This window comes from Listeria booriae (genome assembly GCF_000766865.1).
Taxonomy (GTDB): Bacteria; Bacillota; Bacilli; order Lactobacillales; family Listeriaceae; genus Listeria_A; species Listeria_A booriae.
Window position 1 is genome coordinate 1 of the sequence record NZ_JNFA01000030.1, and the last position, 115,343, is coordinate 115,343.

Sequence of the window (115,343 nt, forward strand, 5' to 3'; positions counted from 1 at the left end):
CGAGGCACATACCATAACTTGCTTTTTGGATCCATGTTCTTTTCTTTGACATACATTTAGCTCCTTTTACGCTTGCTCGAAGGATAACGTGGACGAAGGAGTAGCCAAGTGCCTACTAGCAACAAAGTCAGTCCCCATCCAATAGGATGCGTGGTGCGCTCTCCTAACAAGGGCAGGGTCGGTCCTGGCACAACTGGCACCACCGATGGACTTGTTTCGGAGGATACTTGCGTCGGTAAAGGGAACGTTGGTGTTCTTGTATCCTCTGTCACAGGAGATGGTAGGGAAGGCTTCGGTGGTGTGGTAGGCCCCTCCTCTACTGGATCCATCGCTTCGATGGGCTCGTCTGGGGCATAGACAAAACGCACCGTTTGCGCGGATGGACCGAAGATTCCCGTCGCGTTCGTTGGGAGTTTGGAGACATGGTACCCTGGAATCACTTTGGCTTTCGCGTGATATGCCTCCCCTGCGTGCCCATACAGGATGTCTTCTTCCGCTACGGCTTTCCCTTGGGCATCCACATGTTGTACTGTGACGGGTTGGGCTACCGGCAACGCTTGTTTGGTATAGACAAAGCGTACCGTTTGCGCTACGGCTTGGAAAGTCCCTGTATGATTACTTGGCAGGTTCGTCGGTTGATAGCCTGGAATTATTTTAGCTTCGGCTTGGTAAGGAGTACCAAATGCCCCTGCCAATGTTTCCTCTTGTGTCAGGGCTTGCCCTTGGTCATCGACATACTGCACCGTGACGGGTTGCGCCGTAGGTGGGGCTATCTCTTGTGCATAGATGAAGGTTACCGCTTGCGCTTCTGTACCAAAAGTGCCCGTTTGGTTGGTGGGAATCGTGACAAGACGGTACCCTGAAACAATCTTGGCCTGGGCTTCATACGTATCCCCTAAAGCTCCTGTTAATACTTCTTCCGGTGCTACGACCTTCCCTTCGGTATCTAGATGACGCACTGTGACCGCTTGACTGACAGGGATGGCTTCCTTGGTATAGACAAAGGTCACCGTTTGCGCCTCGGTGCTGAAAGTCCCCACCCGATTTGCTGGTTCTTTGGTAAGTTGATAGCCGTTAATCGTTTTGGATTGGGCTTCGTACGCTTCACCCAGCACTCCCGTTAGACGTTCCTCTGGCGCTAAAACCTCGCCTTTTTCATCCACATAACGGACGGTGACGGGTTGGACGGTTGCTTTCGCAGGTAGTACTCGTTGTTTGAAGACAACGCTCATAAAATTGCCTGATGATGCCCCGTCCTTTGGTCCCTGAAAAGTAACTTGTCCCTTTTCTCCACTTTCTTCCCACCGCATGTATGGCGTCGTATATTTCCCCCCACGTAACTTGCCATCTAGCTTTACCGAGCCATACGTAGAAGCTTCCCCAAAGGGGTCAAACGCCTGCATAAAGACCGGTTCCCCAACATAGGCATCCGGGAGTTGCACTTCACTTCGTAATTCCCATGTATTACTGGAATCTTGGATTAGCGGTAAGTGTTGTAACGGTCGAAAATCACTGACACTCGTAGTCAAATACAACTTCTTTAGGTTCGTCAGCTGCCAAAAAGGAGCCAAGCTTTGAATGTTATTTCGCATATCCAAATTGATGTACTCCAGTTTGGTTAATCCCGCAATCGGACCAGCATCTGTGATTTTATTATCGGTTAAATTCAGATACGTCAGGTTAGTTAAGTTTTTTATCCCCGAAATATCTTGCACCTTATTATTTACGATGGAGAGCCGTTCTAGTTTATCTAAACCGGCTAATCGATCTAGATTTTCTACAACACCGCTCCATCCACCACTATCTCCAATGTAGAGCCGCTTTAAATTATGCAGATATTGGACACCTTCGATATTTCTCATTGGATTCTCGGTAATATCCCAGTCTTCGATGATTTCTGTCACTCGGTTGAGTTCTTCTTGTGTGACCTCCTGATCCAAATCCAAGTCTTCAAAATAGACAAAGGGATAAATTTGTTTCGCCACTGTTACCGCTAATTTTTTATCTGGAAAAAGTGAACGATAGGTACTTCCTGCAGGTATGGTTGTCACTTTCGTTTCCTTGGTATAGACAAAGGTCACTGTTTGCGCTTCGGTACTGAAAGTCCCCACTCGATTCGCTGGTTCTTCTGTGAGCTGATATCCGTCAATCGGTTTAGCTTGAGCTTCATACGCCTCGCCCAGTACTCCCGTTAAACGTTTCTCTGGCGCTAAAACTTCGCCTTGATCATCCACATAACGGACGGTGACGGGTTGGACGGTTGCTTTGGCGGGCAACACTCGTTGCTTAAAGTCCACCCTTATATAACGACTATAATCAGTGGCTCCTACTGGCCGCTGTGTAAAGGTCACACTTCCAACCGTACCCTGTTTTGTCCAAATAACATGATTATTTTGGTATGCGTCCAATCCCTGCCATTTATCATCCAAGTAAACAGAACCATATGCCACTTGTTGCCCAGTAGGATCAAATGCCTGCATAAAGACCGGTTCCCCGACATAGGCATCCGGGAGTTGCACTTCTCCTCGTAATTCCCATGTATTACTTGCATCCTGGATTAACGGTAAGTGTTGTAACGGTCGGAAATCACTAACACTTGCATCCAAATACAACTTCTTAAGATTCGTCAGCTGACGAAAAGGAGCCAAACTCTGAATGTTACTTCCCATATCCAAACTGATAAATTCCAGTTTGGTTAACCCAGCAAGCGGATCAGCATCTGTGATTTTATTATCGGTTAAATTCAGATACGTCAGGTTAGTTAAGTTTTTTAGCCCCGAAATATCTGAAAGTGCTTGGTTTTTTACCGCTAATACTTTCAATTTCGTTAGATTGGAAAGTACATCTAAATTCTCTACTTTCCCTCTAAAATCACCTGCTATACCAACCCATAAGTCCTCTAAATTCCGAAGGTACTGGACCCCTTCGATATTACCGATAGGATCGCCCAGAGCAGGATCGTCTTCGATGGTTGTCACTCGATCTAATTCTGCTTGTGTGACCTCTTTTTTTACATCTATCTTGTCTGGGCGCGTTTGTGGATAGATTTCCATCGCCACTTGCAATGCTAATTTGTAACTTGGAAAAATACTCGCAAAAGTACTTCCTGCTGGTATGGTGGTTACTTTCGTTTCCCTTTCTGATTGCGTTGTTTCTACTGCCTGAACCTCATTTGCAGGCACAGCATAAGGTAAACTGCCATTCATTACTAGCACTCCTGCAAGCCCTAAGCTCATCCACACTTGGCGCTTCTTTCCTTTTTGATTAATTGACATTCGACTTCATTCCCCCTCTATTACGTTTCTTGTTCCTCATAAGTTTATTGAAAAAACTTTTTGACAGCCTCATCGCCGCTCCATTTTTTAATTGTAGCTGTTTTCACATGTAATTGCTGTATACAAAATAAGACATTCCTTCTCGAACCCTGACAAAGAGAACGCTTTCATATATCCCGATGGACACCATCTTAATATTAGCTTTCGATGACGCCAACCATAAGAAAAAAAGCTATCGCCCTACAACTTATTCTCTATCTGTTACGATAGAAAAACAATTGTAGGGTGATAGCTTTTATATAGGCTCAAAACCCAAAGGTTAGCCTATCTATACTTCACAATTACTAAGTTCTAGACTAGATAACTAATGTAATAACGCGGTCGCCTGGTTTTACTTCTGTTTCATCGACAACCATTACGTCTAGATATTGATTGGTATTTGTTACGATAATTGGTGTTGTAATGTCGTAGCCTTCGCTCTTGATTCCTTCAACGTCGAATTCTGTGAGCAGTTGGCCTTGTGTGATTTTATCGCCTTGTTTTACGTGTACTTTGAAGTATTTCCCTTCAAGTTGTACTGTGTCCATGCCGACATGCATTAGGATTTCTGCGCCGGAATCTGTTGTAATGCCTAGTGCGTGGCCTGTTGGGAATACCATTGTGACTGTTCCGCTTGCTGGAGCGAATAGTTTACCTTCTGTTGGTATAATTCCTAAGCCTTTGCCTAGTGCGCCTGATGAGAATGCTTCGTCTTTAACGTTTACAAGTGGGATAAGTTCGCCTTGTAATGGAGATACTAGTACTTCATGTTCGATCAATGTTTCGCCTTCTGTAACGACTGGAGCTGCTGCTGCGCTTGCTTCTACTGGATCTTTAAAGCCAAATACGTATGTCAAAACTAGTCCTAGAATAAAGCTGACTACGATTGCGATGATAATCCACCAGAATGCGCCATCAATTGGGCTACCTGGTTTGATAAAGTTTGGAAGACCGAAGATTCCTAGTCCACCCATAATATAAGCTTGTGCGCCTGCATAACCGATGATACCGCCACCGACTGCACCACCGATACAGCTCATGATAAATGGTTTTTTAAGTGGTAATGTGATCCCGTAAATCGCGGGCTCTGTTACACCGAAGATTCCAGAAATGAATGCTGGGTAACCCAATGTTTTGATTTTTTGATTTTTTGTTTTTAGCATAACTGCTAGAACGGCACCGATTTGAGCAAATGATGCTCCGAATGTCATCGCTAAAATTGGATCTGCGTGAAGTGTTGTCAAGTTGTTGATAGCGACCGGGATAAGGCCCCAGTGAAGTCCGAAGATAACGAATACTTGCCAGAAACCACCAAGTAATAGGCCTGCAATGACTGGGCTAAGATTGTAAACCCATAGTGTTGCGTGTCCGAGTAAGTCACCAGCCCATACTGCGATTGGTCCGATAACGATGAATGTCAATGGAACAACAATTAGTAATGTAAAGAATGGCACTAAGAATGTTTTTACTACGTCTGGAATGATTTTTTTAAGTCCTTTTTCTACTTTTGCGGCAAAGAATGTTGCCAGGATAATTGGAATAACGGATGATGCGTAACTCATTAGAATTACTGGAATGCCTAGGAATGTAATGTGAATTGGTGATTCAAACATTGTTCCTGCAAATAGTGTGTACATCGGTTTGCCTGCTGTTAAACCTGCTAATGCTGGATAAACGAGCGCTCCCCCGATGGCCATCCCGACGAAGATGTTACCGCCGAATTTCTTGATAGCTGTGTAACCTAGGAATATTGGGAAGAAGTAGAATAATGCGTCCCCAATAGCATATAAAATTTGGTATGTTCCAGATGTTTGTGTGACCCATCCGAACGCTAAGAACATCGATGCAAAACCTTTAATCATACCTGTTGCGGCTAATACGCCTAGTACTGGTGTAAATACGCCGGAAATCATGTCAATGAATCGGTTGAAAAGGTTGCCTCCGCTGTCATTTCCTGAATTTTCTGCACCTTCAGCCGAAATACCACCGACTTCTAACACTGCTTTATATACGTCTGGTACGTGGTTACCGATAACTACTTGGTATTGTCCGCCGCTTCGAAGCACGGAGATAACGCCGTCCATTTTTTCAAGTTCTGCTGTTTTTGCAATACTCTCATCTTTCAGTTTAAAACGCAATCTTGTAATACAATGAAATACACTGTTGATATTTTCGGTTCCACCAACTTTGTCCAGAATATCTTTCGCTAGTTGTTCATATTTCATTTGATAAACCTTCCTTCTTACCTTATTTTTGCACAAAGAAAAACCCAAACCGTTTCATGGAAGAATACATGTGTATCCCACGAATCAGCTTAGGTAATGCCCGAAGATTGGTAACAATCCTTTGCGATGTGTTTACTATATCATATCCTGAAAACGATTACAAGAGGTTTTTAAAAATTTTTTTATGGGACTTTGAAAAACACGGTGCTAGCGTTGGTGTAGTTGCCTTTTACTTCGGATATTTGGATTTTGATAAGGCTTCCACGTGTGAGTTTTGTCTTGAAAGTGATGGTTGGGCTTTTGGTTTTGGTGAGTGCTATTTCGGATGTGATTGCTTTTCCGGATAGGTTCGTGACGCGGATGTATTTGGTTTTGGTTTCGTCGGCGTTCCAGATGATAGTGCTTTGTAAGGCGTTGTTTTTGTAGGATGGGGCTTTTAATGTTGTGCCAATGTAATTTCGGGATATTTGATAGGTTTTGCCGTTTAGTGTGTTGTTGTTTAGGAATAGGAGTTTTAGTGTGTCTTTTTTACTGGTGGAGGCTCCTGTGACGAGGGTGCTTATGTTTTTGGTTTGGATTTTGTTGTTTGTTACGGAAAGTAGGTCGGTGGTGTAGTAGCTTGGTTTGCCGTTGACTGTTATTGGGACTTCGTGGACTTCTATGAGGGTGCGGTAGTAATTGTTGATGGTGCCTAGGATTTGAATGGTGTTGCCGGATATTGTAATGCCGTTTGTTGTATATGGATTGCTAATTCCTGCAAAAATGCGGAATGGATAGTCGATATTTCGTGACGTGAAGCGGTTGCCGATGACTGTGATGCCTTTTGGTCGTGTTAAGGTGTTGCTTTTGCGCATATTGGTGCTAAAAAAGGTGAATGTGCTGGGGCTGTCGATATTCACGGTGTTTCCTTGGTAGAGCATGTACTGGGCGCCGCTTGCTCGGAAGGCTGCGTAGCGTGTGTAGTTGGGTACTGTTTTTAGATGCCACTTCTTTGCGATTAGTGGGTTATTGGGGTTGACTTTGCCGGATGCTGCGGATAGGTTGATTTGGTTGTTTGTGATTGTGGTGGTTTGGTTAGCTGGGCCGTAGCTATCGATTGCTGCGTCTTGCATGCTGTCTAGTGTTTGGCCGCTTTTTTTGACGGCATCGTAATGGTAGCTGCCGTAGCGTTGCATCCAGTCTATGACCTTATTGCCGCTGATTAGGGATTTGGTGTTGCCGTAATATTGAACGATGCCAGCTCTGCCGATGTTTTTAACGGTATTGTTGGTGATTTTGATGTTGGATGTGTAGGTCATGCTGATGCCGTTTTGCAAGCCGGAATTGAGGATTTGGGTTTGGTTGATTGTGACGTTGTCGGCTTTTGCTATGTTTACAACGGCTAGACCTACTTGATTGGCGTTTAGAATCATATTAGTGATTTTGATATTTGTTTTTAAGGCTTTTTTGTGGGTTGGGTTGTAGCCTGTGTTGCTTTCGGAAGGCGTGATTTGCCCTATGTTGAGCAGGTTGTCTTTGTAAAAGTTGGTCGGATTGGTTAGGTAGTTGTATTTTGACATGTTGGGGTTGTATTGCAAGGTGAAGTTTTGGAGGGTTATATCTGTTGTGGATTCTTGACTTGTTGCGGTGGTGTCAGTGGTCATCGGGGCATTGTTCATCGTGAGCTTTGTCGCTGCTGGGGACGATGATGCGCCTTGTAAAACAATATGTGATTTTAAAATGATTTTGCCGCTGATGTAAAATGTTCCTGCTGGGAGAGTCACTTGCTTTTTGCCGGATGTGGAGGCTTGATTGATGGCGTTTTGGAGGGCTACGGCGTTTTTTGTGGCGATTTCTGGTGCTGTTCCTTGGCTTAGTGACACGGTTCTCGCTTGTGTATTATTTGGTAATGAAAAAAGAATTAAAAAACTGAGAAAAAATCCTGCAATATACATGATGGTTTTTGACATGGAAACCACCCCTTACTAAATTCCTATTTGATTCACGCGTACAGATTCTATACCGCAAAAAAATACATTCCAAACTAGTTTCCTAGGTTTGAAATGTATTCTTTATCTTACTTACTTTTTGACATCCATTTGTAATTTTCGGAGCCAATTGGGTACATTGTGTAATCTTTTAATGCATCTCGTTGCATGTAAGCGCGACCACCTTGGTAAAGTGGAACAAGTGCGGCGTTATCTTTTAGCAAGATCTGTTCAGCCTTTAGTAATGCTTGCCAGCGTTTTTCTGGGTCATTGGATAGACTTCCTTTGGCACCTAAAACGAGTTTATCGTATTCGGGATTGGAGAAGCCTGTGTGGTTTCCCGGGCTGTCTGTTAGGAATAGATTCAGATAGGTTAGTGGATCGGAATAATCGCCGCTCCAGCCGCCTAGAAGCATTTCGTAGTCTTGAGTTACGTCTGCTGTGAAACTTGCTTTTTGTGTGACTGTTTTAATGTTGATTTGTAAGCCTGGGAGGTTCTTTTGTAGCTGGTCTTGCATGAATTCGGTTTGTTGTTTTTGTAGAGAGGAATCGCCTGCTGTTAGTGCGATCGTTAGGTCTTTTTTGCCGATTTCTTTGAGACCTGCTTCCCAGTATTTCTTCGCTTCGGTTGGGTTGTAGCTTAGTAAGTCGCCGTTTTGTGTGCGGAAGTCTTCGTTGGTTTCTGGGTCGAACATGATTTTAGCTGGGACATTGCCGTTTAGAGCGGATGAGCCATTGGCTAGAAGTTGGTCGACCATTGTTTGTTTGTCAATGGACATTGCTAGGGCGCGTCTGATGTTGAGGTTTGCTAAGTCTGTTTTTTGGCCATCTTTGCCTTGGTTCATTTTCAGGTAGACAGAGCGGCCGGTGAATGTTTTGTGGAATTCTGGTTCGTCTTTGTATTTGTTGACGAATTCGCCGTCTAGTTCGATGTGATCGAGTTTATCGGTTGTATAAAGATTGATTGCTTGGTTGGTGTCTTTTACTACTTGGACGTTGATTTTGTCGGCTTTGACGTTCTTTTTTTCCCAGTATTTGTTGTTTTTGACGTAGTCCCATGTTTTTTTCGTGGCATCCCAGTTTTCTAGTTTGAATGGGCCGTTGGAAATGAGGTTGTCGCTGGATAGTGCGTAGCGATCGCCTTGTTTCTCGATGAATGCTTGGTTTTGCGGGAAGAATGTGCCGGTTGTTAGCAAGTCTTTGAAAATTGGAACTGGGTTTTCTAGGTCGACTTGTAGTGTTTTGTCGTCTAGGGCTTTGACGCCTAGTTGATCTGGGTCCATTTTGCCGTTTAGGATTGGTGTTGCGTTTTTGACGATTTCCTCCATTTGCGGACCGTATGCTGCGGCGGATTTTGGATCAACGACTTTTTTCCACGCGTATTCGAAATCGGCGGCGGTTACTGGTGTGCCGTTCGACCAGTTGGCGTCATCACGAATTTTGAAAATGAGTGTTTTGCCGCCGTTCTTTTCTTCTGGTTCTGCGGCTGCCATCGCGAGTTCTGGCTTGCCGTCTTTATCTAAACGATATAATCCTTCGTAAATTTGATTAATTGCTCGAAAACTTACGCTATTGTCTGCGGTTGTTGGGTTAACTCCTGGTATTTCTCCTGTTTCCATCAAGTGAATCGTGCTGGTTTCTGCTTTCTTTGTTTCGTTGACTGCGTCTTTTGACTGACAAGCGGCAAGTAATAATAGTCCTAAAAGCATTAGAACTGCTAGCATTTTTTTGCGCAAAATCATGTCCCCCTTTAGTTTTGGCCTTGAAAAAAAGCCGAAGATCCGTCTGTTTTTCAAGACTTCTCTTTGGCTTTATTAAACCATAAACTGTATCTATTGTAAATATGAACTGTACTATTTTTTGTTTAAGTAGACGCCTGATCCGATGATTACGATCGTCATCGATAATAGCGCTGCAAGCATGAAAATAGATGGGTCGTTGAACATGAAGATGCCTAGTAATAGGAATGTGAAACCTACGACTGACAAGGTTATAACAGTTATCTTTTTCAAAATATTACGTGATCTCGCGTCTATTTTTTTGAAGCCGATGATGGTGAGCCAAAGGAAGACTTTTTTTGAGTTTGAGAGGTATAGTGCTGTTAGAACTAGGAGTGCGCCGACAAGTAACAGGCTGTAGCGGCCGGTCGGGATTTCGTAGCCTAGACTAAAGGCAATAATGGTTACTTGAATAATGGCTAACAGGATTAGTAATGCATAGAACATGTACTCAAACTCCAAGCGATTATCGGGTTTTACCTTCTCTTTCCCATAATATTCTGTGCCGGTAAACATGACCATCAGGAAAGGAATTAAAATCAAGCCAAGCCACTTTTGGACGAACATATCTGGTGAAAAATCCGTTCCAAAATGTACCGCTACTTCGCTTGGTAAGAGCGGGTACGTTGCTAAGGTTAAAACAACTGTCGAAAAAATAACCATGCTTGGAAACATTCCAATTCTTTTCATTCGTCTCGCCTCTTTCCTAAATTAAATTTGGCGATACGTAGCTAAGTCAGCTCGGTCCTTGGCTATCCTGACATTTTTTAAAGTTCCAAGATGCGCTGCTGTGTCGTGATAACCGCGCTCTGTCAAAGCACGCGTCGCAGGCAAATAGACAACAACCGCGAAACCGGCTCGTGAAAGCTGCTCCACCGTTGTCTTTACACAAAAATCAAATGCTAAACCACCAACAATAACAAGGTCCACATCTTTTTCTCGCAAAAATTCAATGACTCCCGTCGATAAATTCTCGCGAATATCGTGATAACATGCGCCATATGGGTGTAGGTCGGGTTCCATGCCTTTCCAAATGAACAAATCGTATTCGGAAGGGTGCGGCATGCCGTCTAGTAATTCAAATCCGGTCGTGCCTGGGACGCAATGTTTTACCCAAGTGAGGTCTGCGTCGGGAAATGTGAGTGGTGCCAACATCTCGTCAGGGCTTGCAACCGTCCAGACGGCTTGTTCGGGATGGGCATCTTTACTACCGATGCGAATCGTTCCGAAACTCGCCATATACTGCAGTTCAGGGACGATGAGATGTCCTTCTGGTACTGGTAATTCGTCTGGGCAAAGTGGTGTGAAACCTTTTTGTACGTCGACATCAAAAGTTGCGATTTTCATGATTCATTACTCCTTTTTGCGGTATGTCATTTGTGTGAATTGGCCGTATTGGGTAACTTCTTCGAGGTATAATTGTTCGCGTGTACCTTTTTCGAAAAGTGGGATACCGTCACCGAGAATGATTGGGGCTACAGTGATAATGAAGCGGTCAATGAAGCTTTCTTCTAGGAACTTCTTGACTAACTGCGCGCCACCGACAAGCCAGATGCTTTTGCCTTCTGTTGTTTCTAGCCAGTTTTCAACAGAACCATTAACGAACGCGGCGTATTCGTCTTTTGTACCCGCTTTTTCGTTGGAAAAAACATAGACGTGCTTCTTACTATATGGGAAAGTGTCGGTGAGTGTGAACAGTTGCTTATAAGTTGTGTGGCCCATCACGACCGTATCAATTTCGTCTAAAAAGGTCGTGTAGCCGTTGTCGCCTTCTCCTTCTATTTCTTCCAGCCATCCGACGCTACCTATTTGGTCAGCGATATATCCGTCTAAACTCATTGCGATAAATAAATCGATTCGTTTTTCTGTCATGTCATTCAAATCCCTTCACTACTAGTTTTCCGATGGATTTGCCGGATTCGATGATGCGGTGTGCTTCTTTGATTGTCGCGGCGTTCATCGGCTGGAGCGTTTGGTTCCATGTCGATTTTAAAAAACCATTTTCGAAAAGATGGGCGGCTTTTGTTAGGATGTCGTGTTGTCTTACTTTGTCCGGTGTATCGTATTTGGAGCGGGTAAACATGAATTCGTAGCTTACCGTCACGCTTTTGTCTTTGATAAGGCTCATTGTTACTGGTTTTTCAAGTTCTACGATAGAGCAAATATGACCTTCTGGCGCGATAATTTCCTGCATCGTGTCCCAATAGGCGTCTGTGTTATGTAGGCATAAAATATAGTCCACATTCGCAAAACCTAATGCTTTTAGTTGGGGCAAAAGGGCTTCGCGGTGGTTGATAATATGCGTCGCGCCTTGCTCTTTGCACCAGTTCACCGTCTCGTCTCGCGATGCCGTCGTGATGACTTCGAGTCCCGCCCAAACAGCGATTTGCGTCGCGATTGATCCGACCCCACCAGCACCGTTGATAATCAAAATGGACTTGCCTGCGTCCGCATCAGGAATTAGTCGGATTCGGTCAAACAAGGCTTCCCATGCAGTAATAAGCGTGAGTGGCATGGCGGCGGCTTCTTCGATAGATAAGTTCTTCGGTTTTGGACCAGCTAAGCGTTCATCGACTAATTGGAATTCGGTGTAACTGCCTTGGCGCGTCACATCTCCTGCGTAATAAACTGCATCGCCGACTTGGAATAGTTCGACCTCTTCTCCGATTTCCGTAATAATTCCGACTGCGTCCCAACCTAATATTCTTGGCGTTGTTTCGACTTTGTCTTTTGGCGCGCGTTGTTTTGTATCGACTGGGTTGACAGAAATGGCTTGTACTTGAACAAGAATGTCGTGACCGCTTGGTTTTGGCGTTTCGAGCGTGACATCAAGGAAACTTTCTTCTGCTTCGATTGGCAAATATTTGTATAATCCTACTGCTTTCATTTTGCAACACCTCGTTGTTTATTATTCCCCGTCTTTTGAGAAATAATGCGTAAAATGCATATTTTTTTACATAACAAAAAAAGAACATGAGGGATTATCAAAACTTTCATGTTCTTTTTAAGTTTTATTTTTTCATGTTCGCAATGGCTTTGAGTGGGTTGGCGTGTTTGAAAAGGTATGAGCCTGCGACTAGGATGTCTACGCCTGCTTGTTTGGCGATTTCGGCGGTTTGTTCGTTGATTCCGCCGTCGACTTCGAGGAGGTAGTTATAGCTGTGTTGGTCGCGCCATTTTGCTAGTTTTTTAATGTTTTCGAGTGTTTCTGGGATGAATGATTGGCCTCCGAAACCTGGATTGACGGTCATTTGTAGGATGAGGTCGGCTTCTTGGAGCACCGCGGTCAGGCTTTCTGCTGGGGTGCCTGGATTTAGGACGACGCCTGCTTTGGCGCCTGTTTTCTTGATGGCTTGAAGTGTGGCATGGATGTGTGGGCAAGCCTCGATGTGGACGGAAATGATGGCGGCTCCAGCTTTTGCGAAGGCTTCGATGTATTTCTCTGGGTTGGCGAGCATGAGGTGGACATCGAGCGGGATTGGGCTTTTGGCGGCGATTTGGGCGACCATGTCGATTCCGAATGTGAGATTGGGGACGAAATGCCCGTCCATGACGTCAAAATGTAGATAGTCAGCGCCTGCTGCTGCCATTTTTTCGACTTCTGCGCCTAGGTTTAAGTAATCTGCGGCTAGTAGTGATGGTGCGACGGCGGTCATGATTGGACTCCTTCTTTGGCAAGTAATGTGGCGACTTTTGCGGCGATGGTTGTTGCTGTGAGCCCATATGCTTTGAAAAGTTCTGCTGCTGGAGCGGAGTCGCCGAAGTGGTCGATGCCGATGTTTAAACCTGCTGGTCCAGTGATTTCTTGCCAGCCAAATGTGGCGCCTGCTTCGATGGAAATGCGGGCTTTGGTATGGCTTGGCAGGACGCTTTCTTGGTATTCTGGTCGGCTTTTCGTGAAGCGATCCCAACTTGGAAGGCTGACAACGGATGTGTCGATGTTATACTCGGCGCGCAATTGTTGCTGGGTTTCAAGGGCTAGGGAAACTTCGGAACCTGTGGCGATTAGGACGGCTTCTGGTGTTGGTTGCTCGGCTGGTGAGACGGTGTATCCGCCTTGTTTGATGCCTTCGTCGATGCTGGATTGCTCATTCGCAAGGACTGGGAGGTCTTGGCGAGATAGAACTAGCGCGATGGGACCGTTTTGGTTTTCTGCTGCGAGCCTCCATGCTGCGCGGGTTTCTTTGGCATCGGCTGGACGGATGACGGAAAGTCCTGGCATTGCGCGCAATGATGCTAAGTGCTCGATTGGTTCGTGTGTGGGACCGTCTTCGCCAACTGCGATGCTGTCGTGTGTGAATACGTACGTGACGGGGAGCTTCATGAGCGCCGCCATGCGGATTGCTGGTCTTACGTAGTCGGAAAATACGAAAAAGGTTGCGCCGAATGGGTTTAGTCCGCCGTGCAAAGCCATGCCGTTCATCATGGCACCCATCGCGAATTCGCGGACGCCAAACCAGATGTTGCGCCCTGCTGGATTTTTAGCTGTGTAAGCGGGACTGCTAGTGATGAATGTTTTGTTGGAACCGCCAAGATCCGCGGAGCCGCCGAATAGTTCGGGAAGTGTTGTTGCTAAGGCGTTTATCATGTCGCCAGATGCGGTACGGGTAGCAATTTTTGCGGTTTCTTTGTTTTCGTATGTTGGAAATTCGGACTGCCAGTTGGCTGGAAGTTGTCCTGCGACGACGCGCTTGAATTCAGCGGCTAGGTCAGGATGAGCTTTCGTGTAGTTGGCGAGTAGGTTTTCCCATTGGGATTCTTTTTGCGCGCCTGTTTCTGGATAGTTTTTCAAGTACGTTTTGACTTCTTCTGGGACTGTGAATGGTTCGTGATTCCAGTCGTAAGCTTGTTTTGCAGCGGTAGCTTCGGTTGTTCCTAGTGGTGCTCCGTGACTTGCGGAACTGCCGGCTTTCGTGGGGGCGCCGTAACCGATGATTGTTTTGACTTCGATGAGCGTTGGTTTCGGACTGGATTTTGCTTCGGTCATTGCGGCTTGGATGGCCGTTAAATCGTTGCCGTCTTCTACGCGCAAAACTTGCCAGTTGTAGGCTTCAAAGCGTTTCTGGACATTTTCGCTGAAAGAAGCGCTGAGTTCGCCATCAAGTGAGATGTCGTTGGAATCATATAGCACGATTAGTTTGTTTAATTGAAGATGACCGGCTAGTGATGCGGCTTCTGAAGCCACACCTTCCATTAAGTCGCCATCGCCACAAATCGCATAGGTGAAATGGTCAACGATGCCGTAATCGGGTTGGTTATATTTCGCCGCCAGATGAGATTCGGCAAGTGCCATCCCTGCTGCCATCGCAATTCCTTGACCAAGCGGGCCACTTGTTGCGTCAACGCCTGCCGTGAAGCCATGTTCGGGGTGTCCCGGTGTGCGGCTTTCATATTGACGGAATTGTTTTAAATCGTTTATCCCTAGGTCGTAGCCAAATAAATGTGTCAGGCTATATAATAATGCCGATCCGTGTCCTGCCGCTAAAACAAAACGATCGCGGTTAAACCAGTTCGGATTATTCGGGTTAAAATTCAGATGTTTCGCCCAAAGCATGTAAGCCATTGGTGCAGCTCCCATTGGCATTCCAGGGTGTCCTGAGTTGGCCTTTTCTATCATATCGATGGATAATGTTCGGATTGTGTCTATGGTTTGTTGATCTAGTGTTTTTTTCAATGGTTTCACTCCTAATTGTGATTTTTCGCACATGTTTATTTAGCGTTTTACTTGAGACCAGATTTGAACAATGCGCTCGGAATAGGTTTTATTGTCATTGCGGTGGAATAACGCGGATGTTCCTAGTACAAATACGTCTGGTAAGCAATCGCTCATTTTGCCAATTGTTGTCGCATTTATATTGCCATCGACCTCGATAAGTGGCGCGTGGGCGGTGTTTTTCAGTAGCGTTTTTAGTTCATGTAATTTCTCCAAAACGGCTTCTTGAAAATTCTGACCTGCAAAACCGGGATTTACTGTCATCATCAACACCATTTCCACATCATTTAAGTACGGTAAAATGGCTTTTAGCGGCGTTTCTGGATTTAAAGCAATGGCTGGTTTGATGTGATAGCTACGGATTTTTTGAATCACTGCGGGGACATCTTCGCAAACTTCAACGTGAAAGGAGATATATTCTGGCTTTATTGGCGCAAAAAGGTCAATGTACTTGATAGGATTTATGGCTGCCAAGTGGATGTCTAATGGGATGTTTGTCGCGTTTTTTACTGTAGTTAGCCATTCCGGTCCGATTGCAAGGTTGTTCACATAAACACCGTCCATCACGTCGCAATGCAACATGTCCACGCCTGCTGCTTCTAGTTTCGCTAATTCATCGGCTACGTTTAATTGGTCTGCGCACATAATCGATGCTGCAATAAGTGTTGCCATATCAGCTTTTTCCCCCTTTCGCATCTTGATTGAATACACGAATGCTGTCGGCGGCTAATTTGTTTTGCATAATCGCTTGCACGAGATCACTTGGAATCGTGACATCCGTTGCCCCAGCTAAAAGTGTGTCTGTTACTTGCGCTGTGTTTTTGAAACTCGCTCCGAGGATTTTAGTTGGTGCTTCAAGCTGTTTGAAAAGTTTCGCCGTGCTTGCTACAACTTGTTTGGCATCCAATCCTTGATTCGCCATTCGGTTCACATAAGGCGCCACCCATTCGCAACCCGCCAAAGCCGCTAAGTAACTCTGTTCCACAGAAAAAATAGCTGTCGCTAAAATTTCAATGTCCGGCCGTTCTTGTTTCAGCTGTGTTATGACGCGGAATCCAATTTCATCGGCTGGGATTTTCAAAGCAATGCGCGTGTCTAACGAGAGAATCGTTTGCGCATCATCATATAGCACATCTTGCGTCTCGCCTGTCGCCTGAACAAAAAGACGTTGCTCATCGTGAAGGATCGATAATATTTCCCGGGAAATATCGGCGCGTGACTTCCCTTTTTCTTTTGCTAAAAGCGTCGGATTAGTTGTGACACCTGTTAACCAGTGAAAAGCTTGCATGGCTTCTATTTCTTTGACATTTGCTGTGTCTAAAAACATTGTCTCCACCTCACATTTCGTTTTTTTGTTCGAGTTCTGTAATCATTTGCAATCTGCGTTCGTGTCGTTCCCCGCCAAAAGTTGCGCCTAGCCATGTGTCGACAATTCGTAAAGCTAAGCCTTCGCCAACTACACGTTCCCCAAGGCATAAAATATTGCTGTTGTTATGTTCGCGTGTCGCTTGGGCGCTGAAACAATCAGAGACGACTGCCGCGCGGATTCCTGCTACTTTGTTGGCTGCAATAGACATGCCGATTCCAGTTCCACAGCATAAAATGCCTAAGTCTGCTTCGCCGCTAATTACTTGATGCGCCACTTCTTCTGCGTAGGATGGAAAATCAACACTATCATCACTATATGTGCCAATATCCGCTACTTGTATATGTTGTTTCGTTAAATGTGCCACGATAGCGTCTTTTAACCTGCGGCCGCCATGGTCACATCCAATCGTTAATTTCATGTTTTTCACCCTCATTCTAGATTTTTAACCCCTTTATCGCGTATAATGAGTAGCAACGAATCGAAAATGATACGCCAATATCACTTTTGATTCGCTGATTAGAGAGGATAGCGATACGCTTGAACAGGCCTGCCAGCTTTGTTTTGTGTATTTGTTGTCCTTTTTTGTTGTTTTTAACATGTCGCCATCCTCCTTGTTTTATGATTTTACTAATACTTTAATTTCGTTTCCTGCCATGACAGCTTCAAAACCTTCGCGCCACGCGTCTAACTCGTAGACTTTGGTAATCATTCGGTCGGTATCGATTTTGCCATTGGCTAGCAAATCTAGCGCGATGTGCCACGAACTTGGTTTTTGCGAACGGCTACCGATATATGTGATTTCCCGCTGAATAATCGATTCTTCGTCAATTGGATTACATTTCTCAGCGAAAAGCCCGACTTGGCCGAATGTTCCTTTTTTGGCGGTGAGTGGTAGGCCTTGATTTACTGCGGGCACAGCGCCTGAGCAGTCAAACACTTTATCTGCGCCATATCCGTCCGTCATTGAAAACACGACTTCTTCTAGATTTTCTTGCATCGTATCCACTGTTCGGTCCATTCCGAGTTCAGCAGCAAGTTCCAAACGGTCGCTATCCTTCGTAATCCCCGCCATAATCACCTTCGCGCCTTGCGCCTTCACGACTTGCGCTAACAATAATCCAATCGGTCCTGGTCCGAAAATCAGCACCACATCCGTCGGCTCAATCGTCGTTTTCTCAAGCGCCGCATGCACACAACAGGCCAGTGGCTCCGTAAGCGCCGCAGCTTGATAAGAAATCGAATCCGCCAACTTATGACAGCTCTCTTCCCGCGACAACACATACTCCGCAAAACTACCATCCGCCTGCGTCCCAATTCCGCGCCGATGCGAACATAAATTATATTCCTTATCTAAGCAAAACTTGCATTTCCCGCATGTTTCGAATGTCGTTTCACTCGTCACACGATCACCAATTTTCAAGTCCTTCACGTCTGGTCCAACTGCTACCACCTCACCTGAAAACTCATGCCCCAGCGTCACTGGTGTTGTAGGATTGCCATATTCACCTTTAAACGTATGAATATCCGATCCGCAAATTCCTGTATAGGCCACCTTGATTTTGACACGATCACCATAAACCGCTGGCTCGACAACGTTTTCCAATGCCATTTTGTCAAATCCAGGTTCTTTTTTTACTACTGCTTTCACGCTTTTCTCACTCCTCTTGTGGTAAAATCATTACTTTGTTATAGTCTTCCTCGCGCCCTAGAATCATCGCGAACGCATCGCCAACTTCCTCGACTTTATAGCGATGGGAAATCAATGGCTTCAGCTGAATTCGACCTTGATTCACAAAAGCAATTGAAGTCGTCCACTCTTCACCTGGAAACGGCGCTGAATAAGAATTCCAAAAGCCCTTCAACGTCAACTCACGTCGGAAAATGTTCTCGAAAGCCTCTTCTGGAAGCAGTACATCCGCGTAAGCTATACCTAAATAACCGATTTTGCCTTTCTTCTTCGTCACGCGCAAACATTGCTCTTGCGTCACTTTAGAACCTGCACATTCTAGCGCAATATCAGCACCACGCCCGCCAGTGTATTCCTGTACTTTTTCCGCAAGATTGTCTTCGCGGGGATTAATCGTGTAACGGCAACCAAATTTGCGCGCCTCGGCTAACTTCCCGTCACTAATATCGACTGCGATAATGTCCTTCACACCTGCCAGTTGCAAGCATTGCACCACAAGAATCCCAATCGTTCCTATTCCAAAAACAACGACCGTATCGCCAAGTTCAGGCTTAATTCCAAGGACACCATGCATCGCCACAGCAAGCGGTTCCAACATCGCGCCTTCCTCAAAATCCATGTCGCCAATATCGATCACATTCGTCGCCTTCATCACAACATTCTCCGCAAAAGCCCCATGAAAATGCGAACCAACCATCCGATAATCCTCACATAAAGAAAACTCGCCAACCTTACAATACTCACACTTCCCACAAGGTACGAGCGGAATCCCAGCGACGCGACTTCCGACTTCGACATGCGCCACATCCGCGCCTTTTTCCACAATCACACCTGAAAATTCATGCCCCATCACGGCTGGCAATGGGTATTTCCACCGCGTCTGCATTTTGTGAATGTCCGAACCGCAAATCCCGGCCGCCATTACCTTAATCCGTACTTCATCCGCGCCACACACCGCTTGTTCCACCTGTTCCGCACGAATTTCATTATTTTCATATAAAACTGCTGCTCGCATCACGTTAACTTCCTTTCAAAAAACTTAATTTCCAAAAAGTGCTTGATAAGCTTCAGAGAATTTCAAAATCGCCCAGTTCAAGAAGTTCCCGCCTAAATCAAGACTCGATACTTGTGTCGCACCATCTGGCATCTTAAAGTCTGCCCCGTTCATCATCGCCGTATGCACATCCGCGAAATTCGTCGCCATCAGAAGCGAGAACGCGATAACAATCGTACCGGTAATCAAAGATTGAATAATATTCCCTTTCCGCGAAGCAACAATAAACGCAATGTAAAACGGAATCGTCGCCAAATCACCAAACGGCAAAACACGATTTCCTGGCAAAATGACAGCTAAAAACAACGTAATCGGTACAAGCAAAAGCGCCGTAGACATAACCGCTGGATGCCCAACAGAAAGTGCAGCATCAAGCCCAATATACAACTCACGACCTTTGAAACGAGATTTCATAAACTCGCGCGCAGCTTCCGAAACTGGAATCAAGCCTTCCATCAAGATTTTTACCATCCGTGGCATCAAGAGCATAACGGCCGCCATCGACATACCAATTTTCAAAATTTCGCCGACATCATAACCAGCAAGCAAACCAATCGCAACCCCTAGAATCAAGCCCATCATCATTGGTTCCCCGAAAATACCGAACCGTTTTTGAATCGACTCAGGGTCCGCATGTAATTTTCGTAGTCCTGGAATTTTTCCAACGACCCAACCGATCGGAATCCCTATCGCCCCGAATGCCGCCGTAGAACCAGTTGGCATCGAAATACCTTTTAGACCGTAAAAACGTTCCACCATCGGAGCCGTTTTATCCGCAATAATAAGTACCGCAACTTCATACAAAATCGCACAAAGAATCGCGAACCACCAGTTACCGCCAGTGACAACATAGCCTGTCGCCCCAGCTGCAATAAAGTGCCAATAGTTCCAAATATCAATATCCAACGTTTTTGTGATTTTAAAGAAAATTAATATTAAATTGACTATCAAACAAACCGGAATTAAAATCGCAGCGACCGGAGAAGCCCACGAAGCCGCAGCCGCAGAAGGCCACCCCGTATCAATAATCGTCAAGTTCAGCCCAAACCGTTCCACCATCTGTTGCGCGGCCGGACCAAGATTCGTTACTAATAAATTAATGACCAAATTAATACCTACAAATCCAATACCAATCGTAATCCCCGAGCGAAATGCCTTTTTAAAACCTGTTCCGAAAATCATCCCGATAATAATAATCGCAATCGGCAAAATAACCGTCGGCCCCAGATTCAACACATACTGTACACCATCTAACAGCTTATCCATACCCTTTTCTCCTCCTTAAAATGGCAGAACATCCGCTCTAGCACACGAAATTCCGTCCAGCGCTAGAGCCCTCGTTCCTCTCTCTTTACTTCAAATGCTTCAAAATTTCCTCATCCAATTCTTCCATACCAATCCCCGAAATATACGCTGTTGCAATCAATGTCGGCACACTATACGTCGTTGGCAAAATCGTTGTAGACACGATTAAGTCCGCTCCTTCTTGCAATGACGCTGCCTCGGCAATCTTAATTTGGCGAACATCTGCATCGATGCCATTGTCCTTCAACAAGTTCTCCACACGATTCATAACTACCGTCGACGTTGCAATTCCTGCTCCACATGCTACCAATACTTTTTTACTCATAATTTTTCCTCACCCTTCAAATGTAATACGACTTGCGATAACGTTTCGATGACTTCATCCTCGTTTTTCGCCGCAAGAAGTGCCTTGACGTGTTCCTCATTTTGAATTGCACCCATTAATTGTTGCAAAACTGCCAGCTGACTGTGCGGTTCATTTAGCCCCAGCACAAAAATTAAATTCGCCGCTGTTTCTTGGCTTGCGTCCGCCATTTGCTTGAAGCGAATCCCCGCCTCACTTGTCAAAACCGCAATAAATTGTTCCGTGACACATTCCGGGTCCGTATGCGGCAACGCCACGCCGTAATGCTCCAGCTGTAGCCCCGTCGGAAACACCGCTTCCCGCTCCGTCAACTTCTCTAAAAATTGATTACTTATCCTATTTTGCGATGCCGCACGTTCCGACACCATTTCAAAAAGCGCATCCTGATCTTGGCAAGGCGTCTGCACCCAGATCATGTCTTTTGTAATGAATTGTGTTAAATCCATTCCCCATTCCTCCCGTTTCGTTATTTCATTTCTTCCGCGTCTTTTTTCGCTAGTTCTACGATGAATTGTTGAATCGTTTGATGGATGTTTTGCGGTTCTTGTTGCTCCGCGATTTTCTTCAATGTTTTTTTATGTCCAGCAAGTTCCATCAATTGCAGTAAAGCCTGGAAGTGAGCATTTTTATCAACGGCTGCAATGACGACGACAAAGTGTAACCGTCCGCCTGACGAAAGTGCCAGCCCATCATCGATATAAAGCAAGCTCATTCCGAGTTCGTTCACGCCTTTTTCGGTTTCCGCATGAGGAATAGCAATGGTTTGTCGCAAAATAATATGGGCAGAAGGTGTCGCGTGTTGCCTTATCATTTCACTAACATACATGTCTGAAATCGCGCCTTTTTGAAGTAACGGCTCTGCAGCCACCCTAATTGCAGCTTGCCAATCCGTCACTGACTGGACGCGTTGAATCATTTCCGCTGGTAATAAATCCGCCAACTGTTTCTTCTCATCTACAAAACGCTCCGTGGCTTGCATTGGCTGCGTCAAACAATCCGCTAACGCCTTGGCGAGCCTTGTTTTATCTGAAATCGTGGCATGTTTTTCAATCGTGCGTATTAATTGTTCAACGCTCACACCATTTTCACCAATCATGTAAACCGAACGCATCACACGCCGCCGCAACTCCAACCGTTCCTGCTCCCCCATCAACTGGTTAATCAAGAACAACTTCTTCTCCGTCTGCAAAGGCACCGCTGAAAAAATTAAATCATACCGCACATTCGTCCGCTCAAATTCCCGAATCGACATCGCCTGGTAAAAAAAGATTTCCGGGAACAAACTCCGCAACGTCTTCTCCATCAAACGCGAAATCGATAACCCGTTCGGACAAACAACTACTGCCTTCAGTCGCGTCTGCAGCCGTTCCGTCGTATCAATCAAATGCCCACCAATAAACAGTGTAATGAAAATACTCTCGTTTTCTGGAATCTTAGCCCCGATAAAATTTTCTAACGGCTTGAGGGATTGCTTCACAATATAGTGCACCGCTTGAAATTCCTGATCGATCTTATCCAAAAGACTGTAATCCGTCGTCAAATGGTATTTAATTCGATAATACGCCGGCTTAATATGCGCAAATAATTTTTCCAAAAGCTGTTCCTTGTCTACAAATTGAATACATGCTTTCTTTTCAAACTCGCCTAACACTTGATTTACCGCCATTTTCAAACGCGGCGACGCCTCATTCGTCAAATCACTATTTGGCAACACATTCGACGTCAGTAGTTGCAGCGAAATATACAATCGCTCCGTCTCCGAAATATACGGCTCATCCTCAATCAACAACTGCACCGCGCCATATTCCTGCGTATCCGACAGCTCATTAAAATCAATAAAAAATTCCGTCGTAATCCGCTGACCTGCCCGAATCCGCCTGAAAATACTCTCCAGAATATACGGCAAAATCTGCATTTTGTTATCAATAAACGTCAAGTTCAGCCGTACCTCCACAGCAACCAACTGATCTCTAATCTTGTCCACTTGACCCACTTCAATTTGCATAAAATGCCGTAACAATTGCTCCCCGTGATAGCTCGCAATAATATGTTGCGCCGCATAAATCAAAGCCGACCGCTGGTTCCACTCATCACCTCGAATTTGGTAACCCTTCATCCGCGAATAATGAACCTCCAAACGAAACGTATCGAATACCGCCTGCACACCTTTCAAATCCCGCAAAACCGTGTTTTTACTAACTTCAAGTTCACTAATAAAGTGATTTAACGACAATTCCTCTTGATTCGTAGCTAGCATTAAAATAATTAAGCTTATCCGCTCTTTCTCGGATAAAATATACGCGTCATCCTCCTTTTCATTCGCATTTATTTCGACTAACTGAAACAGATCGGGTTCCACAACGAAACGTCCATTTGCCGACCGATGAATTTTTGGATAGGCTTGCTCATCCAGCCAATGATTTACTTTCTGAAAGCTGTAATCCACCTGCCTACGCGTCAATCCGAACTTTTCTTGCAGCTTGGCATTTGATATATTAGGATGCCGCAAAATCTCTTTTAACAACAAATTGCTCCTTTCATCCAAATACATGTTATCCCCCCTGTTCTCTTTTATTATAAATTGCTTTTCGTAAAAATTGTACACGCTTTCATCCCAAAATCTTGTTACCCGATTGTACAACGTGGGGCTTTACTTGTGATTTAATTAACACGCACACCGCTCAAAAAACACAAAAAAACCCGTCTGGCGCCCAACTTGCGTGCCACTACGAGCAAATTAAAAAACCACGTCTGCCTCAACTATACGGGGCTAACGTGGATATTTCAATAAGAATTATTTAACATGAAAAGCAATTCAAACAACTATGTAAACAGGCTTACTATTCCAATCATTAGAAAGCATGTATAAGCCAGAGAATAAAGAACACAATCGAAAGCGAAGCCGTTCCCCAGATTAGCTTAGACTCTTTCCAAATCGCTTTGTTCTGCTGTTCCCTATATGTTTCAACATCCAAGCTAGCCGTCCCGTCCGTCACAATATTAACCACGATTGGCGCCTGATTATGCGTATCCATCTTCTCCCGTAACGGAAAGCGATACTCCTCACCACAAATCGTAAATTTCAGTTCACAAGCCTTGGAGTTAGACGCCGGAAGGTATAAACTTCTCTTCTCTCCAATTTGAAAATCGTGCCCCTGCTCACTTTGGTTGCCGCTCACTAAGTATGTATTCATGATTGTATGCCGCGTCTTATTTTCTATTTTTATTTCGTGAGCAGCAACTGGCCCCACAAATAAATGCATCAAATTAGACATCGCACTCCATCCTTTCGATATTTATCCTTTTTTATTTCCAAGAGATTTGCCACCATGATGCGGGCATCTCATCTGGTATCGAATGAATAGTACCAACCAACGCAGAAACTGACCAGATAGAACAACAGCCGTTACGATTAAATCCCCTAGCGCTCCCATTAAGCTTCTCTTCATATGTATCCGTTCTCCTTTATTTTGAATCAGGTATAACAAAAGAACTCGAACTAAGTTCACTATGGTGCATAGGAAACTTGTTGAGCTCTCTTTTTTCACGTAACCCTATTTCATTCATCTCAGTAATTAGTGATCTATCTTTATTTAATAAATAAGACTTAAATGTATCATTTTCTTTACTTTAGTGCTAGCCGAAGTAAGCATGTTTGTTATATAATGGATTCAAGTCTTATTTCGTCACTCAAGTTTTCAATTAACTAATTTTAAAAATTTCACATTAAGCGTACATCGTTTTCTAGAGATACTTATTAATTCTCCAGAAGTAGTACTATGCATCGATTACCCAAATTAATGGACCCATCATATGTTATTTCACCCCTCTGCTGTTCAACCATTACATGTTCATATTATAGCTATTCTATGTAATATTGTTGTTTTTGTTCCTTATTTCCATCAATGCATAATTAAAAATTGGAGGCGTTATCATGAATTTTGGAGCGACCATTAAGAAAATTAGAAAAGATAAAAACCTCACACAAAAAGAACTATCCGATGGTATACTGACGCGCTCGCATCTTTCTCAAATTGAAACTAACAATTATTTTCCATCCTATGATAAATTCTTTTTACTTCTTGACCGATTAAATGTTGTGTTCGAGGAATTCCTTTTTATTCAAAATGATCAAAAGATGCAATTCAAACAGCAGATACGCTCAAAAATAAGTGAGGCGGCGAACCTGAATGATACAGAGAAACTCAAGAATTTAGCTATTACCGCAAAAGATTTGCATGAAAAAACCGAGGATATTACTTATTATCACTACATGTTAATCTGCAAAGCTTTGATTTCTTATAACATGACTCATACAGTTAATGATGAGATGATTAAATTTGTGAATCCTATCAAAGAATATTTATTTAAAATGGATAATTGGTATTTGTATGAACTGAAATTATTTAATAATATTATCTATTCTTTAACAGTGGAGGAGGCTTTATTATTTTCACGTACTTCCTTGAAACGATTGGATAACTTTCAATATTTTATGGAATTTCAACATACGGAACAACACATTTATTTAAATCTATCCACACTTTGTATGGAGTATGAAGATTTTGAAGCCGCTAAGTATTTTGCTGAGATAGCCATTGAGAAGGCAAAGAAATACACTCTAGTTTATGAAAAAATTTGTTCGGAGATGAATAATGCTATTGCTCGCATCAAACTGGGTGAAGGAGATACGGCCTATGAAGTGATAAAGAAGAATATGCTTATTATAAATTACTTAGAGTTTGAAAATTTACATAAGCATTTTTCTAAATTTTTGAAGAAATTCAAGATTGAAGTGGATGTTTAAGCGCTATTACTTGCTTATATGTAATTTCATAAGTACTTTATAAAAATACGAAAGAAGCCGACACTGTATATGAATATGTCGTTGGCTTCTTTTTGTATCCCTTTTACTATCGTGTTTTTTCAAATCATCTATATTCCAATAATTATTCTACCATCCCGATATCCAAAACATGAAAAACATTCGTTACGTCTTTGTTTTGATTCATAAAGACTAAAGCAAAATTTGAGCCGTCTAACAATTCTTTTTTCTCGGATGCTGTAGGTTTAGCTTGTAACGCAAGCACAGCTTTATACTTGTATCCAAAACTTCCTGATTCCATAGCTGCTACGTTGTTAGAATAGATTGGTGGATTGTTCTTATCTAGTAGGTTGTCAAACTTGTCGTGTCCTTCCGCCTCAATAACGCTATAATACGATGGTTGTTTTGTATTACGTAACTTAGTATCCATTGCTTCTGTAAACCGTACTTCAAAACTAATTTCAAGTGTGTCTCCAACAAGCTGGAAGACAGGTTTATTCATTTGCATATCTGATGGTATCTCTTTTTGGTAGTCTTCAATGGATGTATATTGTTTTTCTTTTATCTCAGCTACATTATTTGGTTTTGTTTTCTTATCTGATTTCGTTTCACTAGGCGACGCGCATCCCGAAATTGCACCCGCAAGGACCAACGAGATCATACCAGCTACTAAATACTTCATAACTTATAGTTACTTGGAAGTTTTATTTGAATACTGCGTAGTAGAGTAATTAGGATTGACATATGTTACACTCCCTTTAAATTATGTTCATTTTGATTTGAATTTCTTTTCCCTTTATATATTTCTTGCCGATAATATTTGAGCATATAAATTCTTGAATAAAATAAAGCACGTTAGCCATGCTTGATTCAATTTCACAAAGTTCACCTCACATTCTGTTAGATTTCCCTATTATATGGTTAATATATAAATTTGATATCATTCTTAATATTTCGTATACTTAATTAGTAATCATCAAAACACCAGATATTAGATTGATATCTAATCTATACTTTTATACTAATGGTTTTATTTACAAAATAGTCATTGTGTTATCTATATCTATCAAAGATTTATCACGGGGGTTAAAAAATGAATTTTGGAGAAACTATAAAACAAATACGTACAGATAAAAACTTGACGCAGACACAGCTATCTGAAGGTATACTAGCTAGAAATCATTTGTCTCAAGTTGAAAATAATAACTACTTTCCATCCTATGATCGCGTTTTTATGCTTTTAGATAGACTAAATGTAACTTTTGAGGAATTTTTATTTGTTCAAAATGATTTGCAACCTCACGATAAGCAACAGTTTCGTGTTGAAATTAGTGATTCAATAAATCTTCATGATTATGAACAGTTAAAACATTTATCGAAAGAAGCATACAGCCATTACGAAGAGACTACCAATATCATTTATTATCACTATATGTTAATTTGTAAAGCTATGATTGAATACGGTCCTGATAATACTATAAATGAGGCGATGGTTCAGTATGTCGCGCCAATCAAAAAATATTTGCTAGATATGGATAACTGGTATCTTTATGAATTAAAATTATTCTCAAGTATTCTTTTTGCCTTGGAAGTCGAAGAAGCTGTTTTTTTCTCGCGAAAGGCATTCAAACGGTTGCATGCTTTTCGGTGTTTCATGGAATACCAGCACACGGAACAACACCTCTATTTAAATTTGTCGACGCTTTGTTTGGAGCACGGGGATTTCAAGGCGGCCAAAGATTTTGCTAAAACTGCTGCCGACACCGCAACAACTTACAGGCTTATTCACGAGAAAGTCTGCTCTGAATTAAATCATGCCATCGCCTGCATTAGACTCGGTGAGGGTTCAGAACACTATGAAACAATCAGAAAAAACATGGTTGTTCTGGATTACTTAGGTTTCGATACGTTGCACAGGCATTTTATGTTGTTTTTAAAGAAATATGAGATTGAGGTTAAGTAGCCCATTCATAAAACTCCAACACGCCTCTAACGAAAAAAGCCAGATTCGCAAATTATCGCGTCTCTGGCTTTTCTATGCTTTTAGCTAATCACGCAACAATACGAACTCATCGGTAATAGGTCATCTAGTTGTATTAACTTGGTTTGTGTGAGAAGCAACTCTTTAAACTTAGCGGGCAATGCTTCTTGTTTCGCGATTTCTTCTGCGATATTCTGTGTCACGAACGAAGCTTCCCAGCGCGCGTCTTGCATTTCTTTGATCCAAATATCGCCTTCGCTCGTTACTCTCCAACCTTGTTTTTGCGCCATTTCTTGGATGTCTGCTGGTGTGATGAATGTTCGGACGTTGGACTGGGTTTCGGATTTGAACGCTTCGTATTGGGCTTGTACAAGGACTGCGAGTAGGTGGGATTGTTGGCGGGAGTCGCTGATTTGTGGATTCCATTCCGAGAAGCAAATCCGTTTTGCCCATTTTTTCAAGGTTGTGAGCATTTCTAAAAACTCGGATTTGGTGCTGAAATACCAGGATGCGTGCGAGATGACTGCGACGTCGAATGTGTTTGCTTCAAAAGTTATGTCGCCGCGTAAAATGTCGGTTTCTAGTTGAAATTCGATGCGGCTTCCTAGTTCGGACTGTTTCAAATGTGTCGTGGATTGGGCTAGTGTGAACGGGGCGCCGTAGTCTGGGGATGCGATGTCAATGGCGTGAACGGAGCCTGATGCGCCGACGTAATGTGCTAAAACTGCGGTGGTGTCGCCTTGTCCGCAGCCGACTTCAAGGACGCGCTCGCCTTCTTTTATCTGCCAAAAATCGGCCAATTTCATACGGTGTTCGGTTTGTACTAACTGAATGTCATCTGATGCTGCGTCGCGCAACATGCAGGATACGATTTTTTCAAGGGGTTTCATTTTTTCACTCCTGTTTTTGTGTTTTTAACGCCTTACTTTACAATTTTAAGCAGTTTCTTAACGTTCTCTTTACTAAAACTCCAAACAAATCGGCTTTTTGATGGCTATAATAAAGCTCATGAGGAGGGGAAAAGATGAATAAATTTGTAACTGTTACTGGTGTTATTGTTGTTAGTAGTTCGTTGTTGCTTGCGGGGTGCACTCCTGGGGATATCGATTCGTTCGCGGCGAAACAAACGCAAAATCAAGTGAAGCCTGGTGCTCAGATTAAGCTGGATGGCGCGGTGAATATTCGTGATTTAGGTGGTTATAAGGCGGCAAACGGGAAAACGATTAAGCCTCATAAGCTGATTCGTGCGGCCGAACTTACCAATCTTTCGAAGGATGATATTAAAAAGCTGACCGCTACATACAAGTTGGCGACGATTGTGGATTTCCGGACGGATTCGGAAGTAAAAGCAAAGCCTGACCCAACGATTAAGCATGTAGACTATATTCACGATTCGATTATGAAAGACAATGGCGCGTCCACTAGCATGGCTGACTTAATGAAGAGCTTGGCGACAATGGATAATCCGGAAGATTTCTTGATTGCTGCGAATAAAAGTTTCGTGACGGATCCGCAATCTATCGCTGGTTACAAATTATTTTTCCAAGAGCTGTTGGATAACAAAAATGGTGCGGTTCTCTGGCACTGCACGGCTGGTAAAGATCGGACTGGTTTTGGTACAGCGCTCGTTCTGTCTGCACTTGGCGTAAAACAGGACACGATTATGAAGGATTTCTTGCTTTCCAACAAATATCGCGCGGCTGAGAACAAACAGACGCTGGATGCCCTTGCCAAACAAACCGATAATAAAAAGGTGCTGGACGGCATGAAAGCGATTCTTGAAGTTCGCCCAGCTTATCTGAACGCAGCGTTCGACGAAATCAAAGCCAAATACGGTAGCACAGACGCATTCCTCAAAAAAGGACTCGGACTTTCCGCAAAAGATATTCAAAAACTACAAAAAATGTATTTACAATAAAGGAAAAAATGTGATTGGCAAACCCGCGCAGAACAAAGCGCAAATTGCCAGTCACATTTTTGTTTATTATTCGATTTCTTCTCCGTAAAACTTAGTTTTGGCACGGCAAATTGGGCATTTTACTTTGTGTTTCTCGCTTTTGCAATGGCCTTCGTTGTCTGGTGATACTAAACGATATGCTTTTTTAAGTAGCGGGATGGCGATGACTACGCCGATTAGTGTCATTAATGCGATGAAACCTAAGAAAATAAGGCTCGCCGCTACACCAATCACAAAGATTTTCTTTATTGTATGTCCTAGATCAAAGCGTTCTTCCTCTTCCATTTCGAATCAGCTCCCTAGATATTTTTTCTTCCAATTTCAGCATAACACGTTACTTCTCAAAATCAAGTAAAAACTGACCGAGGCCACCAGTATCGTGATGTCCTGCGACGTAATCGGCAATCGCCAATGTTTCGGGAATGCTGTTTTCCATCGCAACGCCCATTTTGGCAAGTTCAATCATGCCGATGTCGTTTTCGTTATCGCCAAATGCGATTGTTGTTTCTAAATCAAGCCAGCCTGCTTCATCTAAAAACGCTAAGCCATGCGCTTTATCAATGCCTACGTTCATGATATCTACTAAAGTTTCGCCGGAAGACATGACTGATAATGGTAGTTTTGCCAAGGCATCGCGTACTGCTTGGCGCGTTTCTGCTTCGTCTGATAGTACGAGAACTTTTAGTGGGAACTCGCCTGCTTGAACGATTTCGCCAACAACATCATCTGTAATTGTTAGTGGAACTTGTTCGTTTTCTGGGAGTGTTTTGTTCGCTTTGAGGAATCCGGCAATTTTCCCAGTTGGGGTTGGGCCTAGAATACGCTCTGTCGTGTAGACGTGATAATCGACGCCATATTCGCGAACCGTTTCGATGACTTGCGCCAATAAATCATAGGAAATATCGCTTTTCATCAAGATTTCATTATTAACAAAATCACGTACTAGCGCACCGTTACACGAAATAACCGGCATCTTGATATCTAGTTCATGCACGAACGGCATGATCGCTAAATCAAGCCTTCCCGTCGCTAACACTAGTTTCTTGCCTGCCTTCTGCCAATCCAATAATACTTCTTTATTTAGCGGCTGAATCTCTGCTCCACCTTTTGCAAGCAGCGTGCCGTCCATATCCGTTACAACTGTCTCCATTTTCACAAAAATCACCTTCCAACACTCATTTGAAACGCCTCAAAAAGCTTCACGCCGTTTTCCAAGTTTGCCAAAAACGAAGAATTTAGTAGCACATCGAGCTCGAATAAAAGCGGGACATGCGTCATTTTTTCCTCGGTCGCTAGCAAAATAAATAAGTTTACCGATTCACCGTGTATACAAAATGGCTCCTTCACGTGCAACATGCTAATGCCTGGCTGGAAAGAACCGTTTCGATAGTCCGTATGTAACAAAATCACGCCTTGAAACAAAATCATCAAACGTTTGTCTTCCATTACGTCATGCGCGATTTGCTCCATGTACTCCGTCCTGATCCACTTGCGATCAAGCAACGGTTTGGCAAGCAGCGACAACACATCCGTAAGCGACTCCACCTGCTCCTCTTCGAAAAACAATTCCTCTTTCCGAAAATCAGCTAGCGTCACTAAATCCGAATGCACCACTGCGCGATCCTCATCGGTATACAACAACTCCACTTGGTCAAGCAATCGCTCATCCGGGGCGCCATTACTACTCGAATTATAAAGCAGTTTGCGCAACTTGTCACGCCTTCCCATCACCTTATCCGGACTCTTCTTAATATTAAAAAGCCGCCGCTTATCCTCCTCAGACAGCACAGCCCCAACATAAATCGTCTGCCCCGTCGTATGAATATACTGCATATCCGTCGTCACACAAAAATTAATTTTCTGATTCAAAAATGGCGCCATTCCCGTTGAAAAAATGCCTTCCAATACCATCTCGGGCAACAATTGCTTAATTTGCGTCGCTAAAAGGGAATTTAGCACATCTGCATAATCCGACACAATAATCCATTTCGCCGGCGCCTTCTTGGACTGTTCTTTCACAATCGCCTCTTCGAAAAACAACGCAATGCCCGCAATTTCTTGTTTTGTTAAACCATGGGCAAAATATTTCTGGAAAAGCCAGTTCGGCGATAAAGTTTGAACCATTTTTTCAGTGAGGCGGAATACTTTTTGATACTGTTTGGAGATTTCGTGTAGAACTGGTGGATGGATTTTGATTTGGAAAACATGGCGGTAATGAATGACTTTGATGTGGGTTTGAATGTTTTCTACCAGGCGATAGCGTAATTTGAAGTAGATTCCTGAAATTTGTTCGAAGATAGTAACCATTGTTTCGGTCAACTGGACGAGTTCTTCAAACGGGGAACTTTTGAAATGGCCGTCTACGTTTTTTTCTACGCAAAGAAGAAGCATGCCGTAATAGAGTGCCTCTTCTTGGGGAACGGGTTGCTGGAACACTTGGGAGACAACGCTTAGCATCGTGTCCGCCGCCCGATATTCCAGCCGTTCCATAATTACAATTCGTTCGGAAATTTGCCATTCTGGATGTTTTCCCGCATCACTCCGCCGCGCAAAAAGCAACATTGCCTGCGCTAGCCGCTTTACATCGTTTCCCGAAATCTCCTTGTTCAAAATCTGTTCGGTCTGCCGCAAAGCCGCCTCTAAGTCCGCCAGTTGCGCACAATCTAGAGCCACAACCCGCGCTAAAAAAGTAAAAGTCTGCTCTTGGCCACCCTCACCCATTCTGTGAATCACTTGGTAAATCTGCGTCCGCCGCTCCCGCTCCGACATATCTAAAAAATAGCCACGCGCCTTGCTCGACAACACTTCTCGGCTCTCCTTCAGCGACGCAATGTCCTTTACAATCGTATTTCGCGAAACATCGAAAATCTCCATAAAGTCGCGCAAAAACCATTTTCTTAATTCCAGTAAGATTAATAATTCCAAGACTTGTCTGCGTTCGCTCGTTTTTAACGTATATTGGTGCGTTTCACTTTCTGCCAGCCAGTCTTTGATTTGGTCGGCTTGTTCTGTATTAATAACCAAACCACCACCTGTTTTGCGGTAAACAGGCGGTAATTTGACATGTCGCAACATCGTATCTAATTTTTCGGTGTAGTAATAGATCATTCGGCGGGAAAGCCCTGCTGCGTTGGCCATCGCCGTAATACTCGAAATCTCTAGGCGTTCGCTTAAAATTTTAAGGAATAAGCAGTAATTCGTATCTAAATGTAGCATTTTCTTCGCCTGCCTTTGCAAGTAAGGTTTCTAACACCATCATATCACAAACTACTTCTGGCCATAGTATGCGTCCACGCCATGTTTCCGGTAGTAATGTTTGTCTAAAAGATAACCCGGAATCGCCGTCAAATCATGCTCTAATTGCTCCGATTGGAACGCCATATCCGCTACTTCATCTAAAATCAAACTATGTTCCACCGCCTTGGCCGCCGTTTTGCCCCATGTAAAGGGACCGTGACTGCTCACAATCACACCCGGAACTGCATTTGGATCGAGTCCGCGATTTTTGAAAGTTTCTACAATCACGTTTCCCGTCTCCACTTCATAATCTTGCGCAATCTCCGTCACTGTCAACTCGCGCGTACAAGGAACTTGGCCGTAGAAAGCATCGGCATGCGTTGTCCCGTAAGCTGGAATGTCGCGTTTCGCCTGCGCCCAAGCCACCGCCCACTTCGAATGCGTATGCACAACCGCTCCGATTTCAGGAAATTCCCGATACAAAATCACATGTGTCGCCAAGTCCGACGAAGGAGCCAAAGCGTCTTCCATCAGCGTTTTGCCGTCCAAATCCGTCACGACCATGTCCTCTGCCCGCATCACGTCATACGCGACACCACTTGGTTTTATCACAATCACGCCGAGTTCCCGATCAATCACGCTCACATTTCCCCACGTTAATTTCACGAGTCCCGCTTTTGGTAACGCCAAGTTCGCCTCAAACACCTCTTGCTTCAAAACTGCCAAACGCTTGCTGTCCAATGTAATCATAGCCTGCCTCCTTCCATTTTGCCGTCAAAAAGGCTACTGCATCTTTGATTTCTTCGCGCGGATTTTCACTCGTCTCGCTCCACATTTCAATCAAGAAAGCCCCCGCGTAGTTCTGATTTTTCAGCGTTCGGAAACAGCCGACAAAATCAACACAGCCAGTGCCGAACGGGACATTTTTAAATTTTCCAGGCGAATCCGCCGTCACCGCAAGCGTATCTTTCACATGCACCGCCGCGATTTGCGTCATGCCGAGTGCTAGCTCTTGTCCCGCGTCATTTTCAGGCCAAGCCGACAAATTTCCGATGTCCGGATAGACGAGCAACCACGGCGAATCCACTTGCGTCTTGATCTCCATATATTTCGAAATCGAGCTCATAAACGGGTCATCCATAATTTCGATGGCCAGCGTCACTTGTTTTGCCGACGCCCAGTCACACGCTTTGCGCAAATTTTCGATAAAAAGGGCTCGCGTTGCCACACTTTTAGTCTCATAATACACATCATAACCCGCCAGTTGAATCACGCGAACGCCGATATCACTCGCCAAATCAATCGCTTTTTTCATCAAAACAAGCCCAGCATCGCGCACCGCCGCATCATGCGAACCTAGCGGAAAACGGCGATGACCGCTCAAACAAATCGTCGGAATCCGCACACCCGTCGCAAAAACCGCGTCCACAATCGCCAGCCGTTCCTCATGCGACCAATCAAGCCTGGCCAGCCGCGCATCCGTCTCATCAATCGACATCTCCACAAAATCAAAACCAAGCTCCCGTGCCATTTCCAATCGCGCCAGCCACGTCAAATCCGCCGGTAACGCTTTTTCATAAATCCCAAGAGGGTTCACCATTCGCGTCTCACCCCCAAATCCGCGCAATTTCCGCTTTGAACTCCCGAGCCGCCTGTCTAGGGTCAGCCGCATCACGAATCCCGCGTCCCGCAATAAACGTAAACACATCGATCCCCGCAAAAAGTGGCAATGTCTCCACCTCGAGGCCGCCCGTCACCGAAACCTTGAATCCCATCTCGACCAACCGACGAATCTTCGCCAAGTCCTTCTCGCCCCAAGTCTCACCAGCCAAAAGCGCATCACGACTTTGATGATACACCACTTGCGTCAAGCCAGCCTGCTTCCATTTCGCGGCCAGCTCAAACGTCCAATCACCATAAAGCTCCACCTGCAAGTCCTGCACTTCCTTCAAAGCCGCCTGCATCGTCGGAATCGTCGCACAGCAAATCACCGTCATCCAATCCGCACCAGCATCCGCGCAATTTTTGGCCACCGTCCCGCCTGCGTCCGCACATTTCGTATCCGCCAAAATCGTTTTTTCAGGGTACAGCGCCCGCAAACAACGCACCGCTTCCATCCCTTCCGCGAGGCAAAGAATCGTCCCTGCCTCAATCACGTCCACCTCATCACCGACCTGCGAAATCGAAGCCAGCGCCTCACTCAACACGCCATTATCCAGCGCAATTTGTAATTTTGGTAAAGCCATTCCATTCACTCATCCCTTCTCCGTCACGTACTGCGTCACATCCGCATCATCAATCATCGCCAAAACCTCCGCGACATCCCGCATCGCACCCAATCGCGCAATCACGTCCGGCATCTCAAACACCGCCACAATCTGTGGAATCGCAACCCCCGTATGAATCTCCGCCGACGTCGCCGCAAGCGTCACCAATACCGACACCGCTTTCCCGTCAGAAAAAGTCACCGGCTCCTTCAACGTTACCAAACTAAACGCATCCCGATTCACACCATCTTCCGGTCTCGCATGCGGCATCGCCATCCCTGGCATCAACACATAATACGGCCCATAATGTTCCGTCGAATCAATAATCGCCTGCGCATAGCCCGCGTCCACCGCACCACTTTTCACAAGCGGCGACACCGCCACACGTACCGCCTCCTGCCAAGAATCCGCATCCGCCTGCAACAAAATCGAGTCATTGTCCACCAAAGCCTGCTTCAAAGACAACATCGTCACACCTCCTCACTCACCAAACCGCTCAATTTCTCCTTAATTTCCGCATCATCCATCAAGTTATCCAACCCAACAAGCGAACCCTGCGTCCGCCCATCCAACTCATGAATCAAATGCTTCGAAGCCACCACAATATCATAGCCTCCCGCCTGTGATTTCGCCTCTCCAACACTACAATAATCGACCTTAAAGTCCGCCACACCAATTTCCCGCAACGCCTTTTCAATCTTCATTTTAATCACCATACTAGAACCCATTCCATTCCCACAAGCCGCTAAAACCTTCAACATGTTCATCATCCTCTTTTCATATTTTTATTCTAACCCTTGATCATACGCATTTCTGTCTTTCGCACGCAAATATTGCAACCACGGAATCGCCAGCAAGAACACCACAACAATCAAGAACCCGAAGCGACCTAAGTAATCCATCGCCACACCAGCCCACGGCCAGAACAACTCGAAATCAATGTTCCCATGCCAACCGCCGAACTTGTACAGCCCGAAAAACACAACCGCAAAAGCACTAATCGCCACCTGCAAAATTCCCGAAACAAACGAGCAAATCATCGCAGCCCGCGTTCCACCACGCTTATTCGCATAAATCGCAATTGTCGCATTATCAAAGAACACCGGCACAAATCCCGTAATAATCAGGACTGGCGAATGAAACACCATCAACCCAATAATCGTGATAAACTGCCCAACCGCTCCAAAAATAAAGCCAAACAAAATCGCGTTCGGAGGCGCAAAATTATACGTCGCCGCACAATCCACCGCAGGAAGTGACCCCGGCAAAATCCGATTCGAGATCCCTTGGAAAGAAGTCGTCAATTCCGCCACAAACATCCGCACCCCTTGCATCAAAATCGCTAAGTAAACCGCAAAATAAAGCGACTGCGACAAAATATACATTGGAAAAGAAGTCGTCGGCGTAAACAACGGATTAATCTCACGTAAATAATCCTCACCAAGCACCGACATAATAATCCCGAAGAACAGCAACATCAAAGTTCCCGTCGCCACGATATTATCATGGAAAATCGACAACCATTTTGGCAATTTTATATTTTCAAGGTTCTTCTTAGGATCACCAAGTTTTCCAGCGACCTTATCCGTAATCCAAATCGCAAACATCTGCTGATGACCTACCGCAAAACCAGCATTCCCAGTCAAACGCTGCGTCGGACCAACCGTCAAATTAGAAGCAACCGCCCAGTACAGCCCAACGAGCACACCAACCATAATTGCCCCCGTCATATTCCGATACTCAGGGAAAATAAAGAACACCATCCACGTCACCGTCGTCGCCTGCTGCACCATAATATGCCCCGTAATAAACAGCGTCCGCAACTTCGTAAACTTGCGCAACAGCACAACGACAATATTAAGTACAAACCCAATCAGCAACGAAATCATCGTCCACGAAGTCGTCAAACCAATCGATTCCAACGCCGCATTCACCGCATTAAGTCCAAAATAAGGATCAATAACCGCCGCGTCTAACCCAAACCGATCCGAAAGCCCCGCTAAGATTGGCCGAAACGTCGTAACAAGCCCAGCCGCCCCAACGTTCAAGATCATATAACCGACCGTCGCCTTCACAAATCCCGCAAAGCACTCATAAATCGGTTTTCGCAGCAACACATACCCAATAAAAACAATAATCCCCACGAAAAATTCCGGCTTCTGCAAAATATTATTCGCAAACCACTCAAACCCATTCAACAAAAAATCCAAGCTCACCCACTCCTTTTAAGTTTCATCAAGCTGAACATTTACAAGAACGAAGGGAACGGCATATCCGCATCCACCGCAAAAACATCATCAAAACCGCGCGGATAATGGTATTCCAACTTATCCTTATCCAGCGGGAACGTAAATTTCCCACCAACTTGCCAAATAAATGGCTTAAACTGATAATCTAGGCGATGTTTTTTCGCTTCCCACAGCATCGTAATTTCTTTCGGGTCCGCCTGAAAATTCGCCCAAATATCGTAATGCACCGGAATCACGACTTCCGCATTTAGCGATTCCGCCATCCGCAACATATCAACAGACGTCACCTTGTCCGTAATCCCGCGTGGATTCTCACCATATGCACCAAGCGCCACATCAATTTTGTGGTCATTTCCATGTTTCGCAAACTGATTCGAATAATGCGAATCCCCCGCATGATACAGCGAACCGCCCGACGTATTGAAAAGATAGTTCACCGCCACCTCATCCATATCCATCGGCATTTTGCCAGCAAGCGTCACATCTTCCGGAACCGTCACCAACGCCGTCCGATCAAACGCCTCCAACACAACGATTTCCACATCTTTCACCTTCACAACATCACCTGGATGCACCACAATACAACGCTCTTTCGGCACACCCCAACCAGTCCAAATGTCCACACACGCTTGCGGCCCAATAAACGGCACATCCTCCGCACAATTTTGCATCACCGCAGCCGCCGTATTAATATCAATATGATCCGAATGAAAATGCGTCACAACCAGCGCGTCCAAATCCTTAATCGCAAACGGATCAATCACAAACGGCATCGTCCGCAAATTCGGCTGCAACTTCTTACACCCGCTCATCCGCTGCATTTGGTGTCCATCCTTCATCCACTGATTCTTGCGCGTCTGTTTCCCAGTCCCACACCACAAATCCACCAACAAATTCGTGTTCTCATGCGTCTTCAACCAAATCCCCGTACACCCAAGCCACCACATCGAAAAAGTCCCCTGTTCCACAACAGTCTCCTCAATCTCCTCATTCAACCAAGTTCCCCACTCCGGAAACGTATTCAAAATCCAAGACTCTCTAGTAACCTCATTAATTTTCGCCATCTTCCCAACTCCTCATCCATTTTAGTAAGCGCTTTATTTCTTGCTATACACTTATCTTACGAGAATTAGGCACACGAAAAAAGACCAACCTATACACAGTGAGGGTGTACGTGGGTGGTCTTGTTTAGTTTGTTGGTTGATTTTTATTCTAAGCGAGTAGAATCAGTACCATTAATTTAGTGACTCCATTTTCTTCAGAGTTTTTTAGTTAGTATAGTAACGAACATTAGGCAACGGGTTATAAGTACCTGTGCTATCAGCAGTATAAACAACGACACGATACTTTTGACCAGAAGGGTATTTGTTCCAATTCGGGGTATAGCTAAATCCTGCATAACCTGTTCCAAAGCCGGCATTTTGTATATCTGCTCGGTATCGATTAGCCACTGCAGGGATTGTGTCCACTAACATATTTTGAGCATCGTAAATATTTATTTTGATAGCTGTTGATGTTGATAAAGGTTCCTCTGGATTCCAAGCCCATCCAAATATTTGATTCGCATCTACCTTATCTAAGTTACCAAGCAAATTAGGTGTTGGTCCAAGAACCTTTTCACCTGATGGCAAATCTGCGGCTAGGGCGATTGTCTGCGGAATTGGAGAGCCTACTGTATTGGCACGTTGTTGAATAGTCTGCTTAGCAAAACCAGTAGGATTGAGTGGCGTACTATTTTCGATTATTTCAATCGAACGGCTATCTTGCCCTGTCGTATTTCGGAAAGTAGCAAGGTTGCTAAAATTATTCCAATCTTTAATACCCGCTGTTTTAGTTGACCATTGAATCAAAGTTGGGCGACCTTCTAAACCTGTATGATAATAAACATTAGCATTCAATGTCACACCCATTTGATTACCTGTTCGTTGATATGTCTCGTCTCGTAGTGCGACAACACCACCCCATTGACTAGCCATCGGAGTAGGCAGACCAAGAATATTGTTACATATCTCAATATCATTCACATACCATGAAATATCTTTTGAATAGTCGTGTGGTGTCCAGTAACGATCTTTTGCTGGCTTTCTACTATCCTGCTGAATAAGAATGGACATTTGGCTATTTGTTAACGAGTTATTCCACACGTCTACTTGATCCGAATTAATGATATGCAAGCCATACCCAGCGTTATTATTGATTCGATTATTCGCTACATTTCCTTGTGAACTCAGCTCAAAAGCTAAACCAGTGCTACTATTATTAGAAATTTCGTTGTTCACGACTGTAGCGGCGTAACAATCTTCGTCAAACCATAGCCCAAGTGATTTATTATCGATGATTTTACTATTCGAAATCAAGGTATTGTAACTACGGCTTATTTTTATACCTGAAGCAATCGGACCCATATTAAAGTTTTCGATATTGCTGTTAGCGACATAAAGTTTATCAGCCTTTAAAGCATGCGCTCTGTTGCCTCCTATTCCTAACATCCCGCTGTTTGTAACGCTTACATTTTTAAGAGTAACATTTGACGTACTCACGGATAAACCAGTGGTGGCACTATCTGTGATAATAACATTCTCTAATTTTGAACCAGTAGCGGGCTCCGAAATTCGGACGGCACCTAAATCTGGCACTGATGGAGCATATCGCCGAATACCTACACCACGAACAGTGATTTTGGGAACATCCATGGATAGCGCTATTTGCAAATCACTCGCTCGAACTTCCTTATTTGTTGGGTCATTCCCAAGATAAATTTTATTCGTTGTATAGTCCATGTAAAATTTATTGGAGCCAAGTTTGCTAAGACTCTCTACTTGTTGAATCGCTATCCCATTTATCCAAACTTGATCGGGATGGGCAGACATCGGATAATCTGGATTAATATTTTTCCAATTTTCCGCAGTAAAATCTGGAGCTCCTTTTGTAAATGTTGGACTTGCATCAAATTTCGTAACCCAATTATCATGAACCCACGCACTGCCTTCTTTTTTCCAGCCTGTTACAACAGTCGAGCCGTCAAACCAGACAACTTCCCCAGGGTATGATTGAATGGTTAATCCAGTATCCCACATTGGCGCATTCTTATCTTTCGTTAATGATTCATGATATATTCCACCACGTAATACAATCGTTCGTCCTTCTGTTGTGATTATCTTTTGAGCACGGGCAACTGTATTTACAGGATCATTGATTGTTCCTGTACCTGCACTATCCCCACTTGGCGAAACAAATACTGCATCGTCTGGTATCGCATAATTGGTTGTTCCTAATGGTAATGCCCCTTTGGTTAACGCGTTTGGTATATCAGCAGCCTCTACCTTATTCTCTGTCATCAATCCTGCAAAAACTCCTATTAAGAATAAACTAAAGATGGATATAGCCTTTTGCAAATTAGTGATTTTCATGTAACTTTCCTCCCCGTTTTAATGTGTTTAATACATGCTATCTTGTGAAAATACGAGCAAAAACCGTCAAGCCGGTACTGTTACTGAAATACTTTAGTCTTTCTAGTTGCCCTACACACTACCCTTCTATTTTCCAAATCCACATCCTTCCCTTCCAATATTAGTTAAATCCTCCTCAAGCACAGTCTAGCAAACGTTTCTATTTTTGTAAATAATTTAACTATCAAGAGATATAATTCTTCCTTAAAAATCAAATTATTGTAAGCCTACCTTAAGGTTCCTCTATTCTAAGCATATTTCAATCATTAGCCAACAAAAAAACCAGTCTAGCAGGGGAACTAGACTGGAAAAAAGGAGTTGAAGGAAGTCACCTTATAAAAAAGGGGGAAAAATAAGGTGTTCCTTGTTTACAAATACTATATTACACAATATTTTTAACAAACTCCCAAGAAAAAAATGAGATTTTCCTAAGAATTAGATTTTATTTTTGCCATCTATAGATATTTTGACCCTAGTAAAAAAAAATACAACGCGGTATAATAAGAACTAAGCACATAAAAAAGGGGAGACACTCATGTACATGAAAGAAAAAACGATTAGCATCATGCTTGTATGTGGACTGACGTTCTCAACAGTGAGTCCCGTATTTGCCGAAGAAATGACATCCCAACAGGATACGCAACAACAACTTGTTTTGGGAAACCATGGTATTGAAGCCAAACAGAATGTTCAAATTACGCAAGGTCGTCACGTTACACCTACTGACTTTGTTCAAATCTACAACCAAAAATATAAACCACAACTAACTTTTAAAGACGGTGTTGTAGCCTCGACTGAGACAGTTGGAACATTCGAAACAACCATTGTAGCTGAATACAATGATGGCACTACCGAAGAATTTACGGTTAGCTATACTATTTTAGCCGACCCAAGCATCACACCAGATCCAGACCCTGTAACACCTACAGACCCTGAAGAAGGTCAGGAACCAGCAACACCAGTTGATCCAGAGCCGGAAACACCCGTAACTCCAGATCCTGAACCTACAAACCCTGAACCAGAAACGCCGGTAACACCTGAGCAACCCGTTGACCCAGATCCAGTAACACCAGTCGATCCAGTGAAACCTGTTGACCCGGTAAAACCTGATCCAAAACCAGAAGTAACCGTACTAGCTACGGCGAAAACAAATGTGACTGTAGAACTAAACGATTCTGCGCTTCTACCAAGCCAATTCGTAAGTCGCAATGCACACAATGTGAAACTGAGCTTTAACACACAACCCGTAACAAACACACTTGGTACACATTCTGTACAAATTTTAGCGTCTAAAGGTTCCGCAACACAAACAATTACAGTGAATTACACAGTTGTAGATACAACGAAGCCGTTCATTCAACCACAAGAGGACATCTTCTATGTGTGGCCAAATGACGAATGGACTGCCGAAGAACTTGTAACAGCAACAGATAATTCAGGATTCGTGAAAGTTTATTTCCAAAATGGTCAAACATTATTAGACACAACAACGCCTGGCGCTCACAGCACAGTTATTGTCGCTGAGGACGCGAACGGCAACATCTCTACAATTGATTTCCAATATCAAGTTATTTCTGTAGCGGGAATGATGCTCTACTCTTCGCCAACCGTTAACTTCGACAAGAGTACAGACACAGACATTTACGGCGGCACTGAGCCAGACACAACACTTTTCGTTATTACAGAAGACAGTGAAGAATTACTAGCTGAAACACGCGTTGATTACTCTGGCGCATACCATGCTGTCCTTTCTCGTCCATTACAACCGGGCGAAACAGCATACCTAATCGCAGTAGATGATAACGGCGGTGTCAGTGACGTAACACACTACACTTACGGTTCCAAACAAGTTCCAGAAGTAAAAGCAGAGTCCATCGTTAAGTCTGCCACAGATTCACAAACAACAGCAGCTACACCTAACAACGACCCATCAAACGAAATCATAGCTGCAAAAGTTGATAAGGATCTACCAAAGACTGGCGATTCAAGCTCGAAAGGTCTAACTGTTATCGGATTATTGCTTTCGGCGACAGCACTTCTTTACTTGAGAAAACGTTCATAAGAATTAAAACCCTAGATTCGCGAGTGAATCTAGGGTTTTTCTATGTGAAACTACTAAGTCTTCTTATCCACTGCTCTCCAAAACCAACAGCATGCGTCTTACTACCCATCTCATCGAAAAACAACAGCAATTCATCTTCCTTGATGTCAATCCACAACTGTTGCTTCGTTTTCTTCCGCATTAACAAAGTCGTCGTCACAACTTCTTCTTCCCAACGTAAGTTCAGATGATTCGTCAAGAAAATGTACATTTCCAACCCGGAATTTTTATAAATCTCCATCAAGTGTAGCATTTTAGGATATTTTGACGGCACGTTTTTAACAAGTATGTACTTCTTTTTGAGTTGGATTTCCTCGCAATCAAGTTCTGAAAATTCCATTTCAAAGTCGGCTAACTTCCAGATTTTCGTCGTGAATAAGATAGCTAAATTGCTTTCGTGAAAAGCGTGTTTTTGGAGTTTTTTCAAGATGTGAGGCTCTTTAGAAACAAGGTGGAATTGGTCTGCGGGGATTCGGAATGGGAAATATTTTTCCAATGGGTTCATTAAAAACGCCTCCTGACTTCTTTATTATAACGAAAAAACGCCAAACTCCCAAAAATGAAGTTCAGCGTTCCGGGCTAATTTTCTAGAATGCGTTCATGGCCGCTGTAAACACTGAAACCATCGCCGCGAATAAAACCAACTGCCGTAATGTTTAGTTCTCGTGCCATTTCAATCGCAAGTTCCGTTGGTGCCGAGCGTGATAAAATAATGCCACAGCCAATTTTCGCCGTCTTTACCAGAATCTCCGAAGAAATCCGACCACTAAAAATAATCGCCTTGTCGCTCATCGAAATATTGTTTTTCAAGCAATGTCCGTAAATCTTGTCCAGCGCGTTGTGCCGTCCAATGTCCATCCGCACACAGATGACCTCATCACGACTGCAAAGCGCGGCGTTATGCACCCCACCAGTTTGCCGAAAAATATCCGAATCCGCTTCAAATCGCTGCATCAAATCAAAAATCTCCGCAGGCTGCAACTGCAAATCCGTCTCATTCCGCGACTCCACCAACGACGCATCCGACTGAAAATAAAAGTTCTCCCGCGATTTCCCGCAGCAAGACGTGATATAGCGCTTCGCACGATATTTCGCATTGAATTTATTTACAAAATTCGCCGTCACCTTCACATGCCCCGTCGCCTCAATCATTTCAATCCGATCAATGTCCGCCATCCCGCGCACAATTCCCTCCGAAGTCAAGAAGCCAACGACCAAATCCTCCGTATATTCCGGCGTACAAACAATCGTCACCAGCTCATCATCATTCACATAAATCGTCATCGGGTATTCCACAGCCACCGTCGCCACATCATCAAACATATGCCCCTCTTTAAAACGCCGAATCCCAAGCCCAGCCGTCGTTTCCATTCCCATCACCGCCTATTAAAAACCCCAGATAGCGTTTGTAAGCACCATCTGGAGTCCTAATTATTTCAGTTCCTGACCGACACCTTTCAAAAATGCCAAACCATAGCGCAACGCCCGATTCACATCTGGATCTTTCATCGCCTTCGCCAAGCCAAAAAGCCCAAGTGTTGTATCATCCTTCAAGCTTTCGTTCGCTTTCGCCTGCGCATTTGCAAGACCTTCCAGCAATTTCTCCGTCTGTTCCGGTTTTGTATCCGTTAATAATTTTCCGCTGATCATCAAATTATTAATCGCATTCGTCGCAGGTTCCTTACGCGCCTCATTCAAGAAGGTCGTCGCAATGTCCTCTTTCGCTTTCAAAGCGCTGTTTATCATGTCCAGCGCACCAGAATCGTGCAGTGCCTTCACAAGCTCCAAAGCCTCTAGGAAAGCCGCGTCTTCCGTCACGATCTGATCTTTAATCGCCGCCATTTTCTCTTGTTTCACTTCATCTTCCGTCTTTTCCACTCGGCGGATTTTAGAAATCGGTTCTGCCATCACGCTTCACTCCCTTTCTTACAGCCGCAGCTACCGCCACATGCACAATTATGTTTTGAAATCGGTTTATAATCCGCACGCGCCCATTTGCGCTCAATTTCTACACCATTTTGCGGGAAACGTTTCGCATTCCGCGGATTGTGTTTTGGCAACGGATTATCGCCGCATTTTTGCAATACTTCTAGGGATACTTTCGTTTGTTTATAGGCTGGCGTCTTCGTTCTCACATCGCCCGCACTGGACGTCAACAAGTTCACCGCTGTTTCATGGCTGACCGAGTGCATCGGCAAGTAAACCTCGTTTTCGCGAACCCGATCCGTCACCACCGCATGAACCTTGATGTGCCCATAAGGCGAGCTCAAGCGTACGAGTGACCCATCTTCCACGCCACGTTTTTGCGCAAGTTCCGTCGATACTTCTACAAAAACTTCCGGTAATTTATAATCCAAGCCCTTCGTTTTATGCGTCAAATTCCCTTCATGGAACTGCTCCAACAAACGACCATTATTCAACGTCAAATCAAATTCTTTCGGGAACTCAATCGGCGCAATGTACGGCAATACCGAGAATTTCGCCTTACCATCAGGGAAATTAAAGCGCTCCTCATAAAGTAGCGGCATATCTACACCATCCGCCGAAACTGGCCAAACTAAGCTATCAAAACCTTGCATCCGGTCATAGCTCACACCAGCGAAGAACGGCGCCAAACTTGCAACTTCATCCATGATTTCACTTGGATGACTAAAGTTCCAATTACCACCACACGCATTAGCGACTTCTTGAATAATCCACCAGTCTGGTTTCGAATCGCCAAGCGGCTCCAACACTTCGTATAAACGTTGCACACGACGTTCCGTATTCGTAAATGTTCCTTCTTTCTCAAGCGAAGGCGATGCCGGTAAAACAACATCAGCAAACTGCGCCGTCTTCGATAAAAAGACATCCTGAACAACGAAGAAATCAAGTTTTGCAAGCGTATCTTGGACATGGTTCGTATTCGAATCCACCCAAGCCATCTCTTCCCCAATTAAATACATTGCTTTAAGCGTACCCGCCTCAATCGCGTCCAACATTTCATTATTTTTGAGACCAGGCACTTCCGAGATTTCCACGCCATAAGCTTCTGAAAAACGAGCGCGAACTTCCGGATTTAGAATCGACTGCACACCCGGTAAAACATTCGGCAATGAGCCCATATCACAAGCCCCTTGCACGTTATTGTGACCACGAAGCGGATACGCACCCGCACCATGACGGCCAAAATTCCCAGTCACAAGCAGCAAATTCGAAATAGCCGCCGACGTATGCGATCCCGCAATATTTTGCGTCACACCCATACCCCAACAAACCGCTGTGCCGTCTGCTTCATGAACCATTTGCGCCACATTTTTCAGCGTTTCAATCGATAATCCCGTTTCTTTTTCCGCGAATTCTAACGTGAATGGCTCCAAGAACGCCATGTATTCCTCCACATTCGAAATCCGTGCCTCCATGAACGGCGCATCATGCCATCCTTGGTCGATAATATATTTCGCAACCGCCGTCAACCATACAAAATCCGTGCCTTGTTTTGGTCGAATAAACAAATCGGCGCGTTCTGCCATCTCATGTTTCCGCAAATCAGAAACCATTAATTTCTGTCCGTTCAATTTCTGCGCACGTTTCATCCGGCTCGCTAAAACAGGATGCCCATCCGCAGGCGAACAACCGACTAAAATAACAAGACCAGCCGTCTCAATATCTTCCGCCGTTCCAGAATCCGCCCCAATACCAACCGTATTCGTCAAGCCATCCGAAGCTGGCGCCTGACAATAACGCGAACAATTATCCACATTATTCGTTTCAAAAACTTGGCGCGATAATTTTTGCATCAAATAATTCTCTTCATTCGTTGTTTTCGAAGAAGAAATAAAGCCGAGCGAATCACTACCGAACTCGTCACGCAAACTACCAAGACGTTCCGCAATCAAAGCAATCGCTTCCTGCCATGACGCTTCAACAAACTCATCACCTTGGCGAATCAGCGGCGTTGTCAAACGTTGACTACTATTCACAAAGTCCCAACCAAATTTACCTTTCACACACGTCGCAAACTTGTTCACAGGACCTTCACCAGTCGGTTCCACCTTCAAAATTTGACGACCCTTCGTCCAAACTTCAAACGAGCAACCGACGCCGCAGAACGTACAAACCGTCTTCGTTTTCTTCATCCGCGTATCCCGCATCGATTTCTCCATCTCAGACAATGCAAAAACCGTTTGATACGGCGGTTCCACTTTTTTAACCATATCGATCATTGGCTCTAGAACTTCCTCACCAATTCCCGTCATAAACCCAGCTTGACCAAGCATCGATTTCTCCATCATCGCGTTACAAGGACAAACCGTCGAACACAGCCCGCATGACACGCACGACGAAAGGTTCGCCGGACGATCATCATCCCAAATAACACGAGGCTGCGGCCGATCCCAATCAATCGACAACGTCTCGTTCACCTGCACACTTTGGCAAGCCTCCACACAGCGCCCACAAAGAATACACTGATCCGGATCATACCGATAAAACGGATGCGAGAAGTCATTCAAATATCCCTTCTCACGGAAAGGCCGTTCCTGCGTCTGCACACCGAGCATTTCCGTCGTATTATGTACCCGGCAATTCCCATTATTATTATCACAAACCGTACAATACAGCATATGATTTTCCAAAATCCGATCCATCGCCTCTAATTGCGCCTCTTTAGCCTTAGGTGAGTCTAATTTAATATCCATACTATCTTTAAATTCCGTACTACAAGCCCGCATCAATTCCCCGTCGACCTCGCACATACACGTATCACAAGACTGAATCGCGCCCATCTGCTTGCTATAACAAATATGCGGATGCGCCACGCCCTCATCATTCAAAAAATCTAAAATCCGAGTCCCTTCGTCGACCTCATGCGCCTTATCGTTAATCTTCACCGTCACTTTCACCTTTGAACTCATCCAAAAATCCCTCCTCGAAAACTAAAAACTAGTACCTTCTAGGAAAACCATTAGGAAGCGTTTCCACTCGCATACTATTATACCAGTTATTGTGAAAAAGAGATAGTAAAACGTTAATTGATAATCGTTCTCAACCGCACAGCTATGCGTCTTTAGCCCCCATTAACAACTTTGTGAAAAAATCTCAAAAAACCTTTGTTTTAGCCATTACAAAATCGCATCACATTCCGCCTAATTACCGTTCAAACGCACAGATTTAGCTTTATTATCTTGCTCAATGTCCCCTCTTATTTCCTCACCCGAATCCCCCAAACATACAACCCAACAAACGCAAGAACCAGCGGCCCAAAAAACATACCCACCATCCAAACCACATCAAAAATGAAAACAGGCGTCGTACATCCATCAGTCCCACAAGCCGTCTGCACCCATCCGACACGATGCACCGAATCAAAATAACCAATTAACGGAACACCAAAAAACAAGCCCCAAACGAGTAAAATCCCAATCGCAAAACCTATCACCGTCACATATTTTTTCATAATCAATTCCCCTTTTATCTTATCCCCCTAAAAGTACCACATGCGCCGTAATGAGACAACGCTATCCCCACAATATTTAGCAAACATTTAAACCTAACGTTAATTCTTTAACATTTATTAAACAACAAGCCCATACACGAAGCAATAATACAATGCAGGAGCCAAATAAACCAAGCCTTCGACGTTTGACAAACCCACCCATTTACGGTATTTTTAAAATAATAAAACATTTTAACTACCATGACGAAGGACTAGTAAGATGCACCCGTTTCTTCAAAAGAGAGCTTCGACCAGCTGAAAACGAAGCAGAAACCCCATCTGAAATGACCATTTCCGAGTAGTGTACCGAATCCTTATAGACTGTAAAACTATATTTCCCACAAAACCTGTTCGTGCCTCCCAACCCCAGCGTGTCGACAAATGCCTAGTTTCTAGGCAAAAGCGAGTACCGAAGCGGAGCGTACTAGAGTACGTTGACTGAAAACAGGGAGAGAGTACTATCCTCGACCATGTGAGAAGTTATGCGTAGCGCAGCGTAGAAGAGCATCGGAACGGAGCTTTTAACGACGAAAATGGGCGTTTGTCGACACGCTGGTGATATTGGCAGTGAATGAAGGTGGTACCACGAGAGATTATGCTCGTCCTGATTTTTGCGTATTTAAACGCGGAATTAGGGCGAGCTTTTTAATTTGAAACGGAGGAATTACAAATGACCCAACCATTACTTGTTTTGCAATCTGATTTTGGCATTAGCGATGGAGCAGTAAGCGCTATGTACGGCGTTATCAACACTGTTAACCGTGATATTCGTATTTACGACCTGACACACCAAATCCCGCAGTTTAACATCTGGGAAGGCTCCTATCGCCTCCTGCAAACCGTCAACTACTGGCCCGCGGGCACAATCTTTGTATCCATCGTCGATCCTGGCGTTGGCTCCGCCCGTCGCAGCGTCGCCATCAAAACCGAGGCCGGCCACTACATCATCACACCCGACAACGGCACCCTAACCCATCTCAAGAACTACACAACCATCACAAACGTCCGCGTCATCGATGAACAAAAAAACCGCCTACCAAAATCCGGCGAATCTCATACTTTCCACGGCCGCGACATTTTCGCATACACAGCCGCCAGACTAGCAGCAGGCATCATCCAATACGAAGACATCGGTCCCGAAGCGAGCCCAGATTCTATCATCGAACTCCCACTCGTCCGCTCCTACGAAAAAGACGGCGTACTAACCGGAACCATCGACATCATCGACCGCCCCTTCGGCAACCTATGGACAAACATCGAGCGCACCCAATTCGCCAACATCGGCTCCAAACACGGCGACGTTTTCGAACTAACAATCGAGACCGACACCCGCCAAATCTATCAAAACTACGTCACATACGGCCGCTCTTTTGCAGACCTCCGCGTAGGCGACGCCCTCATCTACGTCAACTCCCTAGACAATCTAGGCATCGGCATCAACCAAGGCTCCTTCGTCGACGCCTACAAAATCGGCACCGGCACAAACTGGCTGGTCACCATCAAGAAAAAATAAAATGTAGCTCCTACGATATTGTTAAAAATCCCATTTTACACAAAAATAGCACGCTTCCATACTTTTTAGAAGCGTGCTGACATGTTATTATTATCCTTCATTTAACGGTATAACTACGAGCTTCTTCTTTATACACCGTACTTAGTCATCGTGCAATGACTTTATATTCTGGACTAACTAGCTGCACTCCTTCAGAAGTGGACTTGGCGCGAACTGCCTCTCCTTTTATTAGTGCTGAAACAGTGACTTCCCATTCTCCCAAATCATCTGCTTTTGTTTTTGCCGGTGTAGAATTTCCTACCAGCACTTCCATACTTGCACCTGGTGTCGCTTTACCTCGTATGGATGTATCGCCTTCTCTAACGAAAGATGTTATTTTCGGCGAACCTTGTACCAATTTCGGAACATCTGATGCTGTTACCTCTTTTAGGCCATCCTTTGCTAATTGGTATCTAACGATTTTTTGATTCGCTAATAGCTTTTGACTATCTGTATTTTGGATACGTAATCGGTGTCCTGCTCCCTCTTCGTGAACAAGCGTAAGGTAGTCTCCCAAGCTTAGATTGACGTTATCGATAGAAGCAGCGTAGTTTTTTCTGCCCCAATAATTTTTTACATATTTTTCCTTCCCGTCCGTACCTTGAACTAAGATGGTAGCATAGCGTTCTGTAAAATACCAATGTGGCATTGTTCGATTAGTATTCACGGTTAGTGATCTCTCTTTTGTAGAAAAATCCATGGTAGCAAAAGTAGCATTGCACAAACCTTGTAACGTAAATTTAAACTTATCACCATAATGAATCGGGTCAACTTGGTATACTTTACTATCCACATATCTACCTTCTATTGTTTCTCTTATTTGAACAGTTTGTCCCACTGTCAATGCTGGCACCATTGCCACCCAGCTACCCGAAGCATCAGCGGATACAGTTGCTTTTTTCACTCCGTTCACCAGTACATCTATCGTTGCTCTTGGTGATGCCTGCCCATTTATTCTAGTTTCACCAATTCCAAGCCACGATTGGATCGTTGGAAGTGCAATGACTTTATATTCTGGGCTAGTTAATTGTTCTCCCTCATATGTGGATTTAACGCGAACTTGTTCTCCTTTTAGTAAGGCTGAAACAGTGACTTCCCATTCTCCCAGATCATCTGCTTTAGTAGTTTTCGCAGGTGTAGAATTTCCTACTAGCACTTCCACACTTGCACCTGGTGTCGCTTTACCTCGTATGGATGTATCGCCTTCTTTAACGAAAGATGTTATTTTTGGTGAATCTTGCACTAGTTTTGGAACATCTGATTCTGCAACTACTTTTATGCCATCCTGTACTAACTGATATCTAACGATTTTTTGGTTTGCTAGCAGCTTTTGACTATCTTTATTTTGGATACTTAGTCGTTGCCCTGCTCCCTCTTCATGAATAACCGTGAGGTAGTCACCTAAGCTTAGATTTACTTTATCAATAGCAGCAGCATAATTTTTTCTTCCCCAATAATTTTTCACATACTTTTTCGTGCCATCGATACCTTGAACTAAGACTGTAGCATATCGTTCTGGGAAATACCAATGCGGCATTGTTCGATTAGTATTCACGGTTAGTAATCGCTCTTTTGTAGAAAAATCCATGGTAGCAAAAGTAGCATTGCCCAAACCTTTCAAAGTAAAAGTAAAATTATCGCCATAGTTTGGAGTGTGAAATAGTTCTCCGTATTTAGCTAAATATTCCTCCTTATTTTTTTCATTCAAATGATTGATGGCAAATAATAAATTTTTCTTTTCGGATAAATAAATTAACGGTATAACTTTTACATTTTCATCTTGAATCAATGTTTCTCCAGACTTATTGATTTTTTTTATAAAATCTTGTTCCGCATCGTTTTGCAATTGATGATTAGCGAGACCCCATTCAGTCATTGTCCAAGTGTTAATTCTATTTCGAACACTAATCGGTTCATCTGGAGCTAGACGTGAAGGTTCCACATGCTCTATTTGAAGCTCATATCCTTCTTTTAAAGGAAACTTAAATGTACCTATTGCGACTCCCGTTCCGGCCATTTTGTTTTGATATACCAGGTTTCCTTGTACATCTTTTACCTCTACAGAAGCGTAAAGGTTTTGACCGAAATAAACATGCGGATTTGTAGCCGAAACTGATAAAATTCCTTGTTCTTTTTGCAAATCTGTATTGAATTCTGCAAATTGATCATTACCTAACCCTAAAAATCTGATTTTTTGATTCGTTAAATCACTTTTCTTTATGTTTTCGACTGAAATATTAGCCTGATTTTGAGCTTCTTTTACGTACACATAATGTTGTTTTACCAAATAATCTTTCATAATATCACCGATAAAATTGACTGTATAGATTCCATTAGGAAGATTTTTAAATTGTACTTGTTTATCCTGAATAAATTGCTCTTGAACCACTTGTTTTCCATTTTTAATTTGAATTTTAGTTCCTTTTAAATCTTGAATGTTTTCTGTATCCAGTTCAATATTTAAGTTTCCAGTTAAATTAAGAGCCGCAATTTCTGCGTTAGTTACCATCGTGAAATTGGAGCGTATCATAACGTTAGAATCAACAAGTAAGCGGGCACTCGGTAACTTATTTTCAGGTACAATATCTGCAAGGGAAGCTACTGGTGTATATTCTCTATCACGATTAATTGCTGGCTGACTATTCGTTAGTTTGATTCCCCACCGTTCAAATATAGCTGTAAAATCAAAACCACTGTTCTCACTGTAATAATGATTTAGTAAATTTGGTAATGTATATTCGTTAATATCAAACCCAGGTTTATTAGCATCAGCACGATATCCCTGATATAACTTTGTGAATGCCTCATTTCCAGCTTTTTGTTTTAACAATGCTAGAAAAATTAATTTTTCGCGAAGATTAGCAGAGTCATATGTTCCAAAATTTTTAACCATCTTTGTGTACAGATTATTTTCCACTTGTGCTTTATATCCTATCCCAAACAACCAGCCAATACGATCCGCTTCGTCCTTACCGTAAGTGCTATACTCATACTGTACTCCAAATAAATTGTTAGATACTTCTCCTGTGTACATACCACGATTATCCAGACCCGTCTGATAGCCGTGAGCAATTTCATGTAACGTACCCCAGTGACCTTTTTCCAACCACATTTTAACTGTATCATAGCTTTGCGCTGTCCAATGTGGACCATAATATGCACCGCCAGCCCCATTTGCATCAGCTTTCAGAAAATACCGATTTTTCCCTACTTGATTAGTTGGAGAAGAGTTATCAAATCCAGCCATGTCATTATTTAATTTAAAAATGCCATTAAAATACTCAATTAAAGCATCTAAATTAGGAAAATCCCTTAGATTTCTAGCATAGTTTTTATCTTTTTTCGGAATAAGTAATTGAAAATCTTTATTTATAATCAAACCGTACTCTCCATCATTATTATCCCATGTATCAAAAAATGCAGCTTGATTGTCGCCATATTTATAAATCGGCAGCGGCTTTTGTTCAGTATCACCTTCAATTTCGTATTCTAGCGTAGCTCCTATTTCTCCATAGGGAGTATTAACAAACGGAACCAATGCTTTACCTGCCTCAATAGTAGTCCAATTTGAAGTGACTGCTACTGATTTTTCTTCCTTACTGTCATCTCCAAGCAACCGAACGGTCAGAGAACCCTTAAAATTCGTATTAACCTGTCTCATTTTTAACTTCGTATTTTCTTTTAAAATAAATCCCAAATCCTGCCGATCATGATAGCTACCTCTCCCCATTCCAGATTTGAATATCCATGTTGGCTCCTCTAGGCTAAATATCTCTTTCCTATGAATTTCACCAGCCTCGGCTTTTATATTCCCCAATATTAAAAATATACAAGAGACAAAGAATACTAACAACAATTTTCTCATTTTTCGCACTTCTCCCTTCTTAAATAAATCATATCACTATTTAAAACTATCATATATGCACCAACAATGCTGTAGCGTAATTATGTATTTTAACCACATTCATACAAAGATGATAACGCTTACTATAAAAAAATAAAATAAATTTTCACATTCCAAAAAAACCAGCCCCGCCCTACTCCTACACCCCCAAATAAGTTTCCCTCCCCCAACATCATTAGGGAAACCCCCTTGACACAAAAAAAAATCGATGCTACGCTAGAACCATCAAGAACAATAATTAAATGATTTCAGCTGCAAAACTCTCCACACTCTCACAAAAGCTTAACAAATAAGCAAAGTGAAGTTTGGCCCAACGGCTCAACCAACTCCGTGCCTCTAGCCTTCAGCATGCTCACAAATGCTTAGTTGCTAGGCAAAAACGAGTACCGAAGCGGGAACGTACGACTGTACTTGAGCATCGGAACGGAGTTCGAACCACTGCTCGAACAACTTCGTGCCTCTAGCCTTCAGCGTGCCGACAAATGCTTAGATTCTAGGCAAAGTCGAGTACCGAAGCGGAGTGTACGACTGTACTTGAGCATCGGAACGGAGACTTTAACGACGAAGATGAGTATTTGTCGGCACGCTGAAACAACCTGTACGGTGAGGCTCCTATACAAACACAGGCCACTGCCCAAAAACGTCCAAAGACGCCAATGGGTAGAACAGGGATTGTCGGATTAAGGCTTTCCATAATGTGGCTAAGAAACCAGTTTTCTTTACGTTGTATAGTGCCGAAACTTGAGCGAGGGGATACTGTGTTTTTTCCATACACTGAAATTCTGAATCTCTGCCAACCGTATAGGCAGGGATTTTTTGTGCGTTCATACGTATAAATAAAAAAGTCTGCCAACACATTTATTATTGTCAAATTATACTGGAGGTGAAGTAATATGCCAAAATTAAGCTCAGAAGACCCCGCTGAACCTGAATCATGGAATTTAATAAACAACAACTGCTACGGCTCTTACTTCACTTTTCAAAAAAAGCCGTGACAGTTACAAACTGAATCGGAGGACAAAACAATGAAAAAAACAATGACTAAGTTACGCAATGAGCAAGAAGTGAATCGCACACTGCTCCAGGACTCTACAGCAAACAAAGACGCGGTACTCGCCAAATATAAAAGCCAAATCCAAGGCTTAAGCGATCTAGAAGCACAAACACGCGAAAATAAATACGGTAAAAACATCACGGCTGAGCAAAAGCCAACCCCTTGGTACATCAATCTTGCCAAGTCCTGTAACGACCCATTTATTTATATTCTAGCAATCCTAACTATCATTTCCTACCTGACTGCTGACATCGAAGCCACAATCATTATGAGCATCATGATCCTTTTTAGCGTCTTTCTTAGTTTCACCCAATCCATGCGCGCTCAAAAAGCCAGCCTCTCGCTAAAAAACATGATTGAAAACACCACCGCCATTATCCGCGACGGTATCCAAAAAGAAATTCCCATCCACGACGTCGTTCCCGGAGATATTGTTTTTCTCTCCACAGGCGACATCATCCCCGCCGACGCTCGCATTTTAGAAGCCAAGGACCTATTTATCAACCAATCACCACTAACCGGCGAATCCATCCCCATTGAAAAATTCACAGAAGCCAGCGAAAAATCATTAAGCATCTTCGAAAGAGACAATTTAGCTTTCAGGGGTAGAGAGAGCAAAGTGCAGATTTACAACGCTAAGAAAAAAAGAAAACCTTGTTACGAGTAATGATACCAGTACCTTAGAGAGGTTTCACTAGAATAAAATCACGTATTAAAACACACGAAATACGAATTATATGATACACTTATGTTCTCCCTTCGATGAATGAGTTGTCGAGGGTAGACGACAAATAGCACATAGCAATTCTCGTCTGAGTTTTGCTATGTGCTTTTTTATTTCTCAAAAGAAGGTCACAAAGTAAAGATTAAGTGGATCGCAAAAATAGCGGACCAATACAACTTATAGGAAATAGTCCCTTATTTTTTATCAAATGATAGGAAGTAGAAATACATAAAAGAATTTCTCAACACGCAAATGAGATGTGATATAATAAATGAGCCGTCTACCTCTAGAGACGAGTACAGCATCTAGAGAAGGGAGGTCATGAGCATGATTATTTTTTCCACCATTCTTGCGCCGATTGTTGTTGGTTGCGTCCTTGCAATCTTCAATCATTGGTTAGAGCTTCGACGTAAGAAAAAGCGAAAGTAGACGGCTGTCTAACCAAAAAAGAAGCCCCAATCTCCCTGGACGGAGATTGGGGCTTCGCTTTAGTCAAAAGCATGATTATTTTTTTCCATCTCCATTGTACCACGAAACACCGTATTCGTAAACTGGAGAAGTGGGTAGAATAAGCACAATACAATTGTATAGAAGAAACTCGCTTTTTATATAGATAGAGAAGTTCCTATGTGGCTATTTTGATTCCTGTTCTACACGTTCTACTTGTTTCACAAGTTTATAGAACGTGGTTTTTTTCACACCGGCTTGTTGCATCGCTTCGGTAGCGGTAATAGCACCCGTTTTCCAAATTGCGTAGGCTTCTTTAAAAACATCTGTCACCTGAGCTTTAGGTCGACCGAATGCTATCCCATTATGGAGTGCAGCATCAATCCCTTCTCGCTGCCGCTTTCGTATCCGATCACGCTCATCCTGCGCTACCCAAGAAAGTATCTGAAGCACTAAATCTGCGATAAAGGACCCCATACTATCTTTGTACTGTGTCGTATCCAGTAACGGCATGTCTAACACGACAATATCAGCTTGTAAGTTCTTGGTGATATCGTCCCACTCCTGTAAAATTTCTTCTTTATTTCTCCCAAAACGATCCAATGAGTGTACATAAATAATATCACCTTTTCGAATCATCCTTTTGAGCAGTTGATATTGTTCTCGCTGAAAATTTTTCCCACTCACTTTATCAATAAAGATGTCCCTCGCTTGAATCTCAGCTTTCTGCATGGCAACCCACTGACGTTCTTCATTTTGATCTTTTGAACTTACCCGAATATAGCCATATTTTCGATTATCCATACTATTGAAAAACCACACTCCTTATAGTTTTAAAATACATAATTCTATTTTGGAAATGCACAAATCATCCGTAAAGGTATGTGCGTTTCAGCGAACGTTCCTAATCTATTTTACAACAAAAACGAACGTGAATCAAAAAGGAAATACAATCGAAAGACATCGTTCGCAAAAGTACACTTTTACAAACGTCATGCATGTATTAATATGGGTATCTACAATCTCTTTCCTTTCTTTTTGCGCTGCTACTTAGTTGAATCGCAGATTCCGATAAAATATTCAGTTTGTTTAATAAAAAATGAGAAAAACCTTCTGCAATGGTATTTAAATTTATATTACTCAATAAAGGGAAAGTTCACAAAATGTTCTTAAATAACGCCTCTCACCTCCAAATCCTTTCTTTTTGCTTCTAACTAGCTAAATAAACACGCCGCTACCTTAATATATCTTTATTAATATAAATAGAGTGGTACGCTCTCGAAATACAAACATAGAGAAGACGATGTATACTAGATATATTCCAACAAGGCAGACAGTTAATAAAAGCTAAGCAATATATTTAAAAGGAGTGAATAGGCTATGCGGTGCAAAAAATGGTTTACATTTGTCGTAAAGAGTATAACTGTTACCTGTATTTTAGCGAATGCAACACAAATTCTTCCTGATGTACATGCAGAAGCTGATACTATTTCTACTTTAACAAGTCACAGTCAACCAAAATCAGCATTAAAATCTAGCCCTTTAAAAGCCACACCAATTTTGAAAAATGGTAATTTTTCTTTTAATTCTTCAACGAAAAATTTTCCAGATTGGAAGTTGGCAACGGTGGTTAATTCGCAACGAATAGATAACCCACAATTAGTAGATGCTGGATCAACAAATTGGTACACTGTTGAGCCTCATAAATTTGATATTGGTACATCAGCGGATGGTGTTAGCATTTATAGTTGGGAAGGCCGCGAGAACATCATGTATCAGACAGTAGCCACTACACCAGGTGAGACCTATACGTTCACCTACAATGCTAATATTGAGTTATCACATGCCAACTATCTATATACAGGTGCACGAGTCGTGGATGAAGCTAGTAATACTATTTTAGTTAATAATCCGAAACAAGGCATAACAAAAACAGCCAAGGAATATAGTACAACTTTTACAGCAACGGGAACTTCTACTCGTTTAGAAATCACCAATTCATGTGCTGGCGGTGGTACGTATAAAGATCAACAAGTACGTTTGAAAAATGCAACTGTATCAACAACTGACTCTATCCCTCCTGAAATGCCTTCTATTCAAGCGATGAACACAGTGTCTACTACTATATCTGGACAAGCAGAACCGTACGCTTTTGTTCAAATTTTCGCGAATGATGTATTTATTGAAGAAGTTCAGGCAGACAGTCAAGGTTATTATTCTATCGATGTGAGTCCGTACGCAGAAGGAACAACAATTGCGACCACCGCAACAGATAGTTCAGGAAATAGGAGCGCGAAAAAAGAAATTACTATCACGCCTGCAATAGTGCCAACGCCAACGCTGGACATTGTAACAGACCAGTCAGAAACAGTTTCTGGTAGTAGCCTTCCCAATTTTGAGATTCAACTGCAAATAAATGGAGATACATTCACTACACAAACGGATACAACTGGTGACTGGCATATAGATATTCCAAAACAAATAGCAGGCACTAACATTGAAGCCACGGCGATTTCATATGGAGTACGTAGTGATATCGTCACAACAACGGTGCTTGATTGTACATCGCCAGACGCACCTGTAGTAAACCCAATCGAGTCTTCGGACGTTTTCATTAGCGGGCGTGGCGAACCAAATGGTACTATTCGTGTTCAACTGCCAAATGGAGATACGCTGACGGGAAATATAGATGCTGCTGGATATTTTCGTTTAGAAATGCCGTTACAGCTTGCAGGGACAGGAGTTCGTGTGCAGGTAGTTGACGCATCAGAGAACATTAGCACACCGACGAATGCTATTATACAAGACGCTTACACCTCTGTCGGCTCCAACTATGCTATTCATGCTTTGGATATTTCCTTGAATAAAAGTGAATTAGTGAACCTGACACAAGAAGAAATCAATGAGATTATACGAGATCGAGCTTCTCCGCAAGGCTGGGACATGCAGGCATTTCAAGCAATCTCTGAAAATCAGATAAACATGACGACGAATGCCACACCTTTAAGCAACGAGGGAGACTATACGGCTACTTTTACAGTCGGAGATGTTAGTCATACAATTAAAATGACACTTGTCGATGATACGGTTCTCGCTTTCGCTACAACACCTGACGATTTGAACTTCCAGACAACGACGATTGGCGCCGAACTCGTTACTATCCCACTTGAAGATCCAAATTGGAATTTACAAGTAAAGGATACGCGTTCTAATAATAGCAATTGGAATGTGACGGCAACCGTAAATGGCCCGTTTGTAGCTGAAAATGATCCACAGGCAAAAAAACTTCACGATGCTCTCCGTTATCGCTCTGGTGATACATCCACAATCATACCAGATAATGTGGCTTTCCCTATTTATCAAGGTAAATCAACAGGGCAACCAATCCAAACAATCCAATGGGAACAAAATCAAGGCATCCAAATGGAAGTGAATCCAGTGGGCATCAAAGAGGGCCAAGCTTATCAAACAAGTGTTACTTGGTCAATTAACGATACCCCTTCATAATTTGAAAACGAATGAATACCAAGTGACATCAGTAGCTTCATCAAACTGTGCACTTCAAAGGAGAAATTTATCATGAATGTAAAAAAATATCTTGTTACCAGTCTTATCGCTGTTACTGCTGTAGCTACTCTCTTTAACCCAGGTACTGCAAAGGCTGCCGAATCTGAATCTATCACAACTGACGGTAAAATTCGCTTTGTCAAACAGGACGACAGTGCCATAAGTCCACCAGTGAATCCTCTAAATCCCGATCAAACAATCGATCCAGCCGATGGTGAAACCCCTTATCCAGGAACAGGAGGCCCACTTAGTATTGATTACGCCTCTACATTCGATTTTGGAAATCAAGAAATTACAGGTGAAACGAAAGTGTATAATGCTAAATTGGATAAAATAAAAGTAGATGGTTCCGAAATAGAAGTTCCAAATAATGTCCAAATTACAGATAACCGCGGTACAAATAGTGGTTGGCAACTAAACGTATCTCAAAATGGCCAATTAAAAGATGCGGCAGATCGAGAATTAAACGGAGCGAAGATTACAATCAAAAAAGGGACCCCTACAACAAAATCAGATGCTGACATAACAGCGCCCACAGCAAATACAGAAATTAATTTAAATCCTAATGGTGATGCTTCTTCTGTTATGGTAGCTGACACGGAACAAGGGATGGGAAAATGGGTTGATAAATTTGGTGTGGACAATACAGAAGCAGCAGATGCTGTGACGCTAACAGTTCCTGGGAAAAGCGCAAAGTATGCCGACTCTGAATATGCCACAACTTTGACATGGACTTTATCAGATACACCAGAGTAATAAAACACGTTTGTAGATAAGAAAATAACTTAAAATTAGTGTTTTCCTATAAAAAATCTCCTTCACAATACTAGAACTGGATGTAAGCCAGGTTCTATGTGATAGGAGATTTTTTATTTAGACGGTTTCTTTCTTGTTAGTTAGCGGGTGGAATGACACTAATTCCAATATTTCCGCTTACATAGTAAGTTGTTGCTTGTAATTTAACATTCTTACTTAGGTCGAGTGTAGCAATTTGATTATTTTCCACACTCAGGGACTTCAAAGCGACATTTGAGCTTACATCGAGTTGTCTTAATTTGTTATCGTTTAAGGAAAGGTATACCAGTTTAACGTTATGACTCAGGTTGATGTCGGATAATCGATTGTTACCAACACTCAGATTTTCTAACGCACTATTTTTAGATACATCCAAGCTAGTGAGTTGATTTTTAGGAGCACTTAAATACTTCAAAAAAGGGTTCTTTGTAACATCAAGTTGACTTATTTGATTATACATAACGTTTAATTCGTTCAATGCTACATTTTGTGATACATCAATTTTAGTGAAATTATTGAAGCCGATATTTAAAACGATAAGCTTTGTATTTTTACTAATGTCGATGCTTGTTAGTTTATTGGTGCCAAGTTGTAACCAAGTTAATGCAGTATTTTTACTTACATCCATACTGGTTAGACTGTTTTGACCAAGGCTTAGAAAACTTAAAGATGGATTGTTACTGGTGTTTATTGTTGTTAGTTTGTTATCTGGTATTTGAAGTGTATCTAAGCGCGGACAATTTGTCACGTCAATCGATGTTAACTTATTCGCCATTGCATCCACCCAAGTTAGGGCTGGATTAGAACGAAGGTCAAGCGTTGTTAGGTTATTAGAATCTAGATAAAGATCGATCAATTTTGTGTTTTTACTAAGATCAATGGTGGTTAAATTGCCTTTTTGAAATTTTAAATAAGTGAGATTGGTTAAGTAAGTGAGTCCTGTTGCGTCACTTACGGTTTTGTTATTGTAACCACTGAGATTAATGGATTTGAATTGTTCTGCTTCGCTCTGAGTGATTGTATCGTCTACCGTTTTTTCAATTTGTCGTGCAATTTCAGCTGCAAAAACGGGATCAGGAAACAGCTCTTTAATGATACCGAGTGATGGAGGCTTGGGTTCTGGATCAGGTATGATCGTTCCAGGGTTACTCGGATCAGTACTGTTTGTATAGACATTAAATAAATAGTTTTCCGTTTGTTTTTGCCATGTATTATTGTCATTCAATGTGTAGCCGTTGTAAACGTTTTGCACACCTACAATACCGGAGTCTGTTGGGATAAGGATGCGACTGACATTGTCTGGTTTGGTATATTTGATAGCAACTGAAAATTTATCTGTCGCAGTAATTGGTATGGAATTATCAAGCTTTATTGTTTCAGCTCCTATGTCTGCTTTTGTGCCGGATTTCACTTTTGTAAAGCCGTTTAAACCTGTTGTGACACTGGTTGTTGGATTGACATAAATTTCATAGGATACATTTTTTTCTTCCGTTTGGATACTGATGGCATCGATTTTTTCGGATGCTTTTGGTGCGTCAAAAACGTGTGCGATAACTTTACTGCCTGCTGTGGATAGTTGACCACCTCCCATTGTGCGCGCTTCACCATATCGTTTTGAGTAGTTCGTAGCAGGTTCAACGGAAGTAACCGTATACAATTCTTTTGCGCGAAGATAGGCGTCTTCATAGGAAATGTAATAATAACCATTATCACCCCAATTTGCACCCCAGCTATTTTTAGCGATAAAAGCGCCGTTTCGTGCGGGTGGATAGGTGAACTTATTTTTATCAAAACTATCATCCCAACCAACAAGTGTGACCACATGATTAGATGCGCCGACACGTTCTGGTAGCAGGTTCTGCGTGTTATAATCGCCTCTGTAACTACCTAAACCGTCTCGGGCAGAAATAACATTGCCATATTTCTGTACGTTGTTTTTGATTGCGTTTACTCTGTCTGTAATTTCAGTAGCTGTATTCTCTTTATAATTCGTTAGCCCAGGCATCTTAGTGAATCCTTGAACATGAAGTGCCGCAGGACGATTGCCTAAAATAGATAACGGTTGATATCCGACGATTGAGTTTGGAAAAGTGGTTTCAAGAACAGGGCCTTTCCACGTCATCATTTTCTCAAGTACTGGAAAGCTGTCATACCCAGAGTCTAACGCACCACCAACACCAAGCGACCAGTCAAATTTCCCAGTGATGTTAGCTGCGAGTGCATAGTTGAAATAGTTTTCTGCGAGATCGATTTTTATTCCTGTGTTCTTTACATAATTTTGTTCGGTGGCTGCTATGGTTGCAAAGGACCAACAAATATTCCTTGTTTGTTGCTTCACAGGTGTTGTTGTCCCCGTGGCTCTTGGATCAAAAGACGTTGGTAGGTTTTCCGCGAGTGCGTGCGTAGGCCACAAAACCCCGATAGAAATTAGGATTGTGAGAAGCAATGTAAAACTCCCTTTTTTAAAATAATGTGTCATTTTTTAATTCCTCCCTTTGTAAATTTTACTAACGTTTAAAAGATTAACACATTAATATAGCTAAAGCTAATGATTTGGTATTTATTGTGATAGAAAAACGAAGGCTAGCATGCGCAACGGTGCATGCTAGCCTTCGTTTTTAAGTGGCAAAATTATTTTTAATGCAAGTGATAGGTCACAATTACTCGTGATTTTTTGAAATCTTGCTACATTTTTTTCAATATGTCTGGATATCCTATAAATCCCACCAGTCATCAAAACCTAGCAAATCTCGCAGTCGCTTAATATCGGTAATAATCCATGGCTTCTTAGATGACACCAAAATGCCTTCTTCTCGCAATTTCTTCAATACATCAGAAGTATACGTTTTAGATGTGTAGGAGAAATCAGCCAACAAATCGTAAGTTAAGACAGCAGGCAATTGAGCTTCGTTGGGCTTTGTCCGAATACCAGCTTTCACACAGCGAAGTAGCGAAAAATAAATACTATCTTCTGAAGAAAGGCTATATTTTTTTGTTAATACAAAGAGGTCGTAGCGGCTCTCTAAAGCGTAATTTAGCATAATATAGTTTTTTGGATCTTCGGTGATGAGTATTTTTCGCATGTAATCAAAATCGATTTGCCACCATAAAACATCGTTAAGCGCGGTGACGGTATACTGCTTCGGAACTTCTTCGATGAGGATTGGCAAATTAAAGAGTTTCCCTGGCGGAACGATATGGAAATTTTTTGTGTACTCGTCACCAGTGTAGTTATATTTCACATAGCCACTTTCGACTAGATAGCAGTACTTTAAGCTAGTCTCCGAAGTTATAACGGTTCCTTTTGGAATAATGTGTTGCGTGCAATACTGATTAAACCGGGTATCTTTCTTCAATAATTTTAAAATCTTGGAGAAAGAAGCGTAAGAGCGAATCTCATCTTTACTGTACATAGGGCATCAACCTTCCTCTAATCATACTCTATAGAAAATCCGACGTTCTATTCTCTATAGTTAAGTTATAGCACGATTCAAGTACTTTAATAAAACAAATTGTTTTATATAGCCATCTTTCTTTTTTTTTAGTATTTTAGCTTGGAAGAAATGTCATAAAAAGTTCAAGAAAAAGAGCCACAGCATTAGATAAAGTTATACTTAATATAAAAACAAGCCAGAATGTATACCACTAGCTTACTAGATGTGTATTAAAAGAACTCTAGCTGAATCTGGAGAAAAAACATGGAAATACGATACGGTATATACTGGGTTTATTCAAGAAGCGACAGAGCGTAGGTACAGTAAAAGAAGGAGTGAGCGGTCATGAGTGAGTTAGATATAAGTCAAGAACGGTTTTTAGCACAAGAAAATACACGTCGCGAATTTCAAGCCTATTTATTAGAGGATATACCTTATGAAACATGCTATGTAGAGGAAAATCAAGTACTGATCGAAAGAAATAGCTTAGAAGCGTGCGTCTATATCGTGGTATCAGGAGTAGCGTTGGCGAAAAAAGAAAATGTGCCTTTACAATTTTTTGGGCGGTACGCATGCTTAGGTATAGAAAATATCTTTTCACCAGATAAAACCGACACAACCATATTAGCACTAACCAGAATGAAAGTATATAAGTTAACAATAAAAGATGTGTTTACTAGATTACAACAACATGGTGATGGATTTCGCTTGTTGGGAATGATACAAGCGGATCATATCGATACTTTTTTACAACATCATGTAGCATCTAAACTTAGTCATGACAGGGTATGGGATGTACTACTACGATTGAGCTTTTTATACGGTAAAGAAGAAAATCAATGCATCTATACGCCAAAATATTTTTCAAAAAAAATGATTGCAGATTATTTAAATATTAGCTATGGTAGCGTGGCTGCGGCTTTTAGAGCATTAGAAGCAGAGGGGAAACTTCATGATGAGCCGCATGGTATGGTGATTTACAAAGTTTGGACACAAAAAGTTCGTAAAAATATCGCAAATACCTTAAATTCTTAAGTTAGAACCTCTTCATAATCGTGCTAGAATGAGGGTAGTTAAAAAAACGACATAATAATCTCATGTCATTGTGAGATAGCGTCAGGAGTTGATAAAAAGATGTCTTATGTAGAATTATTTGATAAAGATGTGATGCAACGCCAATTTAATAACAATCAACTACTACAGTTATTGTTTGATGATAGTGTCTTTCCGATAAAGCGAAAAAAAATTAAATATCCTAAGAAAACAGTGATTTTAATGGAAAATCAAACGCATGATGCATTGTATTTTCTAGAGTCTGGGATTTGTGCTGGATGGAGAGAGAAACATCTGACACTTTTCTTTGGAGAACATGATGTGCTTGGGATGAATAGCATTTTGCACAATGAGCCGTCGAGTTTAACCGTGACAGCATTGACGAAAGCAGTCGTGTGGGAGTTTTCCAAGCAAGAAGTGATGATGAAGCTAATGCATACACAGGAAGGCGTGTTCTTCTTATACCAGGATGTTCGCGCGGAGAACGCAGATTTATTATTAAAAAATAGTATGCAAGCAGAGGATACAGAAGTTCGGGTGATGGGGAACATCATTCGGTTAGGTCGATTATATGGAGAAGAAAAGCGAGATACGATAAAATTACCGAAAATATTTACTAGAAAGATAATTGCGAACTATTCGAATACAACGGTGACGACGGTGTATCTTTTGTGTAAACATTGGATGGAACTAGGAGTGTTGGCTCCAGATTTACAGCTTTGCGTGAATAAACCTGCGGTGAGAGAAATGATGACGATTAAGGAATTATTATAGCAACATCCACATAAGAAATGGAGGTTTTCTGCATATGCAACGAATGGCAATTATCATGGACACTAGTTAAGGATAGTGGGATGAAAGGATACGAAAGGAGTCAGGCAGCGAAACAAAGCGACTTCCAGTATCGATAACTAGAAGTATTCATGACAAAAAATTGAAACAAGAGGAGATTATAAATATTATGACGAAGCATCAAACAATGAAAAAAGTAGCAATGGCAGTTATCGCAGCGAATGTGGTAGCGAGCACGGTGATTACAGCAATGCCAGGAGTTAGTATGGCAGCGGAGAATGGTACGGAAGCTGGAAATAAGGCGGAAATGAAGTTAATGGGAGGCCTAAAGGCTAACCAAAACTTATTAGTCAACCCAGAATTTAACGGATTTACAGGGTGGAGTATAAGTAAAGAGGGATACGACCATAACTCAACTGCTATAGCGAATGGTGATGGGTCTATGGATACATCTGTGCCTTACGATACTGAGGCACTATATGCTTCTCAAATAATTCCTACTGTAGTGGGACATAAATATCGTGTTAAAGGTACAATTACTAATCTAAATGGAAATGGAAAATACCAATTTTATGCCGCAAAACCATCTAATGGTGCCGTGATAGGTGGATCTGGTGGCTGGCAAAATTGGTTTTCTGTTACCGGGACTAAGAATGGTGATTTTGAATTCACTGCTGTGGAATCAACTACCACCATACAAATGCTGGGGGGAACTTGGAATAAATCTGTTGGGAAAATACGTTTTTCTGACATAAGTGTATCTGATATTAGTACCATTGAAACTACTACATTAGAGGGTGTTAACACTTCATCAACTAATGTAAATGGAGTGGGAGAAATAGGTGGAACAGTAACTATTAAGAATACAACAACAAACACAACATTGGGGACAACAACCGTTGGCACCAATGGAGCGTACAGTTTAAATATACCAAAGCAAGCTTATGGTTCTAATATTAGTGCAACAGTTTCAGCATTAGGTTTAACTTCTACTGCAACTCAAACCGTTACGCAAGCGGCAATTGTAACCCCAACGATTAACCCGATGACAAGTAAAAGTGGTACGGCATCAGGAACAGGTGAACCGGGCGCAACACTCACATTCAAAGCAAATGGTGTGAATTATCCAACAACCGTTGGCACAAACGGTACTTGGAGCATAACTATTCCAAAACAAGCAGGGAATTCAGTAGTAGAAGCAACATCTGTATTGAACGGTGTATCAAGTGCCAAAGCAACTGCGACCGTTGCGTATGAAGGCCCAAATACACCTGTCCTAAATAACGTAACCAACACATCCACCAAAGTAACTGGAACAGGCGATCCAGGCAATACAATCACGATTAAAGTAAAAGACAATGGCAATGCAATTTCCTACACAGGAACGATTGATGATTTTGGTGAATTCTCAGTGAACATTGATACTCCAAACGCAGGCGCAACAGTGGAAGCCATCGCAAAAGATAAAGACGGCGCATTAAGCGATATCGCAAGCAAAACCGTCCTTGATGTGATTGCTCCAGATGCTCCAAGTGTTAATGCAGTCAAAGATACGGATACTACTATTTCAGGTAAAGGAGAAGCCAACTGTGACGTGACCGTGAAATTACCATCTGGCGGAACAGTAGAAGGCCACACGAATGTAGACGGAAACTTTACGGTTGCTATTCCAAAACAAGCGATCGGTGCGAATATCGAAGTATCCCTTACAGACGCTGCAGGCAATAAAGGTGCTGCAACAAAGGTAACGGTACAAGCCGATACATTAGCGAACCCAACGGTTGATCGTGTATCTAATCAAGATACAAAAGTGACAGGAACAGGTGTCGCAGGCGCAACGGTTGTCGTGAAAGCGAACGGTATTTCTTACACGGATACGGTGAAAGCAGATGGCACGTACGAAGTAGCGATCGCGAAACAGACAGCCGGTACAAGCGTATCTGTTGAACAAAACAAAGCAGGTAAAACAAGTGGCTCTGTAACAACGATCGTTCAAGACGATGCAGTACCAACAGCACCAACAGTTAACACGATTAAAGACACAGATACAGCGATCACTGGAACAGGAACAGCAGGAAATCTGATTACAGCTAAAATTGGAAGTGAGACCTATTCCGCAACAGTCGCAACAGACGGTTCTTACAGCATCACGATTCCAGCACAAACAGGCGGTACCAATGTCGATGTTTCTGCTAAAAACACAGCAAACGACAAAGTCAGTACAGCAGTTCAAGTCACAGTAATCGACACAACATTAGGTGCACCAACGATTGATGGTGTCAACACATCTTCTACAACGGTCACTGTCAATGGAGAAAAAGGCGCAACGATTTCTTTACGTCTAACAGATGGTACAATCCTAACAAAAGTAGCCGATAACACAGGTAAAGCGGTTATCAGCATTCCAAAACAAGTAGCGGGCGCTATTTTAACAGCGACACAAACTGGTGCGAACGGCAAAGCAAGTACTGCAGGATCCGTAACAGTAACAAGTAATGCATTAGCAGCACCAAGCATCCAAGATTACTACGCAGGCGCTGGTTATGTGACAGGGAAAGCTCCAGCAGGCGCAAGCAAAATCGCGCTCTATGTCAACAACCAATTAGTTCGTTATGGCGCGATTGACGGCAGTGGCAACTACCAAATCTATGCCGCAGATAACGCAAAAATGAACACAGCAGGAACAGCATTCCAAGTCGTAGCACTCGATGCAGACGGTAACATGGGTGTCAAAGCGAACGCAACAGTACTAGCAAAAACAGCCGCACCAAGCATCCAAGAGTACTATACAACAGACGTATATGCGAAAGGAACAGCGACTGGCGCATCGAAAGTAACCCTTTATGTGAACGGTAAAGCCGTTCGTACAGCAGCGGTTTCTAACGGTAGCTACTCTATCTATACAGGTGATCAAGCAAGTCTAGCCATAGCAGGCAACACATTCCAAGTTTCAGCAAGCAATGCCGCAGGTATCGAGAGTGCAAAAACAACGGCAACAGTGAAGTCTAAACTAACGGCACCAGTCATTAATAAATACGTGGCAACGGATGCCTATGCACGTGGAACAGCTTCTGCAGGATCGAAACAAGTCGTATTGTATGTGAATGGTAAAGCCGTTCGTACAGCAAATGTTAATGCCGATGGTACGTATTCGATCTACACTGGCGACCAAGCGAGCTTAACTACCGCAGGTAACACATTCCAAATCTCAAGTAAAGATGCCGCAGGAAACGAAAGTCCAAAAGCGACAGGAACTGTCGTATCCGCATTAGCAGCACCTACCATCGCAACTTACTATGCAACAAATGTCTATGCAACAGGAACAACACCAGCAGGCGCATCGAAAGTGGCTCTTTATGTAAATGGTAAATTTGTTCGTTACGCAGCAGTAACAAACAATGCATATTCCATCTATACAGGCGACCAAGCAAGCTTGGGCGTTGTAGGAAACACATTCCAAATCGCAGCAGTAGACGCAAAAGGAACGATTGGAACAATGGCAACAGGAACCGTACAAGCTGACAACCGTGCCGCATCGAAATTAACAACAAATGGTTATAACATGGCAACCGATCAAACAGCGAACGGAACAGCAGGAACAAGCATTGCGCGTGTTAAAATCTCTGTAAACGGCGAAGTAAAACGTCAAACAACTGTGTCAGGTGGCGCATACGCTATCTATGCTAAAGATATCATTACAGCAACAAGTGATGTGGTAGAAATCATCGGTTATGATGCCAATGGTTACGAAATCAATCGTGTCACAGTACCAGTAACAAACGCAGCGCCACAAACATATGCATTAACAGCAAATCCGTACAATACAACAACCAATGAAAATGTAACAGGAACAGCGGATGCAGGAATCACACGTGTACAACTTGTAGTCAATGATGTCGTTGTTCGCGCAACAGCAACAGCAAGCGGCGCGTATGCGATTTATGCAAAAGATGCAATTAAATCAGGCGATAAAGTAGAAATCGTTGGATTAGATAGTGGAAATGTAGAACGTAACCGTGTCAACGTAACCGTATCCGATGCTCTACCAGCAACGTATAACGTTACAGCAAATCAATACAACATCTTCTCTGGTGAAAACGTAACAGGAACAGCAGATGCAGCCGTAACACGCGTGAAACTAGTGGTTAATGGGACAGATGTACGCACAACAGCAACATCAGGTGGCAGCTATGCGATCTATGCCCAAGACCAAATCAAAACAACAAGCGACGTTGTTCAAATCGTTGCATTGGATAAAGACGGTGTCGCACGTAAAACAATCAATGTAGACGTAGTCAACAATAATCCAGCAGCAAAAACAATCACACCAGCAGATTACACCATTGGTACAGATAACATTACAGGCACATTTGGTTCTGATGTGAAGAAAGTGCAACTATTTGTGAACGGCGCGTTTGCTCGTCAAGCAGCCATCACAGGTAACGCCTTTACTGTCTATGCAGCAGACAAAGTAACATCCGCAACACAAACAGTAGAAATGGTAGGCTTTGATAGCTCAGGTGCAGAAATTGTACGTCAAGCCGTTACTGTGAAATAAGAATAAACGTAGCGCTTCTCTTCTTGTACACGCAAGAAGAGAAGCGTCCTTTAAAAAAATGACGAAGGTGGAGACATATGAAAAAATTATTAATCGTAGGTTTAACAATCGGAACATTACTAGGCACAGCAGCATGCACCAACAATGACGCGAGCAACGAGACCAAAACAACGCAAACAGAAACACAAAAAGAAACGAAAAAAAGCGAAGTCAACCAAGTGAAAACAATCAATGATATGGCCATGAAAATAACAAGCGATGACATTGTAAAAGACGATACGTTGAAGAAAGACCAATCGTTACTCGCTGTTCATTTTGATATTAAAAACAATGGAAAAGTAGACAACGGCGTTGGAGCTGGTGATTTTTATGTGAAAGACGCGAATGGCAAAAAATATCTGATGACAGGGCACGAAGACAACTTTGGTGATGTTATTAAACCTGGAAAAGAGCTCAAAGGTATCGGTTATTATGCGATTCCCAAAGATGCTAAAAACTTAACAATGGTTTATGACAAAGCAGTAGACACCTCTAAAAATGAGAAAACATTAGAATGGTACATCGGTACACCAAAACAAGCAAAGTAAGGTGAGAAAACGTGATGATTAACCAAAACCTACAAGCAAACAAAGTGTTTATGTTCAGTTCTGTACATGTTTGGTCCGACACCCGCATCTTTTTTAAAGAAGCCATGACACTCGTAGATAACGGATTTACAGTGGATTTTCACGCGGTGGACGGGCCTAACGCCTGTACCGTAGAACCAAATGCACAGCTGCAGATGCAACTACTTCCCCGAGGCAATAAACTAGCGCGACCAAAGCGTTGGCGAGAACTTTACCAAAAAGCCCTAGCCTCCGATGCCCTCTATTATCATTTTCACGATTTTGAACTCCTTTTTCTAGCCCCAAAGATTAAAAAACGCAAGCCAAATTGCAAAATTATTTATGATATGCATGAAAATTTCCCTGCGATGTTGCGCACGAAAGAATGGATACCCGCATTAGCGCGCAAGCCATTGTCAAAAGTATTAGCATCGAAGGAAAAGAAGTGGATGCCAGCGTGTGATGCGGTTATTTTTGCAGAAACATCGTATAAAAAACACTATGAGCAAGTAGATGTTCAGAAAGTGGACATTTTGAACCTACCGACATGGCAAGAAGAAATGCGAGCGACAAAAGAAGAGCGATTTACGTTTGTATATGTCGGTGATATTGTGCGTGATCGCGGCGTTTTCGATATGTTGGCCTTGGTGCGAACGTTGAAAGATCGCGGGCATTCCGCTGTTCAATTGAAATTAATTGGACCGATGCAACCACAGGTGGAACAAGAAGTCACGGAGTATATCCGCAAGTATGGATTGGAAGACACGGTGATCACCTATGGACGAATTCCTTACACCGAGATTTGGCAACAGTATGCTAGTGCGCACGTAGGTCTGTGTTTGTTACATCCGATTCCTAACTATATGCATTCTTTAGCGACCAAGCTATTCGAATATATGGCGGCAGGCCTACCTATTTTAGCGACAGATATTCCAGATTGGAAAGCGTTGCTGGAAACGACAGATACGGGGCTTACCGCAAATGTCTGGAACGCAGAAGAGGTGGCAGAGCAAGCAGAAAAACTGATGCGAGATCCAGCCTTGCGCCAACATTTTGCTCTTCGTGGACGGAAAGCTTTTGAAACGATGTACAACTGGCAAACAGAGGCAGATAAATTGGTGCATTTATACCGAAATCTTCATTGTTAAGGTACTTGAATAATGCCACAAAAATGTACCATTTAAGGAATGATTTTAGCCAATTCTATTTTTTTGAAACTGTCACAGAATATCTAAAAATGATGGCAAATAAGAGCTTAAAAGTTTTAATAGAGACAAAATGGCAGTCCTAAAGATACAGCTGGTTGAATATAATTTTTGATATGTAACAACGATTGAATAGGCGTAAAAAACACGACATCTAAAGCAGGTTTATACTAGTCTTATTCAAAGAACAGCAGGAGGAAAAAAATGAATAAAGAGAGGGGGTGGAAACGTAGAATAACGGATTCCAAGCAGAAACTGGAGGTGCTTTTTTGACAAAGATTTCATTTAGCGATTTGGGAAAAGTCATGAAGAAGTATTTATTTCTTCTCCTTTGTATCCCATTGCTAACGACAGGATTAGTATATACGGTGGAAAAGGTGATCGTACCACAAGAATATACAGCGACGACACAATTACTTATTACAGCGGATAACACGTCGAAGGACGGGCAGTCATTTGATGATTTACGATCGAGTATCCAGCTCATCGGTACATTTTCCACAACGATTCAAAGTGAGAAAGTAAAACAAGAAGTAGCAGAGGATTTAGGAATGGAGCAAGTGGACGAAGACATTAGCGTTATTACGGATCAAAATTCCCTCTATTTCACGGTGAATGTAACTGGAACCGATGAAAAAGAAGCGGTAGCTGTTGCGAATACGCTTGGTAAAGTCGTCACGAAAGATTTTCCAACTTTGTTTAGTGGTATGAGCGTACACGTCATGGAAAAAGCGACAACGGCTAATCCAGAACCGATAACATTCCAACTTATTCTTGGGTTTGTATCGGGTCTAATGGCAAGCATCATCCTCGCGTTTTCGATTCTACTGTTTAGCTCGATTATTACAAAAGATACACAGTTACGTGATCTAGGGTTAACAGTACTTGGCGACACACCATTTAAAAAGTTGCGGAAGGAGGATTTTAAATCATGAGACAGGATAAATCTTATTTTTTACCCATCATTACGGATCAGCAAGATGCATTTATGACGGAGCGATTTCGAGCAATCATGACCAACTTGCAATTTATGAAAACAGAAGGAAATGAAGCGCTACAAAGCATCGTGTTTACTTCCGCACATAAGAGTGAAGGAAAAAGCTTCTGTGCCTTGAATTTAGCAGTTGCTTATGCGAGACAGAATAAACGGGTGCTACTCATCGATGCGGATATGCATAAACCGAAGTTATCAGGCCAGTTTCGATTACGTTATGCAGAAGGTTTATCCACGATTTTAAGTAATCAAGAGGACCCGTTAAAGTATATCGTTGAGACGGAGGAGCCAAACCTGAGTGTGTTACCATCGGGTGCGATACCCCCGAATCCATTGGAGTTGCTAAATACCACGCGAACGCAAGAGATGATTGCGATTTTTGAAGAGGCATATGACTTGGTTATTTTTGATACACCTCCTGTACTACTTATGAATGATAGTCGAATACTCGGTCACTTTTGCGATGGTGTGGTGTTAGTTGTTCGAAATGGTGCCACGAAGCAGAAGGATGTGGAGACGTCGATTGATTTGCTGACGCGAGCGGAGGGTCGTTTGATTGGAGCCATTTTAAATGGGAAGAAATATGCAGCTAAAGAGTTGAAGACTTATTCTTACTACTAAACGTTATATTTTCATTGGAATTGGACTCGCGATTATAGCGGCGCTGACGACAGTGATTCCATACGGTTTCGTGTTACCGCTACTCGCGATTGCTGTTTTGTGTCTTTTCCTTATCCCGCTAGATAAATTACTGTTTTATATCTGGATTGGTATTTTTATCTCAGCATTTTTCGGGGCTTATCTCGGAATACCAGGAAGCGAGAATATTTTCTTATTCCGGATTTTATTATTAGTCCATTTTTGTTTGTTTCTTTTTTTACCAAATAAAAATATCAAGCAAATGAAGCCAACACGTTGGCTGTTCTTGCTACTAAGTGTTTGGTTGATTGGGTTCACCGTGACGCTTTTCTGGGCGGGTTCAGTGAGTGCGGGTTTGCGATATATTTATTATATTTTTGAACTATCGTACTTGATTTTTCTATCCGTGTATTACTTGAATACGAAGCAGAAATTCTTTACGTTTGCTCGAATTATTACAGTTATTTATGTTTTGCAATTGGTTATTGGAATGATTGAAGTTTTTGTAGGATGGCATTTGCCGCAGTCAGGCGCGTTTATATATGATACGACAACGAGTGCTTTTCAGCCAACAGGATTTTTGTTTAACACGAATGATTATGCGTTCTTTTTAACCATCTTTTTACCGATTGTCTTTTGGAGACTAACCAAATTACCGCAACCTTATCGTGTGCTTAGTTTGATAGCTATCAGCCTACTCCCGCTTTATTTGGTTATTACGACGTATTCTAGACTTGGACTTATCGCATTTGTATTTGTTCTCCTTTTATTATTCATTCCATATGCGAAAAAATTGAGTATTTTGATTGGTGCTTGGGTGACGCTACTGCTCACGAGCGTTTTATTATTTGTTCCAACGGCCTTTGCCAAAATGGGTGCGATTATTGATTCTTCTTTTACGGAGAAGGGCGCATCTACTTCGGATCGGATGGAACGATACAACATGTTATGGCAAATCGTGAAAAATTCGAAATTGAAAGGTGTGGGTGCTGGGAATGCGCCAATCACATTAGAGCAATATCGAATGGGGCATGCACAAGTGCAGGAATTAATTTTAGCACCGCATAATTTTTGGTTAGAGTTAATTGCGGATGGTGGGGTTTTCAGTATTTTTCCGATGCTGTTCTTCCTCCTTCTGTTTGGAATGAGTGTTTATTATTGGTGGGTGATGCGAAAAAGTAGCGATGCTTTGTTTATGGTATTACCAATTTTAATTGTGATTGTGTTTGTGATAGCAGCGGTGGCGTTAAGTACGGTTATCGATAAACGATATCTCTGGATTGCGATTGGGATGGCGGTAGCAGCAGTGAATATTGCGGTGAATCAATGGAAGGAGAGGATAAAAACGTGATGGTTGTCATGATAATTTTTATGGTCTTGGTTTTAATTGGATGCGGTTATTTCTTCTTCTACCGCTCCAAAGGAATTTTGCGAATAAAGCAGTTACTAGATATTAAAACGAAATATGCCCAGCAGACAACGGGGGCAAAACGCCTGATTATCGGTGGCAGTGATGTTTTATATAGTTTTGATACAGATAAAATTGAGCGCGAAACAGCAATGCCAACAGTTAATTTTGGTGTGAATGTGGGTCTCGGTATGGGCTTTCTGCTGGATGAGGCAAAACGACAGGCGAAACCAGGTGATGAAGTGGTTCTGTGTTTAGCCTACTCACTTTATTTTAAACCAGCTTACGATGTGTTTGCATATGAATATTATCGGATGTTTGAAAAACGTCAGTTAACGCGATTTACTTGGAAACAGCATGCGTATTACCTGATTGGCAATTTTAAATTGAATATGGGTTATAAGCAAAAACAATTCGATATTTCGACAAGTGGCGCGTATGTAAATGTTTCTGGGGCGCTATTACCAGATGAAAAATATAAGCCACTGCAATTTCCAGTGCATTTTAGGGAAACAGAAGCAGTTTTAAAACTAGAATCTTTTTGCGAATATTGTCGACAAGAAGGCATTCGTGTTCGGGTAACGTATCCGAGTACGTTAGGATTTGAGGCTTACGATGATAGCCTTTATTTACAGCAGTTAGTGGCGTATTTAGAGGCAAATTATCGGGTGATTGGTACGCCGTCTGATTATTTTGTACCAAGAGCATGGATTTTTAACTCGGTTTATCATGTAAATGATATTGGGCAGCAGGTGCGGACGGAGCAGTTGCTCGAGGAAATGAGAAAGGAAACAGTGTATGAGTACAAACCAACAAGTTAGTGTCATTATGCCGTGCTATAACGCGGAAAATATAATTGCAGAATCGATTGAGAGTGTATTATCACAAACGCACCAGGATTTGCAACTCATTATCATCGATGATTGTTCGACGGATAAGACGGTTGCGCGTGTGATGCCGTATTTACAAGATCAACGCATTTTACTGATTCAGCTCCCACAAAACAGTGGTGTAGCAACAGCTAGAAATATAGGCATGCAATATGGGACAGGAAGGTTTATCGCCTTTTTAGATAGTGACGATATCTGGATGACAGAAAAAATCGCGACACAAGTGGACGCAGCGGAAACGCAGGATGTCCCGCTTGTCTACAGTGCCTATCATACGTTTCAGGAGAATACAGAGAGCATTATTAAAACGGTGCATGTGCCGGATTCGATTGATTACCAAGGACTTTTACGAAATACAATTATAGGTTGCTTAACCGTTCTTGTGGATCGTGAGAAAACAGGTGATTTCGCGATGCCAAACATCCCAGGTGGGGAAGATACAGCGACATGGCTAGGTATTTTAAAAGAAAATGGTGCAGCGTATGGCATTAATCAGCCACTGGCGTATTACCGCGTGACGAGTACCTCTTTATCTGGGAACAAATGGCGCATGGCGCGTCGAACGTGGCAAATGTATCGTGAAACACAAGATTTATCTTTCTTTACAACGTGTATCTGCTTTAGTTCTTATATCAAAAATGCCATATCAAAACGAATATAGGAGGCGAAAAAATTGGAAAGAACCCTAATAAATAAATCCTATAAACAACGTGTAGCCAAACAAAGTCTTTTCAGTGCGGGTGTCAAACGAGCGATGGACATTATGATGAGTTTGCTAGGTATTATTATAGCTGCACCAATCATGCTTATCGTCGCGATTTGTATCAAGCTAGAAGACCGTGGCCCAGCACTTTTTGTACAAACTAGAACGGGAAAGGGCGATCAGCCATTTTCGATTTATAAGTTTCGTTCGATGAAAGTCACGCAAGAACAAACAACGCCACCACGGAACTATGCGTGGGAAGGCGGCGTACCAGATGAATTTGTATTTAAGCAAACGGATGAAGTCGACCCGAATGTCACGAAAGTTGGTGCTTTTATCCGGAAAACAAGTTTAGATGAGCTACCACAGCTTTTTAACGTGTTGCTTGGAAATATGAGTATGATTGGCCCGCGTCCCGAGATACCGGCGATTACAACGCATTACAACGAACAACAAAAAAGTCGTTTATTTGTGAAGCCAGGGATTACAGGCTGGGCACAGGTTAATGGGCGCAGTGATGTAACTAATGGTGAGAAAATGAGTATGGATTATTACTATATTGAAAAACAATCACTTGGTCTTGACATCAAGATTATATGGAAAACGGTCGTGGTTGTTCTTACTTCCAAAGGAGCTGTATAACAAATGAAACAAAAGCACATCGTCATGGTCAGTCATGATTTTCTGCCAAACATCGGTGGGATTGCTGTCTACGTCTACGAATTGAGCAAAGCACTCGTAGCTCGCGGGCATCGGCTGACTGTGTTATCCCAATATCGATCTTTCTCAACGAAAAAGACAGTAGAAGAAATAGATGGTATCCAAGTGATTCGTATTCCAATTGCTCCGATAAAAAAATGGGATGATGTGCAGTATCGTAAGCGAATGCGCCAGTTGATTACGGAACTTGAAGCAACAGATAGTGTAGATATCATTCATTGGCAAACGCTAAATAAAGATGCCCAGATGATGCGGGATTTAGATGTCCAAGCACTCGAAGTTTATACGAATCATCTGTCATGGTTCCGCATGCTATACAACGAAGGAAATACAGCTAAAATCTACGCATTAATGAAAGAGCCAGATGTGATTATTTGTCCGAGTCGTGAAGTCGAGACGATGACGTCAGATTTGTTTCATCAAGCAAGAACCGTCTACGTACCAAATGGTGTGGACGAACAGGAATTTTACCCGAATTCTAAAATTGGGCAGGAAGTGCGAGAACAATATAGAATTGCGGAACAAGATACAGTGATTGTTTCTACAAATCGGATGGAACCGGTAAAAGGTATGCGGTACCTCATGGATATTATCCCTAACATTTTGAAAACACGATCCAACGTGACGTTTTTGATTGCTGGAGACGGGAGTCAATACCCGATGTTCCAAGCAGAGATCACCAAGAAAACGAACAGTTCAGCGAAGGTTATTTTTACAGGACGTTTGACGAATCAAGAAGTCAAGCGTGTGATAAACGCTGCGGATATATACGTGCAACCGTCCTTGATGGAGGGATGCAGTATCGCGATTATCGAAGCTATGGCGTGTGGAAAACCTGTCATCGCTGCAAATGTAGGTGGCAATCCAGATATTATTTCTGATGAAACAGGTATTCTCGTACCACCAAAATCGGCAGAAGCTTTACAAACAGCGATTTACGAATGTCTAGATGATCCTAACAAACGACAACAGATGGGGATCGAAAGCCGGAAGCGCGTGGAACAACACTTAAACTGGCGCCAACTGGCTCAGGAAATCGATCACATATATGACTCTGTGAAACGATGAAGAAAAATTATATTTATGTGCTTCTGTACCAGTTTATCATTGTTGTCACCCCTTTATTTACAACCCCTTATGTATCCCGTGTATTAGGCGCAACCAATATTGGTATCGATGCTTATGCTAATTCGGTGGTACAAATTTTCCTCGTTTTTATTTTATTAAATGTCGGTGTCTATGGGCGAAAGCAGATAGCCGAAGCGGAAGGACAAAAGGAGCTGAAAACAACTTTTGCTGGCATTTACTTGATGCAACTGATTTGTGGCATGTTAGTGAGCAGTGTCTATGTGATTTTTACGTGGACCGTTGCGAGTTACCAGATGATCTTTCTAATTTATGGCTTGATGTTACTCGCCTATGCACTGGATATTTCGTGGTTTTTCATTGGTCGAGAACAAGTAAAGCGCATTATGATGCGAAATACGATTGTTCGGCTGCTCAGCATTGCTTGTATTTTCTTATTTGTGAATGATGTAGATGATCTATGGGTGTACGTGTTCATTAATGGAGCAGCTCTATTAGTCGGACAACTAGTGACGTGGAGCGCCTTATTAAAAGATCTTGGCTGGATTCAATTCTCCTTTCAAGCAATGAAAAAGCACGTAGCGCCGATGTTACTGTTATCTGTTATTCCATGCGTGTCTTTGTTATACACGGCGGTAAACAAAGTTATTTTAGGAAATATCGCTGGTGCAACAGAAGTGGGCTATTACAATCAAGCATTCAAGCTGTACACGATATGTATGGGATTCGTCAGTGCGCTATCCACCGTGATAGTGCCGCGGATGGCGATGCATTATAAAAAAGGAAATCAAGCGAAATTTCGCCAGTTTGTTAATTTCTCTATCCGCTATGTTAGTATTTCTACGATACCACTCACGTTTGGTTTGATTGGTATTGCAACAATTTTTGTCCCTTTATTTCTAGGCGATGCTTTTATTCCTGCGACGGCTCATGTAATGTTATTTGCGCCCTGTCTCTTTTTAGCCGGTGTCGCGGATATCCTAGGGCTACAAATTTTATTGATTACGAACCAAAGCAAAAAATACACACTGTCCATCATTATTGGCTCTGTTGTTAGTTTTGCAACGAATATTCTCGTCGTTCGAACGTGGGGCGGAGAAGGTACGGTCTTTAGTTTCCTAATTGCGAACTTTGTTATCGTGGGGCTTCAGCTCTACTTTGCCAGAAAACATTATGAATTCCGCTACTTTCTAAAGATTGTTGCGAAGTATACGCTGTTTAGCGCTATCATGTTGCTGGCGATGCTAGGCATGAAAACGCTACTTGTAGGACAAAGCGATGTCTTCATTCTAGCTTATCAACTTATAACAGGTGTCTATGTCTATCTGCTTTGTTTATTTCTTTCGAAGGACCCGATGTTATTCCAAATTCTATATAGAAAAGTAGGTAAAAAACATGCCAAAACATAAAATTTTAATTACAGGTGGTTGTGGTTTTATTGGATCTCGCGTGATTGCGGGACTTATAGATACCACACATGACCTTTATATAGTCGATAATTTAAGCACTGGAAGAAAAGAAAACGTCCCATTAGATCGTGTGACACTAAAAGTATGTGATATTCGAAGCGTCGAAGCGTACGATTACATTCAGGAAATCCAACCAGAGTATGTGATTCATTTGGCGGCACAAATTGATGTCCAAACATCGATGGAGGAGCAGCATTATGATGCCGATGTGAATATCATGGGCACGCTGAATATCGTGCAGGCATGTATGCAACTACCGGCATTACAGCAATTTGTATTCGCGTCAACTGCAGCGGTATACGGCAATAACACGGACTTACCGTTGACCGAGAAATCGAATACCATTCCAACGTCTCCCTATGGACAATCGAAGCTAGTCGGAGAGCAATATTTAGCGCTGATGCATCACTTATATCAGTTACCGTATGCAGTGTTACGTTTTGCGAATGTCTACGGTAAGAAATCCTATGCCGCGAACGATGTAATTACAAGTTTTTGGACGAAGTTATCGAGTGGTGAATCGCCAGTTATATTTGGTGATGGGAAACAAACGCGTGATTTTATTTATGTGGAAGATATCGCAAGTGCGCTCATTGAAGCGATGTATGTCACGCCAAGCGGTATTTATAATATTTCAACCAACGAACAAACAACGATTAACGATGTACTGAGAACGATGAATGTTCTTTTAGCAAATCAAGTTTTACCAACACATGTATCAGAGCGCGCAGGTGATATTCGTGATAGTCGACTTGCGAATGATAAATTTGTACATCATACCAATTGGATTCCAAAGCAAACCATTCAAACTGGGTTATACAAAACATTACAAAACCAAACTAATAAAGTGAAGGTGGAAAACAAATGAGAGCAGTAGATACGTTAATGGAGACATTTAAAAATAAAGAAGCAACAATTGCAGTGATGGGATTAGGTTATGTTGGATTACCGCTAGCTGTTTTATTCGCTGAAAAAAAGATGAATGTCATTGGTTTTGAGTTAAGTCAAACAAAAGTAAGACTTATCAATGCAGGTGTTTCCGATATTATGGACATCCCATCGGAACGCCTGAAAAAGGTAACTGCAAACAAACATCTAATTGCGACGACGGATGCGACAGAATTATATCACGCAGATGCGATTATTATCTGTGTACCAACACCGCTTACTGCATCGTACGAACCGGATATTTCCTACATTACGAACGCTGTTACTATCATTCGTGAAAATATGTCACCAGATACACTAATTGTTTTGGAAAGTACCACATACCCAGGGACTTCTCGTGAGCTTATTCTTGCACCAATGGAAGAAGCAGGCTACAAACTGAACGAAGATGTTTACATTTGCTATTCACCAGAACGTGTAGATCCAGGAAATAAGAAGTACCAAACTGAAAATACGCCTAAAGTGGTCGGCGGAATTGGCGAAGCGTCTATGCAAGCTGGTATGGCTCTGTACGAAACAGTGATTCAACAAGTGGTGCCTGTAGCATCTACAGAAGTGGCTGAAATGAGTAAACTGCTAGAAAATACGTTCCGTAGCATCAATATCGCGTTTATCAACGAAATGGCAATGTTGTGCGATAAGATGGGCATTGATATTTGGGAAACGATTGAAGCATCCAGTACAAAACCATTTGGCTTTATGCGATTTAATCCAGGTCCAGGAATTGGTGGTCATTGTATTCCACTCGACCCAATCTACCTGTCTTGGAAAGCCAAAGAAGCGAATTTTTTCAGTCGTTTTATCGAACTTGCGCAAGAAACAAATAGTCAAATGCCAGAATATATTGTTCAAAAAGCAGGGACAGCCCTAAATACGGTTAAAAAATCACTCAATGGCTCGAACATTCTACTAGTCGGTATGGCTTATAAAGAAGACATCGATGATTTGCGTGAATCGCCAAGCATTCCTATTTTTGAAAATCTGGTGGAGCAAGGGGCTAATGTCGCTTTCTGTGACCCACTAGCGACTATGTTTCGAGATAAAGAAAATCAAACCCACGCAACAATCGATGTAAACTATGAAAAATTCGGGCAGTATGATTTAGTCATTGTGTTAACATGCCATCAAAGCTTTGACAAAGAGCAAATTGCCAAGCATAGTTCGCTAATTTTAGATACCAAAAATGTGTTACCAAAAGCGTATAAAGAGAAGACCATTTGTTTCGGTGATAAGTAAATAAATAGAGAGCTATCCTCTTTCGGTTTTTCTAAAGGGGATGGCTCCATATACATTATAAAGAGATAGAGGTAGAAAGATATGTGGTCAAAAACATCTAGTATTATGGAATTTCTTCATTACTTCCAAAAACATAAGAAATTAGTGGTAGCTCAAGATAGAGACTTACCAAGCACTTTACAGAAGTATTCGAAAGAACAAATACAAGCCGTGATTTTTAAATTACAAGATAATGGGTTTCTATGGATTGTCTACCAAGAGAATGCAGAAGTAATGTTATATCTGACATCTGCGGGAAAAAGACTAGTTCATAAAATAAGCTGGGTTCACCGATCAAATGATAGGTAGGCGTCTATTCACTGGTAATGATACATATGTAATAAAGGAGGTGAGAAAGTTTATGAGCAGTAAAGCAATGCCATTAAAAAAAAGAGAGATACTGCATGAATATGGGGAGTACTCTATACTTCAAGGTTATATTTTATGCCGGACAGGAAGTCATTTGTTAAAAGTTATCGAAGCAGAGGACTTTATTATTGCAGAAGGAAACTTCTTTGGTGACTTGATACAATTTCAGGCACAGAGAACAACTTATGTAGCGAAATTACCTATTACGTCAACATCCAATTTTTTAGATAAACAGATGAAAGCGCAATATGAAATGATGCAATTACTGGCGAAACAATTGGATATTTCGGTGCTACCAGTGAAACAAAGAGTGATGTTCCTATTGTATCAAATGGCCTGTGATATAGGTGTTTTAAAAAATGGATATTGTTGTCTACCTCCGATTCTAACGCAGGTGGAGATGGCTATATTTGCTCACTGTACAAGAGAGTATTTAAATGGGGTGCGCAAAGTGCTGGTCGAAGAAGGGTGGCTAGCACCTGAGAAAAAATGGATGTTACTTAACTGGGAACGTTGGGAAAAGTACATGTTGCATATACAATCAAGTAAGCAGTTGCCCATTTCACAGGAAGAATTATAAAGGGAGGGGTAACAAAAATGTGGCGATATATTTTACTTTCACTCGATGGGTATAAGCCCTCCTATTGGCGGGATGACATTATCTCAGGCATTGGTGTTGCAGCGCTCAGTATTCCTGTTGCTATGGGGTATGCACAAGTGGCAGGGTTACCGGCTATATATGGTTTATACGCTTCGTGCTTGCCTGTGTTGGCATATATTCTTTTTGCTAGTTCACCACAACTTATTTTTGGTATTGATGCGACAACCAGTGCTGTGACGGGTTCAATTATTTTAGGGACAGCAGGACTTGCGGCGGGTTCAAAAGAAGCCATCGCCCTAGCGCCAATTCTAGCCTTTTTTTGCGCGATCTTTCTTGTTTTATTTGCCCTATTGAAATTGAATAAATTCACCCGTTATATCTCAGCCCCTGTGCTAAGTGGGTTTATATCAGGTTTAGGTGTTTCGATTATGGTAAGCCAGCTAACGAAGATCATGGGATTACCGTCTAGCGAAGGGAATGTGTTAGAGACGATCTGGTATATTGTGACACAGATATTAAAGCTAAATGTGGTGTCGTTTTGTTTAGGAGTAGTTGCTGTTGTACTAGTGCTACTTGGGAAGAAAATACTCCCGAAATGGCCGGTTGCTTTATTTGTGTTAATTCTCGGAACAGTTGGGTCCTATTATTTCCAAATAAAGCAATATGGTGTATCGATTGTTGGGAGCGTTCCATCTGGATTTCCATCCTTACACCTACCAGACTTTACAACGATTGACTGGGGATTAGGTATTCTGGGTGGCTTAATTTCCGCGATTGCTTGTTTTGCAGGGTCACTATTACCAAGTGAAAGTTTTGCGATGCGGAATAACTATGCCATTAGTGGTAGGCGTGAATTATTTGCATATGGTTTCTCCAACGTTATAGCTTCTTTGACAGGAACTGCACCGACTAGTGCAAGTGTGTCACGAACAGCAGCAAATGAGTCTTTTCACGGTAAGACCCAGGTTGTTTCAATGGTGGCAGCCACGATTATTGGGATTATTGTCGCTTTTTTTAGCGGTGTTTTGTATTACATGCCACAGCCAGTGTTAGCAGGTATTGTTTTTGCTGCATTAGTTGGTATTGTGGATGTTGCAATGGTAAAGCGATTATTTCATCAAGGAGCCAAACGCGAGGCAAATGTCTGGCTATTGGCCGCGATAGGGACGTTTCTTTTCGGCGTGATTTGGGGTGTCTTATTAGGTATCGTGCTGTCTTATCTGAATGTAGTTCTACGCACAGTTGCTTCACCCAGTGCAGAAGTAGGCATTATCGAAGGTCGTGATGGCTTTTTCGATATTAGTCAGCATAAAGAAGCGCGGCGTATACCTACTGTATTGCTATTTCGGTACAGTGGATCGCTCTTTTTCGGGAACGTAGAGTCGTTTGAAAAGGCGCTTAAACAGATGATTCAAGCGGATACAAAGGTGGTGATGATTGATGCCAGTGCGATTGTAACAGTGGACATGACGGCTTCTGCAAAATTAAAACAAATCGTGGCGTTCTTGGTTGAGCGAGATATTGACTACTATTTTGTAAATGTCATAGAAAATTTGAAGGTAAGTTTTCGTAAGCATGACCTTCAATTTTTACTGGAAGAGGAGCATGTACAAAAAACGATAGAAGATGCGCTCCAGCACTATCAAACACAGCAAAAATAAACAGAAAAGGGGCTTTGAGTATGATACAAAAACAGGTAACGAAGCTAGAAAAATTGGCTATGGATGCTTATGTTTATGGCTTTCCACTTCTTTTTAATGTAGAACAAATGAGACGGTATGTGGAGGAGGGGATAGGAGCTAATGTGGCGACTCCTTTTAACCAATTCAGTCATGCGAAGACGCTCGCTACACCAGCAGATACCTTTGTCAGTATTAATAACGATACGGTATATTCGATGGCACAGCTTGATTTGAGCGTGGGACCTATTGCTTTACATGTTCCAAATACAGAAGGGCGCTACTACGTGTTACAGTTTGTTGATGCGTGGACGAACAACTTTGCGTATGTAGGGACAAGGGCTATCGGAGCAGAGGCCGCAGACTTTTTACTGACGCCACCTAATTGGGTAGGAGAAGTACCAAAGCACATGACTCAAATTAAAGTACCGACAAGGCTTGCATCTATCGTTGGTCGCTGGGCCTGCCAGGATGAACATGATTTGAAAAATATCATGGCATTGCAAGATTTGACGACGTTACGAACGCTGCATGCAAGCGCGGAGCCACAAGGTTTCCCCATTGTTTCGGAGGATGTACCCGAAGAGATTCGATTTTTTGAGCGACTTCGTGTGACCATGTTGGATCTATTACCTGCACCACAAGACATGGCGTTGCAAGCTTCCTTTTCAGCACTAGGAATGGAGGCTAGCGTGACATCCCCTCTTTTAGGATTGGATGAAACAGTTTACAATGCATTGAAATACGCAAATGTGAGCGGGCTCGGATTGATTAAAAGGACATTGCTATCTGGTGTTTCAGAGAGCGAGAATGGTTGGCGGATTACCTTTCATGCGTTTGATTATAACACTGATTTTTTCGAAATCGGGACGAAGGAAGATGCAGAATGGATCATAACTGATCGCAAAAAAGCATTCATGGAGCGCGCGGTTGCAGCCATGGGTGGACTGTGGGGGAATCACGGATACGAAGCGGCTTATGTGATGACATGGACAGATGAAAAGGGGCAAACGCTAAATGGGGCACATAACTACACGTTAACACTTGATCCATTGCCACCGGTAGCCGCCTTCTGGTCGATCACGATGTATAATGCACCGGATTATTATTTGGTAGATAACCCATGGCATCGCTATTCGATTGGCGATAGGACATCTGGGCTTATCTATAACGAAGATGGTTCTTTAACGATTTATATGTCTGTAGATGAGCCGCAAAATGAGCGGGAAAAAGCTAATTGGTTACCACTACCAGATGGTGATTTCCGGCCGATCCTACGTATGTATGCACCAGATCAACGTATTTTATCGCGAGACTATTCTTTTGCACCAATTAAACGAGAGGGAAACATGGGGAGGAAATAAACAATGTCAAGAAAAGCAGAAATGAGTATAAGTATTATTGGTGCGAGCATAGGTCTGATTGTGGGGATATGGCTCGTTGCATCAGGGGATAACTTGAGCAATTATATCCAAACATTCACATATTTTAGCGGTATGGTAGGGGATCAATTAGCTACGCTTGGCTGGATTACGATTGTCTTTTCGGCATTAGCTTTGATTGCAGCCTGTTGCATTCCGAAGCATCCGATGGCGTGGGGAATTGTTATTTTAATCATTGGGATTTTGATGTTCTTCTTCATTGGAACCGCATGGGTTGCATCTGGTATTTTGTTGATTATTGGCGGTCTAGTATGCGTATTTAGAAGTTAAAAAGGAGGTATTTAGGAGATATGAATAATACAATTCAGTTGGATGGTGAGCTACCAGAAAAAGAATCTGTCGGCATGCTGTTTACAGAAATGGACTTTTATCAAGCGACGCAGCTTTATTTATGGAGTTTGCCCTTGGTGACTTTTGCAGAGTGGCAACGCGTTCATGAGGAAATTTTCGGGGCAAAGAGCGGTGATTTAGTAACGTATCGCGGTTATGAAGATGTCTCTGGAATCATAACGGCAAATGCAACAACACCCTATACGATTGGTTTTATAAATTTGGAAGAAACAGGTCCGATGGTAGTGGAAATTCCTAAAGGACATATCGCTGGAGGCTTCTCCGATTTTTGGCAGCGTGAATTAGCTATTGTTGGGGAAATGGGGCCAGATGGTGGGAAAGGAGGAAAATATATTGTATTCCCTCCTGGTATGGATTACGATGACACCTATGCAACGGAAGGTTATTATCCATTTTCAAGTAGCATGTTCCACCTTTTCTTTGGATTGAGAGCATTAGACCCTGATCCTTCTGTTTGCAAGACGTTGATAAAAGAAGTGAAAATATATCCATACGCTGAACGAAAAGCAAAACCGACCACGCATATTATATCACCAGCAGGTAAGAAATATTTTGCGGGCCCACCAAAAGGATTGTTGTATTGGAAAACGCTACAACGAATGATTAGGAGTGAACCCGTGGAAGAGCGAGATCGTTTTTTTGTGGCGCAGTTAGACAACCTTGGCATGCATAAAGAGTCCGATTTCCATCCAACGGCATATCAGGAAGAGCTTTTAATGATGGCGGTGGGAAAAGGCGAATTCATGGCGAAGGCCAATGCGTTTAGAAAAAGGTTTGCCGATGTACGTCATTGGCCTGAAAAACAGTGGGATTATGTGATGGTTATGCCGACTTCTTCCCAACGAGCCACTGATTTCGATTATTTCTTTGAGCGGGCATCTTATTTTTATGAAGCTGTGACTTTTTCAGAAGCGATGGTTAGCAAAACACCCAATGTTGGGCAAGCTTACCTAGGTAGCTATACAGATCAGAATGGGGAGTGGTTGAGTGGCGCGAATACGTATAAACTACACATGCCGCCAAATCCTCCAGCAGCTAATTTTTGGTCGATTACCGTGTACGATATAGCAACGCGTTGTCTCATTCAAAATGAGGAGCGAAGGGCGGATATCACATCCCGTCAGGAGCTGGCATGGAACGCCGATGGATCTATTGATATTTACTTTGGTCCAGATAAACCTGCGGAACATTCGTCTAACTGGGTTCAGACAAATAACGAGGAGCATTGGTTCGTGTACTTACGATTATATGGCCCAATGGAAGCATATTTTGATAAGTCATGGATAATGGATGACATCACACTACTTGCAAAAGAAGCGTTAGTGTTGTAATAGTAAGAATGCATCATCATTGACACTGCAGAAACCTAGGCAATAGCAGGAGATTACATGTCGCATTGTCTAGGAAAGCAGGTTCAATTTTTAATAAGAAGATGCTACATGAGCAGGAGTGGAGGAACAGATGGAACAAGTAAATCAAGTGTTAGTAAGCATGCAACCGTATGTTTTATTAGTTTTTGTGTACGCAACAATGATTGCAGTTGGCTTTACGACAACAACGAAACAATTAGGTGTGGCCTTTAGGCGACCAATTCCGATGATTCTTTGTGTTATTTTCAATATTTTAGTGGCACCTCTTATTGCAGCATTGGTTACGAATGGCTTGGCGGATTCACTAGGTGGTAAGGCGGAGGCGACCACGATTATTATTGCAGCCGTGCTTATCAATTTGTTTGCTGGGGCACCGGCTGGGATGAAAAACGTACAATTAGGTGGTGGTAATGGAGCGAATGCAGTAGCGATGCTGGTAGTATTATCGATGGCTGTTGTTATCTGTACGCCATTCACAGCTCCATTATTCCTACCAGGAGACGTAACAATTCCTGTCTCTAAAATTGTATGGACGTTGATTATTCTCGTGGTTATTCCACTAGGTATTGGTTTGGCGCTCAATTCATGGAAACCTACGTTTACAAAAAAAGCGTTGAAAAGTATCAATGAGACGTCATCTATCAGTATGATTCTCGTTTTGATTTGTTTTATGTTGCCAAACTTGCAAAGCGTTTTTGATACTGGGTTTTATGTGGTATGTATTTTTGTGTTGATTGTATTCGCTAATTTTGGGATTACATATTTCGGTACCATTGGAACCATACAGGATAAGAAAACAGTGTCACTACTTTCGATGTCTAAAAATTTTGGCGTAGCTCTTTCCGTTGCAACAGCGGCTTTTGCATCTTATGATATCATTCCCGCAATGATGACTTATGCGATTGTTATGATGCTTGCTTGCCTGCCTATATCGCTCTTTTTGAAACATATCAAATAAGGTGAAAAGGTAGATATGCTAACATTGGATAGTGAAAAGTCTATTAGTACGAGGAGAGATAAGCAAATTCCTGATGGATCTTTTCCATAGTTTCATTATTTCACTCGATTCAGAAGCGAAAGCATTGTGAGGGAGCATATAGGAGCTGGTTGGCCACCGGATACCATCGCTAGCCCCATGCCTACGGGCTAATACCAAACCCTTTCCATGTTCGATGAAAACCTTGTATCGTATGTTTTCCGAGGGCATATTTGACAAAAAACAGTTGACTATGAAAGGGAAACGTAAACCAAATGGGCATCAGGAGAAGCGGGGGAAAGAGGCCTTTAAACGTCGGTTGGAAGACAGAACCATTGCTTTTCCTGGTTTCGACGCAGAGTTTGGGCACCTTGAAGGCGATACGATTGTCGGAAAAGATCATAAAAGTGCGTTGATTACATTGGTGAAACGGACAACCAAAGCCATCATTGGGTTGAAAGTTGCTAGTCATAGGGCCGTCTCCATTGAAGAGGTCTTGCACCAATGGTTGAATAGCTTCCCTACCCATTTTTTTTAAATTCATCACTATTGATAATGGAAAGGAGTTATCTCGGTGGAAGCAGTTGGCTAATCAACATGACATGGATATCTTCTTTGCAGATGCAGGGAAACCTTGTCAACGCCCACTCAATGAGAATTCCAACGGGATTCTTCGAAGAAACGGCTTACCCAAAACAAATGGACTTTGACACGATTTCTCAACAGGAAATCAACGAGATTACTGCAGCTCGAAATAATTTACCTAGAAAATCGCTGGACTATTTGACGCCCATTGCGTGTTTTCTGCAGCATGCCGCTGTGTCTCGCTTAATTTGACAAATAAGATGATGAGAAAATGAGGAGGATGAAAAGTGAAGAAAAAATGGATACGTGTAGTACTAATTGTACTAGGTGGGTTTCTCATTTTACTGATAAGCATGACCATTATCAACAAAACATACCACACTAGCTATGATAAAATGGATGCTACCAATCAAGCTTTTTTTGCTCAGTTAAATAAGCTATATAGTGATACGAAAAAAGACGCATTATGGCAAGGCGATCAATTAGACAGAAATCCGACTATTTTTGTCGAAAAGGGAGACATTCTTAATTTTAGTCAGGATACGATAAATGGAATTCGCAAAAATGCGTATGCAGTCGGTGTGAAAGGACTAGAAGGCAAATGGTATGCACAAAAAATTAAAATGCCAGATTCGTATAATATGCCGGAGGTGTATCGCTTAGCTATAACTACGCCCGGAATTTGGGAAACGTGGAATCCGATTGGAAATTTCTCTTCATCTAGCCTAGATGAAACTGGGAAAACGATACGGAGTAACATGCAATTAGGCGATAGTTCCTACGTGTTTTTCTTTAAATACGGGACGACAAACATCGAAAATCCGATAAAAGCATCCCAATCAGCCATACCATTCTTTACACATGAAGCTTTTCACTATACGCAACAGTATAATTGGCATGCGACAGATGGAAATATTGATGTTATATCAAAAGATGAATCGTGGTATAGTCTGCTAGGCTTGCAGTATAGTGTGTTAGACTCGCTGATGGTTGCAACAGAAAAACAAGACAAATACGCCATAACCAGAGCTCTTGCCAATTATATCGTAGTGTCAGATGCTAGGAGGGAACAATATCCAACTGACTATGAAGGCGAAAAAGAACAAGAAACAATTGAAGGTACTGCCACGTATGTGGGTATCAAAGCCTCATCGATAACAGGCGGAAAGCCCGAAAAACTGAGGTTATTAGAAGGTGCTAGACGCGAATCAGATAGAAAATTTATGGTGTTATTTGAAGGAATGGCTTACGATCCAAGTTTTGTATCAGAGATTAAATGGAATCGCTATGATTCAGGCGCGCTCCTTTCTGTTGCGTTAGATCAAGTGGATGATAAGTTATGGCAAGACATTTTTAATAAGAAAGCAAGTGGGAAGCAACCATATACATTAGATGACGAGTTGCATCGGCTACCCAATTTAGGCACGCCTAATACATTAGAACAGATAAAAAAAACATACGACTTTGAGCATATTCAAGAACTTAGTAAACAAATTGTCAAAGGTTTGGATACACAAAAGTAATAGATTATCTCTTTTATCTTAAAGTCTGAAATTAGCGTTCTACCACACACGAAAAAATTCAAAATAAGAGGGGTTTTCGATGATGAAAAAAATAGCTTTATTAGTAATGACGGCCTTGTTACTGCTAGTTGTAGGAGGGTGTTCAGGAGATAACGACAATACAATCACGGTAGCAGGAAAAGACATCACGCTAGTTACTCAAGTTGTAGATAAAGGAGAAGTTGGCGTTGCAATTATCATTGCATATGATGAGGAGATTGTGTCTAACGAGCTGAATGCCTCTGATATTTCTGTTTTTGTGGGAAACAAGAGCCGCACAATTAAAACAATTTATACAAGTGAAAAAGCGGAAGTTGGCAAACCTACCGATAAAGGAAAATATGTTGTGGCAGAACTTAACGCTGCTGATGAAAATGCAAGCACGTTAACATTTGATATTGAAAAATTTGTGAATACTCGGTCTAACTTGGACTACACAGTGAAGCAAAACAATCCAATTAGTACGAGTAATGATAAAGAATACGCTCCAACTAAAGCTTTACCTATTGATACGATTTCAAGTCCAGATGTCGATGCTTTTGAAAAAGTCATTTTTAAGGATGGCAGTAAAGAAATGCCTTATCGGCTTTATACACCAGAATCAGAAGATAGCGCAGCGACGAAGAAGCCATTGGTTATTTACCTGCATGGCTCGGGGGAACGTGGAACAGATAATATGTTGCAACTGCTTGGAACAGATGGGCCTGTTACGTTTAGTAATCTTTCCGTCCAAGCAACAACGCCTAGCTATGTCCTAGCGCCACAAATTCCTTGGGATACTGAGCGTAACGGTTGGTTTGCCGATGAGCATACAAAGACAGTAAAAAAAATAGTGGATGATTTGATGAAAGAGCATACGGACATTGATGTGTCGCGTATTTATATTACAGGTGTTTCGAATGGCGGGACAGGAACGTGGAAGATGCTCGCTGAATACCCTAATCTTTTTGCAGCAGCAGTACCAATTGCGGGTTATATGTATGATAAAGATGCCTCTTTTGTAATGGATGGAACAGCGAGATATATGGAGCCAAATAAAGCAAGTGCAAGTAAAATGAGAAATATTCCTATTTGGACATTCCAAGCTGAGGATGACCCCGTGAACAGTATAAAGGGTTCTCTTGAGGCTGTTCAGGCTATTAAAGATTCTGGTGGGAAAATGGTTAAGATAACAGAATATCCAGCGGGGCTCGTTGCTCCAAATCCGCATGTTTCATGGGAGAAAGCGTATAACAGTACTCAAATGATGTCTTGGCTAATGTCACAACACAGATAAATAATCAGGATAGGCATGTCGATAAAAATGTGGATATTAAAAGTCAGGTGAACTACAGCTATCAAGAAAAGTGTGTAATTAAGAAATATAATGCAACAAACGGTTTCAAGGGAATCTGAAGACGCCTAAGAGTAGGGGGAAAAACTGAATGAAACTGGGGCTGAGTAAAAACGAGGCTTATAAACTCAGTTATACCAGCAAATCTTACACTAGAGTCGTTGACTGCATTAAATTTGGGTTAATATCAGTAACCGACTTGCGGCTATATAGCCCAACAGAGACGTATTTTGATAAGTCATGGGAAATGGACGACATCACATTACTTGCAAAAGAAGCGCTAGTTTTGTAATGGTAAGAAAGCATCGTCATTGCCACTGCTGAAACCTAGGCAATAGATGGGGATTACATACCGCATTGTCTAGGAAAGCGGGAGTGGAGGAACAGATGGAATAAGTAAATCAAGTATTAGTAAGCATGCAACCATATGTTTTATTAGTTTTTGTGTATGCAACAATGATTGCAGTTGGCTTTACGACAACAACGAAACAATCAGGTGTGGCCTTTAAGCGACCAATTCCATATGATTCTCGTTTTGATTTGTTTCATGTTGCCAAACTTGCAAAGCGTTTTGATACTGGGTTTTATGTGGTATGTATTTTTGTGTTGATTGTATTCGCTAATTTTGGGATTACATATTTCGGTACCATTGGAACCATACAGGATAAGAAAACAGTGTCACTACTTTCGATGTCTAAAAATTTTGGCGTAGCTCTTTCCGTTGCAACAGCGGCTTTTGCATCTTATGATATCATTCCCGCAATGATGACTTATGCGATTGTTATGATGCTTGCTTGCCTGCCTATATCGCTCTTTTTGAAACATATCAAATAAGGTGAAAAGGTAGATATGCTAACATTGGATAGTGAAAAGTCTATTAGTACGAGGAGAGGTAAGCAAATTTCCGATGGATCCTTTCCATAGTTTCATTATAATCTAGGAAATCACACAATATCAAAGCAAAATCTGGTTTTTAGGAGATAAATTATTCTCCATACAACGTCTGTTTATTTAGTTTTAAAAAAAACAATATATAACTATAAATATATTATATGAGGGAGAGAAAAAAATGAAAACATTCAAAATAGGAGGCGCGGCGTTCATAATTGCGAGCGCTCTATTTCTAGCTGGTGGAAATACGTATGCTGAGGAGCTTAGTCCCGTTAAAGAGAAAATTATCTCAGAATTCCAAGAAGAAACAATAGATCAAGAACAGGAAAAATTAGCAAAAGGAGAAGAAAATCTTATATACGTACAATTTAAAGCTGGCATTAGTGCCACAGAAAAATTAGCATTTGAGCGTACATTCGAATTGAAGAATAAAATTGACATAGGGAGTGCTGAAATTTACCAATATCGCCTCCCAGATCAAGTGGTTAGCGAAGAAGTATTAGTAGCATTAAATCAATCCGACATCATTAACTTTGCGGAACCAGAGTATAAAGTAACACCTAGTCAAGAAGCTATAGACTTGAGTGGTATATGGGGCTTTCAGAACATAGAATTTCCTGGGATAGATGCCAATGTTTCTCCAGCATGGAACTACACGAAGGGTAGTCCTGAGGTGGTGGTTGCTGTCATTGATTCTGGAATAGACTTAAATCACCCAGCACTGAAAGATCGGATTTGGGTAAATAAAGATGAAATTCCTGGGGATGGTATTGACAATGATAAAAATGGTTATATTGATGATGAGAATGGTTGGAACTTCAATCAGAATAACAATGATTTAATGGATACAATGGGACATGGAACGCATGTTTCAGGGATTATTGCGGCAGGCCAACAAGCTATCAATAGCTCAAAAATAAACGTATCTGGCTTAGCGCCCAATGTCAAAATTATGCCCATTCGAATATTCACCACGGGCGAAAGTGCTGGAACTACTGCCGCCATTCGGTACGCTATCAATAATGGTGCACTTGTAACTAACATGTCCTTTTCGAGCACTGGCAATAGTGCTACTCGAGAAGCTTTAATGAAAGAAGCTACTAATACTATATTCGCTTCAGCCGCAGGGAATAATGGAATGAATATCGATATTACGCCTATATATCCGGCGGCACTTCGATTATCCAATAATATTTCTGTAGCCAATATGACTAACAAGGGCACTTTATCCTCGAGATCCAATTATGGTATTAAAAATGTAGATATTGCAGCCCCTGGAAGTGGTATCTACAACACTTTTCTAAATGGAGGCTATATGACTTACAGTGGCACATCTATGGCTGCACCGTATGTAGCAGGAACAGCAGCTTTAATCCGAAGCATCAGTCCCACTCTAACACCTGCTGAAATCAAACAGATTATCGAAAGCACCGTAACCCCAAGCCTTATTTTTCCGAATATCATCAAATCTGGGGGGTTCCTGAACACAGGAAAAGCCGTCGAACTTGCCGCCTCCAATACCATTCAAGGCGTTTTCCCTGAGCCAGCTCTTGCAACTGAAATTGCACGCCAAGTAGGCAAACAAGTAACAGATGTATTTACACCAACTGATGCGGAAAAAATCACAACCATCACCTTAAAAAGAGCGACGGGCGAAGCAAGCAAACCGGCTAGTGCGGAAGGAATTCAACGGTTGAAAAACTTGAGAACACTTGACATCCGACAATTCAATTTAGGAACCATTGATGTTAGTAACAACAAATTACTTGAGACGCTGACCCTTGAATACGATGGATTAAATAACATTGATGTTTCCAATAACCCTGACTTGAAATACTTCGATGTTACTGGAAACAATATCACTGCTGTCAACTTGCGCAACCAACCAAACTTATTACATTGTGATATTCAAAATAATAAAATTTCCAGTATAGACATTCATAAAAATCTGGATTTAGTTCAATTTCATGCGACAAACAATGATTTGGCTTCTGTTGATGTAACAGCCAACACCGCTTTAGTGAACCTGGCAGTTGGCGGAAACAAGTTATCCACACTAAATCTGTCAAAATTGGTAAATCTAAAAAGGCTTACTATATCGGCAAATAAATTTTCATTCATTGATGTTAGAAACAATCCTCTGCTAGATTATTTTTCAGCAGGCGCTAATCAACTAACAGCGCTTGATATATCCCGCAATCCAAAGCTAGTTTATTTAGATGTTAATAATAATCAGATTAAAGAACTAGATATTAGTAGAAATCCAGTTCTAACACAATTGTATACTTCTTATAATCCTGGCATTGTTATTCGTTAGTTAATAAAGGAATTTTGCTTTATTAGCCGAAAAAAATTTCTGCGAAAGAAGTTTGTATGAAGCTGGATATGGGGATCCGTGCCAATATACTATATTGCTGTGGGGTATCAGAACACGAACAGTTCGGTGAAAGTGCGTTTCCAGGCCATGGGAGCGCGCTTTTTAATCCACAATATGAGATTTGAAATTTGGACACAGAAAAATATCCGCTACGAGAATTGCTAAAAAGTCTCTAGGATTATTTAAACAGAGTAAGCATGTTCTTAGGACGGTTATTTCCTACATATGCCCGTTTCCTTTCACCTTGGAGGTCTTCCTTGGTAGCGACGGTTTCCTTGGGTAGAAAGTCTGAAGTGATTAGGTCTTTTTTGGTCAAGGTGGCGAGGTTCACCATAACCAGCTGGAAGAACAAGAAATAGCGATGCTCAGCCTTCAACTCATACAAAAACTGTATGGTATATATGAACACATTAAAAATCCAATCTATTTTGAGTAAGCAGGAATGGCAAATAAGATGGAAGCCGAAGATTATCGCGCACTGGCCCCGATGATTTACAACCATATCAATCCGTATGGTGAATTTCATATTGATATGAAAAAAAGAATGCATTTATAGCAAGAAAAGCACTTCGGGTATTGGTTAATAATCTGAATATTACAGAATGCCCTATTTACTTGAAGTTGCTGGTTCTAACCCTACTATTGGTAAATATGTGGAGCAATGGAATTTATAACAAGATAACGAGACGAGGATGATAGCGTGAGAAGACAAGAACTATTTACGGCAGAACAGCGGCAGGAATGGATGAGACTACCAACGGAAAGGCGAGATTTAGAAAGACACTATACTTTTTCAAAAGAAGATTTATCCTACATAAAGCGTCATCGAGGAGCTGTTAATCGTTTAGGTTACGCAGTTCAGCTAGCTTTGGTCCGCTTTCCGGGATGGTCCTCCATCCATTTTATAGACATACCTACACCATTGCTGACATTCATCGCCAAGCAGCTAGGTGTGACTGCGCCTATAAGAGCTTTTCGCCAATACCCCATAAGGGAGAACACCTACTGGGAACACCAAAAAGAAATACGTGATCGGTACGCTTATCGACTATTTCAAGTATCAGATTATCGCAAGCTAACGCGTCTATTACGACAACATGCGATGGAGAATAATCATACATATCATTTAATGCAGATTTGTCTGCAGGAATTGCGGACAAACCAATTCATTTTTCCTCCCATGCTAACGATGGAACGTATGATTTGGGAAGCTCGAGAAAAGGCTACAAATCATGTCTATTCTCTATTTTTTAAGCAATTTTCGCTACAGCAGCAAAAGAGATTAGATCAGCTCATTGCTCCTCCGTCCGATAATAGAATAACCACATGGGGATGGTTAAAAGAAGGAAGTGGAAAGTCCTCTCCAGAAGCGTTTATCCAACTAACCCACCGTTTAGAGTGTATACGAGAACTGAGGCTAAGCGAACTATCGCTAAAACACATTCATCCCGCTAGGTTTCGACAACTAGCACAGTTAGGTGGTCGGTATAAAGCAACGGCTTTTCGTCGATTTTCTCCAGAAAAGAAGTATACATTAATGGCGGCTCATTTGATGGAGCTAAGTCAAGATTATGTAGACCAAGCTTTTGACATACATACGAAACAAATTCAAACCCTACAATCAAAAGGGAAGAAGAAGCAGGAATTGTTGCAACAACAAAATGGGAAGAAAATCAATGAGAAGTTACATCAATTTGTAGAGATTGGCGCTTGCTTGATGGAAGCTAAGAAAAATCAACAAAATCCCTATCTAGAAATTGAAAAAAAGATATCCTGGGAAGAAATGATAACATCTATTGAGGAAACCAAAGGGCTGATTCGACCTAAGAATTACGATTATCTTGATTTGATTGCTAGCCGATTTTCTTATTTACGCAAATACATCCCGACTTTACTCCGTACATTGGAATTTACGTCTATGGACAAAAATAATCCAGTAACCGCTGCAGTAACGTTACTGAAGGAAGTTAATTTAGAAGGGAAACGCACAATCACACCAGATGCTCCAGTAGATTTTCTGCCAAAGAAGTGGAAAAAATACGTGATAAATAAAGATCAGTCGATTAACAAAGCGTATTATGAGATAGCTACATTATCAGAGCTTCGGAATCATGTACGTGCTGGTAATATTGCGATTGAAGGAAGTCGATCGCATAAAAATTTTGATGATTATCTGATTCCTAAGGAAGAATGGGATGATTTTCGTAAAGCGGACGTCGCTTTATCCATGAACCATGTAGCAGCGGAAGCTTATCTTCAGGACCGGTCGCAAGCATTGACCGATCGACTGCAGTGGTTGACAGAAAATAAAGAAGCCCTGCAAAGTGTTCAGTTCGAAAATGGGCGTATTGCTCTCCAGCGATTAGAAAAAGAAACACCCGATGAGGCCAAACAATTGAGTCATAAACTATACCAAATGTTACCTAAGATGAAGTTGACCGAGATATTAATGGAAGTGGCTCATTGGACGCAATTTGATACGCACTTTACGCACACAGCCACTAGCAAATCACCTTCATCCGAAGAAAAGCCTGTATTGCTAGCTACCTTAATGGCATTGGGAACAAATATTGGACTCACTAAAATGGGCGATGCGACACCAGATGTTACTTATTTTCAGATGGCTAATGTAAGGCAGTGGCGCATGCATGAAGATGCCATGTTAAAGGCACAAGCAACGCTTGTTAACTTTGTGTCTCAACAAAAGCTGGCTACATGCTGGGGAGATGGATCTACCTCATCCTCCGATGGGATGCGAGTACCTATCAGTGTGCCAGCATTAAATGCCGAGCATAACCCGCACTATGGCTCCAAAAAAGGCGCTACTATTTATCGATTTGTAAGTGATCAATATTCCTCTTTCTATTCGAAAGTGATTCATACCAACACGCGAGATGCCGTGCATGTGTTAGATGGCTTACTTTTGAACGAAACAGAGCTGAACATACAGGAACACTATACAGATACAGCGGGCTACACGGACCAAGTCTTTGGCCTCATGTTTTTACTAGGGTTTCGTTTTGCTCCCAGGATTCGGGATATTTCGGATGCGAAGCTATTTCAAATAATGGGGGAAGTAGAAGCCTACCCTGATTTTAGTGATATCATTCGTGGGCAGGTTAACACAGCTAGTATTGTCACTCATTTTGATGACGTGTTACGTCTAGCAGCTTCTGTGAAAGAAGGAACGGTAGCGAGTTCGCTAATTATGAGTAAACTACGTTCTTATAAAGGACAAAATAAAGTAGCCATGGCCTTACAGGAAATTGGACGCATTGAGAAAACGCTCTTTATTCTAGATTATATTTCTAGTGAACCATTTAGGCGACGTGTGCACCGAGGATTAAACAAAGGAGAGCTAACGAACGCACTTGGTCGGGCACTTTCGTTTGGAAAGAAGGGCGAATTAAGAGAACGTTCTCTTCCAAATCAATTACAGTATGCTAGCTCCCTTAATATCTTGATTAATGCGATTAGTGCCTGGAACACCGTTTATTTGGAAAAAGCAGTACACGCATTGAGAGAGAAAGAGCCGTTCGATGAGGCTTTATTAGAACATATCTCCCCTTTAGGGTGGGAACATATTAATTTTTTAGGCGAATATCGTTTTCCTACCATCGATGAGAAACTATTTCAATCATTAAAACCGCTAGATATTTAAATGAAGAAGCCAAGCAAACCGATTGCTATCTAACGGTTTGCTTGGCTTTTTAAAATTCCTTAGCGTTGTAAATCTGCACTTTGCTCTCCCTACCCCTTTCATGGGAACAGATGTCATTAGCGGACAAGGCAAGGCCATCATTTTGCAAACTGGCGACAAAACCGTGTTCGGCTCCCTCTCCCAAGAAGCACTCACCAAACGCGAAGCAACTAGTTTTGACAAAGGTGTAAAATCTATTTCTAAGTTACTCATGTACTTCATGCTAGTCATGGTGCCAATCGTATTCCTAATCAACGGTATCCTAAAAGGCAACTGGACCGAAGCATTGCTATTTGCAGTCGCTGTAGCCGTAGGTCTCACACCAGAAATGCTCCCAATGATTGTCAACACCAACCTCGCAAAGGGCGCCATCCGCATGGCCAAGAAAAAAGTCATCATCAAAGAACTCAGCGCGATTCAAAACCTAGGTGCCATGACCGTTCTATGTACTGACAAAACCGGCACACTCACTAAAGACAAAGTAGAACTCATCGAGCATATCGACACTACCGGCAAAACATGCAATAAAGTCCTTGCCCTTGCCTTCCAAAACAGCCATTTCCAAACCGGCTGGAAAAACATCATGGACCACGCCATCATTTCACACATGCAAAAAATCGGCGACGACAAGCGTTACACCCAACCAGAAAAAATCGACGAAATCCCGTTTGATTTTGCCCGCCGCCGTCTCAGTGTTATTTTGCAAAAAAGAGATAGCGTGCAAATGATTACCAAAGGCGCCATCACCGAAATGTTCAGCATCTGTTCCACGCTTGACGAAAACGGTGCTATCATCGAGCTCACCGACACTATCAAAGCCCAGCTTCATGAGAAATGCGAGCAAATGAATCGCCAAGGCATGCGCGTCATCGCCATCGCCACCAAATCAAAAGCAAACCAAGAAACATTCTCCGTTCAGGACGAAGCAAACATGACGCTCATCGGCTTCCTCGGTTTCCTTGACCCAGCTAAGCCATCCGCTAAACCCGCCATCGAATCCTTAACAAATCATGGCGTAGACGTCAAAGTCCTAACAGGAGACAACGAAATCGTCGCACAAACCATTTGCAAACAAGTTGGCATCCCCGCAGACAAATTCCTTCTCGGCTCCGACATCGACTTCATGTATGACGATGAACTAACCGAAGCAACTAGAACCCATCATATTTTTGCCAAACTAACACCAACACAGAAATCCCGCATCATTCAGCTTATCCGCGAGGACGGTCAAACAGTTGGCTTCATGGGTGACGGTATCAATGACGCCCCAGCCTTGCGCAAAGCAGACGTCGGCATCTCCGTTGACACCGCAGCAGACATTACCAAAGACGCCAGCTCCATCATCCTCCTAGAAAAAAGTCTGACAATCCTAAACGACGCCGTAATCGAAGGCCGCAACGTTTTTGGCAACATCTTAAAATACATGAAAATGACAGCTAGCTCCAACTTCGGTAACGTCTTCAGTGTTCTCGTGGCCAGCGCTTTCTTGCCATTTTTACCGATGTTATCGATTCACCTACTCTTGCAAAATCTCATGTATGACCTATCCCAGCTCACGCTTCCATGGGACAAGATGGACGAATCATTCCTGAAAAAACCACGCAAATGGGACCCTAAAAACATGTTACGATTCATCGTCACCATTGGCCCAGTCAGCTCGATTTTCGATATCCTGACATTCGCCATCATGTGGTTCGTTTTCAGCGCAAACACCGTCGCCGAGCAAGCCTTATTCCAGAGCGGTTGGTTCGTTGTCGGCCTGCTAACACAAACACTAGTCGTTCACATGATCCGTACAGAAAAAATTCCATTCATCGAGAGTCGCGCAGCCGCACCAGTCATGATTTCCACTCTTATTGTGATGGGTATCGGCATTATCATCCCATTCACTTCACTTGGACATAGCATTGGTCTCGTTAGTCTGCCACTTTCCTACTTCCCATGGCTCATCGCAATTCTAGTCGGCTACATGATTACCGTCCAAATCGTCAAAACCGCCTACATCAAGAAATTCCGCGATTGGATTTAAGCCTATGCTAACAAAAAACGGACGACTCATAATCCTTGTTTATCTCATCACCGCCATATGGAGTTGCCTCATGGTTTACAGCGCCAGCTACGCACCCGCGATACTGCGCTACGAAACAGTAAGTTATCATTTCGCCATACGCCAAGCCTTCTTTTTCGGCGTCGGGCTAGCCTTGATTTTCTTATTTGCCAGTCTTAACTCAAGTGCTTTTTGCAATAAAAAAACGATGAAAGTAGCGGGAGGCATTACCGTTCTTCTGTTACTTCTCGTTCTTGTTACCGGGAGCCAAACAAACAACGCCCAGCGCTGGATCGAAGTTAGTGGCATCGTCTTACAGCCAACCGAACTTGTCAAAGGCTTACTTATTCTAGTCACGGCCAATTTTATCGTGATTTATTTCCGTTATATGGACACAAATCGCGTCATTTACTTACTTGCCAGCTTTATCTTTTTCTGCGCCCTACTCATTATTATGCAGCCAGACCTTGGCACTAGTTTTATCGTCATCGTTATCTTCATCGCTCAAATTATCACGTCAGGCATCCCTGGAAAACAACTGGCACGCCTTGCCGCAACATTTATAAGCCTCACAGCACTTGCGGCAACGGCGATTTACTTTTTGTATCCGAGCTTCCTAACTACCGCCCGACTTGGCCGTTTCGCCTTCTTAGACCCGTTTAACGAAGCCAACCTTGACGCGTCCTACCAACTTCGCAACGGCTACTACTCCATCGCAAGCGGCGGCATTACAGGACGCGGATTCGGCAACAGCATTCAAAAACTCGGCTTCCTACCAGAATCCCATACCGATTTTATCAGTGCTGTCATTTCTGAAGAACTCGGCGCACCCGGTTTTCTCATCACGCTCGCACTGATTTTTTTCTTCATTTGGCAAGCTTTTCGCATCGCACTCCAAAGCCAATCACCTTTTGACACATCGATTTGCATTGGTATCGCCACATGGATTGCCATCCAAACATCGCTCAACCTAGGCGGCGTCCTCGGACTCATCCCGCTAACCGGTGTGCCACTGCCATTTATCAGCTACGGCGGCACATCCATACTAAGCCTAGCCTGCTGCACAGGCTTCCTAATCGCCGCAGACCGCAGAAATCAAAAAGAAAGAAGGATTCCCCAATAATGACCCAACAAAAAAAATTCAGCGAAACACTCGTCGTCCTTGTTTGCCTATTGTCCATCATGAGTTGCGTTGCCATCTTCATGGCCCAGCAGACTAACCAATACGACGCCAACTTCTTTCGCATGCAACTCATTTATATTCTCGTTGGCTTCACCGTTTGCTATCTCATCAGCAAAATCAATATCGCATTCGTACGCGACCATATTATTTGGCTATACATCGCCATTCTCATACTCCTTGTAGGCATTCTCATCCCAAACCCGTTCGTCGAAGCAGTCAACGGTGCAACACGGTGGTACCAACTCGCAGGCTTCTCCTTACAACCATCCGAAATCACAAAATCTGCCTTCATCATCGTTCTTGCCCATTTTGCCGTCAAATACGAACAAAATCTTTGGAAACAACTCGCCGTTTTTTGGAGCTTAGCCGTCGTCGTTCTCCTTTTCATCATGAAACAGCCCGATCTTGGAACAACCATCGTCTACTTCATCAGCGCCTTCACCATCAGCATCTTAGCCATCAAATCCACCAAAGCAATCATCGCCATCATCCTATCTTTCATCGTCACAATCAGCGCTGGACTCTACCTAGTCATCTACAACGTCGCCATTCTTGAAAAACTAGGCTTCCACAGCTACCAGTTCACACGCGTCTATACTTGGCTGGACCCCGCGAGTGATCCGAATGCCTTCTATCAAATCGACCGCTCCCTAAAAGCTATCGGTTCCGGCACAATGTTTGGCAGCAATGGTACATCCGTCTACATTCCCGAAAGCCACACCGACATGATTTTCAGCACCATCGCCAACCAATTCGGCTTCATCGGCGTCAGCATCCTACTTATCATCTTCATGCTTTTCATCCATCAAATCATCGTCACAGCCCTCAGCATGAAAAGTAAATTCTCCACCTACGTTCTCGCTGGTTTTGCCATGATGTTCGCATTCAACATTTTCGAAAACATCGCCATGACGATCGGTATGATGCCCCTAACCGGAATCCCGCTTCCCTTCATCAGTTACGGCGGCAGTTCCATCCTAGGCAACATGATCGCACTCGGCACCATGCTAGCCGTCATCAAATCAGATAATAAAGAAACCCTGCATAGCGCATAACAACGTTTTGCAGGGCTTTCCTTATTTATTACTATGTAACACATCCAGCACTTGCCGCAATGTCTCCACCTCAATCTGACCAGGCGCCGAAACCTCACCAACACTTGCAAAAGTAAGCGCGGAACCAAATACCTCACCAGTTAGGCGTGACACCAAACCAAGCCCCGCCATTGACATCGTAATCACTGGCCGATCCGCAAACTCCGTCACCATCCGATTCGTCGCCAAAAGCAATGTCAAAACGTCCGCTGCATTATGAGGCATCACCGCAATTTTCGGCAAATCTGCTCCTAGTTCCTGCATTTTGCACAGTCTCGCGACAATTTCATCCTCACCTGGCGTTTTTTCAAAATCATGGCTCGACATGACCACTTTCACATCATGCTTCTTAGCCTCGTTCACAAGCTCCGCAACCTCCGCATCGCCCTTAAACAACTCCACATCAACCGCGTCCACGTATCCCGAAGCCATCACCATCTTAAGTAGCGCCACATAATGCTCCACACAAAGCATCCGCTCGCCGCCCTCCGTCTCACTCCGAAACGTAAAAATCAGCGGCTTCTCCGGCATCACCGTCCGAATTTCCCCTAACACACCTCGAACGGCGTCCATATCCTCCACCAACTCATAAAAGTCCGCACGCCATTCCATCACATCAAACGAAACATCCCGTAACGCCTCTACCTGCGCCAAAATCCCGTCCAATGTCCTACCAACCACCGGCACACAAATTTTCGGCATACCTTCACCAATCACCAATTCCCGCATAACAACCGTCTTCATCCCGTCACTCCCAATCGCTCTATCATTTTCTCCATTATATCTAAGCTCCACGTTTTCCACAACACAAAAAACCGATCTCATTACAAGACCGGTTCTTCACTATGTAAGCAAGACAAGCTTTTCTCGAGTGACATGTTTGCCATGGGACTAAACGCCGCTCATCACGTACTCGCATTTATTTAAAAGAAACTTCTAAACAAAAAAAAGCCTGCGCTCCCCTTACAACCATATTTGGCGAAGGGGAAACACACAGAGCTAGACAAAATAGCACGAAGCTACTTTATCATAACACTCCACTTGCTTTAACACATGAATTATACTAATTCAATGATAACCATTGGCGCACCGTCACCGCGACGAGGACCTTTTTTCAAGATACGAGTATATCCGCCTTGACGTTCCGCGTAGCGTGGAGCAACATCATCAAATAATTTTTGCAAAGCGTAAACTGGACGATTCTTAGTCACAGTGTTACCATCTTTGTCTTTCACTTCTTTTTGTACCACGTTAACAACTTCGTGACGTACAAAAGCAGCTGCTTGACGACGAGCGTGCAAGTCTCCTTTTTTACCAGAAGTGATTAGTTTTTCAACGATTGAACGAATCTCTTTAGCTTTTGCTTCAGTAGTTTCGATACGTTCGAAAACGATTAAATCAGTCGCTAGATCACGTAATAATGCTTTACGTTGAGATTTAGTACGACCTAATTTTCTGTAACCCATGGATTTCCCTCCTTCACAAAGTAAAAATTAATTTTCGTTACGTAAGCCTAAGCCAAGGTCAGACAGTTTCACTTTAACTTCTTCTAGAGATTTACGACCCAAGTTACGAACTTTCATCATATCATCCTCAGATTTGTCAGCTAATTCCTGTACTGTATTGATTCCAGCGCGTTTCAAGCAGTTGTAAGAACGAACAGATAAGTCCAATTCTTCAATTGTCATTTCAAGCACTTTCTCTTTATGGCTTTCTTCTTTTTCAATCATGATTTCTGCTTTTTGTGCTTCGTCTGTTAAGTCAACAAAAATATTTAAATGCTCTGTAAGAATTTTTGCTCCCAAGGAAACAGCTTCTTCAGGGCTAATACTTCCATCAGTCAAAACGTCGAAAGTTAGCTTATCATAATTCGTGGATTGTCCAACGCGTGTTGTTTCTACTTGATAATTGACACGGATAACCGGGCTAAAAATCGAGTCTACAGGCAACACACCGATTGGCATATTTTCACGTTTATTTTGATCCGCAGGTGTATAACCACGACCACGTGCCGCATTTAGGCGAACATGGAATTTCGCGTTATCACTAAGCGTAGCAATATGAAGATCTGGATTCAGAATTTCAACATCACTATCATAGTTAATATCGCCAGCAGTTACTACTCCTGGGCCTTGCATATCAATTTCCAAAGTCTTATCGTCTTCGGCATACACTTTAAGTGCAAGTTTCTTGATATTTAAAATCATCGTTGTTACATCTTCTACTACACCTTCGATGACAGAAAACTCATGAAGAGCTCCATCAATTTGGATAGATGTCACTGCAGCACCAGGAAGAGAAGATAACAGAATACGACGTAAGGAGTTACCCAAAGTTGTACCATATCCACGCTCTAGTGGCTCTACAACAAACTTTCCATACTTGGCATCATCGCTGATCTCAATCGTCTCGATTTTCGGTTTTTCAATTTCGATCATTCAAATTTACCCTCCTTCAAAACGTCTCTTTTGCTAGATCCTTATGAAGAATCTCGTGACAATAGTTCAAGTTGCAAACAAAAATACGACTACTTATACACGACGACGTTTTGGAGGACGACATCCATTATGAGGAACTGGAGTTACATCTTTAATAGCAGTTACTTCTAAACCAGCAGCTTGAAGAGCACGAATTGCAGCTTCACGTCCTGCGCCAGGTCCTTTAACTGTTACTTCCAAAGTTTTCAAGCCATGTTCTTGTGCTGATTTTGCAGCAGTTTCAGCAGCTAATTGCGCCGCGAAAGGAGTTGATTTACGTGATCCTTTGAAACCTAATGCTCCTGCACTTGACCACGCTATTGCATTACCGTGAGTGTCAGTAATCGTTACAATTGTATTATTGAATGTAGAACGAATGTGTGCAATACCAGCTTCGATATTCTTTTTCACACGACGTTTACGAGTATTTGTTTTACGAGCCATTCACTAACTACCTCCTTTACTTACTAATAATTATTTCTTCTTACCTGCGACCGTTTTTAATGGGCCTTTACGAGTACGTGCGTTGTTCTTCGTGTTTTGTCCACGAACTGGTAGACCACGACGATGACGCATGCCACGATAAGAACCGATTTCGATCAAACGTTTAATATTCAAGTTCACTTCACGACGAAGGTCACCTTCAACTTTGATTTTGTCAACTAGTTCACGGATTTTACCAAGTTCATCCTCAGTTAAATCGCGAGTACGAGTATCTTCAGAAACTCCTGCTTCTTTTAAAACATCTTTAGCCGTTTGATTACCGATACCATAGATGTAAGTCAAAGATATTACAATGCGCTTCTCGCGCGGAACATCAACACCTGCAATACGTGCCATTTACAAAAGCACCTCCTCTTATCCTTGTTTTTGTTTATGTTTCGGATTTTCACAAATTACCATTACTTTACCTTTTCTGCGAATAACTTTACATTTCTCACAGATTGGTTTTACTGATGGTCTTACTTTCATGTAGATATACCTCCTTGTTTAGTAGAGAAAATGTCTCTATAAACCGATAAAAACTAGCTGGCGAACCAGACCGGTATATAATTTCATTTCCGACAAATTATTATTTGAAACGGTAAGTGATTCGACCACGTGTCAAGTCATACGGGGAAAGCTCAACCGTTACTTTGTCACCTGGTAGAATACGAATATAGTGCATACGGATTTTGCCAGAAACTGTAGCTAAAACAGTATGACCATTTTCTAGTACAACTTTGAACATCGCGTTAGGCAATGTGTCTTCCACTGTACCTTCCACTTCGATTACATCTTCTTTTGCCATAGGTTGCTACCTCCTAACTTCTTTATAACTGGACCATTTACAGGTCTGCCATTTCTTTTCGCGTAAAAATTTATTACATGAAAAAACGCTAGACATACCAAAATCGTTCCCCACGACAAGGAATTAATTTTATACATCTTCAGACAATCGGTAAGTACGGTCCCGCAAAAATGGAAGTACAAGTGCATCTGGCTCGATTTCGAACGCCTTCTTCACTATTTCCAGTAGCATTCCTATTTATCCAGATGATCTTCAGACAATCTCTCGTTCATCATGTTTCGCATAGTTGTTACTCATTCTACTGCCAATTATCCATTATACTACAAAACAAAATATTTTGCACTACCTAGACACCGACGGCAGATAAGCGATGATTCCTTTTTAGAATGAAGTAAGAATCTTATTCACATCTTCGAAAACAAGATCGATATCTTGCTCACCGTTGACTGCAAACAATGTTCCTTTTTCACCATAAAAATCTAATAATGGTTGCGTCTGTTTGATATTAACATTCAGGCGATTTTCGACAGTTTCTGCTTTATCGTCTTCCCGTTGGTAAAGTTTCGCACCATCCACATCACAAATCCCCGCTTGTTTCGGAGGATTGAATACTTCATGATACGTTTTACCACATGTTGGACAAATCCAACGGCCAGTTAAACGAGTCATCAGGCTATCTTTGTTCACTTGAATATTAATAACAGCATCAAGCTTCGTTCCTAAATCAGATAAAATCTTCTCTAGTTCTTCGGCTTGTTCTACCGTTCTCGGAAATCCGTCAAGCAGGAATCCATCTTTAGCATCATCTTCGGCTAAGCATTCACGAACGATACCGTTTGTCACATCGTCAGGTACTAAATTGCCGCTATCCATGAAGGATTTAGCTTTTAGTCCTAATTCTGTGCCGTTTTTTATTGCTGCGCGGAACATGTCCCCAGTTGAAATGTGAGGAATATTGTATTTCGCAACAATCTTTTCAGCTTGCGTACCTTTACCGGCACCGGGCAGTCCCATTAACACTAGTTTCAACTGTATCGCCCCTTTTATTAGTAGCACGTCGGAGCACCGAGGATTCATCCCCAGGCGTCCCGCGTGTTTATTTGATAAATCCTCGGTAATTTCGTTTCACAAGTTGTCCTTCTAATTGTTTTGTTGTATCAAGGGCTACCCCGATAACAATCAGCAAGCTCGTACCACCAATGGCGATCGATTGCGGAAGATTGAATACAGAAGCTCCGATTGTAGGCAAGATTGCTACTACAGAAAGGAAAATCGCACCAACAAAAGTCAGACGGTAAAGCACACTCGTAAGATACGCTTGTGTTTCACGACCAGGACGTTTACTTGGAATATACCCACCTTGTTTCTTCAAGTTATCTGCAACTTTCTCAGGGTTAACTTGGATGAACGCATAAAAGTAAGTGAATGCGACAATCAAGGCAACGTATAGACACATACCAATCGGCTGCGTATAGTCAAAAATTTGTTTTAAGACTTTTACAACTTGGCTGGTTGAGTCAACGAACGCAAAGCTCAAAATGGTTTGTGGTGTAATGATAAAGGCACTTGCAAAGATTACCGGAATAACCCCAGCAGAGTTAAGTTTCAACGGTAAATGCGTTGCTTGCGCTCCACCAGTTTTTGCACCAGCGACACGTTTTGAGTATTGAATTGGAATCTTACGCAACGCTTGTTGGAAGTAAATAACGAGCACGACGATCGCTAAAACTGCCACCACGATTGCTGCAAGAATTAAAATGTGCATGAACAACTGATCGCCTGCGTCTTCGATTTGCGATACATAGAGGGAACGTACACCATCAGGAATACGAGCTACGATACCGGCAAAGATAATAATGGAAATACCATTACCAACGCCACTTACAGTAATTTGTTCACCTAACCACATCAAGAACATTGTACCGGTTGTAAGAACAACTGCAATTGCCAAGTATTGAGGGATAGAAGGATTAATAATAAAGCCAGAACCGCTCAATCTATTGAACCCGAATGCCATACCGAAAGCTTCGATAAGACCAAGTCCAATCGTTAAGTAACGCGTCAATTGATTTGATTTCTTACGACCCATCTCACCTTGTTTTGACCACTCAGTAAGTTTAGGCACTACGTCCATCTGCAATAGTTGCACGATAATCGATGCGGTAATATAAGGCATAACACCCATCGCGAAGATTGAAAAGTTCTTCAGCGCACCACCATTGAAAGTGTTTAGAAATCCTAAGATTCCACTTTCCATCGATTTTTGAATTGTAGCCGCGTCTACTCCCGGTACAGGAATAAATGTCCCGATACGGAAGATGACAAGCATGGCTAATGTAAACATGATTTTTTTACGTATGTCAGCAACTCTGAAAAAATTGATCAACGTCGAAAACATTAGATCACCTCAGTTTTTCCACCAGCAGCCTCGATAGCTTCCTTAGCAGCCGATGAGAATTTGTTAGCTTTCACAGTAAGTTTTTTCTCGATAGCTCCGTTAGACAAAATCTTAATTCCGGATTTTGCGTTACGAACGATACCTGTTTCAATTAATAATTCAGGTGTTACTTCTGTACCTTCTTCAAAGCGATTTAAAACATCAATATTTACAACAGCATACTCTTTGCGATTGATATTTGTAAAACCACGTTTTGGAATACGACGGAACAATGGTAATTGTCCACCTTCGAAGCCTAGGCGTACACCGCCACCTGAACGTGCTTTTTGACCTTTGTGACCGCGTCCTGATGTTTTACCGTTACCAGAACTCATACCACGACCAACACGATTACGCTCTTTACGAGAACCTTCTGCAGGTTTAAGTTCGTGAAGTTTCATGTCAAGCACCTCCTCCTAATTTACGATTTTATTCGGTATTTCTTTTAAATAATTAATAGCTTAAACTTCTTTAACGTCCACTAAATGGCTTACTTTAGTGATCATCCCACGAATTGCAGGATTATCTTCTTTTACAACAACAGAATTAGTTTTTCCCAAGCCTAGAGCTTGAACTGTTTTGCGTTGTGGTTGAGGGCGTCCGATTAAGCTACGTTTTAGAGTAATTTCTAATTTCGCCATAACGTTGATTCCCTCCTTATCCTAGCAATTCTTCAACTGTTTTGCCGCGTAATTTCGCAACATCTTCAGCTTTTTTAAGTTGTTTAATACCGTCGAATGTAGCGCGAACCATGTTGATTGGTGTGTTAGATCCTAGTGATTTACTAGACACATCAGCAACACCGGCAAGCTCAAGGACAGCACGAACTGGACCACCAGCAGTTACACCAGAACCGGCACTTGCAGGTTTTAGGAGAATTTCTCCACCACCAAAATGACCGATTGCTGTGTGTGGGATTGTAGTGTCAACAGTTGGTACGAAGATCATATTCTTCTTAGCGTCATCAATTGCTTTACGGATCGCATCTGGTACTTCTTGTGCTTTACCAGTACCGAATCCAACATGACCGTTCTTATCTCCAACGACTACGAGCGCTGAAAAACGGAAACGACGACCACCCTTAACTACTTTCGCAACACGGTTGATAGTAACTACGCGTTCTTCTAATTCTAATTTGTTTCCATCGATTTGTTGAGGCATGTAAGTTGTCCCTCCTTCTTATTAAAATTCCAATCCATTTTCACGAGCAGATTCAGCTAAAGCTTGTACACGACCGTGGTATAAGTAACCTCCGCGATCAAATACGACAGCTTTAACGCCTTTTTCTGCAGCGCGTTTTGCAACGATTTCGCCAACTTTTGTAGCAGCGTCAACTTTAGACTCAGCTTTAGGGAAATCTTTATCTACGTTAGATGCGCTAGCGATTGTTACACCGTTAACATCATCAATAATTTGAGCATAAATGTTTTTGTTTGAGCGGAAAACGTTCAAACGTGGACGAGCTGCAGTTCCAGAAATCTTAGAACGAACACGGCCATGTCTTTTCTTACGCACTTTATTTTTGTCGATTTTGGTAATCACACGACTCACCTCTTCTCTTAGCCTTTACGCGGCATTATTTACCAGTTTTACCTTCTTTACGACGTACAAATTCGCCTTCGTAACGGATACCTTTACCTTTATACGGCTCTGGTGGACGTACGGAACGGATATTTGCAGCCAATTCGCCAACATGTTCTTTGTTAATACCGCGAACGATAACTTTCGTATTCGCAGGTACTTCTACTTCAACACCTGGACGAGCTTCGAATTCTACTGGATGAGAGTAACCTACGTTTAAAACAAGTTTAGTACCTTGTTTTGCAGCACGGTAACCGACACCAATAAGCTCAAGAGTTTTTTCGTAGCCTTCAGATACACCGACAACCATGTTATTTAGAATAGCACGTGTCGTACCATGAAGCGCACGGTGTGTTTTATTGTCAGAGGGACGAGTTACGTTGATCTCGTTTCCTTCGATATTGATTGAGATATCTGGGTTAAAAGTTTTTACTAATTCACCTTTAGGACCCTTAACAGTTGCTGTTGAGCCATCTAATGTTACAGTAACACCAGCTGGAATAACAATTGTTTTTTTACCTATACGGGACATTTATTGCACCTCCTTGTGATTTTCTGTTCTTACCAAACGTATGCTAAAACTTCTCCGCCCACTTGTTTCGCGCGAGCTTCTTTGTCTGTTAACAAACCTTGAGAAGTAGATACAATTGCAATACCTAAACCGTTAAGTACTTTTGGTACCTCATCAGCTTTAGCGTAAACACGAAGACCTGGCTTACTGATACGCTTAAGTCCAGTAATTACACGCTCGTTTGCTGCACCATATTTAAGGAAAACACGGATTGTACCTTGTTTGTCGTCTTGAATATACTCAACGTCACGTACGAAACCTTCTCTTTTAAGGATTTCAGCGACTTCTTTTTTGATTTTTGAAGCAGGAACTTCTAATTTATCGTGACGTACCATATTGGCATTACGTATACGAGTTAGAAAATCTGCGATAGGATCTGTCATCACCATGAAAAATTTACCTCCTTCCCATTATTGGGTTTTTACCAGCTTGCTTTTCTTACGCCGGGAATTTGTCCTTTATAGGCAAGTTCACGGAAGCAGATACGGCATAGTTTAAATTTGCGAATAACGGAATGTGGACGACCACAACGTTCACAACGAGTATATGCTTGAACAGCGTACTTAGGTGTACGTTTTTGCTTCGCGATCATTGATTTTTTAGCCACGTTTTCGCCTCCCTACTTAATTATTGATTACTTTTGGCTTACTTTTGAAATGGCATACCGATTTGTGTCAGTAATTCTTTTGACTCTTCGTCAGATTTAGCAGTAGTAACGATTACTACGTCCATTCCGCGAACTTTGCTTACTTTATCGTAATCAATTTCAGGGAAAATTAATTGCTCTCTTACACCTAGCGTGTAGTTACCGCGACCGTCGAAGGCTTTTTTAGAAACCCCACGGAAGTCACGAACACGTGGTAGGGAAACAGTAATTAATTTGTCTAAGAAATCATACATGCGCTCACCACGAAGCGTTACTTTCGCACCGATTGGCATTCCTTCACGTAGACGGAAACCAGCGATTGAATTTTTTGCTTTCGTGATAACAGGTTTTTGACCAGTGATTTGAGCTAGCTCTTCCACTGCACTGTCTAAAACTTTCGCATTTGCTGTTGCATCACCAACACCAGTGTTGATTACGATTTTATCGATTTTTGGTACCTCCATTACGGAGTCATAATTGAATTTGCTCATTAAAGCAGGAACAATTTCCTTAAGATATCTATCTTTAAGGCGATTCATGTACTATTCCCTCCTTCCTCAGATACTTATTTAGTTGCGTCTTTTATAACTTCACCGGATTTTTTAGCTACGCGTACTTTTTTACCGTCCTTGACTTGGTAGTTCACACGAGTTGGTTCACCAGTCTTTGGATCGATAAGCATTACGTTAGATACGTGAATCGGTGCTTCAACATTTAAAATTCCACCTTGCGGATTAATGTTCGATGGCTTTGTATGTTTTTTCACCATGTTGATTCCTTCAACAATTACGCGGTCTTTTTTAGGAAACGCAGCGATAATTTTGCCGGATTTACCTTTATCTTTACCAGTAATAACTTGTACTTTATCACCTTTTTTGACATGCATTGGGTCTAGCACCTCCTTGAGATTGAAACTAGTGTATTTTAAAGAACTTCTGGAGCTAAAGAAACGATCTTCATAAAGTTGTTTTCACGAAGTTCGCGAGCAACAGGTCCAAAAATACGTGTTCCACGAGGACTTTTATCATCACGGATTATAACACATGCATTTTCATCAAATTTGATGTAAGAACCATCTTGACGACGTGCTCCACTCTTAGTACGAACGATTACCGCTCTAACTACTTCACCTTTTTTGACAACGCCACCTGGTGTTGCTTGTTTAACAGTACACACGATTACGTCGCCAATGTTCGCAGTTTTGCGTCCTGATCCACCTAGTACTTTAATTGTTAAAACTTCACGAGCACCAGAGTTATCAGCCACTTTCAAACGACTTTCTTGTTGAATCATTAGGACACCCTCCTTCCAGACATACAATCAGGAAATTTATTTTTCCTATTAAAACTTTTATTATTTCGGTTCATAACTTAAATGATTACCGCTTCTTCAACAACTTCTAATAGGCGGAAACGTTTTGTTGCAGATAATGGACGAGTTTCAGCAATACGTACTACATCGCCAGTTTTTGCAACATTGTTTTCGTCATGAGCTTTGAATTTTTTTGAATACTTCACGCGCTTGCCATAAAGCGAGTGTTTCTTATACGTTTCAACAACGACAGTGATTGTTTTATCCATTTTGTCGGATACAACACGTCCTGTATAGACTTTACGTTGGTTACGTTCAGACATGTATTAAAACCTCCTCTTGATTAATTTTAGGCAAGTTCTCTTTCGCGAACGATTGTTTTCATGCGAGCGATTGCTTTGCGTACTTCACGAATACGTGCAGTGTTTTCCAATTGGCCAGTAGCTAATTGAAAGCGCAAGTTGAAAAGCTCTTCTTTTAGAGATTTTTCTTTATCTTGAATTTCAGTAGTGGACAATTCACGGATATCAGTTGCTTTCATTTGCTTCACCACCAATTTCTTCGCGTTTCACGATTTTTGTTTTCACTGGTAATTTGTGTGCTGCAAGACGTAATGCTTCACGCGCTACTTCTTCAGGAACACCAGCGATTTCAAACATAATTTTGCCACGTTTAACTGGGCTTACCCAACCTTCCGGAGCACCTTTACCTTTACCCATCCGAACACCAATTGGCTTAGATGTGTAAGATTTATGAGGGAAAATTTTAATCCAAACTTTACCGCCACGTTTCATGTAACGAGTCATCGCGATACGGGCAGCTTCGATTTGACGGTTAGTGATCCATGAAGCTTCAACAGCTTGAAGACCAAATTCACCAAATGCTACTTCTGTGCCGCCTTTTGCGCGTCCACGCATGTTACCACGGAACTCACGACGGTATTTTACACGTTTTGGAACTAACATTATTATTTTCCTCCTTCCACATTGTTTTTCTTCGTAGGAAGGACTTCACCACGGTAGATCCAGACTTTAACGCCTAGTTTACCATAAGTTGTGTCAGCTTCTTCCCATGCGTAGTCGATGTCGGCACGCAATGTATGAAGAGGAACTGTTCCTTCACTGTAGTGTTCCGCACGAGCGATATCTGCTCCACCTAAACGGCCGGAAACTTGAGTTTTAATACCTTTAGCGCCTGCACGCATTGTACGTTGGATTGCTTGTTTTTGTGCACGTCGGAAAGACACACGGTTTTCCAATTGACGAGCAATTCCTTCAGCAACCAATTTAGCGTCAAGGTCAGCTCTTTTGATTTCTACAATATTGATAT

105 protein-coding genes, 2 pseudogenes and 1 riboswitch (1 of these 108 running past the window's edge) are annotated in these 115,343 nt (G+C 42.2%); of the genes and pseudogenes, 40 read left to right on the forward strand and 67 right to left on the reverse strand.

The features are described 5' to 3' along the window. Window positions 1-56: 56 nt before the first annotated feature. The 22 genes from EP57_RS16585 to EP57_RS17030 all read right to left on the reverse strand — a co-directional run bounded on the left by EP57_RS16585 (window position 57) and on the right by EP57_RS17030 (window position 24,225). Window positions 57-3,275: a MucBP domain-containing protein gene (locus tag EP57_RS16585; RefSeq protein WP_052167709.1), complete on the reverse strand. Its 3,219-nt coding sequence runs from the start codon at window positions 3,273-3,275 to the stop codon at window positions 57-59. Between the two features lie 356 nt (window positions 3,276-3,631). Continuing rightward, the gene (locus tag EP57_RS14705; protein WP_036087932.1) at window positions 3,632-5,539 is read right to left on the reverse strand and encodes a beta-glucoside-specific PTS transporter subunit IIABC; all 1,908 of its coding nucleotides are present in this window, start codon (window positions 5,537-5,539) and stop codon (window positions 3,632-3,634) included. Between the two features lie 182 nt (window positions 5,540-5,721). After that, entirely contained in the window at window positions 5,722-7,488 is a 1,767-nt protein-coding gene (locus EP57_RS14710; protein WP_036087933.1) for a glycosyl hydrolase family 28-related protein, read from the reverse strand. Window positions 7,489-7,595: 107 nt separating this feature from the next. Beyond that, window positions 7,596-9,230 (reverse strand): peptide ABC transporter substrate-binding protein, encoded by a 1,635-nt coding sequence (locus EP57_RS14715; protein ID WP_077916882.1) that lies wholly within the window; start codon window positions 9,228-9,230, stop codon window positions 7,596-7,598. A 129-nt stretch (window positions 9,231-9,359) separates the two neighbouring features. Then, window positions 9,360-9,974, reverse strand: a complete 615-nt coding sequence (locus EP57_RS14720; protein ID WP_036087936.1) for a DUF1648 domain-containing protein — start codon at window positions 9,972-9,974, stop codon at window positions 9,360-9,362. Window positions 9,975-9,995: 21 nt separating this feature from the next. Further along, on the reverse strand, window positions 9,996-10,631 hold the full coding sequence (locus tag EP57_RS14725; protein ID WP_036087937.1) for an isochorismatase family protein: 636 nt from the start codon (window positions 10,629-10,631) through the stop codon (window positions 9,996-9,998). Between the two features lie 6 nt (window positions 10,632-10,637). After that, complete coding sequence (locus tag EP57_RS14730; protein ID WP_036087938.1) at window positions 10,638-11,156, reverse strand: dihydrofolate reductase family protein; 519 nt, start codon at window positions 11,154-11,156, stop codon at window positions 10,638-10,640. Window position 11,157: 1 nt separating this feature from the next. Continuing rightward, window positions 11,158-12,171: a zinc-binding alcohol dehydrogenase family protein gene (locus EP57_RS14735; protein WP_036087941.1), complete on the reverse strand. Its 1,014-nt coding sequence runs from the start codon at window positions 12,169-12,171 to the stop codon at window positions 11,158-11,160. Between the two features lie 124 nt (window positions 12,172-12,295). Next, window positions 12,296-12,940, reverse strand: coding sequence for a ribulose-phosphate 3-epimerase (gene rpe, locus EP57_RS14740; RefSeq protein WP_036087945.1), 645 nt, complete (start codon window positions 12,938-12,940; stop codon window positions 12,296-12,298). Next, window positions 12,937-14,958, reverse strand: a complete 2,022-nt coding sequence (tkt, locus tag EP57_RS14745; RefSeq protein ID WP_036087946.1) for a transketolase — start codon at window positions 14,956-14,958, stop codon at window positions 12,937-12,939. The genes rpe and tkt overlap by 4 nt, the downstream gene beginning before the upstream one ends. 39 nt (window positions 14,959-14,997) lie before the next feature. Continuing rightward, window positions 14,998-15,669, reverse strand: a complete 672-nt coding sequence (locus tag EP57_RS14750; protein WP_036087948.1) for a ribulose-phosphate 3-epimerase — start codon at window positions 15,667-15,669, stop codon at window positions 14,998-15,000. Window position 15,670: 1 nt separating this feature from the next. Further along, window positions 15,671-16,324, reverse strand: a complete 654-nt coding sequence (locus EP57_RS14755; protein ID WP_036087951.1) for a transaldolase family protein — start codon at window positions 16,322-16,324, stop codon at window positions 15,671-15,673. 10 nt (window positions 16,325-16,334) lie between these two features. Then, a complete protein-coding gene (rpiB, locus tag EP57_RS14760; RefSeq protein WP_036087952.1) occupies window positions 16,335-16,784 on the reverse strand; it encodes a ribose 5-phosphate isomerase B in 450 nt (149 codons plus the stop codon). Window positions 16,785-16,817: 33 nt separating this feature from the next. Further along, window positions 16,818-16,964 carry a hypothetical protein gene (locus tag EP57_RS17025; protein WP_159106440.1) on the reverse strand — a complete coding sequence of 49 codons (147 nt, stop codon included), beginning with the start codon at window positions 16,962-16,964 and terminating at the stop codon, window positions 16,818-16,820. Window positions 16,965-16,982: 18 nt separating this feature from the next. After that, window positions 16,983-18,014, reverse strand: coding sequence for a zinc-binding dehydrogenase (locus tag EP57_RS14765; protein WP_036087954.1), 1,032 nt, complete (start codon window positions 18,012-18,014; stop codon window positions 16,983-16,985). Window positions 18,015-18,021: 7 nt separating this feature from the next. Continuing rightward, complete coding sequence (locus EP57_RS14770) at window positions 18,022-19,068, reverse strand: galactitol-1-phosphate 5-dehydrogenase (RefSeq protein ID WP_036087957.1); 1,047 nt, start codon at window positions 19,066-19,068, stop codon at window positions 18,022-18,024. A 24-nt stretch (window positions 19,069-19,092) separates the two neighbouring features. Continuing rightward, a complete protein-coding gene (locus EP57_RS14775) occupies window positions 19,093-20,373 on the reverse strand; it encodes a PTS galactitol transporter subunit IIC (protein WP_036087958.1) in 1,281 nt (426 codons plus the stop codon). 85 nt (window positions 20,374-20,458) lie between these two features. Next, entirely contained in the window at window positions 20,459-20,737 is a 279-nt protein-coding gene (locus EP57_RS14780; RefSeq protein WP_036087959.1) for a PTS sugar transporter subunit IIB, read from the reverse strand. Next, window positions 20,734-21,222 (reverse strand): PTS sugar transporter subunit IIA, encoded by a 489-nt coding sequence (locus EP57_RS14785; protein WP_036087961.1) that lies wholly within the window; start codon window positions 21,220-21,222, stop codon window positions 20,734-20,736. Before EP57_RS14785 ends, EP57_RS14780 begins: the two co-directional genes overlap by 4 nt. A gap of 20 nt (window positions 21,223-21,242) precedes the next feature. Continuing rightward, on the reverse strand, window positions 21,243-23,327 hold the full coding sequence (locus EP57_RS14790; protein WP_052167711.1) for a BglG family transcription antiterminator: 2,085 nt from the start codon (window positions 23,325-23,327) through the stop codon (window positions 21,243-21,245). 301 nt (window positions 23,328-23,628) lie between these two features. Then, the gene (locus EP57_RS14795) at window positions 23,629-24,051 is read right to left on the reverse strand and encodes a hypothetical protein (RefSeq protein WP_036087963.1); all 423 of its coding nucleotides are present in this window, start codon (window positions 24,049-24,051) and stop codon (window positions 23,629-23,631) included. A 21-nt stretch (window positions 24,052-24,072) separates the two neighbouring features. After that, a complete protein-coding gene (locus tag EP57_RS17030) occupies window positions 24,073-24,225 on the reverse strand; it encodes a hypothetical protein (protein ID WP_159106441.1) in 153 nt (50 codons plus the stop codon). 485 nt (window positions 24,226-24,710) lie between these two features. Here EP57_RS17030 and EP57_RS14800 point away from each other — a divergent pair, with 485 nt between their 5' ends. Next, complete coding sequence (locus EP57_RS14800; protein WP_036087964.1) at window positions 24,711-25,583, forward strand: helix-turn-helix domain-containing protein; 873 nt, start codon at window positions 24,711-24,713, stop codon at window positions 25,581-25,583. A gap of 142 nt (window positions 25,584-25,725) precedes the next feature. Here EP57_RS14800 and EP57_RS14805 read toward each other — a convergent pair whose 3' ends face one another. Then, window positions 25,726-26,283 carry a hypothetical protein gene (locus EP57_RS14805; RefSeq protein WP_036087966.1) on the reverse strand — a complete coding sequence of 186 codons (558 nt, stop codon included), beginning with the start codon at window positions 26,281-26,283 and terminating at the stop codon, window positions 25,726-25,728. Between the two features lie 411 nt (window positions 26,284-26,694). Between EP57_RS14805 and EP57_RS14810 the strand changes: the two genes are divergently transcribed. Next, window positions 26,695-27,564, forward strand: a complete 870-nt coding sequence (locus EP57_RS14810; RefSeq protein WP_036087969.1) for a helix-turn-helix domain-containing protein — start codon at window positions 26,695-26,697, stop codon at window positions 27,562-27,564. Between the two features lie 80 nt (window positions 27,565-27,644). Here the strand turns inward: EP57_RS14810 and EP57_RS14815 are convergent, their stop codons facing one another. Continuing rightward, window positions 27,645-28,472 carry a class I SAM-dependent methyltransferase gene (locus EP57_RS14815; RefSeq protein WP_036087971.1) on the reverse strand — a complete coding sequence of 276 codons (828 nt, stop codon included), beginning with the start codon at window positions 28,470-28,472 and terminating at the stop codon, window positions 27,645-27,647. A 134-nt stretch (window positions 28,473-28,606) separates the two neighbouring features. Here EP57_RS14815 and EP57_RS14820 point away from each other — a divergent pair, with 134 nt between their 5' ends. After that, on the forward strand, window positions 28,607-29,500 hold the full coding sequence (locus EP57_RS14820) for a tyrosine-protein phosphatase (protein WP_036087973.1): 894 nt from the start codon (window positions 28,607-28,609) through the stop codon (window positions 29,498-29,500). Between the two features lie 66 nt (window positions 29,501-29,566). Here the strand turns inward: EP57_RS14820 and EP57_RS14825 are convergent, their stop codons facing one another. The 11 genes from EP57_RS14825 to EP57_RS14875 all read right to left on the reverse strand — a co-directional run bounded on the left by EP57_RS14825 (window position 29,567) and on the right by EP57_RS14875 (window position 40,702). After that, window positions 29,567-29,824, reverse strand: coding sequence for a hypothetical protein (locus tag EP57_RS14825; RefSeq protein WP_036087975.1), 258 nt, complete (start codon window positions 29,822-29,824; stop codon window positions 29,567-29,569). Between the two features lie 49 nt (window positions 29,825-29,873). Next, window positions 29,874-30,704, reverse strand: coding sequence for a Cof-type HAD-IIB family hydrolase (locus tag EP57_RS14830; protein WP_114983005.1), 831 nt, complete (start codon window positions 30,702-30,704; stop codon window positions 29,874-29,876). Further along, on the reverse strand, window positions 30,701-32,755 hold the full coding sequence (locus EP57_RS14835) for a BglG family transcription antiterminator (RefSeq protein WP_036087977.1): 2,055 nt from the start codon (window positions 32,753-32,755) through the stop codon (window positions 30,701-30,703). Before EP57_RS14835 ends, EP57_RS14830 begins: the two co-directional genes overlap by 4 nt. A gap of 51 nt (window positions 32,756-32,806) precedes the next feature. Further along, window positions 32,807-33,526: an L-ribulose-5-phosphate 4-epimerase gene (locus EP57_RS14840; protein WP_036087978.1), complete on the reverse strand. Its 720-nt coding sequence runs from the start codon at window positions 33,524-33,526 to the stop codon at window positions 32,807-32,809. Continuing rightward, on the reverse strand, window positions 33,474-34,376 hold the full coding sequence (locus EP57_RS14845; RefSeq protein ID WP_036087980.1) for an L-ribulose-5-phosphate 3-epimerase: 903 nt from the start codon (window positions 34,374-34,376) through the stop codon (window positions 33,474-33,476). Before EP57_RS14845 ends, EP57_RS14840 begins: the two co-directional genes overlap by 53 nt. A 7-nt stretch (window positions 34,377-34,383) precedes the next feature. Then, window positions 34,384-35,022 carry a 3-keto-L-gulonate-6-phosphate decarboxylase UlaD gene (locus EP57_RS14850; RefSeq protein WP_036088188.1) on the reverse strand — a complete coding sequence of 213 codons (639 nt, stop codon included), beginning with the start codon at window positions 35,020-35,022 and terminating at the stop codon, window positions 34,384-34,386. A 9-nt stretch (window positions 35,023-35,031) separates the two neighbouring features. Next, window positions 35,032-35,511, reverse strand: coding sequence for a PTS sugar transporter subunit IIA (locus EP57_RS14855; RefSeq protein WP_255309311.1), 480 nt, complete (start codon window positions 35,509-35,511; stop codon window positions 35,032-35,034). Window positions 35,512-35,513: 2 nt separating this feature from the next. Next, entirely contained in the window at window positions 35,514-35,804 is a 291-nt protein-coding gene (locus EP57_RS14860) for a PTS sugar transporter subunit IIB (protein ID WP_036087982.1), read from the reverse strand. Window positions 35,805-35,828: 24 nt separating this feature from the next. Continuing rightward, entirely contained in the window at window positions 35,829-37,253 is a 1,425-nt protein-coding gene (locus EP57_RS14865) for a PTS ascorbate transporter subunit IIC (RefSeq protein WP_036087983.1), read from the reverse strand. A 38-nt stretch (window positions 37,254-37,291) separates the two neighbouring features. After that, on the reverse strand, window positions 37,292-38,356 hold the full coding sequence (gene ulaG / locus EP57_RS14870; RefSeq protein ID WP_036087984.1) for an L-ascorbate 6-phosphate lactonase: 1,065 nt from the start codon (window positions 38,354-38,356) through the stop codon (window positions 37,292-37,294). Window positions 38,357-38,560: 204 nt separating this feature from the next. Beyond that, a complete protein-coding gene (locus EP57_RS14875; RefSeq protein WP_052167712.1) occupies window positions 38,561-40,702 on the reverse strand; it encodes a right-handed parallel beta-helix repeat-containing protein in 2,142 nt (713 codons plus the stop codon). A 574-nt stretch (window positions 40,703-41,276) separates the two neighbouring features. Between EP57_RS14875 and EP57_RS17295 the strand changes: the two genes are divergently transcribed. Beyond that, window positions 41,277-42,803, forward strand: a complete 1,527-nt coding sequence (locus tag EP57_RS17295) for an LPXTG cell wall anchor domain-containing protein (protein ID WP_036087985.1) — start codon at window positions 41,277-41,279, stop codon at window positions 42,801-42,803. Between the two features lie 40 nt (window positions 42,804-42,843). Here EP57_RS17295 and EP57_RS14885 read toward each other — a convergent pair whose 3' ends face one another. From EP57_RS14885 to EP57_RS14905, 5 genes are all read right to left on the reverse strand, one after another. Further along, a complete protein-coding gene (locus EP57_RS14885; protein ID WP_036087987.1) occupies window positions 42,844-43,347 on the reverse strand; it encodes a hypothetical protein in 504 nt (167 codons plus the stop codon). A 74-nt stretch (window positions 43,348-43,421) separates the two neighbouring features. Beyond that, window positions 43,422-44,213, reverse strand: a complete 792-nt coding sequence (gene fdhD / locus EP57_RS14890; protein WP_036087988.1) for a formate dehydrogenase accessory sulfurtransferase FdhD — start codon at window positions 44,211-44,213, stop codon at window positions 43,422-43,424. A 60-nt stretch (window positions 44,214-44,273) separates the two neighbouring features. Beyond that, on the reverse strand, window positions 44,274-44,750 hold the full coding sequence (locus EP57_RS14895; protein WP_036087990.1) for a helical membrane plugin domain-containing protein: 477 nt from the start codon (window positions 44,748-44,750) through the stop codon (window positions 44,274-44,276). Beyond that, a complete protein-coding gene (gene fdhF / locus EP57_RS14900) occupies window positions 44,750-47,737 on the reverse strand; it encodes a formate dehydrogenase subunit alpha (RefSeq protein WP_036087991.1) in 2,988 nt (995 codons plus the stop codon). Before fdhF ends, EP57_RS14895 begins: the two co-directional genes overlap by 1 nt. 287 nt (window positions 47,738-48,024) lie before the next feature. After that, window positions 48,025-48,279, reverse strand: a complete 255-nt coding sequence (locus EP57_RS14905; protein WP_036087994.1) for a hypothetical protein — start codon at window positions 48,277-48,279, stop codon at window positions 48,025-48,027. Window positions 48,280-48,988: 709 nt separating this feature from the next. Between EP57_RS14905 and EP57_RS14910 the strand changes: the two genes are divergently transcribed. After that, window positions 48,989-49,831, forward strand: a complete 843-nt coding sequence (locus tag EP57_RS14910; protein ID WP_036087995.1) for an SAM hydrolase/SAM-dependent halogenase family protein — start codon at window positions 48,989-48,991, stop codon at window positions 49,829-49,831. Window positions 49,832-49,976: 145 nt separating this feature from the next. Here the strand turns inward: EP57_RS14910 and EP57_RS17435 are convergent, their stop codons facing one another. Continuing rightward, window positions 49,977-53,735 (reverse strand): putative mucin/carbohydrate-binding domain-containing protein, encoded by a 3,759-nt coding sequence (locus tag EP57_RS17435; protein ID WP_077916879.1) that lies wholly within the window; start codon window positions 53,733-53,735, stop codon window positions 49,977-49,979. A 627-nt stretch (window positions 53,736-54,362) separates the two neighbouring features. Beyond that, window positions 54,363-54,534: riboswitch (M-box (ykoK) riboswitch) on the forward strand. Between the two features lie 265 nt (window positions 54,535-54,799). Here EP57_RS17435 and EP57_RS14920 point away from each other — a divergent pair. Together EP57_RS14920 and EP57_RS16875 are read left to right on the forward strand one after the other, a co-directional pair. After that, window positions 54,800-55,495 carry an HAD-IC family P-type ATPase gene (locus tag EP57_RS14920; RefSeq protein ID WP_036087997.1) on the forward strand — a complete coding sequence of 232 codons (696 nt, stop codon included), beginning with the start codon at window positions 54,800-54,802 and terminating at the stop codon, window positions 55,493-55,495. A 384-nt stretch (window positions 55,496-55,879) separates the two neighbouring features. After that, window positions 55,880-55,981 carry a type I toxin-antitoxin system Fst family toxin gene (locus EP57_RS16875; protein ID WP_241480738.1) on the forward strand — a complete coding sequence of 34 codons (102 nt, stop codon included), beginning with the start codon at window positions 55,880-55,882 and terminating at the stop codon, window positions 55,979-55,981. A gap of 204 nt (window positions 55,982-56,185) precedes the next feature. Here the strand turns inward: EP57_RS16875 and EP57_RS14925 are convergent, their stop codons facing one another. Beyond that, a complete protein-coding gene (locus EP57_RS14925) occupies window positions 56,186-56,803 on the reverse strand; it encodes a recombinase family protein (RefSeq protein ID WP_036087998.1) in 618 nt (205 codons plus the stop codon). A gap of 576 nt (window positions 56,804-57,379) precedes the next feature. Between EP57_RS14925 and EP57_RS14930 the strand changes: the two genes are divergently transcribed. Together EP57_RS14930 and EP57_RS14935 are read left to right on the forward strand one after the other, a co-directional pair. Next, window positions 57,380-59,506: an Ig-like domain-containing protein gene (locus EP57_RS14930; RefSeq protein WP_036087999.1), complete on the forward strand. Its 2,127-nt coding sequence runs from the start codon at window positions 57,380-57,382 to the stop codon at window positions 59,504-59,506. A 72-nt stretch (window positions 59,507-59,578) separates the two neighbouring features. Next, on the forward strand, window positions 59,579-60,322 hold the full coding sequence (locus tag EP57_RS14935) for a WxL domain-containing protein (protein WP_036088000.1): 744 nt from the start codon (window positions 59,579-59,581) through the stop codon (window positions 60,320-60,322). Between the two features lie 136 nt (window positions 60,323-60,458). On the opposite strand, the gene EP57_RS14940 is transcribed toward EP57_RS14935, so the two are convergent. Beyond that, window positions 60,459-62,840 carry a C1 family peptidase gene (locus tag EP57_RS14940; RefSeq protein WP_036088002.1) on the reverse strand — a complete coding sequence of 794 codons (2,382 nt, stop codon included), beginning with the start codon at window positions 62,838-62,840 and terminating at the stop codon, window positions 60,459-60,461. 235 nt (window positions 62,841-63,075) lie between these two features. Next, entirely contained in the window at window positions 63,076-63,774 is a 699-nt protein-coding gene (locus EP57_RS14945) for a Crp/Fnr family transcriptional regulator (RefSeq protein ID WP_036088003.1), read from the reverse strand. Window positions 63,775-64,140: 366 nt separating this feature from the next. On the opposite strand from EP57_RS14945, the gene EP57_RS14950 reads away from it, so the two are divergent. From EP57_RS14950 to EP57_RS15110, 31 genes and pseudogenes are all read left to right on the forward strand, one after another. Further along, window positions 64,141-64,830 carry a Crp/Fnr family transcriptional regulator gene (locus EP57_RS14950; RefSeq protein ID WP_036088004.1) on the forward strand — a complete coding sequence of 230 codons (690 nt, stop codon included), beginning with the start codon at window positions 64,141-64,143 and terminating at the stop codon, window positions 64,828-64,830. Between the two features lie 99 nt (window positions 64,831-64,929). Then, on the forward strand, window positions 64,930-65,622 hold the full coding sequence (locus EP57_RS14955) for a Crp/Fnr family transcriptional regulator (RefSeq protein WP_036088006.1): 693 nt from the start codon (window positions 64,930-64,932) through the stop codon (window positions 65,620-65,622). Between the two features lie 187 nt (window positions 65,623-65,809). Continuing rightward, the gene (locus EP57_RS14960; protein ID WP_036088008.1) at window positions 65,810-70,198 is read left to right on the forward strand and encodes a beta strand repeat-containing protein; all 4,389 of its coding nucleotides are present in this window, start codon (window positions 65,810-65,812) and stop codon (window positions 70,196-70,198) included. Between the two features lie 77 nt (window positions 70,199-70,275). After that, complete coding sequence (locus tag EP57_RS14965) at window positions 70,276-70,785, forward strand: DUF4352 domain-containing protein (protein ID WP_036088009.1); 510 nt, start codon at window positions 70,276-70,278, stop codon at window positions 70,783-70,785. A 14-nt stretch (window positions 70,786-70,799) separates the two neighbouring features. Further along, window positions 70,800-71,951, forward strand: a complete 1,152-nt coding sequence (locus EP57_RS14970; RefSeq protein ID WP_036088011.1) for a glycosyltransferase family 4 protein — start codon at window positions 70,800-70,802, stop codon at window positions 71,949-71,951. 326 nt (window positions 71,952-72,277) lie between these two features. Beyond that, entirely contained in the window at window positions 72,278-72,943 is a 666-nt protein-coding gene (locus tag EP57_RS14975; RefSeq protein WP_036088013.1) for a YveK family protein, read from the forward strand. Next, complete coding sequence (locus EP57_RS14980) at window positions 72,940-73,623, forward strand: CpsD/CapB family tyrosine-protein kinase (RefSeq protein ID WP_052167713.1); 684 nt, start codon at window positions 72,940-72,942, stop codon at window positions 73,621-73,623. Before EP57_RS14975 ends, EP57_RS14980 begins: the two co-directional genes overlap by 4 nt. A 52-nt stretch (window positions 73,624-73,675) precedes the next feature. After that, the gene (locus tag EP57_RS14985; protein WP_036088016.1) at window positions 73,676-74,992 is read left to right on the forward strand and encodes an O-antigen ligase family protein; all 1,317 of its coding nucleotides are present in this window, start codon (window positions 73,676-73,678) and stop codon (window positions 74,990-74,992) included. Beyond that, a complete protein-coding gene (locus EP57_RS14990) occupies window positions 74,992-75,870 on the forward strand; it encodes a hypothetical protein (protein WP_241480733.1) in 879 nt (292 codons plus the stop codon). The genes EP57_RS14985 and EP57_RS14990 overlap by 1 nt, the downstream gene beginning before the upstream one ends. Next, window positions 75,848-76,600 (forward strand): glycosyltransferase family 2 protein, encoded by a 753-nt coding sequence (locus EP57_RS14995; RefSeq protein WP_036088021.1) that lies wholly within the window; start codon window positions 75,848-75,850, stop codon window positions 76,598-76,600. Before EP57_RS14990 ends, EP57_RS14995 begins: the two co-directional genes overlap by 23 nt. Window positions 76,601-76,612: 12 nt before the next feature. Next, window positions 76,613-77,284 (forward strand): sugar transferase, encoded by a 672-nt coding sequence (locus EP57_RS15000; protein ID WP_241480734.1) that lies wholly within the window; start codon window positions 76,613-76,615, stop codon window positions 77,282-77,284. A gap of 3 nt (window positions 77,285-77,287) precedes the next feature. Next, window positions 77,288-78,430, forward strand: coding sequence for a glycosyltransferase family 4 protein (locus EP57_RS15005; protein WP_036088024.1), 1,143 nt, complete (start codon window positions 77,288-77,290; stop codon window positions 78,428-78,430). After that, complete coding sequence (locus tag EP57_RS15010; protein WP_036088026.1) at window positions 78,427-79,857, forward strand: oligosaccharide flippase family protein; 1,431 nt, start codon at window positions 78,427-78,429, stop codon at window positions 79,855-79,857. The genes EP57_RS15005 and EP57_RS15010 overlap by 4 nt, the downstream gene beginning before the upstream one ends. Beyond that, window positions 79,844-80,785: an NAD-dependent epimerase/dehydratase family protein gene (locus EP57_RS15015; protein WP_036088028.1), complete on the forward strand. Its 942-nt coding sequence runs from the start codon at window positions 79,844-79,846 to the stop codon at window positions 80,783-80,785. Before EP57_RS15010 ends, EP57_RS15015 begins: the two co-directional genes overlap by 14 nt. Next, a complete protein-coding gene (locus EP57_RS15020; protein ID WP_036088029.1) occupies window positions 80,782-82,101 on the forward strand; it encodes a nucleotide sugar dehydrogenase in 1,320 nt (439 codons plus the stop codon). Before EP57_RS15015 ends, EP57_RS15020 begins: the two co-directional genes overlap by 4 nt. Before the next feature lie 400 nt (window positions 82,102-82,501). Next, a complete protein-coding gene (locus EP57_RS15030; RefSeq protein WP_036088031.1) occupies window positions 82,502-83,089 on the forward strand; it encodes a cyclic nucleotide-binding domain-containing protein in 588 nt (195 codons plus the stop codon). Window positions 83,090-83,106: 17 nt separating this feature from the next. Next, window positions 83,107-84,771, forward strand: a complete 1,665-nt coding sequence (locus EP57_RS15035) for a SulP family inorganic anion transporter (RefSeq protein ID WP_036088043.1) — start codon at window positions 83,107-83,109, stop codon at window positions 84,769-84,771. Window positions 84,772-84,791: 20 nt separating this feature from the next. After that, entirely contained in the window at window positions 84,792-86,153 is a 1,362-nt protein-coding gene (locus EP57_RS15040; RefSeq protein ID WP_036088045.1) for a DUF1254 domain-containing protein, read from the forward strand. Between the two features lie 3 nt (window positions 86,154-86,156). Continuing rightward, entirely contained in the window at window positions 86,157-86,501 is a 345-nt protein-coding gene (locus EP57_RS15045) for a DUF4064 domain-containing protein (protein WP_036088047.1), read from the forward strand. Window positions 86,502-86,521: 20 nt separating this feature from the next. Continuing rightward, the gene (locus EP57_RS15050) at window positions 86,522-87,913 is read left to right on the forward strand and encodes a DUF1254 domain-containing protein (RefSeq protein WP_036088050.1); all 1,392 of its coding nucleotides are present in this window, start codon (window positions 86,522-86,524) and stop codon (window positions 87,911-87,913) included. Between the two features lie 130 nt (window positions 87,914-88,043). Next, on the forward strand, window positions 88,044-88,910 hold the full coding sequence (locus EP57_RS15055) for a bile acid:sodium symporter family protein (RefSeq protein ID WP_036088052.1): 867 nt from the start codon (window positions 88,044-88,046) through the stop codon (window positions 88,908-88,910). Window positions 88,911-89,007: 97 nt separating this feature from the next. Beyond that, a pseudogene (locus EP57_RS17395) lies at window positions 89,008-89,765 on the forward strand (IS30 family transposase); the annotation flags it as partial. A 35-nt stretch (window positions 89,766-89,800) separates the two neighbouring features. Then, window positions 89,801-91,036 (forward strand): hypothetical protein, encoded by a 1,236-nt coding sequence (locus EP57_RS15065; RefSeq protein ID WP_036088055.1) that lies wholly within the window; start codon window positions 89,801-89,803, stop codon window positions 91,034-91,036. A gap of 79 nt (window positions 91,037-91,115) precedes the next feature. After that, window positions 91,116-92,351 (forward strand): prolyl oligopeptidase family serine peptidase, encoded by a 1,236-nt coding sequence (locus EP57_RS15070; protein WP_241480735.1) that lies wholly within the window; start codon window positions 91,116-91,118, stop codon window positions 92,349-92,351. A 148-nt stretch (window positions 92,352-92,499) separates the two neighbouring features. Then, the gene (locus EP57_RS15075; protein ID WP_036088057.1) at window positions 92,500-92,700 is read left to right on the forward strand and encodes a hypothetical protein; all 201 of its coding nucleotides are present in this window, start codon (window positions 92,500-92,502) and stop codon (window positions 92,698-92,700) included. Between the two features lie 125 nt (window positions 92,701-92,825). Next, entirely contained in the window at window positions 92,826-93,242 is a 417-nt protein-coding gene (locus EP57_RS15080; protein ID WP_036088058.1) for a hypothetical protein, read from the forward strand. A gap of 235 nt (window positions 93,243-93,477) precedes the next feature. Beyond that, entirely contained in the window at window positions 93,478-95,616 is a 2,139-nt protein-coding gene (locus tag EP57_RS16600; RefSeq protein WP_052167716.1) for a S8 family serine peptidase, read from the forward strand. A gap of 760 nt (window positions 95,617-96,376) precedes the next feature. Next, window positions 96,377-99,337: a Tn3 family transposase gene (locus EP57_RS15095; protein ID WP_036088063.1), complete on the forward strand. Its 2,961-nt coding sequence runs from the start codon at window positions 96,377-96,379 to the stop codon at window positions 99,335-99,337. Window positions 99,338-99,434: 97 nt separating this feature from the next. Further along, window positions 99,435-101,405 (forward strand): annotated as a pseudogene (gene mgtA / locus EP57_RS15100) (magnesium-translocating P-type ATPase); the annotation flags it as partial. Window positions 101,406-101,409: 4 nt separating this feature from the next. Then, complete coding sequence (locus EP57_RS15105) at window positions 101,410-102,546, forward strand: FtsW/RodA/SpoVE family cell cycle protein (RefSeq protein WP_036088065.1); 1,137 nt, start codon at window positions 101,410-101,412, stop codon at window positions 102,544-102,546. Next, window positions 102,546-103,661 carry an FtsW/RodA/SpoVE family cell cycle protein gene (locus EP57_RS15110; protein WP_036088068.1) on the forward strand — a complete coding sequence of 372 codons (1,116 nt, stop codon included), beginning with the start codon at window positions 102,546-102,548 and terminating at the stop codon, window positions 103,659-103,661. Before EP57_RS15105 ends, EP57_RS15110 begins: the two co-directional genes overlap by 1 nt. 21 nt (window positions 103,662-103,682) lie before the next feature. Here the strand turns inward: EP57_RS15110 and aroD are convergent, their stop codons facing one another. The 23 genes from aroD to rpsC form a co-directional block, all read right to left on the reverse strand. Then, window positions 103,683-104,444 (reverse strand): type I 3-dehydroquinate dehydratase, encoded by a 762-nt coding sequence (aroD, locus tag EP57_RS15115; protein WP_036088071.1) that lies wholly within the window; start codon window positions 104,442-104,444, stop codon window positions 103,683-103,685. Between the two features lie 314 nt (window positions 104,445-104,758). Beyond that, complete coding sequence (gene rplQ / locus EP57_RS15120; protein WP_036088075.1) at window positions 104,759-105,166, reverse strand: 50S ribosomal protein L17; 408 nt, start codon at window positions 105,164-105,166, stop codon at window positions 104,759-104,761. A gap of 27 nt (window positions 105,167-105,193) precedes the next feature. After that, window positions 105,194-106,138: a DNA-directed RNA polymerase subunit alpha gene (locus EP57_RS15125; RefSeq protein ID WP_036088078.1), complete on the reverse strand. Its 945-nt coding sequence runs from the start codon at window positions 106,136-106,138 to the stop codon at window positions 105,194-105,196. 93 nt (window positions 106,139-106,231) lie between these two features. After that, window positions 106,232-106,621, reverse strand: a complete 390-nt coding sequence (rpsK, locus tag EP57_RS15130; protein WP_036088081.1) for a 30S ribosomal protein S11 — start codon at window positions 106,619-106,621, stop codon at window positions 106,232-106,234. Between the two features lie 30 nt (window positions 106,622-106,651). Then, complete coding sequence (gene rpsM / locus EP57_RS15135) at window positions 106,652-107,017, reverse strand: 30S ribosomal protein S13 (RefSeq protein ID WP_036088083.1); 366 nt, start codon at window positions 107,015-107,017, stop codon at window positions 106,652-106,654. Between the two features lie 18 nt (window positions 107,018-107,035). Continuing rightward, window positions 107,036-107,149 (reverse strand): 50S ribosomal protein L36, encoded by a 114-nt coding sequence (gene rpmJ / locus EP57_RS15140; RefSeq protein WP_003156543.1) that lies wholly within the window; start codon window positions 107,147-107,149, stop codon window positions 107,036-107,038. Window positions 107,150-107,249: 100 nt separating this feature from the next. Continuing rightward, window positions 107,250-107,468, reverse strand: coding sequence for a translation initiation factor IF-1 (gene infA / locus EP57_RS15145; RefSeq protein WP_036060296.1), 219 nt, complete (start codon window positions 107,466-107,468; stop codon window positions 107,250-107,252). Window positions 107,469-107,849: 381 nt separating this feature from the next. Further along, a complete protein-coding gene (locus EP57_RS15150; RefSeq protein ID WP_036088085.1) occupies window positions 107,850-108,497 on the reverse strand; it encodes an adenylate kinase in 648 nt (215 codons plus the stop codon). A 67-nt stretch (window positions 108,498-108,564) separates the two neighbouring features. After that, a complete protein-coding gene (secY, locus tag EP57_RS15155; RefSeq protein WP_036088086.1) occupies window positions 108,565-109,866 on the reverse strand; it encodes a preprotein translocase subunit SecY in 1,302 nt (433 codons plus the stop codon). After that, window positions 109,866-110,306, reverse strand: a complete 441-nt coding sequence (rplO, locus tag EP57_RS15160; protein WP_036065517.1) for a 50S ribosomal protein L15 — start codon at window positions 110,304-110,306, stop codon at window positions 109,866-109,868. The genes secY and rplO overlap by 1 nt, the downstream gene beginning before the upstream one ends. Window positions 110,307-110,366: 60 nt before the next feature. Next, window positions 110,367-110,546: a 50S ribosomal protein L30 gene (gene rpmD / locus EP57_RS15165; protein ID WP_003720933.1), complete on the reverse strand. Its 180-nt coding sequence runs from the start codon at window positions 110,544-110,546 to the stop codon at window positions 110,367-110,369. Between the two features lie 16 nt (window positions 110,547-110,562). Continuing rightward, window positions 110,563-111,066 (reverse strand): 30S ribosomal protein S5, encoded by a 504-nt coding sequence (rpsE, locus tag EP57_RS15170; RefSeq protein ID WP_036060286.1) that lies wholly within the window; start codon window positions 111,064-111,066, stop codon window positions 110,563-110,565. Window positions 111,067-111,087: 21 nt separating this feature from the next. Then, window positions 111,088-111,447, reverse strand: coding sequence for a 50S ribosomal protein L18 (rplR, locus tag EP57_RS15175; RefSeq protein ID WP_036088088.1), 360 nt, complete (start codon window positions 111,445-111,447; stop codon window positions 111,088-111,090). Between the two features lie 34 nt (window positions 111,448-111,481). Then, window positions 111,482-112,018 carry a 50S ribosomal protein L6 gene (rplF, locus tag EP57_RS15180; RefSeq protein WP_036088090.1) on the reverse strand — a complete coding sequence of 179 codons (537 nt, stop codon included), beginning with the start codon at window positions 112,016-112,018 and terminating at the stop codon, window positions 111,482-111,484. Window positions 112,019-112,047: 29 nt separating this feature from the next. Continuing rightward, the gene (rpsH, locus tag EP57_RS15185; protein ID WP_036065514.1) at window positions 112,048-112,446 is read right to left on the reverse strand and encodes a 30S ribosomal protein S8; all 399 of its coding nucleotides are present in this window, start codon (window positions 112,444-112,446) and stop codon (window positions 112,048-112,050) included. 32 nt (window positions 112,447-112,478) lie between these two features. Beyond that, complete coding sequence (locus tag EP57_RS16740) at window positions 112,479-112,664, reverse strand: type Z 30S ribosomal protein S14 (protein ID WP_036099787.1); 186 nt, start codon at window positions 112,662-112,664, stop codon at window positions 112,479-112,481. A gap of 38 nt (window positions 112,665-112,702) precedes the next feature. Further along, a complete protein-coding gene (gene rplE / locus EP57_RS15190; protein WP_036088092.1) occupies window positions 112,703-113,242 on the reverse strand; it encodes a 50S ribosomal protein L5 in 540 nt (179 codons plus the stop codon). A 26-nt stretch (window positions 113,243-113,268) separates the two neighbouring features. Then, window positions 113,269-113,589, reverse strand: coding sequence for a 50S ribosomal protein L24 (rplX, locus tag EP57_RS15195; RefSeq protein ID WP_036088094.1), 321 nt, complete (start codon window positions 113,587-113,589; stop codon window positions 113,269-113,271). Between the two features lie 38 nt (window positions 113,590-113,627). Next, on the reverse strand, window positions 113,628-113,996 hold the full coding sequence (gene rplN, locus EP57_RS15200; RefSeq protein WP_036088097.1) for a 50S ribosomal protein L14: 369 nt from the start codon (window positions 113,994-113,996) through the stop codon (window positions 113,628-113,630). 77 nt (window positions 113,997-114,073) lie between these two features. Continuing rightward, window positions 114,074-114,337, reverse strand: a complete 264-nt coding sequence (gene rpsQ, locus EP57_RS15205; protein WP_036088100.1) for a 30S ribosomal protein S17 — start codon at window positions 114,335-114,337, stop codon at window positions 114,074-114,076. A gap of 26 nt (window positions 114,338-114,363) precedes the next feature. Beyond that, window positions 114,364-114,555, reverse strand: coding sequence for a 50S ribosomal protein L29 (rpmC, locus tag EP57_RS15210; protein WP_036060270.1), 192 nt, complete (start codon window positions 114,553-114,555; stop codon window positions 114,364-114,366). Beyond that, window positions 114,542-114,979, reverse strand: coding sequence for a 50S ribosomal protein L16 (gene rplP, locus EP57_RS15215; RefSeq protein ID WP_036088101.1), 438 nt, complete (start codon window positions 114,977-114,979; stop codon window positions 114,542-114,544). Before rplP ends, rpmC begins: the two co-directional genes overlap by 14 nt. 2 nt (window positions 114,980-114,981) lie before the next feature. Further along, window positions 114,982-115,343: the 3' portion of a 30S ribosomal protein S3 gene (rpsC, locus tag EP57_RS15220; RefSeq protein WP_036088104.1), read on the reverse strand. Its footprint extends 295 nt past the window's final position; only the last 362 of its 657 coding nucleotides appear in the window; the start codon falls outside the window, past its right edge — the gene reads right to left on this strand; it ends in the stop codon at window positions 114,982-114,984.

Excerpts from the sequence above, each read along its gene's own strand:
- rplQ (WP_036088075.1), bottom strand. The coding sequence starts at position 105,166 with ATGGGTTACAGAAAATTAGGTCGTACTAAATCTCAACGTAAAGCATTA.
- EP57_RS14895 (WP_036087990.1), bottom strand. The coding sequence starts at position 44,750 with ATGGCAGAACCGATTTCTAAAATCCGCCGAGTGGAAAAGACGGAAGAT.
- EP57_RS14850 (WP_036088188.1), bottom strand. The coding sequence starts at position 35,022 with ATGGCTTTACCAAAATTACAAATTGCGCTGGATAATGGCGTGTTGAGT.
- EP57_RS17435 (WP_077916879.1), bottom strand. The coding sequence starts at position 53,735 with ATGAGAAAATTGTTGTTAGTATTCTTTGTCTCTTGTATATTTTTAATA.
- EP57_RS14920 (WP_036087997.1), top strand. The coding sequence starts at position 54,800 with ATGAAAAAAACAATGACTAAGTTACGCAATGAGCAAGAAGTGAATCGC.
- EP57_RS14965 (WP_036088009.1), top strand. The coding sequence starts at position 70,276 with ATGAAAAAATTATTAATCGTAGGTTTAACAATCGGAACATTACTAGGC.
- EP57_RS17295 (WP_036087985.1), top strand. The coding sequence starts at position 41,277 with ATGTACATGAAAGAAAAAACGATTAGCATCATGCTTGTATGTGGACTG.
- rplE (WP_036088092.1), bottom strand. The coding sequence starts at position 113,242 with ATGAATCGCCTTAAAGATAGATATCTTAAGGAAATTGTTCCTGCTTTA.
- EP57_RS14905 (WP_036087994.1), bottom strand. The coding sequence starts at position 48,279 with ATGAAAAAATATGTGACGGTGATAGGTTTTGCGATTGGGATTTTACTC.
- fdhD (WP_036087988.1), bottom strand. The coding sequence starts at position 44,213 with ATGGAAACGACGGCTGGGCTTGGGATTCGGCGTTTTAAAGAGGGGCAT.
- EP57_RS14820 (WP_036087973.1), top strand. The coding sequence starts at position 28,607 with ATGAATAAATTTGTAACTGTTACTGGTGTTATTGTTGTTAGTAGTTCG.
- EP57_RS14770 (WP_036087957.1), bottom strand. The coding sequence starts at position 19,068 with ATGCGAGCAGCAGTTTTATATGAAAATAATGAAATTCGTGCGGAACAG.
- EP57_RS14825 (WP_036087975.1), bottom strand. The coding sequence starts at position 29,824 with ATGGAAGAGGAAGAACGCTTTGATCTAGGACATACAATAAAGAAAATC.
- EP57_RS14990 (WP_241480733.1), top strand. The coding sequence starts at position 74,992 with ATGGTTGTCATGATAATTTTTATGGTCTTGGTTTTAATTGGATGCGGT.
- EP57_RS14750 (WP_036087948.1), bottom strand. The coding sequence starts at position 15,669 with ATGGCAACACTTATTGCAGCATCGATTATGTGCGCAGACCAATTAAAC.
- EP57_RS14800 (WP_036087964.1), top strand. The coding sequence starts at position 24,711 with ATGAATTTTGGAGCGACCATTAAGAAAATTAGAAAAGATAAAAACCTC.
- EP57_RS14840 (WP_036087978.1), bottom strand. The coding sequence starts at position 33,526 with ATGATTACATTGGACAGCAAGCGTTTGGCAGTTTTGAAGCAAGAGGTG.
- rpe (WP_036087945.1), bottom strand. The coding sequence starts at position 12,940 with ATGACCGCCGTCGCACCATCACTACTAGCCGCAGATTACTTAAACCTA.
- EP57_RS14775 (WP_036087958.1), bottom strand. The coding sequence starts at position 20,373 with ATGGATAAGCTGTTAGATGGTGTACAGTATGTGTTGAATCTGGGGCCG.
- rpsH (WP_036065514.1), bottom strand. The coding sequence starts at position 112,446 with ATGGTGATGACAGATCCTATCGCAGATTTTCTAACTCGTATACGTAAT.
- EP57_RS15080 (WP_036088058.1), top strand. The coding sequence starts at position 92,826 with ATGCAACCATATGTTTTATTAGTTTTTGTGTATGCAACAATGATTGCA.
- EP57_RS15015 (WP_036088028.1), top strand. The coding sequence starts at position 79,844 with ATGCCAAAACATAAAATTTTAATTACAGGTGGTTGTGGTTTTATTGGA.
- EP57_RS14885 (WP_036087987.1), bottom strand. The coding sequence starts at position 43,347 with ATGAACCCATTGGAAAAATATTTCCCATTCCGAATCCCCGCAGACCAA.
- rpsM (WP_036088083.1), bottom strand. The coding sequence starts at position 107,017 with ATGGCACGTATTGCAGGTGTTGATGTTCCGCGCGAGAAGCGCATTGTA.
- EP57_RS15055 (WP_036088052.1), top strand. The coding sequence starts at position 88,044 with ATGGAACAAGTAAATCAAGTGTTAGTAAGCATGCAACCGTATGTTTTA.
- rpmD (WP_003720933.1), bottom strand. The coding sequence starts at position 110,546 with ATGGCGAAATTAGAAATTACTCTAAAACGTAGCTTAATCGGACGCCCT.
- EP57_RS15050 (WP_036088050.1), top strand. The coding sequence starts at position 86,522 with ATGAATAATACAATTCAGTTGGATGGTGAGCTACCAGAAAAAGAATCT.
- rplF (WP_036088090.1), bottom strand. The coding sequence starts at position 112,018 with ATGTCCCGTATAGGTAAAAAAACAATTGTTATTCCAGCTGGTGTTACT.
- rpmC (WP_036060270.1), bottom strand. The coding sequence starts at position 114,555 with ATGAAAGCAACTGATATCCGTGAATTGTCCACTACTGAAATTCAAGAT.
- EP57_RS15070 (WP_241480735.1), top strand. The coding sequence starts at position 91,116 with ATGATGAAAAAAATAGCTTTATTAGTAATGACGGCCTTGTTACTGCTA.
- secY (WP_036088086.1), bottom strand. The coding sequence starts at position 109,866 with ATGTTTTCGACGTTGATCAATTTTTTCAGAGTTGCTGACATACGTAAA.
- EP57_RS15040 (WP_036088045.1), top strand. The coding sequence starts at position 84,792 with ATGATACAAAAACAGGTAACGAAGCTAGAAAAATTGGCTATGGATGCT.
- EP57_RS14715 (WP_077916882.1), bottom strand. The coding sequence starts at position 9,230 with ATGCTAGCAGTTCTAATGCTTTTAGGACTATTATTACTTGCCGCTTGT.
- EP57_RS14980 (WP_052167713.1), top strand. The coding sequence starts at position 72,940 with ATGAGACAGGATAAATCTTATTTTTTACCCATCATTACGGATCAGCAA.
- rplP (WP_036088101.1), bottom strand. The coding sequence starts at position 114,979 with ATGTTAGTTCCAAAACGTGTAAAATACCGTCGTGAGTTCCGTGGTAAC.
- EP57_RS14780 (WP_036087959.1), bottom strand. The coding sequence starts at position 20,737 with ATGAGTAAAAAAGTATTGGTAGCATGTGGAGCAGGAATTGCAACGTCG.
- EP57_RS17030 (WP_159106441.1), bottom strand. The coding sequence starts at position 24,225 with ATGAAGAGAAGCTTAATGGGAGCGCTAGGGGATTTAATCGTAACGGCT.
- rplN (WP_036088097.1), bottom strand. The coding sequence starts at position 113,996 with ATGATTCAACAAGAAAGTCGTTTGAAAGTGGCTGATAACTCTGGTGCT.
- EP57_RS17025 (WP_159106440.1), bottom strand. The coding sequence starts at position 16,964 with ATGTTAAAAACAACAAAAAAGGACAACAAATACACAAAACAAAGCTGG.
- EP57_RS14795 (WP_036087963.1), bottom strand. The coding sequence starts at position 24,051 with ATGTCTAATTTGATGCATTTATTTGTGGGGCCAGTTGCTGCTCACGAA.
- EP57_RS14790 (WP_052167711.1), bottom strand. The coding sequence starts at position 23,327 with ATGTATTTGGATGAAAGGAGCAATTTGTTGTTAAAAGAGATTTTGCGG.
- EP57_RS14910 (WP_036087995.1), top strand. The coding sequence starts at position 48,989 with ATGACCCAACCATTACTTGTTTTGCAATCTGATTTTGGCATTAGCGAT.
- rpiB (WP_036087952.1), bottom strand. The coding sequence starts at position 16,784 with ATGAAATTAACGATTGGATGTGACCATGGCGGCCGCAGGTTAAAAGAC.
- EP57_RS14720 (WP_036087936.1), bottom strand. The coding sequence starts at position 9,974 with ATGAAAAGAATTGGAATGTTTCCAAGCATGGTTATTTTTTCGACAGTT.
- EP57_RS14950 (WP_036088004.1), top strand. The coding sequence starts at position 64,141 with ATGAGTGAGTTAGATATAAGTCAAGAACGGTTTTTAGCACAAGAAAAT.
- EP57_RS14855 (WP_255309311.1), bottom strand. The coding sequence starts at position 35,511 with ATGTTGTCTTTGAAGCAGGCTTTGGTGGACAATGACTCGATTTTGTTG.
- EP57_RS14785 (WP_036087961.1), bottom strand. The coding sequence starts at position 21,222 with ATGGATTTAACACAATTCATTACAAAAGACATGATCTGGGTGCAGACG.
- EP57_RS14810 (WP_036087969.1), top strand. The coding sequence starts at position 26,695 with ATGAATTTTGGAGAAACTATAAAACAAATACGTACAGATAAAAACTTG.
- EP57_RS14725 (WP_036087937.1), bottom strand. The coding sequence starts at position 10,631 with ATGAAAATCGCAACTTTTGATGTCGACGTACAAAAAGGTTTCACACCA.
- EP57_RS15110 (WP_036088068.1), top strand. The coding sequence starts at position 102,546 with ATGACCCAACAAAAAAAATTCAGCGAAACACTCGTCGTCCTTGTTTGC.
- EP57_RS15105 (WP_036088065.1), top strand. The coding sequence starts at position 101,410 with ATGCTAACAAAAAACGGACGACTCATAATCCTTGTTTATCTCATCACC.
- infA (WP_036060296.1), bottom strand. The coding sequence starts at position 107,468 with ATGGCAAAAGAAGATGTAATCGAAGTGGAAGGTACAGTGGAAGACACA.
- EP57_RS15035 (WP_036088043.1), top strand. The coding sequence starts at position 83,107 with ATGTGGCGATATATTTTACTTTCACTCGATGGGTATAAGCCCTCCTAT.
- EP57_RS14805 (WP_036087966.1), bottom strand. The coding sequence starts at position 26,283 with ATGAAGTATTTAGTAGCTGGTATGATCTCGTTGGTCCTTGCGGGTGCA.
- fdhF (WP_036087991.1), bottom strand. The coding sequence starts at position 47,737 with ATGAGTTCAAAGGTGAAAGTGACGGTGAAGATTAACGATAAGGCGCAT.
- EP57_RS14755 (WP_036087951.1), bottom strand. The coding sequence starts at position 16,324 with ATGTTTTTAGACACAGCAAATGTCAAAGAAATAGAAGCCATGCAAGCT.
- EP57_RS14835 (WP_036087977.1), bottom strand. The coding sequence starts at position 32,755 with ATGCTACATTTAGATACGAATTACTGCTTATTCCTTAAAATTTTAAGC.
- EP57_RS15045 (WP_036088047.1), top strand. The coding sequence starts at position 86,157 with ATGTCAAGAAAAGCAGAAATGAGTATAAGTATTATTGGTGCGAGCATA.
- EP57_RS14930 (WP_036087999.1), top strand. The coding sequence starts at position 57,380 with ATGCGGTGCAAAAAATGGTTTACATTTGTCGTAAAGAGTATAACTGTT.
- EP57_RS14945 (WP_036088003.1), bottom strand. The coding sequence starts at position 63,774 with ATGTACAGTAAAGATGAGATTCGCTCTTACGCTTCTTTCTCCAAGATT.
- aroD (WP_036088071.1), bottom strand. The coding sequence starts at position 104,444 with ATGAAGACGGTTGTTATGCGGGAATTGGTGATTGGTGAAGGTATGCCG.
- EP57_RS14955 (WP_036088006.1), top strand. The coding sequence starts at position 64,930 with ATGTCTTATGTAGAATTATTTGATAAAGATGTGATGCAACGCCAATTT.
- rplO (WP_036065517.1), bottom strand. The coding sequence starts at position 110,306 with ATGAAACTTCACGAACTTAAACCTGCAGAAGGTTCTCGTAAAGAGCGT.
- EP57_RS15075 (WP_036088057.1), top strand. The coding sequence starts at position 92,500 with ATGAAACTGGGGCTGAGTAAAAACGAGGCTTATAAACTCAGTTATACC.
- EP57_RS15010 (WP_036088026.1), top strand. The coding sequence starts at position 78,427 with ATGAAGAAAAATTATATTTATGTGCTTCTGTACCAGTTTATCATTGTT.
- EP57_RS14960 (WP_036088008.1), top strand. The coding sequence starts at position 65,810 with ATGACGAAGCATCAAACAATGAAAAAAGTAGCAATGGCAGTTATCGCA.
- EP57_RS14925 (WP_036087998.1), bottom strand. The coding sequence starts at position 56,803 with ATGGATAATCGAAAATATGGCTATATTCGGGTAAGTTCAAAAGATCAA.
- ulaG (WP_036087984.1), bottom strand. The coding sequence starts at position 38,356 with ATGGCGAAAATTAATGAGGTTACTAGAGAGTCTTGGATTTTGAATACG.
- EP57_RS14845 (WP_036087980.1), bottom strand. The coding sequence starts at position 34,376 with ATGGTGAACCCTCTTGGGATTTATGAAAAAGCGTTACCGGCGGATTTG.
- EP57_RS15020 (WP_036088029.1), top strand. The coding sequence starts at position 80,782 with ATGAGAGCAGTAGATACGTTAATGGAGACATTTAAAAATAAAGAAGCA.
- EP57_RS14940 (WP_036088002.1), bottom strand. The coding sequence starts at position 62,840 with ATGACACATTATTTTAAAAAAGGGAGTTTTACATTGCTTCTCACAATC.
- EP57_RS14730 (WP_036087938.1), bottom strand. The coding sequence starts at position 11,156 with ATGACAGAAAAACGAATCGATTTATTTATCGCAATGAGTTTAGACGGA.
- EP57_RS16585 (WP_052167709.1), bottom strand. The coding sequence starts at position 3,275 with ATGTCAATTAATCAAAAAGGAAAGAAGCGCCAAGTGTGGATGAGCTTA.
- rpsQ (WP_036088100.1), bottom strand. The coding sequence starts at position 114,337 with ATGTCTGAACGTAACCAACGTAAAGTCTATACAGGACGTGTTGTATCC.
- rplX (WP_036088094.1), bottom strand. The coding sequence starts at position 113,589 with ATGCATGTCAAAAAAGGTGATAAAGTACAAGTTATTACTGGTAAAGAT.
- EP57_RS14935 (WP_036088000.1), top strand. The coding sequence starts at position 59,579 with ATGAATGTAAAAAAATATCTTGTTACCAGTCTTATCGCTGTTACTGCT.
- EP57_RS14875 (WP_052167712.1), bottom strand. The coding sequence starts at position 40,702 with ATGAAAATCACTAATTTGCAAAAGGCTATATCCATCTTTAGTTTATTC.
- rpsE (WP_036060286.1), bottom strand. The coding sequence starts at position 111,066 with ATGCCTCAACAAATCGATGGAAACAAATTAGAATTAGAAGAACGCGTA.
- EP57_RS14815 (WP_036087971.1), bottom strand. The coding sequence starts at position 28,472 with ATGAAACCCCTTGAAAAAATCGTATCCTGCATGTTGCGCGACGCAGCA.
- EP57_RS14735 (WP_036087941.1), bottom strand. The coding sequence starts at position 12,171 with ATGAAAGCAGTAGGATTATACAAATATTTGCCAATCGAAGCAGAAGAA.
- EP57_RS15005 (WP_036088024.1), top strand. The coding sequence starts at position 77,288 with ATGAAACAAAAGCACATCGTCATGGTCAGTCATGATTTTCTGCCAAAC.
- EP57_RS14860 (WP_036087982.1), bottom strand. The coding sequence starts at position 35,804 with ATGTTGAAGGTTTTAGCGGCTTGTGGGAATGGAATGGGTTCTAGTATG.
- rpsK (WP_036088081.1), bottom strand. The coding sequence starts at position 106,621 with ATGGCTCGTAAAACAAATACTCGTAAACGTCGTGTGAAAAAGAATATC.
- EP57_RS14705 (WP_036087932.1), bottom strand. The coding sequence starts at position 5,539 with ATGAAATATGAACAACTAGCGAAAGATATTCTGGACAAAGTTGGTGGA.
- rpmJ (WP_003156543.1), bottom strand. The coding sequence starts at position 107,149 with ATGAAAGTAAGACCATCAGTAAAACCAATCTGTGAGAAATGTAAAGTT.
- EP57_RS14710 (WP_036087933.1), bottom strand. The coding sequence starts at position 7,488 with ATGTCAAAAACCATCATGTATATTGCAGGATTTTTTCTCAGTTTTTTA.
- EP57_RS15125 (WP_036088078.1), bottom strand. The coding sequence starts at position 106,138 with ATGATCGAAATTGAAAAACCGAAAATCGAGACGATTGAGATCAGCGAT.
- EP57_RS16875 (WP_241480738.1), top strand. The coding sequence starts at position 55,880 with ATGATTATTTTTTCCACCATTCTTGCGCCGATTGTTGTTGGTTGCGTC.
- EP57_RS15030 (WP_036088031.1), top strand. The coding sequence starts at position 82,502 with ATGAGCAGTAAAGCAATGCCATTAAAAAAAAGAGAGATACTGCATGAA.
- EP57_RS14995 (WP_036088021.1), top strand. The coding sequence starts at position 75,848 with ATGAGTACAAACCAACAAGTTAGTGTCATTATGCCGTGCTATAACGCG.
- EP57_RS16600 (WP_052167716.1), top strand. The coding sequence starts at position 93,478 with ATGAAAACATTCAAAATAGGAGGCGCGGCGTTCATAATTGCGAGCGCT.
- EP57_RS14970 (WP_036088011.1), top strand. The coding sequence starts at position 70,800 with ATGATTAACCAAAACCTACAAGCAAACAAAGTGTTTATGTTCAGTTCT.